We start from the raw sequence: 115,343 nt of genomic DNA on the forward strand, positions 1-115,343 counted from the left end.
ATGCTTGAGTTAGCAAAATGGCTAAAGCATCAAACAATTTGCTATGAAATTGATGCCTTACAAGTGATGCTACCAGGTGCGTTACGCGCTAATTATGAAAAATATGCGCTATTACAAGGTGAGGTCACACAATTAGTGCCACAATTACAGCCGTATTTTGATAAAACAACAAAAGTAAATATTACACAACTAGAAAAGGCTGATTTATTAAAGCCTTTAAAACGTGCGGTAAATGACGGAATTGTCGTGATTGAAAACGAAGTAAAGCAAAAAGGGCAAATAAAGCAAGTGCGTAAAGTGCAAATTGCTGCCATTGAACAGTTAGAAATTGTTCAACAACAAATCGGCAAGCGTTCAGCGAAACAACTCGCGCTTATCGAATGGATGAAGCCTTATGCTGGCGCCATTTTAATGCCAAATGTGATTTGTGAAACGGTAAATGTATCGACTGCAGTTTTAAAGGGCGTAATTGAAAAGGGTGCAGCTAATTATTTTCAAGAAGAAGTGTATCGCGATCCATATAAGAAAGAGATTGTTCACACAGACTTTTTACAATTAACAGATGAGCAGCACGAAGCATTGACGAAAATTAAACAAGCAATGGATGATGTACGTCAAGAAACTTTTTTACTGCATGGGGTTACGGGGAGTGGGAAAACCGAAATTTATTTACAAGCGATTCAGCGTGCAATTGCAGATGGTAAAGAAGCGATTGTACTTGTGCCTGAAATTTCATTAACACCGCAAATGACCGAGCGCTTTAAGTCCCGTTTTGGTGATGAAGTTGCAGTAATGCATAGTGGCTTGTCGGTTGGTGAAAAATACGATGAATGGCGCAAAGTACAGCAAGGAAAAGTAAAAGTTGTAGTCGGAGCTCGTTCTGCGATTTTTGCACCGTTTAAAAATTTAGGGCTTATCATTTTAGATGAAGAGCACGAATCCACATATAAACAAGAAGATTCTCCGCGCTATCATGCTCGAGATGTTGCGATTTGGCGCGGGAATTATTACAATTGTCCAGTCATTTTAGGGAGTGCAACACCTGCATTAGAATCATTTGCACGTGCCAAAAAAGGTGTGTATACACTATTAACACTGCAAAATCGTGCGAAGAAACAAGCATTACCAACTGTTCATATTGTCGATATGCGTGAGCAATTACAAGCGGGCAATCGTTCGATGTTTTCGGAACCGTTAACGGAAGCGTTAAGAGAAAGACTTGAGCGCGGTGAGCAAACAGTATTGTTTTTAAACCGCCGCGGCTATTCCTCTTTTATACTTTGCCGAGATTGTGGAACCAGCGTGCAATGTCCAAACTGCGATATTTCACTAACGTACCATCGCTATCAAGAAAAGCTAAAATGTCATTATTGTGGACATGAGGAATACATCCCACAAACATGCCCTGAATGTCAAAGTGAAAACATTCGCTATTTTGGAACAGGTACGCAAAAAGTGGAGGAAGAAATTTTTAAGCTTTTTCCACAGGCACAAGTACTACGAATGGACGTAGATACGACGAAGCAAAAAGGATCGCATGAAAAAATGCTCGATGCGTTTGGACGTGGGGAGGCAGACATTTTACTTGGCACCCAAATGATTGCTAAAGGACTAGATTTTCCGAATATTACATTAGTTGGTGTGTTAAGTGCCGATACAAGCTTGCATTTACCGGATTATCGTGCAGCAGAAAAGACATTTCAGCTGATGACGCAAGTAAGTGGACGTGCAGGGCGCCACGAAAAGCCCGGAGAAGTATTTATTCAAACGTATACACCTGAGCATTATGCTATTGAATTATCAAAAGAACAACTGTACACGCCGTTTTATGAGCAAGAAATGCAAGTGCGTCATATGGCGGGCTATCCACCATATTATTTTTTAGCACTTGTGCAAGTTTCGCATGAGGATGTTGTGATGGCAGCAGAGTATGCGGGCCGTGTTGCTGAGTATTTACGCTCAAATTTATCGTTTCAAGTTTCGGTCATTGGACCAACGACGGCAAGTATCGCTCGTCTCCAAAATAGATATCGTTATCAATGTTTGATAAAATATAAAGTAGAACCTAATTTAATTCCTACGTTATTACAGCTCATTAAGTTGTATCGTTCGGAATGGATTAAAAAGGGCATTGTGTTAACGGTTGATTTAGATCCTCAGATGATCTAATGCATATAGAAAGAGGTAAGAGGTTATGGCAATTAAAGAAGTTATTAAAAATCCGGCAGATGTATTAAACGCACAAACAAAAGAAGTAGAAGTAATTGATGAAAAAATCATTGAATTATTAGATGATTTATATGAAACGATGGTTGAGCATGACGGCGTTGGTATTGCAGCACCACAAATTAACGTTAGCTTACGCGTTGCAATTGTTGAGCTAGGTGAAGACATTTTAGAAATGATTAACCCAGTTATCATTGAAACTCGTGGAGAAGAAGAAGATGTAGAGGGTTGTTTAAGCTTCCCTGATTTATTTGGAATGGTAAAACGCCCGACTTATGTGAAAATCGAAGCGGCTGACCGTGAAGGACGTATTTACGAATTAGAAGCAGAAGATTTCGAAGCGCGTTGTATTTTACATGAAATCGATCATTTAGATGGCGTATTGTTTGATTCTAAAATGACACGTGTATTAACAGAAGAAGAGTTAGAAGAGCTATACGCTGACGCTGAGGAGGAATAATTGATGACAAAAATCGTTTTCATGGGAACTCCAGCGTTCTCAGCGCCGATTTTACGCATGCTGCATGAGGAAGGTTATGATGTATTAGCTGTTGTTACACAGCCTGACCGCCCAGTAGGACGTAAAAAAGTGTTAACTCCACCTCCAGTAAAGGAAGAAGCGTTAGCACTAGGTTTACCAGTTATTCAGCCTGAAAAATTACGAGGCTCGGAGGAATTACAGCAAATACTTGCGTTAAATCCCGATTTGGTAGTAACGGCGGCATTCGGTCAAATTTTACCGAAAGAATTACTTGATGCACCACGCTTAGGTTGCATAAATGTACATGCTTCTTTATTACCAGCTTATCGTGGTGGTGCGCCAATTCACCAAGCGATTATCGATGGTCAAGTAAAAACAGGTGTAACCATTATGTATATGGCTGAAAAGTTAGATGCAGGCGACATTATTTCACAACGCGACATTGTGATTGAAGATACAGACCACACAGGTGGTATGTTCGACAAATTAAGTGATGTTGGCCGTGAGTTATTAAAGGACACATTGCCGTCAATTATTGATGGTACAAATGAGCGCACGGTTCAGGATGAGGCATCTGTAACATATGCAAGTAATATTAGTCGCGAGCAGGAGCTAATTGATTGGAACAAAGATGCAAGCACATTATATAATCAAGTGCGCGGATTACATCCATGGCCAGTTGCTTATACAACATTCGAGGATGCAAACTTCAAAATTTGGTGGGCAAAGCCAGGCGAAACTCAGGCAAATGCTATACCGGGTGAAGTAGTGAAAATTGCAAAAGAATATTTCGAAGTAGCAACAGGCGACGGCACAACATTAGCATTATACGATGTACAGCCAGCAGGTAAAAAACGTATGACAGTAGAAGAATATTTACGTGGTACGGGCTCGAAATTACAGATTGGGGACCGTTTTCAATGAGTAAGAAAAAGCAAGTCATTTGGGATGGAAATGTACGTGATGCAGCATTAACGATACTCCTCACGGTCGATAAAAGCCAAGCATACAGCAATTTACTATTACACCAAACGATTGAAAAGTATAAAATTGACGCCAAAGACCGTGGATTATTGACAGAATTAACGTATGGTACGTTACAACATAAGTATACACTTGATTATTATTTAGAGCCGTTTATTCGTGGGAAAGTGGATATTTGGGTACGTTGGTTACTACGCATGTCACTATACCAAATGCATTATTTAACACGTATTCCAGCACACGCCGCAGTAAATGAAGCGGTAGAAATCGCAAAACGTCGTGGTCATAAAGGAATTGCGTCAATGGTCAACGGTATTTTACGTTCGATTTTACGAGAAGGTGTACGTTCGACAGATTTAATCGAAAATGCCAATGAGCGTTTAGCCATCGAAACGAGCCATCCACAATGGTTAGTTGATCGTTGGGTAGAAAGCTATGGCTATGAACATACACGTGAAATGCTACTAGAAAACAATATTGCACCATTACAAACGGTGCGTGTCAATACAACAAAAGCAACGGTAGACCAAGTAATAACTACGCTGGAGCGTGAAGGCATTAAAGCACGTCGTAGCGAATTTATGCCACAGTGTTTATATATTGAAAGTGGTCAAGCGGCACGTACAGGTGCATTTCGTAATGGTTTAATTACGATTCAAGATGAAAGCTCGATGTTACCAGCAACAGTGCTAAATCCACAGCCAGGTATGAAAGTTCTTGATATGTGTGCAGCACCAGGTGGGAAAACAACGCATTTAGCGGAAATTATGGACAACGAAGGCTCGATTTTAGCGACCGATTTACATCCGAAGAAACTAGATTTAATCGTAGAAAATCTGGCACGCTTAGGGTTAGACATTGTTGAAACCGCACCACTTGATGGGCGAAAAGCGGCGAACTTTTTACAAAAAGAAGGCTATGATGCGATTTTAGTCGATGCACCATGCTCAGGCTTGGGGGTTATGCGCCGTAAACCAGACATTAAATATACGAAGCGCGAAGAGGATTTAGAAAGTTTACAAACAATCCAATTAGCGATTTTAGATAATGCCGTTCAACTTTTAAAAGACGGTGGACGATTAGTGTACTCAACTTGTACAGTGGATCGTCGCGAAAACGAAGGTACGGTACAAGCCTTCTTACAAGCACATCCTGCTATGCAGGCAGTGGCTTTAGAAAATTTACCAGCACAACTAGATGCGAAACAACAAGACGGGATGCTACAAGTATTCCCTCAAGATATTGGCAGCGACGGATTTTTTGTTGCTGCATTCGTAAAAAAAGGAGCGTCCAATTAAACTAATGGAGCAAGAACAGTTAAAACAATTTGATGAACGAATTCAGGATTTAGTCGAAGAAGCAGTAGACCAACCTGTACGCCGTGTGAAAAAAGAAAAACCACAATTAAAACCTTCTATCTACTCATTACGTCTAGATGAAATGAAGGAATGGTTAACAGAGAATGGTGAAAAAGCATTCCGAGCTGGCCAAATTTTTGAGTGGCTATATGAAAAGCGTGTCAAAACGTTTGAGGAAATGTCAAACCTATCAAAAGGCTTACGTGAAAAGCTAGAAGCACAGTTCGCGTTAACAACACTTTCAACAATTATTAAACAGGAATCAAAAGACGGCACAATTAAATTTTTATTCCAGCTACAAGATGGCTATTCAATCGAAACGGTATTAATGCGTCATGAATACGGAAATTCCATTTGTGTTACGACGCAAGTAGGTTGCCGAATCGGTTGTACATTCTGTGCCTCTACATTGGGTGGATTAAAACGTCACTTAATGGCAGGAGAAATCGTAGAGCAAGTTGTCAAAGTACAGCAACAGCTTGATGAAACGAATGAACGTGTCTCTTCAATCGTAATTATGGGTATCGGTGAGCCATTCGATAACTACGACGCGATGATGAATTTCTTGAAAATTATGAACGACGACAAAGGTTTAAATATCGGTGCACGTCATATTACGGTATCAACGTCAGGAATTGTACCTAAAATTTATCAATTTGCTGATGAAGGCATGCAAATTAACTTTGCGGTATCATTACACGCACCAAACCAAGAGGCACGTCAAAAATTAATGCCGATTGCCAAAGCATATAAATTAGAAGAGCTGATGGAAGCAGTAAAATACTACACGAAGAAAACTGGTCGCCGTGTGACATTTGAATACGGTTTAATGTCTGGTGAAAACGATACAGAAGAAGTGGCGTTAGAGTTAGCAAAATTAATTAAAAATATTAAATGTCACGTCAACTTAATTCCAATCAACTACGTGCCAGAACGCGATTATGTGCGTACATCACGTAGTAAAATCTTTGCATTTGAAAAAACGTTAAAGGATCAAGGGATTAACGTAACAATTCGTCGTGAGCAAGGTGCGGATATCGCAGCAGCTTGTGGCCAGTTACGTGCACAGGAACGATCACAAGAAACAAAGTAGGTGGACGATAGTGAACTTTACAGTGGAAAGTGATATTGGGTTAAAACGAACAATCAATGAAGATCGGGCAGCATTTTTTGTGCGCCCCGATCGTTTTAAGCTTGCGATTTTAGCAGACGGCATGGGTGGACATAATGCAGGCGATGTAGCGAGTGAAATGACGATTACTGGAATGCAGCAGCTTTTCGAATTAGTCGATAGTTCACAACTAGCTACGAAACAAGCGCAATTAGAATGGTTGCGTGATGCGGTTTCACATATTAATCAGCAAATTTATCAATATTCCTTAACGCATGAAAATTGCCAAGGGATGGGGACGACAATGATTGCCGTATTAATTGATCAACAGCAATGTGTCATTAGTCATGTCGGCGATAGTCGCGTATATCATTTTACAAATGAATCCGTAGAGTTAGTAACAAGTGACCATTCATACGTAAATATTTTATTGGAAAATGGAGAAATTAGTGAGGAAGAGGCGAAAATCCATCCGAAACGTAACTTCATTTTAAAAGCATTAGGCACAGAAGTTTCTATTGAACCTGATTTTTATGAAATTACTTTAACAGATGATTCTCATTTACTCATTTGCTCAGATGGTTTAAGCAACAAGCTAACAACTGAAGAAATGGTGGAAGTAGTAGAAATGAACATTTCGATTCAAGAAAAAGGTAGGAAGTTTGTTCAATTTGCCAATGATCGTGGCGGAGAAGATAATATTTCCCTTATTTTAATGACGACAAAGCAGGAGGTGTAGTCAATGCTAGTAGGAAAACATATTAGCGGCCGTTATAAAATTTTGCAATTAATTGGCGGCGGTGGTATGTCGAATGTGTATTTAGCACATGACATTATTTTAAATCGTGATGTAGCAATTAAAATTTTGCGATATGACTTGTCAAATGAAGAAGAATTGCATCGTCGTTTCCAACGTGAGGCATTGTCTGCAACAAGCTTGACACATCCAAATATTGTAAGTATTTATGATGTTGGTGAAGATGGAGATATGCATTATATCGTCATGGAGTACATTAAAGGGAAAACATTGAAACAATACATACAAGAGTTTTCGCCTTTATCATCTGCGCGTAGTGTGCACATTATGAAGCAACTGACTTCAGCGATGACACATGCACATGAACATGGTATTATCCATCGCGATATTAAGCCGCAAAACATTTTAATGGACGAAGCTGGAAACGTAAAAATTACGGACTTTGGAATTGCAACATCATTAAATGCAACAAGCTATACACAAACGAACTCCGTTATTGGCACGGTTCATTACTTATCACCGGAGCAAGCACGTGGTGGGCTTGCTACGATGAAGTCTGATATTTATGCGCTAGGTATTGTGTTATACGAATTATTAACAGGTGAATTACCGTTTTCGGGAGAATCTGCAGTCTCGATTGCTTTAAAGCATCTACAATCGGAAACACCCTCTGTGCGTGAATTCGATGCGACAATTCCACAAAGTGTTGAAAATATCGTATTAAAGGCAACTTCAAAAGATGCCAACCATCGATATGCAAATGCTGAAGAAATGGAAGCAGAATTAGATACGTGTTTATCCTTACAACGTGTCAATGAACCAAAATTTGCACCACCTGTTGATAACGATGCAACGAAGCTCATTCCGATTATTAAAAATCCAAAAATAGAGCAACCGCCAATGCAAAAGCCTTCTATGGATGTGACGAAGCAAACGGAGTTGAAAGAAAAAACGCCACCGCCACCAAGCAAGCCGGAAGTAAAACAGAAGCAAAAGAAAAAATGGCCGATATTTATAGGGGTTATCGCAATGTTAGTAATAGTAGGGATAGCTGCCGCGGTTGTATTAACACCGAAAAAATACCCAGTGCCGGATGTTACGAATATGCCACTAGATGAAGCCATTGCTGAAATTGAAAAAGCTGGCTTCGTTGTTGGAGAGCAAGAAGAGCTTAATAACGAAGAAGTTGAGAAAGGCCATATTATTGAGTCAACACCACGTGCAGGGCTTGAAAAAGTAAAGGGTACTGAAATTGATTTATTTGTAAGTATTGGTAAATTGTCATCTGAAATGCCTGATTTTGTTGGTAAACAAAGAGCGCAAGTAGAACCTGTTAGCAATGGCTATAAAAGTTTTAACTTTGAAGAAGTTCATTCAGATGAACTGGAAGGTGAAATTGTAAAGCAATCGCCGTTACCAGGTACTGAAATTATCGCTGAAGAAACGGATGTTGTTCTGGAAGTAAGTAAAGGAAGAGAATTGCAAACGGTCATTAGCTTAAGTAACTTTAGTGCTGCAGACCGTAAAGAATATGCACGTACATCTGGCTTTAATATCAAAGTTGTCGAGGAAAGGTATTCAAATACAGTGCCAGTAGGTCTTGTAATTGAACAAAAGCCAAAAGCAGGTAAATCAGTGGAAGTAGGAAGTACGATTGAAGTCGTCATTTCAAAGGGACCAAAAGCAAAAAGAGAAAAGCTCTTTACAGGCACAATCGAAATTCCGTATGAGCCTTTAGAAGAAGGGGCAGAGCAAACGGTCTCAATTTTCGTTCAAGATAAAACACGTACGATGGTTGAACCAATCAAAACGATGACGATTAAAGAATCTACGACGTATCTACTTCAATTAACGATCGTCGAAGGGGAACCCGCAGCTTATCAAGTTGTACGTGATAATAATGTCATTGAAAGTAAAACGATTAAGTATGAAGACCTCGTTGAGTAAGAGTAAGGAGGAATTGGATGGCGCAAGCCCAAATTCGAAAAGCATTAAGTGGTTATTATTATGTTGAAAAAGAAGGCGAATTAATTCAATGTCGCGCACGTGGGATTTTCCGTAATCGCGGAGAATCTCCACTCGTGGGTGATTTTGTTGAATATTCGTATGATGGAGAATCAGATGGCTCGATTGATAAAATTTTAGAGCGTCATAACTCATTAGTTCGTCCACCAATTGCCAATGTTGATCAAGCATTGCTTGTATTTTCAGCGAAAGAACCTGATTTTAATACGATTTTATTGGACCGTTTTTTAGTGGTCTTGGAGTCATTCCGTGTACAGCCGATCATCATTTTAACCAAACTGGATTTATTAAGTAATGATGAGCGTGCCAATTTACAGCACTACATTAACGATTATAAAGAAATTGGCTATGAAATTATCGAAACATTTAAAGATGATGAGACGTTAATGGAGAAGCTAGAGCCATTTTTAAAAGATAAAACCTCGGTATTAGCAGGTCAATCAGGCGTAGGAAAGTCCACGTTACTGAATACACTTTTACCGGATTTAGATTTAAAAACAGGCATTATTTCAAAAAGCTTAGGGCGTGGTAAGCATACAACACGTCATGTAGAGCTAATTGAAGTGTGTGGCGGGTTACTTGCGGATACGCCAGGCTTTAGTTCGTTTGATTTTGATACAATCGAAAAAGAAGAGTTAACCGCATGCCTACCAGAATTTTTACGTGCGAGTGAGGACTGCAAATTCCGGGGTTGCTTACATATGAAGGAGCCGAAGTGTGCAGTCAAGCAAGCGGTAGAAGTTGGGGAAATCCGTGCATATCGCTATGAGCATTATGAACAATTTTTACAAGAAATAATGGATCGAAAGCCGAGGTACTAAACATGATTAAAATTGCACCATCGATTTTAGCAGCAGATTTTGCAAAGTTAGGTCAAGAAGTAAAAGAAGTGGAAGCAGCAGGGGCAGAACTGATTCATATCGACGTAATGGATGGCCATTTCGTACCGAATATTTCATTTGGAGCAATTGCATTAGAGGCGATTCGTCCACTTTCTACATTGCCAATGGACGTGCATTTAATGATTGAAAATCCAGACCAGTATATTGAACAGTTCGCAAAAGCGGGCGCGGATTATATTACTGTTCATGTGGAAGCGTGTCGACACCTCCATCGCACGATTCAATTAATTCGCTCATTTGGCGTAAAACCAGGTGTTGTGTTAAACCCACATACTCCGATTGAATCAATCCAACATGTGTTAGAAGATGTGGATATGGTGTTATTTATGACGGTAAACCCAGGTTTTGGCGGGCAAAAATTCATTGAGTCGGTTGTACCAAAAGTAGAAGCATTATCGAAAATTGTTAAAGAGCGCGGCTTAAATATCGAGATTGAAATTGATGGCGGTATTAATGCAGAGACAATCGTACCTTGTGCGAAAGCGGGGGCAACGATTTTCGTAGCAGGCTCAGCAATTTACGGAAAAGAAGATCGCGCACAAGCTTTACAAGAAATTAAACAAGCAGGACTTTCAGCAATTAAGTGATTGTAGCTATTTGCGCAGGCGGCCCCTTAAGTGAGGTCGCCTTTTCTTTAAAGCCTGATATATGGATTGGTGTCGATCGAGGGGCCTTATATTTAGTGGATGAGGCAATTGTTCCTAATGCTATTGTCGGTGATTTTGATTCGGTATCTGCCGAGGAATTTGCGCGAATTTCGAAAGCGGTACAGTATATTGAACAATTTCAGGCTGAAAAGGATGAAACAGATACAGATTTAGCGCTTGAAAAGGCATTGGGTTATGCTCCAACAGAAATTTGGCTGACAGGTGTTACAGGTGGCCGTCTAGATCATTATGAGGCTGTATTGCGTTCTGTCTACCATTTACAGCAGCAACATCCAAATATCGTTTTTAAAATCGTCAATCCTTATAATGAAATTCAATTTTTAATGCCGGGGCAGCATGTATTACGAAAAGGAAATTATTCGTATGTATCGTTTTTTGCCTATGGTCAAACGCTGGTAAATGTTACGTTACGTGGCGTCAAATACGAAACGACGGATGAAGTCATTGAACAAGGAACAACGCGCTTTACAAGTAATGAAATACTTTCTGAAGGGTCTATATCTTTTCTTGGCGGCATATGTTTAATGATAAAGAGTAGAGACTAGGAGGAGTAATTTGAAGGTGTATACATTTCAATTACCAAAATGGGTTAGTGGGATGGCAAGAGGCTGTGTAAAGCTGTTTCGACGAGACAAGAAAGAAAAATGATGGGTAGCTATCGTTCGCTAATAGGCGGACGGTAGCTTTTTTTTGTGGAGTGGGAACGTTTTTCTAATATTTATAATGGAAGCTATAAAAATACATTGATGTTTTATGGGTGTGGGAAACAGGAAAGTTGGTTAAATGGCAATTGTTAAATGAACTAGTGTTTGATCGGTTTCACAAGCCTATGTATTTAGATAGTATTGAATTTGATGTGAAATTAACAAGGACTTTTGCTAGTGACAACTACCATGATCAGTTCAGCTGTAAACAATATGAAACTTATTATTATACAATTCGCATACATCACATACTTCAAGGGCAAATTAGGACAGGTATAGGAATGCTGATAGCGCAATATGTAACGGAATTAAAGGAGCGATTATTGTCATCATTTTTATATGATGATACTTTTTTGAAGTGGTATTGAAGTCTAGTTCATCTATTCCGGATTTTGAAAACCGAGAATTACATCATTATTTATATATTGTGGATGATTATTTGATTGACGTATTAACATTGATTCTGCCCACTATAAGTGAATTTCCCTTATAAAATAAGTGGCTTAAATTATCTCAAAATAAAAAGAGCATCAGCAAAAGCTGACGCTCCGTACGCGATTATACGCGCTCGATTTTACCTGATTTTAAAGCACGAGCAGAAACCCATACACGTTTTGGCTTACCGTCAACTAAGATACGAACTTTTTGAAGGTTAGCACCCCAAGTACGTTTAGAAGCGTTCATAGCGTGTGAACGGTTGTTGCCTGTACGAGCTTTACGGCCAGTAATTACGCATTGTTTTGGCATTGTAAAATTCCTCCTTACAGCTGAATCTGAAATCTATATTTCAGTTCGATATTTCACATACCATAATAATTTAACATACCTCCTGAATGAGTGCAAGACATTTTGCACAACCTTTCAAGAAAAAAACCTTTACACCTATTTTTGGCTGAAAGGCTTATAACTTTTTCGATGTAAAAATAGAGTGAAGTGACTGTACATGCAGTTAATAGCATGTCTTAAACGTCAATGGAGACTTATTATATGAAATATCTGCAACGAATTCAATTGTGCAAAATCATACTGAATTTTTTAGGGGAATTTAGGTAACTCACTTAGATTTTGTTACTTTGCACTCGTCGGATTTTGTCAGAAAAACAAGTTCAAACTAGACGAATACGAACGTTTTCTTTTATAATCGACTTTTGTATAGTACAATGTAGATTAGTTAACTAGAGCCAAGGGGGCATACACTATGTCAGTTGAATTAAATAATGAATTCGGCCATATTGATATTTCCAACGATGTAATTGCACAAATTGCTGGTGGAGCGGCAATCGAATGCTACGGAATCGTGGGCATGGCTTCAAAACATCAAATTCGAGATGGTTTAACAGATATTTTACGAAAAGAAAATTTTGCAAAAGGTGTACTTATTCGCCAAGAAGGTGAAGACTTACATATTGATATGTATATTATTGTAAGCTATGGTACGAAAATTTCAGAAATCGCATATCAAGTTCAATCAAAAGTAAAATACACAGTAAATAAAACATTAGGCATGAGCGTTAAGTCAGTTAACATTTTTGTTCAAGGCGTTCGTGTAGCGAACGTGTAAGAGGAGGAAATGAATCGGATGAAGTCTTTAGACGGAATTAAATTTGCTGAAATGGTACAAATGGGCGCACACCACTTATACCAAAACGCAGCATATGTAGATTCACTAAATGTATTCCCTGTACCAGACGGGGATACTGGGACAAATATGAATTTGTCTATGACATCTGGTGCAAAGGAAACGGAAGCAAACGTAAGCGAGCATATTGGGAAAGTAGCGCAAAGCTTATCAAAAGGATTACTTATGGGGGCACGCGGAAACTCAGGCGTTATTTTATCGCAATTATTCCGTGGTTTCGGCAAAGCAATCGAAAAAGAGGCAACAATCGACGCATTAGGTTTAGCAAAAGCATTCCAAGCGGGTGTTGATACAGCGTACAAAGCTGTTATGAAGCCAGTGGAAGGGACAATCCTAACAGTAGCGCGTGAAGCAGCTGCTAAGGCGGTAGATGTTGCGGAAACAGAACAAGACATGATCGCCGTGATGGAAGTATTCACTAAAGAAGCAAAAGCATCACTTAACCGTACACCGGATCTTTTACCAGTGCTAAAAGAAGTTGGCGTAGTAGATAGTGGTGGTCAAGGTTTACTATTCGTTTATGAAGGTTTCCTTGCCTCTATGAAGGGCGAGCCATTACCAGAGAAAAACGAATCTTCATTAGATGATTTAATTAATGCAGAACATCACCGTGTACAAGACTTCATGGATACATCGGAGATCGAGTTCGGCTATTGTACAGAAATTATGGTTCGCTTTGAAGAAGACAAAGCACCATTCGATGAAGAACAATTCCGCCAAGAACTAAACCCAATGGGTGACTCATTATTAGTTATTTCAGATGATGAAATTGCGAAAGTACATATTCACTCGGAAACTCCAGGTGCTGTACTAGCTGCGGGTCAAAAATACGGTAGCTTAATTAAAATCAAAGTAGATAACATGCGTGAGCAACACTCTGCTATTGTGAGTGACGCGCCAAAAGCACCTGCTAAAAAAGCGCAAACAAAAGTACCATATGCTGTTGTTACCATTGCAATGGGTGAAGGTGTGGCCAATTTATTACGTTCAATCGGTGCTTCTTATGTCATTGAAGGCGGTCAAACAATGAATCCTTCAACAGAGGATATCGTAAAAGCTGTCCAAGAAATTGGTGCTGAGCGCGTATTAATTTTACCGAATAACAAGAACATAATTATGGCTGCAGAGCAAGCGGCAGAGTTATTAGAAATTGAAGCAGCGGTTGTACCAACTAAAACGATTCCTCAAGGGATGGCGGCAATTTTAGCATTCAACCCAGAAGAGTCAGTTGAAAATAACAAAAACAACATGGCAAATGGCTTTGCACACGTAAAAACAGGTCAAGTAACATTTGCTGTACGTGATACTTCAATCGACGGCGTTGAAATTCGTAAAGACGATTACATGGCTTTAGCAGAAGGGAAAATCATTTTATCAACAAAAGAAATGATGGATGCTGCGAAGACAGTATTAGAAAACTTAATGGATGAAGATGCAGAAATTGTAACGGTGATTTACGGTGAAGATGCAGCAGCTGAGCAAGCTGAAGAATTACAAAGCTTTATCGAAGAAAATTATCCAGATGCAGAAGTAGAAATCGTGGAAGGTAAGCAATCACTTTATCCATTCATCTTATCTGTAGAATAATTGATCTTTGTTTTCAAGGAAATCAATATTTTGATTCTTAAAACATTCGACTCTCGTATAATAGCGAGAGTCGTCTTTTCGTTTCGTGACAAGAAATTTGTTAATTGTAGCAAAAATGGTTACAATGGTAGTAAATAAAAGAATCAAAGAAAAGGGAGGGACCACTTATGAAATTTACGTCAGTTTTTGATATTATCGGTCCTGTAATGATCGGTCCTTCTTCGTCGCATACAGCAGGTGCTGCGCGAATTGGACGTGTAGCACGCGATTTATTTGGACGTCAGCCAAAATGGGTGAAAATTTATTTGTATGGCTCGTTTGCAGAGACTTATCGTGGCCACGGGACAGATGTTGCGATTGTTGGCGGCTTGCTAGATTATGATACAGATGACGAGCGCATTAAAACGGCATTTGAAGAAGCGCAAAAAGCAGGCTTACAATTTGAATTTATTCCTGAAACGGCAAATAAAGAACATCCAAACACAGCGCGTTTATTGATGGGCGATGATGCAGGTGAAATGAGTGTTGAAGGGATTTCAATCGGTGGCGGTAAAATCGAAATTAGCGAAGTAAACGGATTCAAGCTACGTTTAACTGGTGGTATGCCAGCGATTTTAGTTGTTCATGATGATCGCGCGGGCTGTATTGCCAACGTCGCGAACTGTTTAGCGATGCACGATGTCAATATTGGTCATATGGAAGTGTCTCGCATTGAGCGCGGATTAACGGCATTAATGGTTATTGAAGTTGACCAAAATATTGATGATCGCATTATAGAACAAATTTCTTACATCCCACATATAACAAAAGTTTCGAAAATTAATAACTAAGGGGTGAGCGTATGGATGTATTATTTCGAAGTGTTCGAGAATTAGTAGACCTTGCTGAAAATGAAGGGAAGCAAATTTCAGAATTAATGATAGAGCAAGAAATGTTAATTAGCGGTCGTTCGCGTGATGAAATTTTTGCGCAAATGGATCGTAACTTAACAGTAATGGAAGAAGCGGTTGAGCGCGGGCTTCGCGGTGTACAATCCGTAACGGGCTTAACTGGTGGTGACGCAGTATTACTGCAAAAGTATATAGCACAGGGTAAGTCGTTAGCCGGGGATTTATTATTAGATGCAGTTAGTAAAGCGGTTGCTACGAATGAAGTCAATGCGGCAATGGGGACGATTTGTGCGACACCAACTGCGGGCTCTGCCGGTGTTGTACCAGGTACACTATTTGCAGTAAAAAATAAATTAAACCCAACGCGTGAGCAAATGATTCGCTATTTATTCACTTCAGGTGCATTTGGCTTTATCGTAGCAAACAATGCGTCGATTTCTGGTGCTGAAGGTGGCTGTCAGGCAGAGGTCGGAAGCGCGTCGGCAATGGCAGCAGCGGCAATTGTTGAAATGGCGGGTGGTTCACCACAGCAAAGTTCAGAAGCATTTGCCATTACACTAAAAAACATGCTCGGACTTGTTTGTGATCCAGTAGCTGGACTTGTAGAAGTACCTTGTGTGAAACGTAATGCGATGGGGGCGTCAAATTCGCTTGTGGCAGCAGATATGGCATTGGCTGGCGTAACGAGCCGTATTCCATGTGACGAAGTAATTGGCGCGATGTATCGAATCGGTCAAGCTATGAGTCCGAACTTAAAAGAAACGGCACGTGGTGGTTTAGCGGCAACGCCAACAGGAAAAGCAATTACACATGCTATTTTTGAAGGTGGCAATTTAAAAGATATTTTAAAATCACGAACAGTTAGTCATTAAATTGAAATTGAATGTGTCCAAATGTGGATGCATTCTTTTTTGGTTTCTAACAGAACATATGCACTCATTTTGTGCTATGCTATGTACAAACATTAAAGTAAAGTAAAGGAAGTGTCGATCGATGATTCATGAACCGGTTTCGAAGTTAAAAGGTATCGGAAAAGAAACAGCAGAACATTTAGCAAAAATCGGCATCGATAGCGTACATGATTTAATTTGGACATTTCCATATCGCCATGAAGATTTTAGATTAAAAGATTTAGCAGAAACACCTCATAATGAACGTGTTACTATTGAAGCGCGTGTAGAAAGTGAACCAACGGCATTATTTTTAGGGAAAAATAAATCACGCTTACAATTTACAGCTTTAGCGGGAAGACATTTGATTAAAGTAGTGTTTTTTAACCAAAACTATTTACGCCAAAAAATTTCAACAGGCATGATTATTACGATTACAGGAAAATGGGATCGGGGTCGACAAACGATCATTGGAAGCTCGGTAACATTTGGACCGAAAACCGAGCAAGTCGATTTTGAACCTGTATATAGTTTAAAAGGTGGTTTGCAGCAAAAGCGCTTCCGCAAGTATATGCGCCAGGCCCTTGATGCTGTAAAAGAAGAATTACCAGAAACGTTGCCGTATACGATTCGTGATAGCTATCAATTGTTGGCGCTACAAGATGCGCTTGAGGGGGTACATTTCCCAACAGACGCCGATCAAGCAAAACAAGCACGACGTCGATTTGTTTACGAGGAGTTGCTTGAATTTCAGTTGCGCATTCAAGCATTGCGAAAAGCAAATAAAGAACATGAAAAGGGCATTACAATTCGCTATGATTTAGAGAAGTTAAAAACATTTATTAAGGCATTACCATACGAATTAACGGGTGCCCAAAAACGTGTAGTAAATGAAATATGTAAAGATTTATTGGTCCCGCAGCGTATGAATCGCTTATTACAAGGTGACGTTGGTTCTGGTAAAACGGTTGTAGCGGCAATTGGTTTATACGCAGCAGTAACAGCTGGCTATCAAGGGGCATTAATGGCTCCGACTGAAATTTTAGCCGAACAGCATGCGGAAAACTTGCATGCTTGGTTTGAACCCATCGGCATTAATGTGGCGATATTATCTGGTTCGACAAAAGCAAAGGCGCGTCGAGAGCTGTTAGCTCAACTCACTGCTGGAGAAATCGATATTTTAATCGGGACGCATGCATTAATACAGCCAGATGTGGAATTTAATAATTTAGGCTTTGTTATTACCGATGAGCAACACCGTTTTGGCGTAGAGCAACGACGTGTTTTACGAGATAAAGGTGAAAATCCAGATGTCTTGTTCATGACGGCAACACCCATTCCCCGAACACTTGCTATTACGGCATTTGGTGAAATGGATGTATCGATTATAGATGAGCTACCAGCTGGACGAAAAGAAATTGAAACACATTGGTTGAAAAAAGAACAACTTAATAGTGTGTTAATGCGAATGTCGCAAGAGCTGGAAGCCGGGCGCCAAGCGTATGTCATTACACCGCTAATTGAAGAATCGGATAAGCTTGATGTGCAAAATGCTGTCGATGCATATGAACATTTAGCGATGTACTTTGGGAGTCGTTTTAAAGTAGGGTTAATGCATGGCAAATTGCATCCGGATGAAAAGGATGCTGTCATGCGAACTTTTAGTGATGGTGATATTCATGTACTCGTATCTACAACCGTTGTCGAAGTTGGTGTAAACGTTCCGAATGCGACGTTTATGACGATTTACGATGCCGAGCGCTTTGGTTTAGCGCAGCTTCATCAATTACGTGGACGTGTTGGACGTGGAGAACATCAGTCGTATTGTGTATTAATTGCTGATCCGAAAACCGATGAGGGAAAAGAGCGTATGATGAGCATGACTGAAACAAATGACGGCTTCCGATTAGCTGAAAAAGATTTAGAGTTGCGCGGCTCGGGCGATTTTTTTGGTAAGCGTCAAAGTGGGGTGCCAGAATTTAAAATGGCAGATTTAGTGCATGATTACCGAACGCTTGAAACAGCGAGACAAGATGCGGCAAAAATGCTGTACGATGAAGCGTTTTGGCAAGACGCTGAGTATGAACCGTTACGTGAAAAACTTGTTTCTTCTGGTGTACTCGAAGGAAATCGTATCGATTAAAGGTTTGAAATTTAGAAAATTGTGGTACAATAAAAGGCAAAAAATTAAAATAGAAATGAGGAATAATGAATGGCAAAAATGCATCCGTATTTTGTATTTAAAGGTGAAACAAAAGAGGCAGTGGCGCTTTATGCAAAGCTATTTAATGCGAAGAATGTAAACGTATTAACATTTGGAGAGATGCCAGAAGATCCGGCGCATCCAGTACCTGAGGAAGCAAAGCATTTAGTCATGCACGCGTTAATCGAATTAGAAGGTGACATTAAAATGATGTTCTCGGATACATTCCCGGGTTCACCACAAGTAACAGTAGGTGACAATATTACGATTGCCTATATGTCAGAAGATGAAAATCATATTCGCTCGATTTTTGAAGGGTTATCGGAAGGCGGCTTGGTAACAATGCCATTACAAGAAACTTTTTGGAGTAAATGCTATGGACAAGTAACGGACAAGTTTGGCGTCTTATGGCAATTAAGCTACGAACAATAATAGAATTATGCAGAACGCAACAAAAAAATGTTGCGTTCTTTTTTTGTACCATGTATATTGATATTAGTACCAAGTGCTAATACTAATCTTATAAAAAATTAAAGGCAGGTAACAAATACGTATGAAGCGTTCCAAAAAAGAGCGTCAGTCATTATTGACTGAAAAAATAGCCGACAATCCTTTCATAACAGATGAACAATTAGCAACAGAATTTTGTGTCAGTGTTCAAACGATTCGTCTGGATCGTATGGAGCTAGCTATCCCGGAATTGCGTGAGCGTATAAAAAATGTTGCTGCGAAAAAATATGATGAAGTAAAGTCGCTACCTCTAGATGAAGTGATTGGTGAAATTATTGATATAGAGTTAGATAATCGTGCTATCTCGATTTTTGATGTCGGTGAAGAACATGTTTTCCAACGCAATGGCATTGCACGAGGACATCATTTATTTGCACAGGCCAATTCATTAGCGGTTGCGGTAATAGATGATGAGCTTGCTCTAACAGTAAAATCAAATGTAGCTTTTGTTAAGCCTGTTAAAGCAGGTGATCGTGTTGTAACCAAAGCGATTGTAAAAGGGCGAAACACTGAAAAAAATCGTACATTTATTGACGTTATTTCAACAGTGGATAATGAAGTCGTTTTTAAAGGCGAATTTGAAATGTACCGCACGAAAGGTGAAGAAGCAATATGAAATTAGCAGTAGATGGTATGGGTGGAGACAATGCTCCTCAAGCAATTGTCGAAGGTGTCTTAATAGCCCTTGATGATTTTCCAAATTTAGAAATTGATTTGTATGGTGACGAGCAAAAGATGGCACCATATTTAAAGCAGCATAGCCGCTTAAATATAATACATTGTACAGAAGTTGTAGAAGCAGATGATGATCCAGCACGTGCGGTTCGTCGTAAAAAGGACTCTTCCATGACACGTATGCTTGATGCGGTAGCAGAGGGGAAAGCGGATGCGTGTCTATCAGCAGGTAATACGGGTGCATTAATGGCAGGTGGCTTGTTTAAAGTAGGGCGTATTGAAGGCGTATCGCGACCAGCTTTAGCAACAACATTACCAACAATGAATGGTGATGGTTTCTTAATGTTAGATTTAGGCGCAAATGCGGATGCTAAGCCTGAAAACTTATTGCAATATGCAATTATGGGGGACATTTATGTCAAACAAGTACGCGGTACTGCATCACCACGTGTGGGATTACTAAATATCGGTACCGAAGATAAAAAAGGGAACGAATTAACGAAATCCGCATTTACATTATTAAAAGATGCAGATTTCAATTTTGAAGGTAATGTTGAATCACGCGAGCTATTAAATGGAGTAGCGGATGTCGTAGTGACAGATGGTTTCACAGGTAATATGACATTGAAGACACTTGAAGGAACAGCAGGCGCGATTTTTAAAATGTTAAAAGAGGCATTATTTGCAACGACGAAAACAAAAATCGCAGCGGCGTTAGTAAAAAACGATTTAAAACAATTAAAAGATAAAATGGATTACACAGAGTACGGTGGTGCGGCGTTATTTGGTTTAAAAGCACCGGTAATTAAAGCGCATGGCTCGTCTAATCCACGTGCAATCTATAGTGCTATTCGACAAGCTTCAATTATGGTGGAACATAAAGTTTGCGAAACAATAACTGAAAAAATTGAGCAAATGCCAAAATCACAATAAGGGCTTTTCATAAAGGGGAATTATATATATGACAAAAATTGCGTTTATTTTTCCGGGGCAAGGTTCGCAATCCGTGGGGATGGGTGCGGAACTTGTAGCAAGCGACGAAAATAGTAACCAATATTATGTTCGTGCAGACGAAGTGTTAAATTTACCATTGTCGGACTATATGTTGAATGGTCCACAAGAAACTTTAACACTGACGTATCATGCACAGCCAGCACTTTTAACTACAGGCGTAATGATTGCGAATAAGTTATTAGCAGCGGGGATTAAGCCGCATTTTACGGCAGGTCATTCATTGGGGGAATATAGTGCATTAGTTATTTCAGAAGTATTATCTTTTGAAGATGCGGTGCAAACGGTTCACCAACGTGGGGTGTATATGGACGAGGCAGTACCAGCAGGTCAAGGGGCAATGGCGGCAATTTTAGCAATGGACGGGGAACAGCTAAATGCCATTTGTGAACAAGTATCAACTACTGGTGAAGTTGTGCAAGTTGCGAACTTCAACTGCCCAGGACAAATTGTGATTTCGGGGACGAAACAAGGTGTCGATGAGGCATGTAAACGTGCGAAGGAAGCTGGCGCAAAACGAGCGCTTCCATTAGTTGTAAGTGGACCATTCCATAGTACGTTAATGCAAAAGGCGGCAGACAACTTAGCAACATCAATTTCTACATTATCGATTCAAAGTCCGAAAATCCCAGTTGTGAGTAATGTAACATCACAATTGTTAACGACACCAGAGCAAATACAACAAGAAATGGTCGCACAAGTAACGAGCTCAGTACAATGGGAACAAAACGTACAAACGCTTATTGCGCAAGGTGTTACGGTCTTTATTGAATGTGGTCCAGGGAAAGTATTATCTGGTTTAATAAAGAAAATTGATCGCAACGTGCAAACATATTGTGTTTATGATGAAGCAAGCTTTGCACAAGTTGTCGAAGCATCAAAGGAGTGGACGCAATGGGTTTAATGGGGAAATGTGCAATAGTAACGGGAGCCTCACGGGGTATAGGTCGTGCGATAGCGTTAGAATTAGCCAGTCAAGGTGCACGCGTTGTAGTAAATTACAGTGGTAGCGTGGAAAAGGCGAAACAAGTTGTAGAAGAAATTCAAGCAAACGGTGGTGAGGCAATTGCTGTACAAGCAGATGTAGCAAATGGTGAATCTGTACAGCAATTAATGCAAACTGCGCTTGAAACTTACGGTTCAATTGATATTTTAGTTAATAACGCAGGCATTACACGCGATAATCTATTGATGCGTATGAAAGATGATGAATGGGATGATGTCATCAACACCAATTTAAAAGGTGTGTTCCTTTGTACAAAAGCGGTAACACGTCAAATGATGAAGCAGCGTGCAGGTCGTATTATTAATATTTCATCAATTGTTGGTGTTGCAGGAAACCCTGGTCAGGCAAATTACGTTGCAGCAAAGGCAGGAGTAATCGGTTTAACAAAAACGACTGCTCAAGAGCTTGCTTCGCGAAATATTTTAGTCAATGCAATTGCACCAGGCTTTATTACAACAGAGATGACAGACGGTTTACCAGAAGATTTAAAGCAAGCGATGCTAAAGCAAATTCCATTAGCGAAGCTTGGACAGCCAGAGGATATCGCAAAAGCCGTAACGTTTTTCGCATCTGACAGCGCAAATTACATTACTGGCCAAACATTACAAATAGATGGTGGTATGGTGATGGCTTAGCTTTTTAGCACATTCTTGAGGGGAGGTGACATTATGTCTACAGTAATTGAACGTGTAACAAAAGTAGTAGTTGACCGCTTAGGCGTTGACGAAAGTGAAGTTAAATTAGAAGCATCATTCCGTGATGATTTAGGTGCCGATTCATTAGACGTTGTTGAACTAGTAATGGAACTAGAAGATGAGTTCGATATGGAAATTTCTGATGAAGATGCAGAAAAAATCGCTACAGTTGGTGATGCTATCTCATACATCGAAAGCAAAGTAAGCTAATAAATAAACGTAAAGAGACAGCCCAAAAAGTATTGACTTTTTGGGCTGTGTCCGTCTCAAGTATTAATAATTCGCTGTAGGCTGATTTTCGCGGTGGTCAGAAGAAAAGATCGAATGCTTTGTCACGTCCTGTGACAAAGCATTCATGACAAGCTTCGTGCTAGCCCCCCTCCTCGGCGCAAAGGGAATGTTCTAGAATTACTTCTCAGACATTCTCTTTTTTGTGGTTGAAAATAAGAAAAGTTAGCAAATTATTGTAAAAGTATGCGCCGTATGATTCTCATTTGTTAAATTCCTTGATTTTACGCGTTTTTTTAGCGACTACCCTTTGCACAATAGTATATAACAATGTAAACTAAACGATAGAAACTAGAAGGAAGGCAGAAAGTCCATGATGCAAAGAAGAAAAGGTAGTAACCAAAAAGTTGGGGTACTCCCTGAAAAAGTAAGAGCACAATTTCAATTAGTACAAGATGAAATGAATATTCATTTCACAAATAAGGCCTTAATATACCAAGCCTTTACACATTCATCTTATGTGAATGAGCATCGCCGCAAACAATTTACGGACAATGAACGCTTAGAATTTTTAGGGGACGCAGTATTAGAATTATCAGTTTCAAAATATTTATTTGAAAAGTTCCCGAATATGAGTGAAGGTGAACTAACGAAATTACGTGCGTCAATCGTATGCGAGCCTTCGTTAGTCGTTTTTGCCAATGAACTAAATTTTGGTCAATTTGTTTTATTAGGTAAAGGCGAAGAACTAACAGGTGGTCGTGAACGTCCAGCTTTACTTGCGGACGTATTTGAATCATTTGTTGGAGCTCTTTATTTAGACCAAGGTTTAGAAGTCGTTGTCGCGTTTTTAGAACGTATCGTATTCCCTAAAGTAGAAGTCGGTGCTTTTTCGCATGTGATGGATTTTAAAAGTCAATTGCAGGAAATCATTCAACAAACAAATAATGGCCTTTTACATTATGAAATTGTCGATGAAAAAGGACCAGCGCATAACAGAACCTTTGTTTCGCGCGTATTGTTAAATAACCAAGAATTAGGCCTTGGTCGTGGTAAATCGAAGAAAGAAGCTGAGCAGCAGGCTGCGCAAAGTGCGATGGCTATGCTTAAGCAGTCAAAGCCAGAGGGGGAATAAAATGTTCCTTAAACGACTTGAAGTAGTAGGATTTAAATCTTTTGCTGAACGGATTGGCATTGATTTTGTTCCTGGAGTAACTGCAGTAGTTGGCCCAAATGGTAGTGGTAAAAGTAATGTTACAGATGCCATTCGTTGGGTTTTAGGTGAGCAATCTGCAAAAAGTCTACGTGGTGCGAAAATGGAGGATGTTATCTTCGCCGGAAGTGAATCACGTAAAGCATTAAATTTTGCAGAAGTAACACTTGTTTTGGACAATACAGATGAGCAAATCGCTATTCCATATACAGAAATAAATGTCACAAGACGTGTGTATCGTTCAGGTGATAGCGAATATTTGCTGAACAGTCAGCAATGTCGCCTGAAGGATATTACGGACTTGTTTATGGATTCAGGTCTTGGAAAAGAAGCGTTTTCGATTATTTCACAAGGGCGTGTTGATGAAATTTTAAACAGCCGTCCAGATGATCGTCGCAGCATTTTTGAAGAGGCGGCAGGTGTTTTAAAATATAAATTACGTAAGAAAAAAGCCGAGCATAAATTAGTCGAAACTGATGAAAACTTAAATCGTGTTCTCGATATTTTACATGAAATCGAAATTCGCCTAGAACCGTTAAAAATCCAGGCTTCTAGCGCAAAAGACTATATTCGCATGACGGCAGAATTGAAGGACTTTGACATCGCGTTAATGGTCCACGACATGCTAGCACATGATGCAACATTAAAAGCATTTGATGTAGAGCATGGTACATTAGCAATTTCGGAAAAAGAGCAAGCAACAAAAATGTCCCAGTTTGAGACGAATTTACGTAAAATGCGTAGCGAGTTAAAAACGATTGATGAAGTGCTAGACATCTCACAAGAGCAGCTTGTCGAAGCGAGTGCTGAAGTAGAGCGTTGGGAAGGACGTAAAGCATTATTTAATGAAAAACGTTCGAATGCAGAAAAGCAAATCCAACAATTAAAACAGTCACTTAAACAAGCGAATGACACAGTTATAGAACTAGTAGGACAAGAGCAAGAAAAACGCAAGCAATTTATCGGAAAGCAAAAAGTAGTACAACAAGTGCGTTCATCATTAAAACAAGTTGAACAAGCATTGACACGTACAGCCTCTGAAATTGAACAAGAAATTGAACAGGCGAAAAATACGTTTATTAACTTATTAAATGAAGAAGCAACGGTTAAAAACGAACTGAAGCATATTGATCAGCAACTTTCACAAGAGCAGGCTTCTGCAGAGCGAATGACAGGTCGATCGTCTGAGGTGCAAAAAGAGCTCGCACAGGTAGTTGTAGAACAGCAAACAACAGCACGTGCACTTGAACAATCAGAGCTTGCAGTAAAAGAACAACTTGGTCGTTATGATGTATTACAAATGCAGCTAAAAACAGCAACAGCTAATTTAGATGAAAAGCAAGCATTGTTATATAAAGCATACCAGCACCATCAACAATTAAAAGCACGTAAAGAAACGTTAGCCGAGTTAGAGGCCGATTTTTCGGGCTTCTTCCATGGTGTAAAAGAAATACTACTTGCCCGTGATCGTGGTGAGTTACAAGGAATTGAAGGGGCAGTAGCGGAACTAATTCAAGTAGAGTCGAAATATTCACAAGCACTTGAAACGGCATTAGGAGCAGCTTCACAGCATATTGTGACGGCCAATGAGCAACACGCACAAAAAGCAATAGGGTGGTTAAAGCAAAAGCGTGCGGGTCGTGCAACATTTTTACCGAAAACTGTTATGCGTTCACGAAAAATCCAACCTCATCAATTGCAAGATATTCAGTCGCATCCCGCATATATTGCATTGGCATACGAATTAGTAAGTTATGCACCTGAAAATACGAATATTATCGAAAATCTTTTAGGTAACGTCCTAGTAGCCGCGAATTTAGAGGGAGCGAGTCAAATCGCACGTATTTTAGGTTTTAAATACCGCGTTGTGACGCTAGAAGGCGATATCGTCAATGCAGGTGGTTCGTTAACTGGTGGTGCATTAAAGCAACAAAGTTCCCTATTTTCAAGAAAAGCTGAGCTCGAAAAATTAGTGACAACATTAGCTGAAATGGAAGCGACGATTCAATCTGCTGAACAAAAGGTTTCAACGAAGAAGTCTGAAATTGCAGAGCTACGTCATACATTAGAAGAGATGAAGTTACAAGGTGAGACACTACGTGAGCAAGAGCAAATTCATCGTTCAAAGCTATTAGAGTTGGATATGACGGTAAAGAGCTTACAAACAACGGTTACGTTAACTGAATCTGAACAATCGACAGTAACAACACGTAAAGAAACGTTAGCCGAACAGCAGCAGCTTTCGACCGTACGTTTAGCACAACTACAAGAAGAATTACAGCAAGTACAGCAAACGGTTGATGAGCTAACGAAGGCAAAAGAACAAAGTGAAACACAAAAGGATGTGTTGCGTGAACAATTAGCGCAGCAACGTTCAGAACTAGCTGTTGCGCAGGAGCAGTTAACGCAAGTACAAGCTGCAATTGCAGACATCGAGCTAAGCTTAACAAAAGCGAAAAACCAATCTGATAAAATTTCCCAGGAAATCGAGTGGATTGAATCTGAAGATGGTGTGAATGGCCCATCTGCTGAAGAATTAGCCCAAACGATTACAGACTGGACAATGAAAAAAGACGCACTAACGGAAACGATTCAAAAAAACCGAAAGTCTCGAGATTCATTGCATGAACAAATTACAGAAATTGAAATTCAACTACAAGAAGTACAACGGGTACATAAAAGCTATGTCGACGCAATTCGCTCATTAGAATTAAAACGTAGTCGTATTGAATTTGAAAAAACAAACTTGCAACAGCTATTACTCGAGCAATATGAGCTGGATATTATTACTGCGCAAGATGAAGCAATCCAGATTGAAGATGTCGAACAAGTGCGTCGTAAAGTGAAGCTATTAAAGCAATCGATTGAAGAATTGGGCCCAGTAAACTTGTCGTCAATTGAAGAGTTTGACCGAGTACAAGAGCGCTACTCCTTCTTAAGTGAGCAGCGTGAAGATTTAGTTGCGGCCAAAGATACATTGCATAAAGCAATTGGTGAAATGGATGGAGAAATGAGCGAACGCTTTAGCGAAACATTTAAGCAGATTCGTCAGCAATTTGTTGTTTCATTCCGCGAATTATTTGGTGGTGGTACCGCTGATTTGGTACTGTTAGAACCAGAGAATATATTAGAAACAGGTATTGAAATTATTGCGCAACCGCCAGGCAAAAAGCTGCAAAGTCTAAGCCTTTTATCCGGTGGTGAACGTGCATTAACTGCAATTGCTTTATTGTTTGCGATTTTGAATACACGTCCAGTACCGTTCTGTGTACTTGATGAAGTAGAGGCCGCACTTGATGAATCGAATGTTGCGCGCTATAGTGAATATTTACGGAAATTTAGCAGTCAGACGCAATTCATCGTCATTACACACCGTAAAGGTACGATGGAAGGTGCGGACGTTCTATACGGTATTACAATGCAAGAATCGGGTGTTTCGAAGCTTGTATCAGTAAAACTAGAGGAAGAACCCGATTTAGTAACGCAAGGGAGTGTCGAAAAATGAGCTTTTTTAAGCGACTAAAAGAAAAGTTAGTAGGTAGTAACGAAGAACAGAAAGTTGAGCAAGCCGAACTTGGTGAGCAACAAGTAGTCGAACTGCCTCAGCCAGAAGTTATTGAAGAAACAGTGATACCGGTTCAAGAAGTTGAAAAAGAGATTGAACAAGCAGCTAGAGAAGAAGTAGAAGCATCATCAACAGCAATAGAACCAGTCGAAGAAGTTTTATTTGGCAATGAGCCAGTTGAAACAGTAGAAGAAATCGTTGAGGAACAAGTAGAAGAAGAGTCGAAGAAACCTTCTGCATGGTCGATTACGCAAAAATTCAAAGCTGGTTTAGAAAAAACACGTAATTCGTTTACATCAAAGGTTAATGATTTAGTAGCGCGTTACCGTAAAGTAGATGAAGATTTCTTTGAAGAATTAGAAGAATTACTGTTACAAGCAGACGTAGGGTTTGAAACGGTTATGGATTTAATGGATAAATTACGCTATGAAGTACAGCGTCAAAACATTAAAGATACAAACGGCATTCAAGCAATTATCTCAGAAAAATTAGTTGAAATTTATGAGTCTGGCGAGGAAAATTTAACGGGCTTGAATATGCAGCAAAACGGTGATTTAACAGTTATTTTATTTGTAGGTGTTAACGGTGTTGGGAAAACGACGACTATTGGTAAATTGGCACACCGTTTAAAATCAGAAGGGAAGTCGGTTATGCTTGCCGCGGGTGATACATTCCGTGCAGGTGCGATTGACCAATTACAAGTTTGGGGCGAGCGTGTCGGTGTTGAAGTGATAGCTCAATCAGAAGGTTCTGACCCAGCTGCTGTAATGTATGATGCAGTTCGTGCGGCGAAAAACCGTGGCGTTGACGTATTAATTTGTGATACAGCAGGACGTTTACAAAACAAGGTCAACTTAATGAACGAGCTTGAAAAGGTGCACCGTGTCATTTCACGCGAAATTCCAAACGCGCCACATGAAGTATTATTAGCATTAGATGCGACAACAGGTCAAAACGCGCTAGTACAGGCACAAATGTTCAAAGAGGCAACAAATGTTACAGGTATCGTATTAACGAAACTAGATGGTACGGCAAAAGGTGGTATCGTTTTAGCCATCCGCAACAAATTACACATTCCAGTAAAATTTGTGGGACTTGGTGAAAAAATGGACGATCTACAACCGTTTGATGCAGAGCGTTACGTATACGGTTTATTTGCGGATGGTTTAGAAAAAGAGTTGAAAGAAATAGAAGATTAACTTGCTTCAGTAGGTTTTTACGGCTGAATAGGGAAACGAAGGTTAAAAACGTCACGCCCTGTGACAATGCCTTCGTGATCAACTTTTTGTTGACCTAATGCTCCCTCGGATGTCCCAGATTTTTTTCGAGTGAACTTGAAAAAAATCTGGACGAAAGTTAGCCGAGGTGTAATTGATTGTTTAACGGGCAACGATTTTGTTGCTCGTTTTTCTTTTTCGTAAATTTTGTCACAATCAAAATGAAAGACAAGGGAATTACCTTGACAGTGAGCGTTATCACGATTATGATAAGGTAGACAAAATATGATTGGAGAGATTAAGATGCTACTTGAAAAAACAACACGCATGAACTTTCTCTTCGACTTTTATCAAGCACTTTTAACAGATAAGCAGCGCAGTTATATGGAGCTTTATTATTTAGATGACAATTCACTTGGTGAAATTGCCGAAAGCTACAATATTTCGCGTCAAGCTGTTTATGATAACATTCGTCGTACTGAGGCGATGCTTGAAGAATATGAAGAAAAACTAAAGCTTTTTGAAAAATTTCAACAACGTCAAGATGTGTTAAAGCAGCTAACAGAGGCTATACAAGATGATGCTTCTACTATAGAAGCGCGTTTAGCATTAGTTGAACAATTGAAGGAATCGGATTAGGAGGCGAACGAGTTGGCTTTTGAAGGTTTAGCAGAGCGACTCCAAGGTACGATCCAAAAGATTAAAGGTAAAGGAAAAGTTTCGGAACAAGACGTTAAAGAAATGATGCGTGAAGTCCGATTTGCCTTAATCGAAGCGGACGTAAACTTAAAGGTAGTTAAGGAATTCGTTAAAAAGGTTAGTGAGCGTGCGGTCGGCATTGATGTAATGAAATCATTAACACCTGGTCAGCAAGTTATTAAAATTGTACAAGATGAGTTAACTACATTAATGGGCGGCGAACAAAGCCCAATTAAATTCAGTAACCGTCCACCAACAGTTATTATGATGGTCGGTTTACAAGGTGCCGGTAAAACGACGACAACAGGTAAGTTAGCGAACGTTTTACGCAAAAAATATAATAAAAAACCACTATTAGTTGCTGCTGACGTTTATCGTCCGGCTGCGGTTCAACAGCTACAAACTTTAGGGAAACAATTAAGCTTACCAGTGTTTGCACTAGGTACGGATATTTCTCCGGTAGAAATTGCACGCCAAGCGATTGAACACGCCAAAGAAGAGCATCATGATGTTGTATTAATCGATACAGCAGGTCGTTTGCACATTGATGAGCAATTAATGCAAGAATTAAAGGATATTCGCGCACTAAAAGAGCCAGACGAAGTATTCTTAGTAGTGGACTCAATGACAGGGCAAGATGCAGTAAATGTAGCGCAAAGCTTTAACGAAGCTGTAGGCATTACAGGCGTTGTCTTAACAAAATTAGATGGTGATACACGTGGTGGTGCGGCACTTTCAATTCGTGCTGTAACCGAAAAACCGATTAAATTCGTCGGTATGGGTGAAAAAATGGACGCACTTGAGCCATTCTACCCTGATCGTATGGCGTCACGTATTTTAGGGATGGGCGACGTATTATCGTTAATCGAAAAAGCACAAGCAAACGTTGACATGGAAAAAGCAAAAGAGCTTGAAGAAAAATTCATGACGCAAAGCTTTACATTCGACGACTTTATCGAGCAAATGCAAGCCGTAAAAAAAATGGGTCCATTAGAAGATTTATTGAAAATGATTCCAGGTGCCAACAAAATGAAGGGCTTAGACAATGTCAAAGTCGATGAAAAGCAAATGGGACGTATTGAAGCAATTATTTATTCAATGACACCTGCTGAAAAAACAAACCCAGAAATCATCTCTTCAAGCCGTAAAAAACGTATTGCAACTGGTTCTGGGACGACAATTCAAGAAGTCAATCGTTTGTTGAAACAGTTTGAAGAAATGAAAAAAATGATGAAGCAAATGACTGGTATGACGCAAGGAAAAGGCAAGAAAAAGATGAAAATGCCAGGGTTTGACCAATTATTTAAATAAAAAATATAGGTGTTAAGAAAAAACACTTTACAAACAACCAAGACATTGCTAATATAATATCTTGTGTGAAACTTATTCGGAGGTGCTATTAAAATGGCAGTTAAAATTCGCTTAAAACGTATGGGAGCTAAAAAATCTCCTTTCTATCGTATCGTAGTTGCAGACGCTCGTTCACCACGTGACGGTCGTCAAATCGAAACAGTAGGTACTTACAACCCACTTACTCAACCAGCTACAGTAGAAATCAATGAAGAGTTAGCTCTTAAATGGTTAGCTGATGGTGCAAAACCATCTGACACTGTACGTAACCTGTTCTCAGAACAAGGTATCATGGAAAAATTCCATAACGCTAAATACAGCAAATAATTCAATGATTAATTCGGAGGTGGCTTTATGCAGCAGCTGATTGAAGCAATTGTGAAACCATTAGTCGATTATCCTGAGGACGTACGTATTGAGACGGACGAAACTTCAAATCGAGTTGTTTATAAGCTTTTTGTTCATCCAGAGGATCGAGGGAAAGTCATAGGCAAGCAAGGACGTGTTGCGAAGGCAATTCGTACGATTGTGTACTCAGCAGCGGGCGGCCACCAGAAGAAGACATACGTCGATATATTGGATTAGTAAAAGGAGGGTGGCATTTTGCTAACCCTTCTTTTTCATATTTGTTATGATAATTCAATCAACAATATTTTATGAATAAGCTAGTTGATTGAAATGGAGGTGGCGAGTGTAGCTGACGGCTAACGCCTTTCGCTACAGAGCGAAGCATCCTGTGGGAACAGCACATGTCTATTTGCGACGAAAGCAAAGCGACAGGAGCTACCGACACCTGAGACGCATGGAACAAAAGCTAAGACCGCCACGTCCTGTGGCAACGCTTTTGTGACCAACGTCGTGTTGGCCTCGTGCCCACGGAAAGCGTCCACCGGAATGGAAATCAACGGGACTTTAAAAGAGGTGGATTAAACATGGAATGGTTTAACGTTGGACGTATTGTAAATACGCATGGTATTCGCGGAGAACTACGTATATTATCAACAACTGATTTTGAAGATGAGCGCTTTGCGATTGGTTCAAAATTAGCTGCATTTAAAAAAGATGACAAACACCCAACTTGGGTAACAATTGCCTCATCACGCCGTCATAAGAACTTTATTTTAGTGACGTTTGAAGGAATGGAAAACATCAATTTAGTAGAGCCTTTCAAAGAAGGGATGCTAAAAGTAACGATGGATCAATTAGCAGAAGACGAACTAGAAGAAAACGAATACTACTACTTCGAAATTAAAGATTGCGAAGTGTATTCAGAAGAAGGCGAGCTCATAGGTGTTATTACAGACATTTTAGAAACGGGTGCCAATGATGTATGGGAAGTAAAAGCTAAAGGTGGCAAAAAGCATTATATTCCGTACATTGAAGAGATCGTGAAAGAAATCGATGTAGAAGAAAAGAAAATTGTGATTCACGTGATGGAAGGCTTATTATAATGAACATTCATGTATTAAGTTTATTTCCGGACATGTTTACAGGTGTTTTCGGCGCGTCCATTTTAAAAAAGGCACAAGAAAAAGGTGCTGTTGAATTAGCGGTTACTGATATTCGTGAATTTAGTGAAAATAAGCATAAGCAAGTGGATGACTATCCATACGGTGGTGGCGCTGGCATGGTGTTGAAGCCAGAACCGATGTTTAATGCTGTAGAAGCGATTACAGCGGGTCGAAAACCACGAGTCATTCTCATGTGTCCACAAGGCGAACGCTTTACACAGAAGAAAGCCGAGGAGCTTGCACAAGAAGATGATTTAGTATTCTTATGTGGGCACTATGAAGGTTACGATGAACGTATTCGAGAGCATCTTGTAACTGATGAGATTTCGATTGGTGACTTCGTATTAACAGGTGGAGAGTTACCAGCTATGACAGTCATTGATGCGGTTGTACGTCTTTTACCGGGTGTTTTAGGGCAAGCAGATTCACATATTCAAGATTCGTTTTCGACAGGATTACTTGAACATCCACATTACACACGTCCCGCTGATTTTCGCGGAATGAAGGTGCCAGATGTGTTGTTATCAGGTAATCATGCGAAAATTGATGAGTGGCGTGAAGAGCAGTCATTTTTACGTACATTGCAGCGTCGACCGGATCTTTTAGAGGCATTAGAATTGACGGAAAAACAACAAGAAATCCTTGCGAAAATTAAATCACAAATGTAAAGCAAAACTACTTGAAATGCCATGTTTTTTATGTTAAGATTCAATCTGTGCTAAATATGCACTGAATTACGGTGTTCCGCTGTGGCGTAAAGTGCGCGTGCAAGAGCATCTGTCTAAGGAGAGAAAACAATGTCAAACATTATTACAGAGATCACAAAATCTCAATTACGTACAGACTTAGCTTCATTCAAACCGGGTGACACAGTTAAGGTACACGTTAAAATCGTTGAGGGTACTCGTGAGCGTATCCAATTATTCGAAGGTGTAGTTATTAAACGTCGTGGTGGCGGAATTAGCGAAACTTTCACAGTACGTAAAATTTCTTACGGCGTTGGTGTAGAGCGTACTTTCCCAGTACACACTCCAAAAATCGCTCAATTAGAAGTTGTTCGTAAAGGTAAAGTACGTCGTGCTAAACTTTACTACCTACGTAACTTACGTGGTAAAGCTGCTCGTATTAAAGAAATTCGATAAGAACTTTTTAGAAGGGGGCTTGTACTTACAAGCTCCTTTCTTTCTTTAACAAATGTAGACTATATTTTTGCTTGTATTACATATTTCGTATACAATAAGTGTTATAAGCAAGGGGGATCGCTACGTGGAAAAAACTGAAAAAGAGAAAAATGAGCTTTGGGAATGGACGAAAGCTCTACTAATTGCGTTTGCAATCGCAGCATTTATTCGATATTTTTTATTTACACCGATTGTAGTTGACGGGGATTCAATGATGCCAACCCTTGAAAATGGAGATCGAATGATTGTTAATAAATTTAGCTATAAAATCGGAGAGCCAGAGCGCTTTGATATCGTAGTGTTCCATGCGCCAGAACAAAAGGATTACATCAAGCGAGTAATCGGACTTCCTGGTGATTATGTTGAATATAAAGATGACCAGCTATACATTAATGGTGAAGCGATCGACGAGCCATATTTAGACGCTTATAAAGCACAAATTAGCGAAGGGAATTTAACAGGTGATTTCTCGCTAAATGATATTGATCCATCACTCGATGTGATTCCTGAAGGCTATGTATTTGTAATGGGGGATAACCGTCGTTTCAGTAAGGATAGTCGTCATATCGGGATTGTCGAGCAAAAAGAAATTATTGGTAACACAAGCATTATTTTTTGGCCACTTAATGAAATTGAAATTGTAAAATAACTATGCAAACAAATTTAAACACAACTAATGAGGGGGCATTTTATCTCCTCATTTTTTTATTGGAAGAACATTAGGAGGTAATTTTTATGACAATACAATGGTTTCCAGGACATATGGCGAAAGCGCGTCGCCAAGTATCAGAAAGTTTAAAATTAGTTGATATCGTATTTGAGTTAGTAGACGCACGCTTACCATTATCTTCACGTAACCCGATGATCGATGAAGTCATTCATCAAAAACCACGCTTACTTATTTTAAATAAACAAGATATGGCGGATGAAACTGAAACACGCCGTTGGATTCAATATTTTGCCAATAAAGGATTTAAGGCTGTAGCAATCAACTCACTTGAGGGAAAAGGCTTACAGGCGGTTACAAAGGCTGCTCAGGAGATTTTAGCAGACAAGTGGGAGCGCATGAAAGCAAAAGGGATGAAACCACGTGCTATTCGTGCAATGATTGTTGGGATTCCAAACGTAGGGAAATCGACATTAATTAACCGTCTAGCAAAGAAGAATTTAGCGAAAACTGGGAATACACCAGGTGTTACAAAAGCACAGCAATGGATTAAAGTGGCAAAAGACATCGAGCTATTAGACACACCAGGTATTTTATGGCCAAAATTTGAGGACCAAGAAGTTGGCTATAAATTAGCGTTAACTGGTGCTATTAAAGATACGATTACAAACATGGAAGATTTAGCGGTGTACGGCTTAAATTTTTTAGCCTTACATTACCCAGAGCGTATGGAAGAACGTTATAAATTGACTTCCGTAAGTGAAGAATTGGTAGAAACGTTCGATCATATCGGCAAATTACGCCGCGTATTTGGTCAAGGTGGCGAAATTGATTACGATCAGGTAGCGGTACTAATCGTACGTGATATACGTGACCAAAACTTAGGTAAAGTAACATTCGATTTTGTAGATGAGCAAACCGAAAAAGAACAATTAGCAGAAGCAATCGAAAAGGAAAACGAAGAACGCCGTAAAAAAACAGCAGAACTTCGTCGTCAAAGTCGTATACAAAACAAAGAATAATGAAGCGAAAACCTTTTTCATTTTTATGAGGAGGGTTTTTTCTTTTATAATAAAAAGAAATGTCGATATAACAGTTAATGAAAGATTTGAGGGTTGAATATGAAAACGATTAAAGAAATTACACAAGCATTAAAGGAAGCAAAACAAGTAGAGCAGTGGATGACAGAAATTGAACAAGATGAGCGCGCGGGTGTCGTAAAGGCGTGGGCGCAATTTCAAAAGCGTTTGGAGAAGCAAGAGGCATTGAAGCAGGCGCATCAAGTTAAACTTGATTTTGATGCAAGCTATTTACCATATGAAAATGCGTATATTGCTGGGACAGATGAAGCTGGCAGAGGACCACTTGCAGGCCCGGTTGTAACGGCAGCAGTTATATTACCAAACAATTGTATGGAATTATTGGGCGTAAACGATTCAAAGCAACTATCAAAAGAAAAGCGCAATGTTTTTGCAGCACGTATTAAACAGCATGCACTCTATTACGCAGTGCATTTTCAAAGTGCTGAAGAAATTGACCGATTAAATATTTATGAGGCAACGCGTCAATCCATGCTAAAAAGTATCGAAGCATTAGAAGTAGCACCAAGCTTTATTTTAGCGGATGCCATGACATTACATACGAATATTCCGCAAGCATCTATTATTAAAGGGGATTCACAAAGCTTAGCGATTGCAGCCGCATCGATTTTAGCGAAAACGGCACGTGATGACTATATGGAAGTACTTGATCAGGAGTTTCCGCAATATGGCTTTGCTCAACACGCAGGCTACGGGACGAGACAGCATGTAGACGCTTTAGAAAAATATGGACCGACAATACATCACCGTAAAACATTTGAACCGATTAAATCTATGATTGAACAAAGGGAGTGACTATGATGAATTTTACATCCTTTAATCCAATACAAGTAAATGCACAGCAGCAAGTAAGCGCCAATCAACCACTATCATTACGTCAAGATCAAGTATTTCACGGTACAATTAAACAGCTCTATCCAGATCAAATGGCTGAAGTACAAGTGGGGAACCAAAAGCTAATGGCGAAGCTTGAGGTACCATTGAAAGTAGGGGACGCTCACTTTTTTCAAGTGACTGCAACAACTCCACAAACTGAACTTAAAGTAGTAACTGGTCCAATGTCACAAGCGATGACACCAGCACAACAAATGAATCAATTGTTAGAAACGATGAATTTACCAAAGTCTTCAGAAATGCAACAAGTGTTGTTGCATTTTATGAAAGCACAGCTACCGATTTCAAAGGACCAATTGATAGCTGCTGAAAACTGGATGAAAAATTTGCCAAATGGTGTGGATAAAAATAATGCCCTACAAGCATTACAGCGTATGGTCGAACTAAAAATGCCGTTTAACAGTACCGTGTTCCAAGCGTTAACACAAGGTACGAAAACAGAAGGCATGTCAGCAAATTTAGCAAATTTAGCACAGCTATTAACTAATCAAACAGGGGGCAATGAGGTATTAAAAAGTAATTTACTTCAACAAATTAATGCTATTGCAAAACCGCTTAACAATGAAACGGGCGGTGTACTATTAGCACGTGCTACCCAAACATTACTAGACCAATTTGCGCCAACTGCTGTGAAAATCCAAGCGCTAGCTACTTTAAAAGAAGCAGGAATCTTGCCAAATCAAGCAACACTGCAAAACTGGCAAAGTATAAATCAATCCGCAACAACCCAAAATGTTTCAACAACGTTACCTGCGCAAGCTGGGCCAATGATTCAGCAACTTGCGAATACATCCCAAGAGCTAGTAAAGCCGATGTTAGATCAAGTAAAGGCGTGGGTGAATAATGAATCACTGCTAACATCAAATCAAAAACAACAAATTCAACAGCTAATCACTCGCTTTGAGCAAATTCCACCGTCTAAGCAAGCCATTGAAGTATTTGTCAAACAGATGCAGGAGCAATTAACAAAAGCTTTTAGTGACAATTCAACAGCCCGTTTATTCACACAAAATGAGCAGGGGGTATCCGCAAAGGACCAGCTACTGAGTTTAATCAAGCCAGATTCGAATTTCACGTTGAATGATGCTTTACTGCGAAATTTAGTGAAAGCAACACAGGATAGCCCTCAACCGCAAAGTATATTGACACAGGCAGAGGCACAAGTGCAATCAGCTGCTGATAGTAAAGCGATGGAACAAGCGATTAAAACGGTATTAAAAGGGCTTGGTGTCAGTTATGAGGCGACCCTTGCAAGCAAAGCAGGTGATGTCCAAGCTATCGCACAGCAAATGAAGCCGCAGCTGTTAGCGTTAATTCAAGATATGCAAACGCCTCCTGCATTACGTGACGCAGCAGAAACAGTAATGGCCAGATTAAATGGTATGCAACTATCTTCGGGGGAAAATGGTCATCAGCATCAGCTTGTCATGCAAGTTCCGTTAGAGTTTTTTGGTAAAAAAATGGACGCAACATTGCAATGGAATGGCAGGATGAAGGATGACGGCAAAATTGATGCGAACTTTGCTCGTGTTATGTTCTATTTGAATATGGAATCATTACAACAGACAGTGATAGACATGCAAGTACAAAACCGTGTCGTGATCATTAATGTGTACAATGATATCCCTAATTTAGAAACGCTTGCAATGTCGTTAAAAAGTTCATTGAAGGCTGGTTTATCAGATAAAGAATATACATTATCCGGTTTATTTGTTAAGCCGTTTGGTGAGCAGCATACGAAAAATGTCACAAAAAGTTCAAATCATCCAGATGAACAGCAGGGCGGGGTGGATATCCGCGTATGAGCGACAAAAAATATAAACGAAAAGAAGCTATTGCGTTATCATATGATCCACACAAAAAAAATGGTCCAACAGTTGTCGCAAAAGGAAAGGGAAAAATTGCTGAAAATATTTTAGAGCAGGCAACGCTTCATGATGTGCCTGTATATGAAGACCCAAACCTTGTAGAATTATTGGGACAGCTTGATTTAAATACATCCATTCCTGAAGAGTTATACCAAGCAGTAGCCGAAGTATTCGCTTTTATCTATCATTTAGATGAAAAGCATAAATTAACATCTAGCAACAAAAACGGTAAACTATTAAAGTAGTTTGCCGTTTTTTTGCAGTAATATTTTTTTGATTCTGTGACAAAATAAAGCTGTATAATGATTTTTTGCTTTATCTATTTTTTTGTCTATTGTAAAAATTAATTGAAGAGAAATTTTCGACATAAACAAAAGGAAAAAATGAAACTATGACAAATCTAGACATTATCAGAATTATTGTATAAAATAGATTATGTTAGTAGAATAATTTCCAAATGTCCGATGGGAGGATGTATCATGAATATCCATGAGTATCAAGGGAAAGAGATTTTAAGAAAATACGGTGTAGCTGTTCCAAAAGGGAGTGTAGCGTTTTCACCTGAAGAAGCGGTTAAAGTAGCAAAGGAACTTGGTGCAAATGTAACGGTTGTTAAAGCGCAAATCCATGCAGGTGGACGTGGTAAAGCTGGCGGTGTAAAAATCGCAAAGAATTTAGATGAAGTGCGTTCTTATGCAAAAGAATTACTAGGGAAAATTTTAGTAACACACCAAACAGGTCCAGATGGCAAAGAAGTAAAGCGTCTTTATATAGAGGAAGGCTCAGATATTAAAAAAGAGTATTACTTAAGTTTAGTACTTGACCGTGCCACTTCTCGAGTAGTAATGATGGGCTCAGAAGAAGGCGGAATGGATATTGAAGAAGTAGCAGAGTCAAACCCTGAAAAAATCTTCAAAGAAGTGATTGACCCAGTAACAGGTCTGAATGCCTTCCAAGCGCGTCGCATGGCATTTAGTATGAATATTCCTTCAAAATTAGTGAACAAAGCAGTTGCGCTAATGCTTGGAATTTACAAAGCGTTTATTGACAAAGATGCATCAACTGTAGAAATTAACCCGTTAGTAGTAACAGGTGATGATCAAGTAGTTGCATTAGATGCAAAATTCAACTTCGACTCAAATGCATTGTATCGTCAAAAAGATATCGTCGAATTACGCGACTTCGATGAAGAAGATTCAAAAGAGATCGAAGCCTCAAAATATGACTTAAGCTATATTTCATTAGACGGAAATATTGGCTGTATGGTTAATGGTGCAGGTCTTGCGATGGCAACAATGGATACGATTAGTTATTATGGCGGTTCACCGGCTAACTTCCTTGACGTTGGGGGCGGTGCTACAGCTGAAAAAGTAACTGAAGCATTTAAAATTATTTTATCAGACAAAAATGTTAAAGGGATTTTCGTTAACATTTTCGGTGGTATTATGAAATGTGACATCATCGCAAAAGGTGTTATTACCGCTGCGAAAGAGGTCGGCTTAGCTGTGCCATTAGTCGTTCGTTTAGAAGGAACAAACGTAGACTTAGGTAAAAAATTATTAAATGAATCTGGCTTAAACATTGTTGCAGCAGATTCAATGGCTGACGGTGCACAAAAAATCGTAAAATTAGTCGAGGCTGAAGGCGGGGTTATGGCATGAGCGTGTTCATTAACAAAGAGACAAAAGTAATCGTACAAGGGATTACAGGGGAAACAGCCCTATTCCATACAAAACAAATGCTTGAATACGGTACAAAAATCGTTGCAGGGGTAACGCCAGGTAAGGGTGGCCTTGAAATTGAAGGTGTTCCAGTATTCAACACAGTAGAAGAAGCAGTAAAAGCAACAGGTGCCAATGTATCGGTTATTTATGTACCAGCACCTTTTGCAGCGGACGCGATTGTAGAAGCAGTAGATGCTGGTTTAGATATGACAATTTGTATTACAGAGCATATTCCAGTGCTGGATATGGTAAAAGTAAAACGTTATATGGAAGGGAAGAAAACACGTTTAGTTGGACCAAACTGCCCAGGTGTAATTACGGCTGATGAATGTAAAATTGGTATTATGCCAGGCTATATTCACACAAAAGGTCACGTAGGGGTTGTATCACGTTCTGGTACATTAACTTATGAAGCTGTACACCAACTGTCACAAGCAGGAATTGGTCAAACAACAGCGGTAGGTATCGGGGGAGACCCAGTAAACGGTACAAACTTTATCGACTGCTTAAAAGCATTCAATGAAGACCCTGAAACATATGCAGTAGTTATGATTGGTGAAATCGGTGGAACAGCTGAGGAAGAAGCTGCTGAATGGATTCAAACAAACATGACAAAACCAGTAGTTGGCTTCATTGGTGGTCAAACAGCGCCTCCAGGTAAGCGTATGGGTCACGCAGGTGCGATTATTTCGGGTGGTAAAGGTACAGCAGCTGAAAAAATCAAAGCAATGAACGAAGCTGGCATTGAAGTTGCGCCAACGCCTTCTGTTATTGGAGAAACATTAATTAAAGTTATTAAAGAAAAAGGTCTATACGAAGTTTGTAAGACACATTAAAATAAAAGATGTAGCGAACGCCTCGCTACATCTTTTTCTATGAAAATATCTATTTTGTCGAAATTTGCTTACAAAACTTCCCCATTCAAAAGAGCGGTCATTTAAATTTCTTCTATTTAAATAAGGAGTGTTTAATATGACAAATTCTATGGACGAAAAATTATTAAGGCTTCATTACATTCATCCTCTACCCTGGCAAAAAATCCAACATTTGTTGACGCTTATTAGTGATTTAGATGAGTTACGTAACTTATCACCGACTATTTTAGCGATGCATTTAAATATCAAACAGTCTACTGCGGCATCAATGATTGAGCTATACGATAAAATGCAGGCGACATTATTGCAACAATATTACGAAAAACATCAAATTTATGCGATTCCATATACAAGTAAATTCTATCCACTACGATTAAAGGAAGTGTTTGATCCGCCAGCGGTTATTTATGCAAAAGGAAATATTTCGTTATTACAAGAGCCGCGTATGATGGCGGTAATTGGTTCGAGAATTGCAACGAACTATAGTGAAAATGCGTTAAAATTACTGATACCCCCACTTATTCAACAAAAATTTGTTGTTGTTAGTGGTCTTGCGAAAGGGGCAGACCGACTAGCTCATGAAGCGGCAATACGATATGGTGGCAACACGATTGGTGTATTAGGACATGGATTATTCCATAGCTATCCAAAAGAAAATGATGAACTACATCGTTACATGACGGAACATCAGCTTGTGATTACTGAATATCCACCATATGTGGGCGTGCAAAAATGGCATTTTCCTGCACGCAACCGTATAATAAGTGGCTTAAGTGAAGCATTACTTGTGACAGAAGCAAAATTAAAAAGTGGTACTTTAATCACGACAGAGCTAGCCCTTGAGCAGGGGAAGGATGTATTTGTGGTGCCGGGAAATATATTTAGTGAACTGTCAAAAGGGACAAATAAATTAATAAAAGAAGGCGCCATTCCTGTGTGGGATGGACATCAAATGTTAGCTGAATTGCAAATGTTTTCAAATTTTCGTTGAAAAAAAGTTGCATTCTCCGCCAATCTGTTATACATTTTGCAACAGGAAAAGCTTTGAAAAACATTGACAAATTCATTTAGAATGAATTTAAGAAAATAACAAACCTCTATAAGGAGGAAAACAGATGGCAGATTATTTAGTAATTGTAGAATCACCTGCGAAGGCGAAAACTATTGAACGCTATTTAGGAAAAAAATATAAAGTAAAAGCATCAATCGGGCATGTGCGGGATTTACCACGCAGTCAAATGGGAATTGATACTGAAAACAACTATGAACCAAAATATATTACGATTCGCGGGAAAGGCCCTGTGTTACAAGAATTAAAAACAGCAGCCAAAAAAGTGAAGAAAATCTATCTCGCAGCCGACCCCGACCGTGAAGGGGAGGCAATCGCTTGGCATTTAGCGAATGCGTTAAACGTTGATATTCATTCAGATTGCCGCGTAGTATTCAATGAGATTACTAAAGAAGCGATATTAGAAAGCTTTAAGCATCCACGTCCGATTAATATGGATTTAGTTGATGCGCAACAAGCACGTCGTATTTTAGACCGTTTAGTTGGTTATAACATTAGTCCGATTCTTTGGAAAAAAGTAAAAAAAGGTTTATCAGCGGGTCGTGTGCAATCGGTCTCATTGCGATTAATTATTGATCGTGAAAATGAAATTAAAAGTTTTGAACCAGAAGAATACTGGTCAATCGAAGCATCGTTTGAGAAAGGTAAAAAGGAATTTGAAGCCTTTTATTATGGCGATGGCAAGGAAAAAGTGAAGTTAACAAATGAAGAACAAGTAACGAAAGTACTGAAAAACGTTAAAGGTTCTGACTTTGAAGTGATGAATGTTGTGAAAAAGGAGCGTAAACGAAATGCGGCACCTGCCTTTACAACTTCTTCTTTACAACAAGAGGCTGCACGTAAATTAAATTTCCGTGCTAAAAAGACGATGATGCTTGCCCAACAGTTATACGAAGGGATCGAGCTGAGCAAAAAAGAAGGCGCGGTCGGGTTAATTACGTATATGCGTACTGATTCAACACGTATTTCTGATTCAGCCAAAGCAGAGGCTATTTCTTATATTGAAGGCAAATACGGTAAAGACTTTATAGCCCAAGAGCAAAAGCAAGTAAAGGCAAAAGCGAATGCCCAAGATGCCCACGAAGCGATTCGTCCAACTAGTGCGATGCGTACACCAGAAGAGTTAAAAGCGGTGTTAAGTCGTGACCAATTACGCTTATACCGTCTTATTTGGGAGCGCTTTGTTGCCAGTCAAATGGCACCGGCAATTTTAGATACGGTAACGGTAGACTTGCAAAACAATGATGTGATGTTCCGAGCAAATGGTTCACAAGTGAAATTTGCAGGGTTCATGAAGCTTTATATTGAAGGAACTGACGATCAAACAGAGGAAACGAACAAGCTGTTACCGGAAATGGAAGTTGGCGATAAAGTGAAATCACTTGAAATCGAACCGAAGCAGCATTTCACACAGCCGCCACCACGCTATTCAGAGGCTCGATTAGTAAAAACGCTTGAAGAGCTAGGTATAGGCCGTCCATCAACGTATGCACCAACGCTTGATACAATTCAAAAACGAGGCTATGTACAGCTAGATGCAAAACGCTTTGTACCGACTGAGCTTGGTGAAATTGTTCATCAGGCAACATTAGAATTTTTCCCGGAAATCATTAACATTGAATTCACAGCTCAAATGGAGCAAAACTTAGATGAAATCGAAGAAGGCATTACACAATGGGTCAATGTCATCGACGAATTTTATAAAGACTTTGAACCACGCGTGAAATATGCCGATGAAGCAATGGAAAAAATTGAAATTAAAGACGAGCCAGCCGGAGAAGATTGTGAAAAATGTGGCGCGCCAATGGTATTTAAACTAGGGCGCTATGGTAAGTTTATGGCATGTTCAAACTTCCCAGATTGCCGTAATACAAAAGCAATCGTCAAACCAATTGGTGTACAATGCCCAACATGTAAGGAAGGCGAAATCGTAGAGCGTAAGTCAAAAACAAAACGTATTTTCTACGGTTGCAATCGCTACCCAGAATGTGACTTCGTATCATGGGATAAGCCAATAAGTAGACCATGTCCGAAATGTAGTGCATTATTAGTTGAGAAGAAATTGAAAAAAGGTGTTCAAATTCAATGTACAAACAGTGAATGTGACTATGAAGAAACACCATCACAATAAGATTTGAGGTAATAACAATGACACAACCAGTAGTAAATGTAATTGGTGCAGGTCTTGCGGGATCTGAGGCAGCTTGGCAAATCGCAAAGCGCGGCGTGAATGTTCGCCTTTATGAAATGCGCCCAGTAAAACAGACACCAGCCCACCATACTGATAAATTTGCAGAGCTAGTATGCTCGAACTCATTACGTGCAAACGGCCTCACAAATGCAGTTGGCGTAATTAAAGAAGAAATGCGTAAACTAGATTCGGTGATTATGTCAGCGGCTGATAATTGTTCTGTACCTGCAGGTGGTGCATTAGCGGTCGACCGTCATGAGTTTGCAGGCTATGTAACTGAGCACGTGAAAAACCATCCATTAATCGAAGTGATTAATGAAGAGGTAACGGAAATTCCAGAAGGTATCACAGTTATTGCAACAGGCCCATTAACGTCTGAAGCGTTAGCGCAAAAAATTCAAGGTCTAACTGGCGAAGAGTATTTATACTTCTACGATGCAGCAGCACCAATTATCGAAAAAGATTCAATCGACATGGACAAAGTTTATTTAAAGTCTCGTTATGACAAAGGCGAAGCGGCATACTTAAACTGCCCAATGAACAAGGAAGAATTCGATGCATTCCGCCTAGCGTTAATTGAAGCAGAATGTGCACCATTAAAAGAATTCGAAAAAGAGAAGTATTTCGAAGGCTGTATGCCAATCGAGGTTATGGCAGCGCGTGGTGAAAAAACGATGACATTTGGACCGATGAAGCCAGTTGGTTTAGAAGATCCGAAAACTGACAAACGTCCATATGCGGTCGTTCAATTACGTCAAGATGATGCAGCAGGTACACTTTACAACTTAGTAGGCTTCCAAACGCATTTAAAATGGCCAGAGCAAAAACGTGTATTCTCGATGATTCCAGGTTTAGAAAGCTTAGAAATCGTTCGTTATGGTGTTATGCATCGTAACACTTTCATCAACTCACCGAAAGTGTTAGCGCAGACGTATCAATTAAAAGCACGCCCAAACCTATTCTTTGCTGGTCAAATGACAGGTGTTGAAGGTTATGTAGAATCTGCTGGGAGTGGTTTAATCGCAGGGATTAACGCAGCTCGTATGGCATTAGGTCAAGAGCTTCTATACTTCCCGCACGAAACGGCACTTGGTTCGATGGCACGTTATATTACACATACTGATGCGAAAAACTTCCAACCAATGAATGTTAACTTCGGTATTTTCCCAGAGCTTGGTGAACGTATTAAATCGAAACCGGAGCGCGCGGAAAAACACGCTACAAGAGCGTTAGAATCAATTCAGAATTTTATTAATACTCAGGTAATTTAATTGCGAAAAGCCCTTAAAGACTGTTATACTTTAAGGGCTTTTATGTTTTAATTAGTACTATTAAAATTACAATGAAAAAGTGGTTCATCACCATAATATAGATTTTTTTGTAATCTGCGTCTCCCTAAGCGAAATAAATCATATTATACACAACCATGTAGTCCTAAAAAAGGGATTAACTACTTAGGAAATATTACTAAATGATATTTTTCGAAGAAGATATCATTAAATATCTGGAAAGATACAAGAAATGCGAATAACTTAAGTAAAAACAGATTGAAATCTTTACTCGATAAGTATAGTGTCAATATGTATGTTTTTTATGTGATTCGATTTAAATCACACGATTCAATATTACTTCTGTAATTAGGGGGTCATGTACAATGAATGTACAAATGGAAGAAGCGCTCGAGCAATTTATTCGCTATGTACAACTAGAAAAAAACTTTTCTCTACATACCGTGCGCGAGTATCAGTCCGACCTTGAAAATTTCTTTACATTTTTACAATCAGAAGGCATTGCCGATATTGCCGAAGTTGATTATATTCATGCAAGACTATACGTTACGAAACTGTATGATGAACAAAAAGCGAGAACTTCAATTTCAAGAAAGATCTCATCTATCCGTTCTTTTTTTCGTTTTTTAAATCGTGAACAGCATATTGATGATGCTCCGTTTCGTTCACTTTATCATCCGAAAAAGGAAGAACGATTACCGAGCTTTTTTTATGAGGAAGAACTAGCCCAGCTATTCGAGAAAAATCAAGGAGACGAACCGAAGCAAATTCGAAATATCGCGCTTTTGGAGCTACTTTATGCAACGGGGATGCGTGTTAGTGAATGCGTAGGTTTAGAGCTATCAGATGTTGATTTTCACTATAGCATTATTCGCGTAATGGGGAAGGGGCGTAAAGAACGTATTATTCCGTTTGGGCAATTTGCGCATGATGCACTGACGCGTTATTTATATGTTCGTTCCACATTAATGAAAACGAATGAGCATCAAAAAGTATTTGTTAATTTGCGAGGTGGCGAACTTACTGCACGTGGCGTACGTTATATATTAAGCGAGATGATTGAACATGCGAGCATGCATACCAAGATTTATCCACATATGTTACGACATACATTCGCAACTCATTTATTAAATAATGGGGCAGATATGCGTACCGTTCAAGAATTACTCGGGCATGCGAACTTATCTTCTACTCAAATTTATACTCATGTAACGAAGGAAGCTCTTCGAAAGACGTATATGAATAGTCATCCGAGGGCATAAGTTAAGGAGGAAATAGGATGGGACAAATTCATGCAACAACGATTTTTGCCATTCATCACAATGGTGAATGTGCGATGGCAGGCGACGGTCAAGTAACATTAGGCAATCAAGTTGTGATGAAGCATACGGCAAAAAAGGTCAGACGTCTGTTTAATGGTAAAGTACTTGCAGGCTTTGCTGGTTCTGTAGCAGATGCTTTCACATTATTTGAAATGTTTGAGGCGAAATTAAATGAATATAATGGTAACTTACAACGTGCAGCTGTTGAGGTGGCAAAGCAATGGAGAGGCGATAAAATGCTACGCCAATTAGAAGCGATGTTGTTAGTGATGGATAAAACAACATTATTATTAGTTTCTGGAACAGGTGAAGTCATTGAGCCGGATGATGGAATTTTAGCGATTGGTTCTGGTGGCAATTATGCATTGTCAGCTGGACGTGCGTTAAAAACACATGCTGGAGATCATTTGTCTGCAAAGGAAATTGCACAAGCAGCTTTAACAACAGCAGCGGATATTTGTGTGTTTACGAATCATAATATTATCTTGGAGGTATTATAATGACGACGAATTTAACACCAAAACAAATTACGGAGCATTTAAACCGCCATATTGTAGGGCAAGAAACGGCAAAACGCGCTGTTGCAATTGCGTTGCGTAATCGCTATCGCCGTTCGTTATTAAGTGAAGAACTAAAAGGTGAAGTCATTCCAAAAAATATTTTAATGATTGGGCCTACAGGTGTTGGGAAAACTGAAATTGCGCGCCGTATTGCCAAGCTAACAAATGCACCGTTCATTAAGGTCGAAGCGACAAAATTTACAGAAGTAGGCTATGTTGGACGCGACGTTGAATCGATGGTTCGTGATTTAGTGGAAGCAGCACGTCGACTTGTAAAAGAGGAAATGACTGTGGCGGTACAAGAACAGGCTGAGCACAATGCCAATGAAGTGCTTGTGAAATTGCTAGTTCCTTCGAAAATAAAAGAAACGCTTACTCAAAATCCATTTGAAATGTTCTTTGGACAAAAGGGGCAACAAGAAGAACAGGCACAGCAAGAGGAACCTGAAATTCGTTCCCGTCGAGCTCAAATCGCGCAAGACTTACAAGCTGGAAAATTAGAAGACCAATGGGTAACGATTGAAGTGACGGAAAATGCACCAACGCTATTTGATGCAATGCCTGGCATGAATATGGACGGCGCAAATGGTATGCAAGACATGTTATCGAACTTGATGCCGAAAAAAACAAAAAAACGAAAAGTGCAAGTGAAAGATGCACGTCGTATTTTAACGCAAGAAGAGGCAAATAAGCTAATTGATACAGATGCACTTTCTAGTGAAGCCATTCACCGTGCAGAACAGGCGGGTATTATTTTTATTGATGAAATCGATAAAATTGCAAGCAAAGGTTCATCCTCTGCGGAAGTATCGCGTGAAGGCGTGCAACGTGATATTTTACCAATTGTTGAAGGCTCTACGGTAACGACAAAATATGGACCAGTGAAAACGGATTTTATGCTATTCATCGCAGCAGGTGCTTTCCATATGTCAAAGCCAAGTGATTTAATTCCTGAATTACAGGGGCGTTTCCCGATTCGTGTTGAATTAGAGAAATTAACGAAAGCGGATTTTGTACGTATTTTACAAGAACCAGATCAATCGTTAATTTTACAATATAAAGCATTATTAGAAACAGAAGGTGTAACGATAGACTTTACGGAAGCGGCCATTGAGCGTATTGCAGAAATCGCAACAGAAGTAAACCAAGAAACAGATAATATTGGTGCACGTCGTTTACATACGATTTTAGAACGCCTTTTAGAAGAATTATCATACGAGGCTTCTGAAATTGCACCAGCGCATATCGAAATTACACCAAGCTATGTCGATCAAAAATTAGCGAATATCGTAAAAAACAAAGATTTGTCTCAATTTATCCTATAATGTAAGTTGAAATAGTATCTTTAAATTGTAAAAACCTTTAGAATATTAAGTGAATTAATTAGCCCGTAGGAGGAAATATAAAAATGAATTTATTAGCAAAGACACGAAAAATCAATGCAATGTTACAAGCTTCAGCTGGTAAGCCTGTTAACTTTAAAGAAATGGCTCAAACATTAGGTGATATTATCGAAAGTAACGTTTTCATCGTTAGCCGAAAAGGTAAATTATTAGGTATTTCAATTCACCAACAAATTGAAAACGATCGCATTAAAAAAATGTTTGAAGAACGCCAATTCCCAGAAGAATATACGCAGAATTTATTCAACATTACGGAGACTTCTCCAAACTTGGATATTAACAACGAACATACAGCATTCCCTGTTGAAAATAAAGATTTATTTGAAAAAGGTTTAACAACAATCGTACCAATTATCGGTGGTGGTGATCGTTTAGGTACATTGATGCTAGCTCGTATTAGCGATCAATTTGAAGATGATGATTTAATTTTAGCTGAATACGGTGCAACTGTAGTAGGTATGGAAATTTTACGTGAAAAGTCAGAAGAAATTGAAGAGGAAGCACGTTCAAAAGCTATTGTACAAATGGCAATTAACTCATTATCATACTCAGAATTAGAAGCGATCGAGCATATTTTTGAAGAGCTTGATGGTCACGAAGGCTTATTAGTAGCATCTAAAATTGCTGACCGCGTAGGAATTACACGTTCTGTAATTGTAAACGCATTACGCAAATTAGAATCTGCTGGTGTAATTGAGTCACGTTCATTAGGCATGAAGGGTACTTACATCAAAGTATTAAACGGTAAATTTTTAACAGCTTTAGCTGAAATTAAAATGAAATAATAGGATTGAAGCGATAAAGTTGTAATAACTTTATCGCTTTTTTTATGGATACAGGGATTAGTTTATTAACCTATGAGAATATAATATCAACTGGAATGCAATGGTTACATTATATGTAAATAATTATAAAATACATGGCTTGAAAAGATTTTATTTCATCAAGTCAAATAAATATTATTTTAGGAAATTAATCTTTACAAATATGAGTCGAAGGTTTTGTTACAAAATAATGAACAATCCCAATAATTACATGAATAATGCTATTATATTCTAAAGATGCACATATCGAATACATATTTGTGTATGGGTAATTTACATGTATGGGTAATTGTTAATAGGAGTTTTGTGGTAATATTCTATTGTTATATGGAAGTTTCCGATAATATTGTCGGTAAAAAAGGGTGAAATTACGAAAAGCGATACAATATTATGTTTAAATCAAAGTATATTAACGAAAAAATAGTTCATTAAGACTATCAAAAAGTGCCAAAAGTCAATAGACACTCCAAATTAATATAATTACAATTGTAGTATTAAGTTGTCGTGACTAAAGAATTGGCAAAAGTAAATGAGGTGAAAAATTTGAATTTATTTGGTGGTACGATTAGCAAATTAGAAAATGGACTTTCATATGCTACGCTAAAAAATAAAGCGATAACACAAAATATAGCGAATGTTGATACACCGAATTACAAAACAAAAGAAGTAAGTTTCCAAGATATTTTTAATGAAGCGAAAGAATCTTCTATTTCTGCAAATCGCACGGATGCGAGACATTATGATTTTTCAATTGAAATTGGAACAAGCGGTGTATACTCAAACGAAAATTTCCGAACAAGACCAAATGGGAATGCTGTAAACATGGATGCAGAGCAAGCTAAATTGGCGGAAAATACAATTTACTATAATGCATTGATAGAGCGGTTAAATAGTAAATTTTCAACATTAAACACGGTAGTAAAGGGAGGTAGATAATTTTGTCGATTTTTCATAGTATGAATACAACTGCGTCGGCATTAACTGCACAACGTTTAAGAATGGATGTAATTTCCTCCAATATTGCCAATGTTGATACAACAAGAGCAAAGCAAGTAAATGGTGAGTGGGAGCCATACCGTAAAAAATCAATTACATTAAAAGAAAATGAAGGTCAATTTTCAAGTTTTTTGAACATGGCAATGGGGAAAACGGTAAAGGCTGGAGTAGGGAACGGCGTGAAAGTAACTTCTATTAAAGAAGATACAGAAACACCGTTTAAATTAGTTTTTGACCCTACACACCCAGATGCAAATGAAGATGGTTATGTTCAAATGTCGAATGTTGACTTATTAAAAGAAATGGTGGATTTAATATCAGCTACACGTTCATATGAAGCAAATATTACAGCATTTAATGCAAACAAAAGCATGTTAACAAAAGCGCTTGAAATTGGGAAAGGGTGATAACTAAATGGCGATAAATGCAGTTTCATTTATGTCTCCTGTACAATCTACGAATGAAGTGAGTCAGAATAACAAAATAACATCTGCGAATGCACAACAACAGTTTGCTGACGCTTTAAAAGAAGCCATTAGTAGTGTAAATGAGTACCAAAATACATCAGATATGATGACACAAAAATTAATAAGTGGTGGAGATGTTGATTTATTTGAAGTAATGGTTGCTGCTCAGAAGGCGAGTGTTACTTTAAATACAACCATTGAAATTCGTAACAAAGCTGTAGAAGCTTATCAAGAAATTATGCGTATGAGTGTATAATTATTTTGTTTAACGAATAATTACTTGTTGGGCATTCACTATAACCGGAGGATTCATAATGAATGAACGATTTACAAAAATTAAAAGCGACTCCACTACCTTTTGGCAGAGTCGAACTAAAAACCAAAAAGGTGCAATGATTGGTGCTGCTGTAGCGATTATTGCGCTTGCAGCTGCTATTACATATTTTTCGACCCGCACAACGATGGTGCAACTTTTCCCAGAAATGTCTCAAGCAGAGGTGGGAAGCATAACAGAAGTACTTACTTCTCAAGGAGTTAAGTATGAAGTAACAAATGGAGGAACAACGATTTTAGTTCCTGAAAATCAAGTGCAAGACCTACAGGTATCTCTTGCTTCTCAAGGGTATCCTGACTCAGGAGAAATCGATACATCTTTCTTCACATCTAATGCTGGTTTTGGTATGACAGATAACGAATTCAACGTTATTAAAAAAGCGGCAATAGAAACAGACTTAACAAACCTATTACGCAAATTTGATGGTGTAAAAGATGCAAAAACAATCATTACATTACCAGATGAAGGCGTATTTCTAAAGGATGCTCAAGGTGAGTCAACAGCAGCAATTGTTTTAACAACATCACCAGGTCATAAATTTACAGATGATCAAATTAAAGGACTATTTAATTTAGTCGCAATGAGTATTCCAAACTTAACAAAGGAAAATATTCAGATTTCCAACCAATACGGTGATTACTATGATTTAGAATCTGCTGAAAATGGCGGAAGTGGTATTAATACTGTAGAAGGTCAAATGGGCGTTAAAAAAACAATCGAACGTGATCTTCAACGCCAAGTGCAACAAATGCTAGGCACATTAATTGGTCAAGACAAAGTTGTTGTAAATGTTTCGGCTGATATTGATTTTAAAAAAGAAAATCGTGAAGAAAACTTAGTGAAACCTGTGGATGAAGAGAATATGTCAGGGATTGAAATAAGTGCACAGCGTATTACAGAGACATATTCTGGTGGTACCGCAGCAGCTGGTTCTCCAGAAGCTGAAAACGCAACAGATAATTTCGTGGATTACAAAGAAGGTACAACAGGCGATGGTGATTATGAACGTGTAGAAGAAACGATTAACAACGATGTCAATCGTATTCGACGTGAAATTCAAGAAAGCCCATATAAAATCCGTGATTTAGGGATTCAAGTAATGGTTGAACCCCCAGGCACAGCAGAAGAGTTTGATCCAAGTATTCGTACAGACATTGAACAAATTTTATCAACAATTGTTCGTACATCAATCGATCAAGATTCTGCTGGTGACTTAACAGATGAAGAAATTGCTAATCGAATCGTTGTATCAGTACAACAATTCCAAGGTAATAATGGTGAAAATGCTGAACCTGAATCATTTATTCCTTGGTGGGTATGGGTTATTGGCGGTATCTTATTAGTAGCAATTGCATTATTAGTGCTTTATGTATTACGTGCGCGTAAACGTAAGCAAGAGGAAGAAGAGCTAGATATTTTAGAACAACAACAGCAATTAATTGACGTTGAAGATATTTCAGAAGAAAAAGAAACGGAAGCGACTGTACGCCGTAAGCAACTAGAAAAAATGGCGAAAGAAAAGCCAGATGACTTTGCGAAGCTATTGCGTAGTTGGATTGCTGAAGAATAATAGGAGGTTCGGTTCTTGTCCAAGAAAGATAAAGATTTATCAGGAAAGCAAAAGGCTGCTTTACTGCTAATTTCTCTAGGGCCAGAAGTTTCGGCTTCTGTTTATAAGCATTTAAGTGAAGAAGAAATTGAACGTCTAACACTTGAAATTTCAAGTGTAAAAAAAGTGGAAGCTTCGGTGAAGGAAGATATCATCGAAGAATTCCACCAAATTGCATTAGCGCAAGATTATATCACGCAAGGTGGTATTGGTTATGCGAAAACAGTGCTAGAAAAAGCATTAGGTGCTGAACAAGCACAAGCAATTTTAAATCGTTTAACATCATCTTTACAGGTGCGCCCATTTGATTTTGCACGAAAAGCAGATCCGTCACAAATTTTCAATTTTATTCAAAACGAACATCCACAAACGATTGCTCTTATCCTATCTTATTTAGATCCAGGGCAAGCGGGGGTTATTCTTTCTTCATTACCACAAGAAGTACAGGCAGATATCGCAAAACGTATCGCCATTATGGAGTCAACATCACCAGAAGTTATTAGTGAAATCGAATCTGTATTAGAGCGAAAATTGTCGTCTACTGTTACGCAGGATTACACGGAAACAGGCGGTGTAGATGCAGTGGTCGAAGTATTAAACGGTGTAGATCGTCAAACAGAAAAAACGATTCTCGATGCACTCGAAATTCAAGATCCAGAGCTTGCAGAAGAAATCAAAAAACGTATGTTTGTATTCGAAGATATTGTTACGCTGGACAATCGTTCAATTCAACGAGTTATTCGTGATTGTGAAAATGAAGACCTATTACTGTCGATGAAGGTTTCTTCAGACGAAGTAAAAGATATTATTTTCCGCAATATGTCACAACGTATGGCTGAAACATTCCGCGAAGAAATGGAAATCATGGGTCCTGTTCGATTACGTGATGTAGAGGAAGCTCAGACTCGCATTGTAGCGGTTATCCGTCGACTAGAAGATGCAGGAGAAATTATTATTGCGCGTGGTGGAGGAGATGACGTAATTGTCTAGAATCATCCGTTCAACGAATGCTCAATCAACTGAAGAGAAACCCATTGTAGAAATTAAACTACATAGTTTCTTTGAGCCCATCCATTATGGAGAAGCAGCAGAAGAGCTTGTAGACGATACTCCTCAGTTAACGTTAGAGGAGATTCAACAAGAACGTCAAATGATGTTGCTACAAGCTGAACAAGAAATTGAACAACAAAAGCGACAATTTGATCATTTTCACAATGAGCAATTGCAAGCAGTAGAGGCATTAAAGCAAATGTGGGAAGAAGAAAAAATCGTCCTTCAACAAGAAGCATATGATGCAGGTTTTGCCCAAGGGTATGAAGACGGCGTGCATAAAGCAAACGCAAATATGCAGCATTCCATTCTTACAGCAAATGAAACAATGCGTAATGCGCAAGTAAATGCAGCTGTCTATATTGAATCGCAAGAATCGGTATTATTGGAGCTTGCCTTAACATCAGCCGAACGTATTTTAAATACCAAATTGGAACGAGACGATGAGGCCTTTCTTTCAATTATTGAACGTGCACTAAAAGAAGCGCGAGAAATGAAAGAAATAAAAGTCTATGTTTCACCGAAATATCACAAAATTCTGACAGAAAATCAAGCGGAATTAGCTGAAATGTTCCCGCCAAACGTACAGTTCTTAATCTTCGTTAATGAAGACTTACAAGAAACGGAAAGCTATATCGAAACAAATCATGGACGAATTGTTGTATCTGTAGACGAGCAATTACAGGAGCTACGTAGACAATTATACGAATTAATTGAAAGTAAGGAATGATACGGATGAAAACGGCTCAATTAATTGAACAAATTCCTAATCTTAATACATTTAAAAAGTATGGAAGAGTGACGAGAGTAGTCGGTTTGATGATTGAGTCTCAAGGTCCGGAAAGTTCAATCGGCGATGTTTGTAAAATCCATGTACAAACTTCGAAAAATGGTCCTCAAGTTATTTTAGCGGAGGTAGTTGGATTTAAGGATGAAATTGTAATTTTAATGCCTTATTCTTCGCTAAAAGAAATTTCAATTGGTTGCCTTGTGGAAGGGACGGGAATACCGCTTGAAGTCAAGGTTGGACCAGAATTAATTGGAAAAGTATTAGATGCTTTAGGTAACCCTTTTGATGGGCAATCTTTACCAAAAGGATTAACTTCGGTTCAAACAGAAAAAGAACCACCAAACCCTCTAAATCGCCCTCCTATTGATGAGCAATTAGAGGTAGGTGTAAAAGCGATTGACGGGATGCTTACAGTAGGTAGTGGTCAGCGTGTAGGTATATTCGCAGGTTCTGGTGTAGGTAAAAGTACATTGCTCGGAATGATTGCACGTAATACGAAGGCTGATATAAACGTTATTGCACTAGTTGGTGAACGTGGGCGTGAGGTTCGGGAATTTATCGAACGTGATTTAGGTCCTGAGGGGTTAAGTCGTTCAGTGGTAGTAGCGGCAACAAGTGACCAACCGGCATTGATGCGTATCAAAGCTGCATTTACTGCAACCGCAATTGCTGAGTATTTCCGAGATCATGGCAAAAACGTCATGCTCATGATGGACTCTGTAACACGCGTTGCAATGGCGCAGCGTGAAGTTGGATTAGCCATCGGGGAACCGCCAGCGACACGAGGATATACCCCATCTGTATTTGCGATATTACCATCATTGCTAGAGCGTTCTGGTACTAACATTCATGGAACAATTACCGCATTCTATACGGTACTAGTTGACGGTGATGATATGAATGAACCAATTGCAGATGCGGTGCGAGGGATACTAGATGGACATATCGTATTAGATAGAAACCTTGCGAATAAAGGTCAATATCCAGCGATAAATGTGTTGAAAAGTGTAAGTCGTTTGATGAATCATATTGCTGAGCCAGAGCATGTCAAGGCAGCAAGTCGTTTACGCGAGCTGTATTATACATATTCAAAGTCTGAGGATTTAATAAATATTGGTGCTTATAAACGTGGAACATCAAAGGATATTGATGAAGCCATTCATTATGAACCACTTATTACTTCATTTTTAAAACAAGGATTTAAAGATAAGGTTTCGATTGAACAAACCGTTCAAGAAATTAAGACATTATCGAATGGTGGTGCGAAGTAATGACCAAATACACGTATCGCTTTGAAAAAATTTTAGTCGTAAAAGAACAAGAAAAAACAGAAACAGAGCTTGCTTTTAAAGAATCTGTTCGAGTGTTTGAGGAAATTGCGACAAAACTTTATGATTTATTAAAGAAAAAAGAAGATTTAATAGCCTATCAACAAGAACGATTAACAATAGGTTCTTCAATCGACGAAATTAATCATTACTCGAAATTTATCGACAGTATGGAAAAAACAATTGAAGATGTGCAACAAAAAGTAATGCAAGCACGTGCCAAAATGAATTGGCACGAGGAAAAGTTATTAGAAAAAAACTTGGAAGTACGTAAGTACGAAAAAATGCGTGAAAATGACTTCGAACAATTTAAAGAAGATCAATTACGTATAGAAGCATCTCTTTTAGACGAGCTTTCGACAATAGCGTATTACAAAAAGGAAATCAGGTGATTTCGTGGCCAAAAAAACAAAAGAACAACTAGAACTCCAAATGGAAGAAACAAAGATGGAGATGGAAGAACAATCTCCAGGTTTTTTCAAAAAGTTTTTTTATTTATTTTTAATTCCACTTATGTTCATCATTGCGCTCTTATTAATTTTATCAACAGTAACAGAGTACAACGTATTTAAAATGGCGGATGATGCAATTGAAAAAATTCCATTCATCGGCTCAAGTGATGATGAGAAAACAGTTGTTGAAAATAGCTCGTTAAACGAACAAAAAGTAGTCGAGTTACAAGCTGAAATTCAAGAAAAAGAATTGCAAATTACAGAACTTCAATCACAAATTGATTCTTCAGCAACAGAAAAAGAAGAGTTATTAGCTGAACAAGAACGATTGAAATTTGAAATCGAAAAATTAAAAAGTAATCAAGAAGAATCTCAGAAAGAATTTAATGAAATTTTAACTACATTTGAAAAAATGTCTGCGAAAACAGCAGCACCAATATTAGTACAAATGAGCGATACCGAAAGCTTAAGAATTATGTCGAACATGAAGCCAGATACACTTTCAGCTATCTTTACAAAGATGTCTCCAGAAGATGCAGCTCGTTATACAGAGCTTCTATCTCAACAATAGTCAAACTTGAAAGGAGGTGGAAAGAATGAATATCGCAATGTTACAAGTAATGTCTGCAAATAAAGTCCAGCAACCTACACAAAAAAATGCCGTAGAAAAAGGTGCAACAGAATCTAATACGTTTGGTAGTGTCTTTAAATCGATGATGTCAACAAATAATTCAACCGAAACATCATCTACTACATCTACGGAATCATTAAATAATGTTGAAGAAATTGCTACAACTTTAGCTACAGACTCCTTAGAAGATTTATTAGCGCAGTTAGGAATTGAAATGGACGAAGCTGGATTATTCGTATTTGTGGGTGAAGAGAAAATGCCTGTTGCCATGGATGAAATGCTTTCGTTAGAAAACTTAACAGAAATTTTAGGGTTAACACAAGAGCAATTAACCGAAATTATCCAGCAGCTAGTAGGGCAAGATACACAGCTTGAAATTACAGATATTTGGTCAATTATTGAGCAAGCACCAGTAATTTTAAGTGAAGTTATGGCAGCATTACAAGGCACACAACAATCAAATATCGAGCCAAATGAGATGGAGAAAGTTGTTCAATTTTTAAAGCTAGCGGAATTAGTCGGTGCAAAAGTTGATACGGTATACCAGCAAGAAGTACAGCTTTCAAGCTTAAAAGATGCGCTACTTGCATTAGCAAATCAAGCACAGCAATCGGTACAGGCACAACAAACACCTAAAACAACATTTGAGCAAGTGGTTCAGCAAGTAACGCAACAACAATCAGCTCAGACAACACAACAAACAACTGTAAAAACTGAAACAGAACAACCTACAGTAGGCTTGCAGCAGCAAGTAACGCAAACAAAAACGGTAACGATTACATTACCAGCCGAAAAGCCAGCACAATCGGAAGCACTTGTTAAAGAAATTCAAAACTTAATTAACCGTAGTCAAGTTTCTGGGCAACAAGGAAATATGAAATTATTCCTGAAATTATTCCCAGAAAATCTAGGGCAAATTCGTATTGAATTAGTACAAAAAGATGGCGTATTAACGGCTCGTCTATTAGCAACAACTCCATTAGGTAAAGAGTTATTAGAAAATAATATTAACCAATTAAAAGCAGGATTTGTTTCACAAAACATTCAAATGGATCGTATCGATATTGCGCAATCTTTACAAGATGCTGACCGCAATACACGTGATCAAAGCTTCTTTAATAACTTCTTCGGTCATCAAAAAGAAGAAAATAAAGAGCAAGACAATGATAGTGAAGAAGAAACAATTTCCTTTAAAGATTTATTAAGTGAGGGGGTAGAGTAGATGACGGGTATTACAAAAGATTATTATATACCAACAAATGATCCCAACTTCAAAATAACAGACAAACAAGATAACGGTGCACTTGGTAAAGATGCGTTTTTAAAAATTTTAATTACTCAACTTCAAAATCAAGATCCAACAAGTCCAATGGATGATAAAGAATTTATCGCACAAATGGCGCAGTTCTCATCTTTAGAGCAAATGCAAAATATGACAAAAGCGATGGAAGATTTATTAATGTCACAACAACAATCACAAATGATGAGTTATTCAACATTTATTGGGAAAGAAGTAAAGTGGCATGAAATAACGGAAGAATTGGATAGTGAAGGCAAGCCAGTTATAAACGAAGGAACAGGTGTCATTAAGGAATTAAAATTTGTTGATGGCGGTGTCGTGTTTGTATTAGCTGATGGAAAAGAAATTTCACCTGGTAATATTTCATCCATTTTAAGTGGGGGAACAACAGAAACAGCACCTCCTACTCCAGCGAACCCAATCGTGAAAGCAAGTGAATTATTAGGGAAAACCGTACAATACAAGTCTCCAACGACTGATGAACTAATTAATGCGGTTATTGAATCCATTGTTCATAAAAAGAATGGAGACATCGAATATATTTTAAATGATGGATCTCGTCTAACAAAAGATCAATTCACAGTAATTGAAGATTCGAAGGAAGAAACAGACGAGGATAAAAATTCTTCTGAAACGAAATCTGTAACTGAATAAGAGGTGATAGAGATGAATCGCGTTCGTATTCAACATATACCGTATCATCCTCCTATACAACCGACTGTAAAACAACAGGTTAATGCAACGACTAAGCAATCGTTTATTGATCATCTAAAGCAAGCATCGGATCAACAATTAAAAATTAGTAAGCATGCCACAGAACGTCTGAATGAACGAAATATTGCAATTTCAGAAGGGGAATGGCAGCAAATTACTGAAAAAGTATTTGAAGCGAAAGATAAAGGCGTTAATAAACCGTTAGTGTTATTAGACCAAGCAGCATTAGTCGTGAGCGCGAAAAATGCGACCGTGATTACGGTGTTAGATCGAAATGAAGCAAAAGAGCAACTATTCACAAATATTGACGGTACGATTGTTTTATAGGCCGGACCTTCAGAAGTAAGGATGCCTATTGCTGTGGACTGATTGAAACAGCAACGAGAAAAGACAAGATCCAATGTAAAATTGAAGATTGAAGGGAGAACGACATTTTATGTTACGTTCAATGTATTCAGGTATTTCAGGATTAAAAAACTTCCAAACCAAATTAGATGTTATTGGTAACAATATTGCCAACGTTAATACGTACGGTTTCAAGAAAGAGCGTACAATTTTTAAAGATTTAATTTCACAAACACAATCAGGTGCTTCAGGTCCATCTGCTTCGCGTGGTGGTGTCAATGCCATTCAAGTTGGTTTAGGTTCACAATTAGCTGCAATTGATACGATTCATAGTCCAGGTTCAATGCAATCTACTGGTCGTACATTAGACTTAGCTATTTCGGGTGATGGATTCTTCATGGTAGCGGATTCTGCTGCAGAAGAAATGCCAGATACTGAGGATATGGCTTCTTTAACAGACAACGCACTTTACGGTGAAGGTTTTACAAATACACAATATACACGTGCAGGAAACTTCTATATGGATCGTAATGGATTCTTAGTTAATGGCGATGGTAAATACTTAGTTGGCTATGCTAACGAAACATTATACGGTGAAGTAGCTGAGGATGCTACAAGTGAATCGGATAACGATAAAGCTACTGCGGCAGGAGAAATTGGCGTAGATAATTTATATGAAGATGGCGCTATTTCGATTGAAACAAATGCAATCAAAATCCCTACAAATGCTCAATCAATGTCAATCGGACAAGATGGTTCTGTACACTATGTTGATGTGAACGGGAAGTTACAATTCGCTGGTCAATTAATACTTGCTAAATTCCCGAATGCATCAGGTCTTGAAAAAACAGGCTCTAACTATTTCCAAGTGACAGCAAACTCGGGGGATCCATTAGTTCAAGTAGGTACACAGGCTGGTATTGGTTCAGTAAACTCGAACTTCCTAGAAATGTCTAACGTTGACTTATCTGAAGAGTTCACAGAGATGATCGTTGCGCAACGTGGCTTCCAAGCAAACTCTCGTATTATCACAACATCAGACGAGATTTTACAAGAGCTTGTTAACTTAAAACGATAATTACCTAATGTAACATAAAAAACTCATTGTAAAGGGGGGTCGGGCCGGCTCTCATAGAAGGTCCGGCCCTATTTCAATGATAGAAATAACAAAGCTAAATGGTAAAGCATTTACTTTAAACGCTCTATACATAGAAACAGTCGAAGCTTTTCCTGATACTACGATTACGCTGACGACTGGGCGTAAATTCATTGTTTTAGAAACTGAAGAACAGGTGCGACAAAAGGTGAAAACCTTTTATCAACATATACAAGTTTTATCAAACCCGCATCTAAGAGGTGAAGAAAATGAAGAATAATAAATTATTAACGATTATGCTCATTATCTTAGTGACGATTACGTTAATCGGTGTTATCGTGGTAGTGTTATTAACACAACTCGACAAAGGAGAAGCCAAAGGTCCAACAATCGATGAAATTGTTGAATCTAAGGTGGACATCCCAGAAATCACGACGAATTTAGCGGATGGAAGCTTTGTACGAGTTTCAGTAACACTCCAAGCATCAGACAAAGAAGCTGGTGAAGAGTTATTAAAACGTGATTTCCAAGTGAAAAATCTCCTTATCCAAGAACTTTCTGAAATGGAAGAAGAAGCTTTAAAAGGAAAACAAGGTAAAGTTACATTCCAAAATGCCATTAAATCGCAAGTAAATGAGTTAATGCAAAATGGTGAAGTAACACAAGTGTACATTACTTCTTATGTACTTCAATAACCGATTCAATTACAACTTGAATCATCATGAAATGGAGGTGGGCAAATGGCGGGAGATATAATGTCACAGTCTGAGATTGATGCGCTTTTATCTGCTATCTCAACTGGCGAAATGTCAGCAGCAGACATGAAAAAAGACGAAGAAACACGCAAAGTAAAAGTATATGACTTTAAACGCGCGCTTCGTTTCTCAAAAGACCAAATCCGAAGTTTGACCCGAATACACGAAAACTTTGCTCGCCTGTTAACAACATTCTTTTCAGCACAGCTAAGAAGCTATGTTCAAATAACAGTAGCATCGGTTGACCAAATTCCTTTTGAAGAATTTGTTCGTTCCATTCCGAATATGACCTTAATTAACGTATTCGAAGTACCACCACTAGATGGCAATATTTTAATGGAAATCAATCCGAATATCGCCTACTCTATGTTAGATCGAATAATGGGTGGTACCGGTACGAGTCATAGCAACGTGGATAATTTAACTGAAATTGAAACAAAAATAATGACGAATCTATTCGAGCGTTCTTTCGACAATTTACGTGAGGCCTGGGAAAATATCGCAGAAATTGACCCGATGCTTGTAGAATTAGAAGTGAATCCTCAATTCTTACAAATGATATCGCCTAATGAAACGGTTGTCGTTATTTCGTTAAATACGATTATTGGTGAAACAACAGGGATGATTAATATTTGTATTCCTCACGTAGTACTTGAGCCGATCGTGCCTAACTTATCAGTTCGTTATTGGATGCAAACTAACACAAAAGAAATGTCTCCAGAGCAAACTAAAATGCTTGAAACACGCGTGAAACAAGCAAATTTACCAGTCATTGCTGAATTAGGAACAACGGATATTACGATTGAAGATTTCTTAATGATGGCAATGGGGGATGTCATTCAATTAGATCAAAAAATTGAAAACCCATTAACATTAAAAGTCGGGAACTTACCGAAGTTCACCGTACAGCCAGGTAAATTAAATAAAAAAATGGCTGTTCAAATTATCGACCCTTTGAAAGGAGGAGACGAAGATGAGTGATGAAATGCTCTCCCAAGAAGAAATTGAGGCTCTATTAAGGGGCGAGACATTAGAGGATGTTCCTGCTGCTAGCCAAAGTGTAGAAACAGAAGAAATTAAAGTTGAAGATCATTTAAGTCCAATAGAAATTGATGCATTAGGTGAGGTTGGAAATATATCTTTCGGTAGTTCGGCTACCGCACTTTCGTCTTTACTAGGACAAAAAGTTGATATTACTACACCTAGTATTGCAATGATAAATCGAAATCGTCTGGAACATGAATTCCCACATCCGTATGTTGCCATTCAAGTGGAATACACAATTGGATTATCGGGTATGAACTTATTGGTAATCAAACAATCGGATGCAGCAATTATTGCAGACTTAATGCTAGGTGGAGATGGGTTAAATCCTAAACCAGAATTAAGTGAAATTCAATTAAGTGCTGTACAAGAAGCAATGAATCAAATGATGGGTTCTGCTGCAACATCGATGTCTACTATGTTTAACCAAAAGGTCGATATTTCGCCACCTTCAATCGATTTAATGAATATTTCGAAAAATGAAGGTGCTGATAATATCCCGCCAGATGATCTATTGGTGAAAATTTCATTCCGATTACGAATTGGTGAGTTAATCGATTCAAATTTAATGCAACTATTACCTTTAAAATTTAGTAAAAAAGTAGTAAAGTCATTAATGGGAGAGACTGATGAACCAGTAGCTACTATAGCGCCAGCACCACCGACACCAGCTATACAATCTGTACCTCAGTCAGAGCCAGTACAACAGCCTGTTCAGCAACCAATGCAACAACCGGTTTACCAACAACCAATGTATGAACAACCAATGCAACAACCGATGTACCAGCAACCAATGTATCAACAGCCAATGCAGCAGCAACCGGTGTATCAAGCACCACCTGCCAATATTCAACAAGCTCAATTTGCAAGCTTCGATTCAGCGAATATTTCGCAAACTGAAGCACGCAATTTGAATATGTTACTAGATATTCCATTACAAGTAACTGTAGAGCTGGGGCGTACAAAACGCTCAGTAAAAGAGATTTTAGAGCTTTCTAGTGGTTCAATTATTGAGCTTGATAAACTTGCAGGTGAGCCTGTTGATATTTTAGTGAACAGTCGCTTAATTGCGAAAGGCGAAGTTGTAGTAATTGATGAGAACTTCGGTGTTCGAATCACAGATATTTTAAGTCAAGCAGATCGCTTGAACAATTTAAGATAGTTTTCTAATTGGAGGAATCAGAATATGTCTAAAAAGATTTTAATTGTTGACGATGCAGCTTTTATGCGCATGATGATTAAGGATATTTTAACGAAAAATGGTTTTGAAGTTATAGGGGAAGCAGCAGACGGATTACAAGCTGTAGAAAAGTACAATGAATTACGTCCTGATTTAGTAACAATGGATATTACAATGCCTGAAATGGACGGTATCGCAGCATTAAAAGCGATTAAAGGTACAGACCCAGGTGCAGTAGTAATTATGTGTTCAGCAATGGGGCAACAAGCAATGGTTATCGATGCGATTCAAGCCGGCGCAAAAGACTTCATTGTAAAACCATTCCAAGCTGATCGTGTAATCGAAGCAATTCAAAAAGCTTTAGGTTGATCTTATGCAAGCAAAAAACTCATTTCGAATTTGGCTAGTTGTTGGAATAGTATGGTTAACTGTGCTGTTCTCACCAATTTCAAATGGCACTTTTGCGATGGTAAGTAACGTATACGACGACTGTAATGAAAACCCTGAATTATGTTCAGATGAAAACATTTCAAAAGACAACTCAACAGATGCCGAAACAGAATCTACTGAGTCGGCATCTGTTAGTGTAGGGGTATGGGACTACATAAAAATCGTATTAGCTCTTGCATTTGTCATTGGGCTATTATTAGTAATTATTAAATTTTTAAATAAGCGTAACTTAGCGTATCAACAAAATACCATAATCAAAAACATTGGTGGTTTGTCTATAGGACAGCAAAAATCCGTACAATTATTACATATCGGTAAACGAATTTATGTAGTCGGTGTAGGGGAAGATATCCAATTGATTAAAGAAATTGAATCTGCTGAAGAAGTTGAACAATTACTGTACCAAATTGAGCAAGGTCAAAAAATGGTGATAACACAACCATATATTACGGAATTATTTAAGAAATTCTCAAAAAAAGATCAGCCAAAAGATATTTCGAATAGTCCAAAATTTAATGACATGTTTAGTGAAAAATTAGATGAAATCAAACAACAACGAAGTGATGAATTAGAGCGTTGGAAAGAACAGGAGCGTGATAATCGATGAACGATCTGCTGTCTGTTTTTTCAGAAAGTGATCCGAGTAATGTTTCGACATCGGTTACGCTTTTATTCCTACTGACAGTCCTCTCATTAGCACCAAGTATTCTCATTCTAATGACGTCGTTTGCACGTATTGTAATTGTCCTTTCTTTTACACGTACGGCACTTGCAACAAACCAAATGCCCCCAAACCAAGTAATTATTGGTTTGGCATTATTTTTAACATTCTTTATTATGGCACCAACTTTTTCTGAGGTGAATGAGCAAGCGCTTCAGCCATTATTCGATGAAGAAATCGGATTAGAAGAGGCATATGAGCGAGCGACAATACCTTTTAAAGAGTTTATGGCAAAACATACAAGACAAAAGGACTTAGAGCTGTTTTTAGCATATAACGAAGCAGAATATCCAGAAACGATTGAGGAAATTTCGTTAACATATCTAGTACCAGCCTTTGCCTTAAGTGAAATTAAAACAGCATTTCAAATGGGCTTTATGATTTTCATTCCATTTTTAGTTATTGACATGGTCGTTGCAAGTACGCTTATGTCAATGGGGATGATGATGTTGCCTCCAGTAATGATTTCACTACCATTTAAAATTTTATTATTTGTACTCGTTGATGGTTGGTATTTAGTAATGAAATCTTTACTTCAAAGTTTTTAGGGGATGATACAAAATGACACAAGAAATGGTCATTGCAATTGCAGAAAACGCAGTGTTTACGGTATTAATTGTCTCAGGACCACTATTGTTGGTCGCATTAATATCAGGCTTAATCGTAAGTATTTTTCAGGCAACAACTTCGATTCAAGAGCAAACATTAGCGTTCGTACCAAAAATTGTCGCTGTGTTAGTAGCGCTCATTTTTTTTGGACCGTTTATGATTTCGAGAATGACAGATTATTTTTATGGCATTTTAAATAATTTAGTGCGATTTATTGGGTGAATAGATGACAGAGCTACTTGACGTATTGCCTAATATATCGATTTTATTATTAATTGTGGTTCGGGTTTCTGCATTTTTTGTATCAGTCCCTTTATTTTCATATCGAACAATTCCTCAACAAGTTCGAATTGTTCTAGCGGTTGCGTTAGCATGGATGATGTATTATACATTCGACATAGAGCCATTTGAAATTAATGGAGAATACATATTGCTCGTTTTAAAAGAAGCGTTGATTGGATTGATGCTAGGCTTAGCTGCCACAATGGTTATGTCGGCTATACAGATTGCTGGTGGCTTCATAGACTTCCAAATGGGATTTGCCATGGCTAACATTATCGATCCACAAACGGGTACACAATCGCCTTTAATGGGGCAATTTTTAAACTTTCTCTCACTTCTATTATTACTTACTATAAATGGCCATCATCTAATTTTAGATGGCATTTATTATAGTTATCAGTTTATGCCAATGGATCAATTTTTCCCTAATTTTGGGGAAGAAGAAACTGTACTTTTTATTATGAAAATGTTTGTCGCTGTTTTTGCTATAGCGTTTCAAATGTCAGCTCCAATAGTTGCAACACTATTTTTAGTAACGTTAGCGTTAGGGATTACTGGGAAAACTGTTCCTCAAATGAATATTTTCGTTATTGGTTTCCCGATTAAAATCGCAGTTGGCTTTCTTGTCTTAATCGTCACTATGGGTGTATTAGTTGGAGTTATGAAAGAACTAATTGAATATATGATTATTTCTTTACGTGATTTAATGGTTATTTTAGGTGGTGAATAGCGTGGATATGAAGCTATTAGTATTGTTAGATCTTCAGTTTTTTGCAGGTGAAAAAACGGAGAAGGCGACACCAAAAAAGCGACAAGATGCACGTAAAAAAGGACAAGTTTTAAAAAGCCAAGATGTAACGGCAGCCGTGTTATTGTTAATTACCTTTTTCTTTTTGCTATTTTTTGCGCCATTTATGTTTGAGGGTGTAAAAGGCTTTTTATTGCAGGCGCTAAACCGCAATCTTTTAATTGAAACATTAAATGAAGATACTGTCATGGATATGTATGTGGAGTCCTTAAAGGAAATGGCGATTATTACGTTACCAATAATGCTGGTTGCTATGATTGCAGGTATTGGAGCTAACTTTTTTCAGTTTGGCTTATTATTTTCAACAGAGACATTAAAACTTGATTTAAAAAAGATGGACCCGATTAAAGGGATTAAAAAAATTATTTCAGTTCGTGCGATTGTCAACTTAGTGAAATCCTTATTAAAGGTTACGTTAATTGGCGCGGTTACGACGATTGTTATTATTGTTTATTTAGAAGAAGTTCTTTCGTTAGCGTTACATAGTCCCGGACAAATTTTAGCAACAGTTGCATATTTATCGGCTATTATGGGCATTGCGGCTTCGCTAATGTTAGTCGCCATCGCGTTATTTGACTACATTTACGAACGTTTCGAATATGAAAAGCAATTGAAGATGTCTAAGCAAGATATTAAAGATGAGTACAAAAACTCAGAAGGAGATCCGCTTATTAAATCAAAAATAAAGCAGCGTCAACGTGAAATGGCGATGCGCCGTATGATGCAAGAAATTCCTTCAGCGGACGTTGTTATTACAAACCCGACGCACTATGCAATTGCGTTAAAGTATGATGAAAATGAAATGGATGCACCAAGAGTTGTTGCGAAAGGTACGGATTTTGTAGCGCAAAAAATAAAAATGATTGCAAAAGAACATGATGTCATTATGGTTGAGAATCGACCATTGGCACGCGCTATGTACGATCAAGTGGAAATAGGACAAGCTGTACCAGAGGAATTTTTCAAAGCGGTGGCAGAGGTTCTTGCTTACGTATATCGTATTAAGCGCAAAATTTAACGTAGAATTTCAGGAGGGACAACAATGCAAATACGCGACATGGGGGTTTTAGCTGCAGTTATTATGGTTGTAGCAATGCTCATCATCCCTCTCCCACATTGGTTATTAAGTTTTTTAATTATTGTTAATATAACACTCGCATTACTAGTATTATTAACGGCAATGAATATGAAAGAAGCACTAGACTTCTCAATTTTCCCAACCGTTATTTTATTATTAACACTGTTCCGTTTAGCGTTATCTGTTTCGACTACACGTGCAATTTTATCAGAAGGAGATGCAGGTAAAGTAGTTGAAACATTTGGTAATTTCGTAACGGGCGGAAATATATTAGTCGGTCTCGTAATCTTCTTATTACTCGTTATTATTCAGTTTATCGTAATTACGAAAGGTTCGGAGCGTGTTGCTGAGGTAGCTGCACGTTTCACATTAGATGCGATGCCAGGTAAACAAATGAGTATTGATGCCGATTTAAATGCTGGTATCATTTCTGAAAAAGAAGCTCGTGAACGCCGTGAAAAAGTATCTGGCGAAGCAGACTTTTATGGAGCTATGGACGGGGCAACAAAATTCGTAAAAGGGGATGCCATTGCTTCGATTATCATGGTAGGGATTAACTTACTATTCGGTATGATTATTGGAATGATGCAAATGGATTTAAGCTTTGGCGAGGCGGCAGCTAAATATTCAATGCTAACAGTCGGTGATGGTCTTGTATCACAAATTCCAGCACTATTAATCTCTACTGCAACGGGTATCGTAGTAACACGTGCTGCCTCAAAAGGGAATCTTGGTGCAGATATTACAGACCAGCTGTTTGCCCAATCCAAGTTATTATACGTAGCAGGTGCGACGATTTTCTTATTAGGTATATTTACACCAATTCCAGACTGGATTACAATTCCAATCGCAATCGCTTTAGCGGTAGGTGCGTACTTAATGGATAATAAAAAAGTCGAAACACCAGAAGAAATTTTGGAGTTCGAAGAAGAAGTAGCAAGCGATACGATGAAAAGTCCAGAGAATGTTATTAATTTATTGAATGTTGACCCAATTGAATTTGAATTTGGTTACGGGCTTATTCCGTTAGTAGATGCAGCACAGGGCGGGGATTTACTGGACCGAGTTGTTATGATTCGTCGTCAGTTAGCACTGGAGCTAGGAATTGTCATTCCTATTGTGCGAATTCGAGATAATATTCAGCTTCAACCGAATGAATACCGCATCAAAATAAAGGGCAATGAAATGGCACGTGGCGAACTACTGTTAGACCATTATTTAGCAATGAGCCCTGGTGACGATGATTCGATTGATGGTATTGATACAATTGAACCTTCATTTGGTCTTCCGGCGAAATGGATTACCGAAGAAGTAAAAGAAGACGCAGAAATGTATGGCTATACAGTAGTTGACCCGCCAAGCGTCGTATCTACACACTTAACGGAAATTATCCGTGCAAATGCCCATGAGTTATTAGGTCGACAAGAGACGAAGCAACTCGTCGATCACTTACGCGAAACACATGCGATATTGGTAGATGATTTAATTCCAACACCACTTTCAATTGGAGAAGTACAAAAAGTATTGGCAAAGATATTGCGTGAAAATGTATCTGTCCGTAACTTACCAATTATTTTCGAAACGCTTGCTGATTATGCAAAATTAACGAGTGATACGGATATATTAACGGAATATGTTCGTCAGTCATTGGCACGTCAAATTACGGCACAATATGTTGCTGGTCAGCCGGCCTTAAAAGTGATTACAGTTTCAGGAAATGTTGAAAAATTAATATCCGATAGTATTCAGCAAACGGATCACGGGAATTATTTAGCAATGGATCCTCAAGAATCACAGTTTGTACTAGAAGCAATTGCAAGAGAAGTAGAGCGTATTTCATATATGGAACAATCGCCAATTATTCTATGCTCACCAGGTGTTCGTATGTATTTAAGACAATTAACAGAACGTTATTTCCCTCAAGTTCCGATACTTTCATATAACGAGCTTGATGCAGCAGTAGAAATTCAAAGTGTAGGGGTGGTGAATGTTGAATGAAGATGAAAAAATATAATGCGGCATCTATTGCAGAGGCTATGAAGCAAATTCGTGCAGATTTAGGTGACGATGCCGTTATTTTAAATTCAAAGGTTGTTGTAATTAAGAAGTTTTTTGGATTAGTGAAAAACAAAAGCTATGAAGTAGTAGCGGGCTATGATCGTATCGAAAAGAAGCCGATGATTCCATCTTTACCAGACATCCCATCGTTTACAACTAATGATAAAGAACAGCCATATATACTAAGTCAACCAATGATTCAACCTGAGAAGCCCGCGCCAGCGAAAGCTCCTCAGGCCAACTCATCATTACCAGAAAATCTGGTAAAAGAAATTGCGGATTTAAAAGCTATCATGCAGTCTATGCAACGCATGTCGACACAATCTCAATATCCAGATGAACTCTTACCATTTGTCGATTTTTTAAAACAGCAGGAACTTGGAGAAGAGCTTATCACGGTAATTTGTGATGAGCTTTTTATTCATTACAATAATAATGGTAACATTATTACATGGGATGAAATGCAAACAATCGCCAAAGACTTTTTACGTAAAGAACTCTATGCGTTGCCGATAAGTGGATTGTCATATGAAAAAAAATACATCAATGTCTTAGGTCCAACAGGCGTTGGAAAAACAACTACAATCGCGAAAATGGCTGCGCGCTCTGTATTAGAAAAGAAAAAGAAAATCGGCTTTATCACAACCGATACGTATCGAATTGCTGCAATTGAACAATTAAAGACGTATGCAGCATTACTCCAGGCACCAGTGGAAGTTGTTTATAATGCAGAGGATTACGCTGCAGCAATAAAAAAGCTATCCCATTTAGATTTAATTTTCATCGACACAGCCGGACGCAATTACCGTGAAGCAAAGTATGTGGATGATTTAAAGGCATTAATAAATTTTAATGAACAAGCAGAATCATACTTAGTATTAGCCTTGACAGCTAAGCAAAAAGACTTAGAGTCCATAATTGAACAATTTAAGGACTTAATAATTGAGAAATTTATCTTTACAAAGTTAGATGAGACAAATTCTATTGGCACTATGTTTAATTTAATGATTAAATATAATAAAGGACTCGCGTACTATACCAATGGTCAAGAAGTACCAGAGGATATCGAACAGCCAAGTAGTGATAGTCTACTAGAGCTTTTTTTCAAGGAGAATTTAGATGAAAGATCAAGCTGAAAAACTTCGCCAAAAAATGCTTGGGACTGATGTAGGGATAGGTCGGTCAATTGCGGTGATTAGTGGGAAAGGCGGAGTTGGCAAAAGCAACTTTACAACGAACTTTGCTGCAATGTTGGCTAAATCAGGTAAAAAAGTAGTAATATTGGATATGGATATTGGAATGGGCAATGTGCATATTTTAGTTGGAAAATCCGTGAAATATAGTTTAAAGGATTACTTAGATGGAAATTTAGCTTTAGAGGATGTTATGGTTACGACTTCTGAAGGTATGAATTATATATCAGGTGGTTCGGGCATGTCTTCGTTAATGGATTGGTCACCAGAGGTATTCGGTCGATTACTTACAGCGTTAGAGACGCTTCAACGAGATTATGACTTTGTGCTGTTTGATATGGGCGCAGGTATTGTTGAATGGTCATTGGAATTATTGACATCACTTGACGAAATGATTGTCATTTCAACAGCAGAACCAACATCGATTATGGATGCCTATTCGATGATGAAATTCATCCACTTAAAAGATGACTCGAAAACATTTTATATTTTATGTAATCGGGCTTTTAATATTGAAGAAGGTCAAGATACGACAAAACGTTTAAAAACTGTGATGGAGCATTTTTTAAAAAAAGAAGTTGTCGTATTAGGGTCATTACCAGAAGATCCAGTAGTTCGCCAAGCAGTTCGTCAGCAATCATTGTTTACAACATTATATCCAGATGCACCCATTTCACGAACAATGCAAAAAATTGTCCAGCAATTTTTACATTATCAAAATGAAATGGAAGAGGTACATGCTGGTAAAAAATCGAATAAGTTCATATCAAAATTAAAAAGCATCTTTTCGAAAGGTCGTGAGTAAATGGACAACGCAAAGAAAAAAAAGTTATTAGTAGTTGATGATTCGGCATTTATGCGGAAGTTAATTAGTGATTTTTTTACTGACCATTTACAAATTGAAGTTGTGGGGTCTGCGCGCAATGGGAAAGACGCAATTAAAAAAATTCAACAGCTAAACCCAGATGTTGTGACGATGGATGTTGAAATGCCAGAAATGAATGGTATAGACGCACTAAAAGAAATTATGGTTCAGTGCCCCGTGCCTGTTGTAATGCTTTCGAGTACCACTCAAAAAGGTACAGAAAATACGCTAATTGCAATGGAGTATGGAGCTGTAGATTTTGTAGCTAAACCAAGTGGCACTATTTCATTGGATTTACACAAAATCCAAGACGAGCTCGTACATAAGGTTGTCGAAGCAGCAAGAGTACCAATAGCAAAATTGAAAAAGCCAATTTCTTTTTCAACAACTTTAACAACAAATAAACTATCGACACCAGAAAAAACAGAAACGGTTACGTCGAGTATCGTACCACCAAAGCCGATGCCAGTTTTTAAGAAACCTACAAATCAAGTAGATTGGAATAAACATTCTAAAAAAATTATTTTAATCGGGACATCAACTGGGGGACCTCGAGCTTTACAAGAAGTTATTACAAAAATTCCTGCCAATGTTGATGCGCCAATTTTGATTGTACAGCATATGCCAGCAGGGTTTACAAAATCACTTTCAACTAGGTTAGATCAATTAAGTCAAATACATGTAAAAGAAGCAGAACAGGGCGATATATTACAAAAGGGGACAGCTTATATTGCACCAGGTGGTTACCACTTGAAATTACGTAAAGTCGGTTCAACTTTTGCGATTGCACTTGATCAAAATGAGCCGCCTCGTTCGGGTCATCGTCCTTCAGTGGATGTGATGTTTGAAGATGTTAGTCAATACTCAGACTTCGATAAAGTAGCTGTGATTATGACAGGTATGGGCTATGATGGTTCAAAAGGGCTTGTTGCTTTAAAGAAAACAGGAAATGTAATTGCAATTGCAGAGTCAGCAGATACATGTATTGTATATGGAATGCCAAAAGCTGCCGTGGAAACGCAGCTCGTTGATGAAGTGGCAGATGTTGATGATATTGCACAAACAATTATGAAATATATGCCTTAAAAAGGGGTGCCTTTTAAATGGAAGTAAATCAATATTTAGAAATGTTTATTGAAGAAAGTAAAGAGCATTTACAAGCTTGTAGCGAACACTTATTAGAATTAGAAAAAAACCCGGAAGATTTAGCTATTGTTGGGGAAATTTTCCGTTCAGCTCATACTTTAAAAGGTATGTCTGCTACGATGGGCTTCGAAGATCTCGCTGATTTAACACATAAAATGGAAAACGTGTTAGATGCAATCCGTAACGAAAAAATTAAAGTAACACCTGAAATTTTAGATGTTGTTTTTGAATCAGTAGATCATTTAGAAGAAATGGTTTATGACATTGCTGATGGAGGCAATGGAAAACGTAATGTTCAAGAAACAGTTGAAAAATTAAAGAGTATCGAATCTGGTGAACCGGTTGCAGCAGCAAAAGCGCCTACTGCTCCTGTTGCTGATCCACGGATAACATCAAATGCAAATTTAAAATTAAAGTATGATGACTTTGAAAAAACAGTCATTTTACAATCTTCTGAGCAGGATTTTAACGCATATGAAATTACAATTACTTTACGTGAAGATTGCTTATTAAAAGCGGCTCGTGTTTTTATGTTATTTGAAATTTTAGAGAAAAACGGTGATGTTATTAAATCATTACCAACTGTCGATAAGTTAGAAGAAGAGCAATTTGATAGTGAGTTCCATGTAGCGTACATTTCAAAAGAGCCAGCTGAAGACTTACAAAAAATGCTGATGAAAGTCTCAGAGGTTGATCGTGTAGAGGTCAATGAAATTAATCAAGATGTATTTAAAACGTCAGCTACATCTGTAACCGAGGAAATTGCAGTGGCAGTCCAAGAAGTTGCTGCCACTACGGAAGTTGCACCAATAGCACCGACTACAGCGCCAGCAGAGGCAAAAGCAGCAACAAGCACAAATGGCAATAAATCTTCTGGCGGTCATACAACAAGTAAAACAATTCGTGTAAATATCGAGCGCCTTGATATTTTAATGAACTTATTCGAAGAACTTGCAATTGACCGTGGGCGTTTATTATCGATTGCTACTGATGTAAATCACAGTGAGTTAAACGAAACCGTTGAGCGTATGAGCCGTACAATGGGTGATTTACAAAATATTGTATTAACGATGCGAATGGTTCCAGTAGAGACCGTATTTAACCGATTCCCAAAAATGGTACGTCAGTTATCTCGTGATTTAAACAAAAAAATTAATCTAAATATTATCGGTGCTGAAACTGAGCTTGACAGAACTGTAATCGACGAAATCGGTGATCCACTAGTTCACTTAATTCGTAACTCAGTTGACCATGGTATTGAATCACCAGAAGTACGCCGTGCAAAAGGTAAGCCAGAAGAAGGTACAGTAGAGCTTCGAGCATATCATAGCGGTAACTATGTATTCATCGAAATTGAAGATGACGGAGCAGGTATTAACCGTGATCGCGTATTACAAAAGGCAATTTCAAAAGGTGTTGTCACGCATGAACAATCGTTATCGATGACAGAAAAGCAAATTAACGAACTGATTTTAGCATCAGGCTTCTCAACTGCAGATGTCATTTCTGACGTATCGGGCCGTGGCGTAGGCTTAGATGTTGTAAAAACAACGATTGAATCTTTAGGCGGGAACATCTCGATTGATTCAACACAAGATGTAGGTTCAGTATTCTCAATTCAATTACCGTTAACATTATCGATTATTTCTGTAATGTTAGTTGAAATTGAACGTGAAATTTATGCGATTCCATTATCATCAATTATCGAAACATCGATTATCCGTAACTCAGATATTCTAAATGCCCATAATCAAAAAGTAATTGATTTCCGTGGCAAAGTTGTACCATTAGTATTCCTTGAAGAAATCTTTGAAGTACCACGTCAAGAACCAAAAGACGATGGATTCCATTCAGTAGTTATTGTACGTAAAGGCGATAAGTTAGCTGGATTAGTCGTTGATTCATTCATCGGTCAGCAAGAAATTGTTTTAAAATCATTGGGTAACTACCTAACTAACATTTTTGCAATTTCAGGTGCAACAATTTTAGGTAACGGTAAAGTAGCGTTAATCGTAGACTGTAACGCACTTATGAAGTAAATAGGATAAGAGGTGTGAATAATGACAAATGCAATCGAGCAAAAAAATTTGAAAGTCATTGTGTTTCAATTAGCTGATAAAGAATATGCAATTCCTGTTTCCCATGTAAAAGGGATTGAAAAATTAATGCATATTACACGTGTACCTAAAACGATGCGCTACGTAAAAGGTGTAATTAATTTGCGCGGGGTTGTAACGCCTGTAATCGATTTACGTGAACGTTTTGATTTACCGATTTCAAGCAACGAAGAATCGACACGTATCATTATCATCACGCTAGAAACAATGGATGTTGGCTTTGTTGTTGACTCAGCAAATGACGTTTTAGATATCCATGCAGAATCGATTGAACAACAACCTGAAGTAGTAGGTTCTTTAGAAGAAGAGTTTATCGCAGGTGTAGCAAAATTAGATAATCGCTTATTAATTTTACTTCACTTAGATAAAGTGTTAAATCCACTAGATTAACGATTAATTTTCTAGGCAAACTTTTGGCTTGCCTAGAATCTATTAAAGTAGGGATTAAAAAATGAACTTCAATGAAAAAATTACTTTGCTCCATTTAGATGTATTAAAAGAAATTGGGAATATAGGTGCTGCCCATGCAGCAACGGCATTATCAGATTTATTGCAAAAGAAAATTGATATGCGCGTCCCCGATGTCAAAATGGTTTCTTTTAATGAAATGATGGAGCTTGCAGGTGGATCAGAGAATGTTGTGGTAGGGATTTTTCTCCGTATTGAGGGGGACGCAGAAGGAAGTATGTTTTTCGTGTTACCTGTGGAGCAAGCAAATCGCTTTATCCGTCGCTTAATTCGTGATGAATCTTTTGATTTTAGTAAGCCACCATGCTCTGAATTAGGTTTATCAGCGATGCAAGAAATGGGGAATATTTTATCGGGTTCTTATTTATCGGCATTATCTGATTTCACAGGCTTAAAGATATATCCAACTGTACCTGGCTTAAGTATCGATATGTTCGGTGCAATTATAAGTATTGGGTTAATTGAATTATCACAAGTAAGTGATACTGTAATTGTTATTAATACATCCATTTATGAAGAAGTTATTTCTGACGATGAGGCCGTAAAAGGTCACTTTTTCTTATTGCCGGATCCTGATTCCTTTGAATCCATCTTTAAAGCTTTAGGGGTGCCGACTACATGATTTTAACAAACACGAACGATGTAGTAAAAGTGGGCATTGCACAAATGGATGTAGTAAAAGTCCCTAGAACGATTCGTACGTCGGGTTTAGGGTCGTGTGTTGGTGTCGTCATTTATGATGAATCAAAGAAAATAGCTGGCATGGTCCACGTCATGTTACCTGATTCTGGTTTAAATCGTACTGAATCAATTAATGTAGCAAAATTTGCAGATACAGGAGTCAATGGCTTAGTAGATATGCTAAAGCGTGAAGGGGTTCAGAGCTTTAAACTCAAGGCGAAAATTGCTGGTGGCGCCCAAATGTTTCAATTTACTTCGGACAAAGATTCGATGCGCATTGGCCCTCGGAATGTAGAGGCTGTAAAGGCACAATTGAAAAAGTTAAATATTCCAATCGTTGCGGAAGATACGGGCGGTAATAGTGGCCGTACAATTGAATTTAACCCTGACACCAATAAATTAAATGTACGGACAGTTAATCAAGGAGTGAGTGACATTTGATATTTGGATCGCTTTTTTATAATTTCTGGGGTGCTTTATTTTCATTCACTGTTTATTTCATTTGGGCAATTCGTGATCCGTATGCTATGCCATGGCCGACAATCGGTATTGCAGCTGTTGCGGCACTTATTGGCTTCATCGCCATGTTTGCTGTCCGTTACTTTGTGGGGTATATCTTTTATACACCGGAAGACGTTGTACATAATGAAACTGAAATAATTAATGATGGTGCTTTTGTTGAAGAAGACGGAAACAAGCAATTTATTCCTCAAAACAATCGTACAACAGCAGAGTTTGAAGAAGAAAACACAGAAGAAATTGCTCAAGTTGTACGTTCAATGTTGCATGGTGAGGAAGTCGTTTCACGTTAAGTGAATAGTTTGGAAGTGTTGTCAAATACTCTTCGGAATAAAGAGAAGTTTGTTTAAAAGGGGCTGTGCAAAAAGTATAAACTTTTTTACAGTGTCTCTTCATGTGATAATAAACCGCTGAAGGCGGTGCTTCTGCGGTGGCCAGAATAAATTCTCGCCTTCCTCGGCGCAAAGAGCTTGTCTGGAAAATACTTTCCAGGTAAGCTCTTTTCTATGAAATTATTGTGTCTCATTCTTCGGTCACATGTTTATTTGTATGCTTTTTGATATAATGGTTAATAATTATGCTTACATTTCATGAGAGAGGTGATACGAGTGACTGAACAAGGACATGCAGAAGAGCAATTACTATGGCTTCGCTGGATAAAAGACAAAGATCCAGAAGCAGGCGACTTACTAATAAAAAAATATAAGCCACTCGTTTCGTATCATGTACAACGGATTGCTGTTGGATTACCAAAAAACGTTTCGCGAGATGATTTAACAAGTCTAGGAATGATGGGATTATTTGATGCGCTAAATAAGTTTGATATAAATCGTGATTTGAAATTTGATACATACGCATCGTTTCGGGTACGCGGTGCAATTATTGATGGACTTCGTAAAGAAGATTGGTTACCACGTTCTGCGCGTGAAAAGGCGAAAAAGCTAGATGCACAAATTGAGCAGCTTGAGCAAAAACTAATGCGCCATGCTACACCAGAAGAGCTTGCAGAGCATATGAATTTACCGGTTGAGGAGATTTATCAAACGGTTCATGAGCACTTTTTCTCAAATGTTCTATCGATAAATGAACAGCTAGATCAAGAGGAAGCTGAAGGGAAATCTTTCGTCATTCGAGATGATCATACAAAAACACCAGAACAGCAAATGGTACATACAGAGCTATTAGGTGATCTAGCAGAAAAAATTCAAAAACTAAATGAAAAAGAGCAGCTGGTTATTAGCTTATTTTACACGGAAGAAATGACGTTAACTGAAATTGGCGAAATGTTAGAACTTTCGACTTCGCGCATTTCTCAAATTCATTCCAAAGCATTGTTTAAGTTACGTAAATTATTGTCTTCTGAAATGGTTAATACGTAGGAGGGATTTCCGATGAGCTTAAAAGGCATTGAGTTACAGATTGCAATCCCAAAAACATTTGACGCAGGGAAAGTGGCAGATCAGCAACAACAAAATAATATTCTCCAACAAATGCATGCAAATGAAGCATTAAAAAAAGAAATAGAACGCAAGCAATTTACTGTAAATGAAACAGAAAAAATGGATGTCGTTGATGGGGAAAAAGAAAGAGAAAATGAACAAGGGCAATCGCCTGACCGACAAGTAAAGAAGAAAAAGCAACAGCTACAACAAAAAGCACAGCATCCTTTTAAGGGGAACTTTGTTGATTTAAGCGGTTAGGAGAAAGTATGATAACAGCATTAATAACTGCCCTATTTGTCATTCAACTAATTACAATTTTTATGGTTGTACTGCAATATAGTAAATTATCGAAATTTAAAGAATTAGAAATTCGACAAAATCAATTAGTAGAAGAGATGGATAATGCAATAAGTGTGTATTTAATGGAAATGAAAGAGGAGAATGATCGCCTCATTCAAGAATTAAAAACAGCAAAAGTTAGTATACCTAAAACAGCACCGGTTACAACTCAAGTTGAAACTTCGTCAGCAAGTTCTGTAAATGCAAAAAAAATATTTGCTGAGTTAGCTGATCATGAAGTACAAGTCGAACCCATAAATACTACTGTCCATAAAGAGCCTCAAGAATTTGAACCTCGAAAATTTATGTCCGTACAAAAAGCAGCAAGTGCTTATAGCAAGCAAAAAGTACAAACAGATGATAATCGAGAACTTGAACAAGTACAAACAGAGATGTTTACAAAAGAACCACCAGTAATGCAAGAACTATCATTTGAACAGCAAGTAATTGTGCTTTATAAAGAGGGCAAATCAATAGAGGAAATCGCGAAAATGATGCAACGTGGTAAAACTGAAATTGAGCTTTTAGTAAAGTTTCACGCGTAAAGTAGTTGCACTTGAAAGCTAGGTATGATATATTTACAAACGGTGTTAAACCAATTCACACGTATTCTGATGTAGTAAGTGGTGCTCGTGACTCACGGGTAGCTTGTTGCAGATGAAGAATACGGAGGAAAAAAACCAAACATATTAGGAGGAAACACTCATGTCAGTAATTTCTATGAAACAATTACTTGAAGCTGGTGTACATTTCGGTCACCAAACTCGCCGTTGGAACCCAAAAATGAAGAAATATATCTTCGTTGAGCGTAACGGTATCTACATTATCGATTTACAAAAAACGGTTAAAAAATTAGAAGAAGCTTACGATTTCATGCGTCAAGTTGGTCAAGACGGTGGTAAAGTTTTATTCGTTGGTACGAAAAAACAAGCACAAGAAGCGATCAAAGAAGAAGCAGAACGTTCTGGTAACTACTACATCAACCAACGTTGGTTAGGTGGTACTTTAACTAACTTCGGTACAATTCAAAAACGTGTTCAACGTATGAAAGATATCGAAAAAATGGAAGAAGATGGCACTTTCGCTGTACTTCCTAAAAAAGAAGTTATCCAACTTAAAAAAGAGCACGAGCGCTTAGTTAAATTCTTAGGCGGTATTCGTGATATGAAAGCTATTCCGGACGTAATGTTCGTAGTAGACCCTCGTAAAGAGCGTATCGCAGTTGCAGAAGCAATCAAATTAAACATCCCTCTAGTTGGTATCGTTGACACTAACTGTGATCCAGATGAAATTGATTACGTAATCCCTGCAAACGATGATGCTATCCGCGCTGTTAAATTATTAACTGCTAAAATGGCTGACGCTTTATTAGAAGCTAAACAAGGTGAAGAAGAAGCTCCAGTGGCTGAAGAAGCTGCAGCAGAGTAATTCATTTTTAGAAAAGGTGATAAGTGGATCAAACCCTTATCACCTTTTTTTGAGAAAACTTTTGCGATACTGTGTGAACCGTTGAAAATTCATACATTATCGCTTAAAGTATGAATAGTTAATTAAAATTTTCAAATAGATCTTAGGAGGAAACTCAACATGGCAAACATTACTGCACAAATGGTAAAAGAATTACGCGAAAAAACAGGCGCAGGTATGATGGACTGTAAAAAAGCTTTAGTACAAACTGATGGTGACTTCGAAGCTGCAGTTGACTTCTTACGCGAAAAAGGCTTAGCTGCTGCTGGCAAAAAAGCTGACCGTATCGCTGCTGAAGGTACTACTTACATCTTAGAACAAGGTAACGAAGCAATCTTAGTTGAAATCAACGCTGAAACAGACTTCGTATCTAAGAACGACAAATTCATCGCTTTAGTAGAAGAATTATCTGCTCACCTTTTAGCAACTAAACCAGCTGACGTTGAAGCTGCTTTAGAAACTGAAATTAACGGTGCGAAAGTTTCTGATTACATTTCTTCAGCTATCGCAACAATCGGAGAAAAAATCTCTTTACGTCGTTTCGAAATCAAAACTAAAACAGATGCAGACGCTTTCGGTGCTTACTTACACATGGGCGGCCGTATTGGTGTATTAGTAGTTCTTGAAGGTTCTACTGACGCTGCTGCTGCAAAAGATATCGCAATGCATATCGCTGCAATTAACCCAACTTACGTATCTCGTGACGAAGTTTCTGCAGAAGAAGTTGAACGCGAGCGCAAAGTATTAACGGAGCAAGCGTTAAACGAAGGTAAACCAGAAAACATCGTAGCGAAAATGGTTGAAGGTCGTCTTGGTAAATACTTCGAAGACGTTTGCTTACTTGACCAAACTTTCGTTAAAAACTCTGACCAAAAAGTACGTACTTTCGTAGAGTCTACTGGCGGTAACGTAACTGGCTTCACTCGTTATGCTGTTGGTGAAGGTATCGAGAAAAAAGAAGATAACTTCGCTGAAGAAGTAATGAGCCAAGTAAAAGGTAGTAACTAATTTTAATACAACTTAAATGACTTTTAATTTAAGTGAACAAGTAGGGAGCACCATTTGCGTGTTCCCTATTTTTAAAGAAAATTGTTTTTAATATACCGTTGTTTGAAATGAAAGTGTTCACCGTAATGAAAAACAACATTTATTATGTCAATTAGTGAAATACTTTACATAAGAAGATAGATGTTTAGTGTTTCCGTTTAAATAAATGAGTAACGGAGGTTTACTATGAGTGTGTCAAAATACAACCGAGTAGTAATTAAACTTAGCGGGGAAGCATTAGCTGGAGAATTAGGCTTCGGTTTCTCGCCAGAAGTGATTAAATCAATCGCAGCAGAAATTAAAGATGTTATTGATCTAGGTGTTGAAGTAGCATTAGTTGTTGGTGGCGGAAACATTTGGCGTGGTAAAATCGGCGCTGAAATGGGTATGGAACGTGCCAATGCAGATTATATGGGAATGTTAGGAACAGTAATGAATGCATTAGCATTACAGGATTCTTTAGAAAATCTTGGTGTTCCGACGCGTGTTCAATCATCAATCGTGATGACACAAGTAGCTGAGCCATATATTCGTCGTAAGGCAGTACGCCATTTAGAAAAATCACGTGTTGTGATTTTCGCAGCAGGTACTGGTAACCCATACTTCTCTACTGATACAACTGCTGCTTTACGTGCAGCAGAAATCAATGCAGATGCAATTTTAATGGCGAAAAACAATGTGGACGGTGTATATTCTGCCGATCCAAAATTAGATCCAACAGCAGTGAAGTATGACACACTTACGTATTTAGACGTTATTCAACAAGGATTACAAGTAATGGATTCAACAGCTTCAACATTATGTATGGACAATGATATTAAGCTTGTCGTTTTCAACTTATCAGAGTCAGGTAACATTAAACGTGCCGTAATGGGCGAAAAAATTGGAACAGTTGTAAGGAGAGATGCATAATGACTAAGCAAGTATTAGATCAAGCACAAGAAAAAATGACAAAATCGATTGCTGCTTTCTCACGTGAGTTAGCGTCAATTCGTGCGGGTGTAGCGAACGCTTCGTTATTAGACCGCATTACTGTAGACTATTATGGTGCGCCAACACCAGTTAACCAAATGGCGGGTGTATCAGTACCAGAAGCACGTCTATTAGTAATCCAACCGTATGATAAATCAATTTTAGGTGAAATTGAAAAAGCAATCATGCGTTCTGATATTGGAATTACACCAACAAACGACGGTAACGTAATCCGTTTAGCAATCCCAGCTTTAACAGAAGAGCGTCGTAAAGATCTTGTGAAACAAGTGAAAAAAGAATCAGAAGATGCAAAAGTTGCTGTACGTAATGTACGTCGCGATGCAAACGATGACCTGAAAAAGTTAGAGAAAAACGGTGAAATTACGGAAGACGAATTACGTGGTTTCGGTGAAGACATTCAAAAATTAACAGATAACTCAATCGTAAAAATCGAAGAATTAGTGAAAGAAAAAGAAAAAGAAATTTTAAAGGTTTAATTTCAATCGCGCTATTGAAAAGTAGCGCGAAAATTTTTTTAAGAAACGATGAACTTTAAATGGATTGAAAACGTCCTGCTAGTTAGGACGTTTTTTTACTGATTATTAACAATAAATTCATGAAACGAAGAGCTGTGAAATAGGTATGTTCATGAAAAGATCAAGGACAGACTTCTTCTTTTTTGATATGATGGGGAGTAAGTTGTTTGATTTTTGCAGTTGGGGGAATTAACTATGTTTAAAAAACTTTTCAAAAGAAATTCAAATATGGGGCAGTCATTCAGTCATGAGGGCGAGGACTTAGTAATGGGTGAAGCAATCCCTACTCATATTGCAATAATCATGGACGGAAATGGCCGCTGGGCGAAAAAACGTGCACTTCCTCGTGTTGCTGGACACCATGAAGGGATGCAGACCGTGCGAAAAATTACCCGTTGTGCTTGTGATTTAGGGATAAAGGTGTTAACGCTCTATGCATTTTCTACAGAAAATTGGAAGCGCCCTAAATCAGAAGTAGAATTTTTAATGCGCCTACCTGAACAGTTTTTAAATTCGTTTTTACCAGAACTAATGGAGCGTAATATTCGAGTTGAGATGATTGGTGTAATGGAAACGTTACCTGATTATACCCAACGTGCGTTAAAAAATGCTATGAAGGCAACAAAGAACAATACAGGGCTTGTATTGAACTTTGCCATGAACTACGGTGGACGAGCGGAAATTGTAATGGCGATGCAGCAACTGATGAAAGATGTTGAAGCGGGTACACTAACAATTGACGAAATATCAGAACAACATATTTCACAATATGTGATGACCGCCCATTTACCAGAACCAGACTTATTAATTCGAACAAGTGGTGAAGTGAGAATTAGTAACTTCATGCTATGGCAGCTTGCTTATACAGAGTTTTGGTTTACAGATACACATTGGCCTGATTTTAATGAGGCAAGTTTGAAGGAAGCCATTTTAGTGTATCAAAACCGTAATCGTCGTTTTGGAGGGCTGAAAGGAGAAGGAACAAATTGAAACAGCGCATCATTACAGGCGTAGTAGCAGCGGCATTATTCATTCCATTTGTCGTATATGGAGGGGCACCGTTTGCTATTTTAATTAGCATTTTAGCAGTTATTGGATTTAATGAATTGTTAAAGATGCGAGGAATTACAATTTTTTCTGTGCCGGGCATAATAGGAGTAGTCGCATTAGTAATGCTTGTAATTCCGAATGACTGGTCAAGTGAAGTTGTAAGTTTCTTTAACTATGAATCAAACCTGATGATTATTTATGCGATTTCGACGCTATTATTAATTTATATTGTCCTTGTAAAAAATAAAATGACTTTCGATGAAGTGGGCTTTATTTTACTAGGAACATTTTATGTAGGTTTAGGTTTCCATTACTTTATCGAAACACGCTTTGTTGGCTTAGAATTTGTTATTTTCATTTTATTAGTTGTATGGACGACTGATTCAGGTGCTTACTTTGTAGGTCGTAAGTATGGGAAAAATAAACTTTGGCCAGAAATCTCACCTAAGAAAACAATTGAAGGTTTTGTTGGAGGCATTGTTATTGCAGTAATTTTTGCTGTGATTATGCAGTTAATTTATCCTTTTGCTTCAAGTTGGACACAATTAATTGTAGTAACAATGGTTGCATCGATTATCGGTCAAATGGGTGACTTAGTAGAATCAGCAATTAAACGTCATTACGGCGTAAAAGATTCAGGCAATATTTTACCAGGACATGGTGGGATTTTAGACCGTTTTGATAGTTTATTATTTGCTGTGCCATTACTTCATTTTGTACATTTCTTTTGAGGTGAGATTAGATAAATTTCTATAATGCAAGCGGCTTTTAGTTGCTTATAAGGATTTTAGAGGGGAAGTATTCGTTGTGAAAAAAATTAGTTTATTAGGTGCAACAGGTTCAATTGGTTGGCAGACATTTGATATATTATTGGCTCAGCCGCAAGAATTCAAGCTTGTGGCTTTTTCTGCAGGTCAAAATGTAGAAAAGTCTCGAGAAATTATTGAAAAGCTACAGCCAGAGCTTGTATCGATGCAAACCGAGGATGCGGCTTTAGCTTTACAAAAAGATTATCCGCATATTTCCTTTGCATTTGGTCGGAAAGGGTTAGTGGAGGTGGCAACTCACCCGGATTCAACGGTGCTTGTAAACGCAGTGTTAGGAAGTGTAGGGTTAGAATCTACACTAGCTGCGATTCGCATGGGTAAAACCATTGCCATTGCCAACAAAGAAACGCTTGTTACTGCAGGGCATTTAGTAATGGCTGAAGCCAAAAAATACAACGCGCCAATTATACCAGTGGATAGTGAGCACTCGGCATTATTCCAATCAATGAACGGTGAAAATAAAAAGCGCATTGAACGACTAATTTTAACAGCATCTGGTGGTTCATTCCGTGATAAAACACGTGCAGAGCTAGAAGATGTAACAGTAAAAGACGCTTTAAATCACCCAAACTGGTCGATGGGTGCTAAAATCACTATCGATTCAGCGACGATGATGAATAAAGGACTTGAAGTAATTGAAGCGCATGTATTATTCGATATGCCTTATGACAATATTGATGTCTTATTGCACCGTGAAAGTATAATTCACTCAATGGTCGAATATGAAGATACTAGTGTTATTGCACAGCTTGGTACGCCGGATATGCGTGTACCGATTCAATATGCGCTTAGCTATCCAGATCGTTTGCCATTAAAAAATGGTCAACGTTTAAATTTAGCGCAAATTGGTCAGCTTCATTTTAAAGAGGTTGATTTTGACCGTTTCCGCGCTTTAAAACTTGCCTATGATGCCGGGCGAATGGGTGGTACGATTTTAACGGCAATGAATGCAGCAAATGAAGCTGCTGTTGCACTATTTTTACAAGAAAAAATTACGTTTTTACAAATTGAAGAATGTATTGAGCGTGTGATGAATAGTCATAACAATATCATCATGCCAGATTTGCAGACGATTTTACATGTAGATAGCGAGACGAGAAAAACCGTTGCAAGCATGGTAAAATAGTAAAGATGAAAGTAAGCTATGTGAACTGGGCATAGCGCCATTTGAAGGTGGGGTATTATGGAAACAGTTATTGCCTTTATTTTAATCTTTGGCTCACTTGTATTTTTCCATGAGCTAGGTCACTTTATTTTTGCAAAACGTGCGGGCATTATGGTGCGTGAATTTGCAATCGGAATGGGACCGAAAATCTTTGGTATGACGAAGGGTGAAACAATTTATACACTACGTCTATTACCAATCGGTGGTTACGTACGCATGGCCGGCGAGGATACGGATACGGTCGAATTACAGCCGGGATACCGTGTAGCTTTAGTAACAAATGAGGATAATCTTGTTGAAAAAATCGTATTAAATCAAAAAGCACAGTATCAAAACGTCGTGTTTTTAGAGGTCGAGCGTGCCGATTTAGAGCGTGAACTTTGGATTGAAGGTTACGATGAAGAAGACAAGCTTGTGCGATTTGACGTGTCACGTACAGCAATGATTGTAGAAAACGGTACAGAGCAAATTATTGCACCGTATGACCGCCAATTTAATTCAAAATCTGTTGGCGCACGTGCAATGGCCATTTTTGCGGGTCCGTTATTTAACTTTATTTTAGCGTTCTTTATATTTATGGTCATTGGTTTAATTCAAGGAGTTCCTGTGGATGAACCGATTATTGGAAGTGTTAGTGAGGATAAACCAGCAAGTGTGGCGGGATTACAAGACGGCGATATCGTAACGAAAATTAATGGTGTCGCGATTTCGACTTGGGAGGAGCTTTCACAGCAAATTCAAACAAATCCCGAGAAAGCCATTACATTAGATGTAGCGCGTGAGGATGGCACTACTGCAACGCTTGAAGTTACACCAACGGCAGTTGAGCAAACGGATGGCACGAAATATGGCCAAATCGGCATCATGCGTTCAATGGATAGCAATCCGTTAAAAGCAGTTGTTTACGGCGCAGAAGAAACGTATAACATGACTGTCCTAATTGGAAAAATGCTTGGTAAGCTTGTAACTGGCCAATTTTCAATTGATGATTTATCAGGTCCAGTTGGGATTTATAAAGCAACGGAAACGGTCGTAACATTTGGGCTATACAATGTCCTTTATTGGGCAGCAATGCTAAGTGTCAACTTAGGGATTATGAACCTACTACCATTGCCAGCACTTGATGGTGGACGATTATTATTCTTCGCATTTGAAGCTGTACGTGGAAAACCGATGGATCGTCAAAAAGAGGGCATGGTACATTTTGTCGGAATTGTATTATTAATGATTTTAATGGTCGTAGTTACATGGAACGACATCCAACGTTTCTTTTTCTAATTAAATAAGACTCTAAAATGACAGCTTTGAGCGTTTTGTATGAATAATACTAGCGTTCAAAGCTAAATTTGTTTAGTATAGAAGCAGTAGAAATTTTTCGAGTAAACTTGAAAAAATCTGGATGTAACTTCACCGAGGTGAAATTGATTGGTGACAGCATTTGTCCTATAATGATGAAGTGAAAACTAAAAAAGGTGGCACTATTTATGAAACAAAGTAAAACGTTTATCCCTACTTTAAGGGAAAATCCATCTGATGCAGACGTAAAATCACACCGCACACTGCTTCGTGCTGGTTTTATTCGTCAAAATGCAGCAGGGGTATATTCTTACTTACCATTAGCACGCAAAGTATTAGCAAAAATTGAACAAGTTGTTCGTGAAGAAATGGAAGCAATTGATTCAGTAGAGCTATTAATGCCAGCATTACAAGCAGCTGAATTATGGCAAGAATCTGGGCGTTGGGAAGCTTATGGTCCAGAATTAATGCGTTTAAAAGACCGTCATGACCGTGATTTCGCGTTAGGCGCAACTCACGAAGAGGTAATTACTACTTTAGTACGTGACGAAATTAAATCATACAAAAAATTACCAATCACACTTTACCAAATTCAAAACAAATTCCGTGATGAAAAACGCCCTCGCTTCGGATTATTACGTGGTCGTGAATTTATCATGAAAGATGCGTATTCATTCCACGCCACTCGTGAATCATTAGATGCAACGTATGATGATATGTACCGTGCATACTCAAACATCTTCTCACGTCTTGGCTTAAACTTCCGCGCGGTAATTGCTGACGCTGGTTCAATCGGTGGTAAAGGGACACATGAATTCATGGTCTTATCTGAAATCGGTGAAGATACAATTGCTTACTCAGATACTTCAGATTACGCGGCAAATATTGAAATGGCTGAAGTCGTTGTAGAATACTCTGCACCAGCAACGCCAATGAAAGACATTGAAAAGGTTGCAACACCAGATCAAAAGACAATCGAAGAAGTATCGACGTTCTTAAATGTTGAAGCTTCAAATGTGATTAAGTCATTAGTATTCGATATCGACGGTGAGCTAGTAGTTGTATTAGCACGTGGCGACCATGAAATTAACGATATTAAATTAAAAAATGCTTTAGGTGCGACTTCGGTAGAATTAGCAGATGAAGCGGCAATCAAAGAATTACTTGGTTGTGCTCCAGGCTCAATTGGTCCAGTGAAATTACCTGTAAATGTAAAAGTAATTGCTGATAACGCCATCAAGTCTGTTCGCAATGGTGTAGCTGGCGCAAACGAAGACGGCTACCATCTATTAAACGTAAATCCAGAACGCGATTTTGCAATTGGTTCTTATGAAGATATCCGCTTCATCCAAGTGGGTGACCCATCTCCAGACGGACAAGGTAATATCAAGTTTGCTGAAGGAATTGAAGTAGGTCATATTTTCAAATTAGGTACAACGTATTCAGCAAAAATGAACGCTACATTCTTAGATGAGCAAGGAAAAGCACAGCCATTCATCATGGGTTGTTACGGTATTGGTGTTTCTCGTTTACTTGCAGCAGTTGCTGAACAGTTCCAAGATGACAACGGTTTTGTATGGCCAGCTCAATTAGCACCGTATGATTTACACTTAGTGCCAGTTAATACAAAAGACGAAGTACAAGTACAATTAGCTGACGAATTATACGGTGTTTTAAAATCATACCGTTATAATGTACTTTATGATGACCGTACTGAGCGCGCAGGTGTTAAATTTGCTGATGCAGACCTTATCGGCTTACCAGTGCGTATTACAGTAGGGAAAAAAGCTTCTGAAGGCTTAGTAGAAGTGAAATTCCGCGCAACAGGCGAATCGGCAGAGTGGGCAAAAGAAGAAGTGGTAGATCGTTTAAACGAATACTTCCGTCAACACTAATTATAACCACTAGATAGAAAGAATGGGAAAGTACAGGATTCGTGTACTTTCCTTTCTTTTTCAGTAAATAGAAAGGGTGAAACAATTGTCAAATCAGGAAGGAAGACAAAAATTCCTACTCTTATTACAACAGCTTGAACTGACTGATGATGTCTATATGTCCTTTTTTGAAAATGGTGCGCTCGAACGTGTCACCGTTCATAAAAAGAAACGCGTATGGCATTTTAAAATTCAAATCGAAAACATTTTACCGTTTCAAGTGTATCAGTTACTCCGTATGCGCATGGCGGAAAAATTCTCACATATTGCAAACGTTTCCTTAACGATTGAATCGCATAATCCCGTTGTAAATGAGCAGTATATTTTAGAATATTGGCAGGCAGCAATTGAACAGCTTGGTGAAATGTCACCTTTACTTCGTGAAAATTTAATGAAGCAGACACCAAAGTGGACGGGGAATAAGCTTGTTGTTACTTCGATGCTAGAAATCGAGTTTATGACATTAAAGGCGAAATACACGGAGAAAATTGCGGATTGCTATAAGACGTTCGGTTTTCCACATATTTCGTTAGACTTTAAGCTTATTGAGGAATCTGAAGAATTTGTCGCGCAGCAAGAGGCGTTCTATGAGCAGCGTAGGGAAGAAGAAGAACGCTTATCAAAACAGGCGATGGCGGACTTTGCGGCGCGTGAAAAAGAGAAAGCTGAAAACCCAGGAGCTGTTGCACAAAACGATGCGGTGTTCCAGCTTGGGTCACTTATTAAAAATGCGGAGATTGCTGAAATCCGCACAATCTTAGAAGAAGAACGCTCGATAGTTATTGAAGGCTTTATTTTCTCGGCTGAAGTGAAAGAGCTTCGAAGCGGACGATCGATTCTAGAATTTAAAATGTCCGATTATACGGATTCGTTGGCAGTAAAAATGTTCTCAAATAGCGATGAAGATGTTGTGAAAATGAATCAAATCAGTAAAGGGATGTGGGTGCGCGCGCGCGGCTCGATTCAAATGGATACCTTTGCACGCGATTTAGTTATGATGGTGCGTGATATCAATGAAGTAAAGCATGAACCACGTAAAGACTTAGCACCTGAAGGCGAAAAACGTGTAGAACTGCATTTACATTCACCAATGAGTCAAATGGACGCGATGACACCAGTGGATAAGCTTGTTGCACAGGCTGCTAAATGGGGACATCCCGCGATTGCAATTACCGATCACGCGGTTGTACAAGCATTTCCAGAAGCTTATTCAGCAGGAAAGAAAAATGGCATTAAAGTGATTTACGGGGTAGAGGCGAATTTAGTTGATGACGGTAAGCCGATTGTCTATGATCCGCAAGACCGTATGCTAGAAGATGAAACGTACATCGTATTTGATGTGGAGACAACTGGTTTCTCAAATGTGTATGACACGATTATCGAGCTTGCCGCAGTGAAAATTAAAAACGGTCAAGTGATAGATACGTTTGAACGCTTTTCAAATCCACATCGTAAACTAACAGCCAAGATTATTGAGTTAACGCATATTACCGATGACATGTTAGTGAATGCACCCGAGTTAAATGATGTTATTTCCGAATTCCGTGATTTTATTGGAGATGGGGTATTAGTAGCTCACAATGCAGCGTTCGACTTAGGCTTCTTATATGTTGCTTATAAAACGGCCGGAATTGATTTGCGACATCCAGGGATTGATACAGTCGAATTATCACGTTTAGTGAACCCTGGTCAAAAATCGCACAGCTTAAAAACATTAACGAAAAAATATAATATCGAATTAACACAACACCACCGTGCCATTTATGATACCGAGGCGACGGGTGAACTATTTTTACACTTAATGAAGCAATCAGCTGATTTAGGTATTAAAAACTTAAATGAAATGAATGATAATGTTGGTGGCGAAGATGGCTATAAGCAAGCTCGCCCAAGTCACTGTACGATTTTAGCGGTAGATAATGATGGGTTGAAAAATTTATTTAAGCTCATTACGATTTCGCATACACAAACGTTCTATCGTGTACCACGAATTCGCCGCTCGGATTTGCAAAAGCTACGTCAAGGTTTAATTGTCGGTTCAGGCTGTTCTAACGGTGAACTATTTGAAACGATTATGAATAAAACACCAGAGGAAGCTGAGCGTATCGCACGCTTCTATGATTATTTAGAAATCATGCCAAAGCCTGTGTACTCACCACTTGTTGATGGCGGTACGGTGCATGATGAATGGGCACTAGAAGATATAATTCGCCGACTTGTTAAGCTCGGGAAAAAATTGAATTTACCGGTTGTTGCAACGGGGAATGTGCATTATTTGCATGAAACCGATGCGAAATTCCGTCAAATATTAGTTGGTTCGATGGGCGGGGCAAATCCATTAAACCGTCATAAACTACCGCAAGTGCACTTCCGTACAACGGATGAAATGCTAAAAGAATTCGACTTTTTAGGACCAGATTTAGCGAAGGAAGTTGTTGTAACAAACACACAATTAGTAGCCGACATGATTGGTGATGTAAAGCCGATTAAAGATGATTTATATACACCGAAAATTGAAGGATCCGATGATGAGGTAACGAACTTAACATATGAGATGGCGCACCGTATTTATGGTGAGAACTTACCCGAAATAGTGCAGGCACGTATTGATAAAGAGCTAAAATCAATTTTAGGTCACGGATTCGGGGTAATTTACTTGATTTCCGCGAAGCTCGTAAAAAAATCACTGGCGGACGGTTACTTAGTAGGTTCGCGTGGTTCAGTTGGTTCTTCACTTGTTGCAACATTCATGGAGATTACTGAGGTAAATCCATTGCCACCACATTATGTCTGTCCAGACTGTAACCATTCCGAGTTTATTGCGGATGGTTCGGTAGCATCTGGCTATGACTTACCGAATAAAGAATGTCCAGAATGTGGGGCACAGTATAAAAAAGATGGGCAAGATATCCCGTTCGAAACATTCCTTGGATTTAAAGGAGATAAGGTACCTGATATTGATCTCAATTTCTCCGGTGAATACCAGCCACAAGCGCATAACTACACAAAAGTACTATTCGGTGAAGAATATGTATTCCGTGCAGGAACGATTGGTACCGTTGCTGAAAAAACGGCGTATGGTTATGTAAAAGGCTATGCAAATGATAATAATTTAACGTATCGGAACGCAGAAGTTGACCGACTTGTGCAAGGTTGTACAGGTGTAAAACGAACGACAGGGCAGCACCCAGGGGGAATTATTGTAGTACCTGACTATATGGATATTTACGATTTCTCACCAGTGCAATTCCCAGCTGATGCGCAGGATTCAGAGTGGAAAACGACCCACTTTGACTTCCATTCGATTCACGATAATATTTTAAAGCTCGATATTCTCGGGCACGATGATCCGACCGTAATTCGTATGTTGCAAGATTTATCAGGTATTGATCCGAAAACAATTCCAACTGATGACCCAGTCGTAATGAAAATTTTTAGTTCAACAGAATCTTTAGGAGTAACTGAAAAGCAAATCGGAGCAAAAACAGGTACACTCGGCATTCCAGAGTTTGGTACAAAATTCGTTCGTCAAATGTTAGAAGAAACGAAACCAACCACATTTAGTGAACTTGTACAAATTTCTGGGCTTTCTCATGGTACGGATGTTTGGCTTGGAAACGCAGCGGACCTCATTAAAGATGGGACATGTGTATTAAAAGAGGTAATTGGCTGTCGTGATGATATTATGGTTTATTTAATTTATCAGGATTTGGAGCCGAGTTTTGCGTTTAAAATTATGGAATCTGTGCGTAAAGGGAAAGGCTTAACCGATGAGATGGAAGCCGAAATGCGTGCAAAAAAAGTGCCGGAATGGTATATCGATTCCTGTAAAAAGATTAAGTACATGTTCCCGAAAGCCCACGCAGCAGCCTATGTATTAATGGCGGTGCGTATTGCCTGGTTTAAGGTGCATCATCCGATCCTTTATTATGCAGCGTACTTTACTGTGCGTGCATCAGACTTTGATTTAATTTCGATGACGCAAGGTTCTGTGATGATACGTAAAAAAATTGATGAAATTAATATGAAGGGCTTAGATGCAGCTCCTAAAGAGAAAAGTTTATTAACCGTTATGGAAATTGCACTTGAAATGTGTGAGCGCGGCATGAGCTTTAAAAAGATTGATCTTTATAAATCACAAGCGAGTGAATTTATTATTGAAGGTAATTCGTTAATTCCACCATTTGACTCGATTCCAGGCCTTGGAACGAACGTTGCGAAACAAATCGTAGAAGCACGAAAAAATGGAGAGTTTTTATCGAAAGAAGATTTGCAACAGCGTGGTCGAGTTTCGAAAACGTTAATTGAGTATATGGATGAGCTAGGTTGCTTAGAAGGTATGCCTGATGCCAACCAATTATCATTGTTCTAAAACTTGTCAATGAAGAAATGGTCTTTCATAGCCAATATTTGCATTAGCAATATGTTTGTGCTATGCTAATTGTAACAATTTGTTGATAGTTCGCCAGCAAAAGAGTGGGTTTTCCCGCTCTTTTCTGTTGTTTACATGGCTATTTATTTTAATTCAGCAGGTGACTAGTCACCTGCTGAATTAAAATAAGCCTATGGCGGATGTCACAGATTTTTAGTTGAGTTTTTTTAAATTGAGGTTAGCCTAAAAAGCATCACATCATGTGACAACGGCTGACTGACCCACGTCCTGTGGTGCTAAACTCGAAAAAATCTGGATACAATTACGCCGAGGTGTAATTGATGCAAATTTTTCAGTGAAAACTCGTTTTTTATAGTAAGGCAAGAGCGTAAGGAGGATACGATGAGCAAAGTTACGTCGATCATTGAAGAGCTAGTGACACCGATCGTTGAAGAGCTTGAATTAGAATTAGTTGATATCGAGTTCGTGAAAGAAGGACGCGACTGGTTCCTTCGTATTTATGTTGACACACCTGCAGGCGGCATTGATATTTTACAATGTGCGCAAGTAAGTGAACGTTTAAGCGAAAAATTGGATGAAAATGATCCAATCGAGCAAAATTATTATTTAGAGGTTTCTTCACCAGGAGCTGAACGTCCGCTAAAAAAACAGCAGGACTTTGAAAAGGCTATCGGTAAATATATTTATGTGAAAACGTATGAGCCTGTGAAGGATTTAAAAGAATTCTATGGTTATTTACGCGCATATACAGATGAATTTTTAGAAATTGAAATCCGCATAAAAACACGTAAATTAACAGTACAAATTGAAAAAGAAAAAATTGCACAAGCTCGTCTTGCAATCGATTTTTCAGACAAGCAAATTTAGGAGTGAAAACAAAATGAGTAGTGAATTACTAGATGCCCTTACTGCCCTTGAAGAGCAGAAAGGTATTTCAAGAGATGTATTAATTGAGGCAATCGAGGCGGCTTTAGTAACGGCGTACAAACGTAACTTTAACCAAGCGCAAAATGTACGTGTAGATCTTAACCTTGATACAGGTTCAATGGTTGTATATTCTCGCAAAAATGTCGTAGAGGATGCAGAAGATGAGCGCTTAGAAATTACGTTAGAAGATGCACAATACATCAACCCTGCATACCAAATCGGCGATATCGTAGAAGAAGAAGTAACACCTCGTAACTTCGGTCGTATTGCTGCACAAACAGCAAAACAAGTAGTCACGCAACGTGTGCGCGAAGCAGAGCGCGGCTTAATCTACGAAGAATACGTTGATCGTGAAGATGATATCGTTTCAGGTACAATCGAACGTCAAGATGCGCGTAATATTTATGTATCAATTGGTAAAGTAGAAGCTGCATTACCAGTAAATGAACAAATTCAAGGTGAAGTTTACAAGCCAACATCTCGCCTTCGTGTATACATCACAAAAGTAGAGCGCACAACTCGTGGCCCACAAGTAATTGTATCTCGTACACATCCTGGATTATTACGCCGTCTATTCGAAATGGAAGTTCCAGAAATTTATGATGGAACAGTAGAAATTAAATCGATTGCACGTGAAGCGGGCGACCGTTCTAAAATTTCAGTGTATGCACATAATGAAGAAGTAGATCCTGTAGGTTCATGTGTAGGCGCTAAAGGTGCTCGTGTTCAAACAATCGTAAACGAATTAAACGGTGAAAAAATTGACATCGTAGAATGGTCAGAAGATCCAGTTGTATTCGTAGCGAATGCCCTTAGCCCATCAAAAGTATTAGACGTTCAAGTAAATGAAGAAGAAAAGTCAACAACTGTAGTAGTACCAGATTATCAATTGTCTTTAGCAATCGGTAAACGCGGTCAAAACGCACGTCTTGCTGCGAAATTAACTGGCTGGAAAATCGACATCAAGTCGGAAACAGATGCGCGTGAATTAGGAATCTATCCTTCTGAAACAAGCACATTCGTTCCACGTGAAGACAATGAAGATGTTGTATTTGATTTATATGGTGACGACGAAGAGTAAGCAGCACTTGAAATAGTTTTGCTAAGGAGGGTGAGCAAATGGTTGTAAATAAAAAAGTCCCTTTAAGAAAATGTGTAGCAACAGGTGAAATGTTACCGAAAAAGTCAATGATTCGTGTCGTCAGGTCAAAAGAAGGCGAAGTAAGCGTTGATGTAACAGGTAAAAAATCTGGTCGAGGTGCATATGTATCTAAATCAGAGCAGGCTGTTGAAATTGCACGTAAGAAAAATATTTTAGATCGCCAATTAGAAGCGAAAGTGCCCGATGATGTGTATGAAGAGCTATTAACGCTGATCCGTAGGGAGTCGATTTTATGACAAACCCTGCAGTGCTACAGCTATTAGGCTTAGCGGCACGTGCACGTAAAGTAATCTCTGGAGAAGAGCTAGTAATTAAAGAAGTTCGAAATGGTAAGGCAAAGCTTGTCCTACTTGCTTCGGATGCTTCAGCAAATACTAGTAAAAAGATTCAAGATAAATGTACGTATTATCACGTTGAGTATTATGTTTTTGGGGATCGATATGATCTTGGACATGCTACCGGAAAAGAACACCGTGTAGCGATTGCTATTACTGATAGCGGATTTGCTAAAAAAATGTCTAGTCTACTCAACGAAAAATAATCGGGGGTGAGCAGATGAGCAAAGTAAGAGTTCATGAATATGCGAAAAAGGTAAACAAAACAAGTAAGGAAGTTATTGAGCAGTTAGCAAAATTTGATCAACCTGTGAAAAATCATATGGCTGTTATCAATGAAGCAACACTATCAAGACTTGATTCTGTCTTTCAGCAAGCAGTAGAACCAGCAAAAGATTCTCCTGCCAGACAATCATCTGCGAAGGATGTAAAGCCAGCACATAAGCAAGGGCAGAACAAAGTGCAGCATGAAAAAAAGCAGGAACGTCAACAATCTGCTTCAATTAATCACCAACCGAATAAAACAAACAATGCCTCTGGGCAAACAAAATCGCAGCAAGGCGAAAAACTAAGAAATGAAAAAGGTAACCAAAATCGAAATATGACTCAAAATAATAACAATAACCGCAAAGGCGGCAATAACCAAAACAACAATAATAACAAGGGCGGGTATCAACAACGTCGTAAACCAGGGATTAACGGTGGTAAGCGTCGTACGCATCGCCCTGCGCCACAGCCAATGGTCCAAAAAGAATTACCAGAAAAAATTACGTTCTATGAAAGCTTAACAGTAGCAGAGCTTGCTAAAAAGTTACACCGTGAGCCTTCTGAAATTATCAAAAAATTATTCATGCTTGGTGTAATGGCAACAATTAACCAAGAACTTGATAAGGATGCAATCGAGTTACTTTGTGCAGACTATGGTGTAGAAGTAGAAGAAGAAATCCGTATCGACAAAACAGACTTAGATACTTACTTTGATGACTCAATCGTAGAAGTCGACGAAAACGCTTTAGAAGAGCGTCCACCAGTTGTCACAATTATGGGACACGTTGACCACGGTAAAACATCGTTACTTGACTCAATCCGTAAAACGAAAGTAACAGCGGGTGAAGCAGGTGGGATTACGCAACATATTGGTGCGTACCAAGTTTCAGAAGGCGATAAAAAAATCACATTCCTAGATACACCAGGACACGCAGCGTTTACAACAATGCGCGCGCGCGGTGCTTCTATTACGGATATCGCGATTATCGTCGTAGCAGCAGATGATGGTGTAATGCCACAAACAGTGGAAGCAATTAACCACGCGAAAGCAGCTGATGTGCCAATTATCGTAGCAATTAACAAAATGGATAAACCAACAGCTAATCCAGACCGTGTACAACAAGAGTTAACAGAGCATGGTTTAGTACCAGAAGCTTGGGGTGGCGAAACAATCTTCGTACCAATTTCTGCGTTAAAAGGTGAAGGAATCGACGAATTATTAGAAATGATTTTATTAACTGCTGAAGTTGGTGAATTAAAAGCAAACCCAACTCGTACTGCAATTGGTACTGTAATTGAAGCACAGCTTGATAAGGGCCGTGGTGCAGTTGCTACATTATTAGTTCAAGATGGTACATTACGTGTTGGTGACCCAATCGTAGTAGGTCATGCATACGGTCGTGTACGTGCAATGGTAAATGACCTAGGCCGACGAATTAAATCAGCTGGTCCATCTATGCCAATTGAAATTACAGGTTTAAACGAAGTGCCACAAGCGGGTGACCGTTTCGTAGTATTCGGAGATGAGAAAACAGCACGTCAAGTTGGTGAATCTCGTTCAATGACTGCTATCCAAGCACAACGTTCAGAAAAACAACGTGTAACATTAGATAACCTATTCGAACAAATGAGCCAAGGTGACGTGAAAGAATTAAACTTAATCGTTAAAGCTGACGTACAAGGTACTGTAGAAGCAATGGCATCTTCATTAATGAAGATTGATGTAGAAGGCGTAAACGTAAAAATCATCCACACGGGTGCAGGTGCGATTACAGAGTCTGATATTTCATTAGCAGCAGCTTCAAACGCTATCGTAATCGGTTTCAACGTACGTCCTGATGTAAACGCAAAACGCGCTGCAGACGAAGAAGGCGTAGACATCCGTTTACACCGTATTATTTACAAAGTAATCGAAGAAATCGAATCTGCGATGAAAGGTATGTTAGACCCTGAATACGAAGAAAAAATCGTTGGTCAAGCAGAGGTTCGTCAAACAATTAAAGTATCAAAAGTTGGTACAATTGCAGGTTCATACGTTATTGAAGGTAAAATCGTTCGCGATGCCGGCGTACGTATCATCCGCGAAAACGTAGTTATTTTTGAAGGCGAGTTAGATTCATTAAAACGCTTCAAAGATGACGCAAAAGAAGTTGCTAAAGGTTATGAGTGTGGTATTACAATCAAAAACTACAACGACATTAAGGAAGGCGACATTATCGAAGCCTTCGTAATGGAAGAAATCGTACGTAAATAATGATTGTATACGCAGAAATTGAATTCATCATTCAGACTGCCCACTCTTTGAAAGAAAAGCGTGCCGTGCTACAGCGCATGGTAACGCGCACAAAACAAAAATTTAATGTATCCATTGCAGAAATTGACCATCAAAATGTATGGCAACGTACGCGTTTAGCTCTTGTAGCGGTCGCTTCTTCAAAAGAGGCGGCTGAACGTGAGCTCATGCACGCGGTTCACTTTTTGCAGTCGAATCCTGAGTGGGATCAATTAGATTTTTACCGAGAATATTTATAAAGTCCACATTAGTGGCAAGTTAGTAGTAAAGAGGTGACTTTTATGTCTCTACGTTCAAATCGTGTTGCTGAGCAAATGAAAAAAGAAATTACTGAAATCATTGCCCGCAAAATTAAAGATCCACGCGTAGGTTTTGTTACAGTAACAGAAGTTGCGGTAACAGGGGACTTACAGCAAGCAACCGTTTATATTACATCACTAGGCAATGAGCGTGAACGCGCGGAATCGTTAAAAGCTTTAGAAAAAGCATCAGGTTTCATTCGATCTGAAGTAGGTTCTCGCATTCGCTTACGTCGCACGCCAGAACTAGCTTTCGAATTCGATACAGCAATCGAATACGGCAACAAAATCGACGCATTACTACGTGGTTTACACGAAGACAAATAATATACAAAAAAGTCTGCGCGGCATTTCATGCTTTGCAGGCTTTTTTTGCAAGAAAAGCGCTAAAGTGGCCGTTAAGCCCTGAACGACACTGGATGGCCCGACGTAAAAGTAAACGCTCTATCACTTTTGCATGGAGGGACTGAAGTGACCGAGGGGCTGGCACTTTAGCTTAGACACTATTTCAAAGGAGCAAAATAATGAACGGCATTCTCCCATTATGGAAAGAGCGTGGTATGACAAGCCATGACTGCGTATTTAAGTTACGAAAAATTTTACGAACAAAAAAGGTAGGTCACACAGGTACACTTGACCCTGGCGTAGAAGGAGTCTTACCAATTTGTATTGGCCAAGCTACACGTATTGCAGAATACTTAACAGATGCAGGTAAAACGTATGAAGCAATTGTCTCAATCAGTCGTACTACAACGACAGAAGATGCAGAAGGCGAAACCGTTGAGCAAAATGCAGACTTCAAGTCATTTACACGCGCGGAAATTTTAGCAGCACTAGCGTCATTAACAGGTGAAATCGAGCAAACACCACCAATGTTTTCAGCGGTAAAAGTTAATGGAAAAAAGCTATATGAATACGCACGTGCGGGTCAAACCGTGGAACGCCCAACACGAAAAATTACGATTTATGAGCTAGAGCTATTAGAGGATGCGGAAAAATTCGAAGGCGAAGAAGTGACGTTTTCGATTCGCATTAAATGTTCAAAGGGCACATACATCCGTACATTAGCTGTACAAATTGGTGAGGCGCTTGGTTATCCTGCGCATATGCATGAATTGGTGCGTACTGCCTCAGGAACATTTACAAAGGACAACTGTTTCACACTAGCAGAAATTGCGGACATGGTGGATGCAGGTGAGCAGGAAAAATTTTTATTACCAGTAGAATACGCGCTTTCAAATTATCCGTACATTGAAATTACGCCTGATATTGAAAAACAAATTTTCAATGGACAAGTGCTCCCTATGCATGCATTATTAAAAGAGCATGATAAAATGGTCTATGGGGTAGAGGGACGAGCATTTGCGGTCTATATCGCACATCCGACAAAATCAGGGCAAATGAAGCCGGATAAAATGTTTCCCGAACTAGATTAGGAGGCACATTAGTTATGGACGTAATTCATTTAAAATATCCATATCAATTATCACAAGAGTCAAATAAACAAGCCTATTCATTAGCAGTTGGCTTTTTCGATGGTGTACATAAGGGGCATCAAGCGGTAATTAACGCAGCAAAAGCAACTGCAAAAGAGCTTGGTATCAAAAGTGCGGTGATGACATTCGATCCACACCCATCGATTGTTTTAGGTGGACGTAACGAAAAGGTATTTTATATTACGCCGCTTGCGCAAAAGCTGGATACTTTTGAAGAATTGAGTATAGATGCAGTATTTGTCGTGAATTTTACATCAGATTTTGCAAAGCTAACACCAGAGCAATTTGTGCAGTATTTCATTTTAGATTTAAATGTGCAGCACGTAACAGCTGGTTTTGATTATTCGTTTGGCGCATTCGGCAAAGGCAATATGGACATGATGAAGCAATTAGCGCATGGCCAGTTTGGTGTGACAATTGTTGAAAAACAACAAGATGTAGAAGAGAAAATTAGCTCAACGCGCATTCGTAACGCATTACAAGATGGTGATATGGAGCAAGTGCGAACATTGCTTGGGCGCGCGTTTGAAGTACCGGGGATTGTTGTGCATGGTGATAAACGTGGACGTACGATGGGCTTCCCAACAGCAAATGTACAAGCAATGGAAGGCTGCTATATTCCAGCAACGGGCGTGTATGCAGTGAAAATTTTGGTGCAAAACAAATGGTATAACGGCGTATGTAACGTGGGTTATAAACCAACGTTTAAAAACCCAGAAGAAAAACAATTATCAATCGAAGTCCATATTTTAAACTTCGACAAAAATATTTATGGTGAAGAAGTTGTTGTTGGCTGGTACAAACGTATCCGTAGCGAGCGTAAGTTTAGTGGCATCGATGCATTAATCGAACAAATTGAGCACGACAAACAGCAGGCGATTCACTACTTTGAACAGTTATGCTGAATCAAGTTAAATAGTTGATTTGTAGCAACTTTGTATGGTACTATTCATTAGTACGAAATGTACGAACCTTAGCTCGGCTATACGCAACTCCAGCGATTGCTGTGCTAACGGGGATATTTTAATTTAGGAGGTCATTTAACATGGCAATTACACAACAACGTAAAAATGAAATCATCGCTGAGTACCGTACTCACGAAAGCGACACTGGTTCTCCAGAAGTACAAATCGCTGTATTAACTGCAGAAATCAACGCTTTAAACGCACACTTAGCTACTCACAAAAAAGACTACCACTCTCAACGTGGTCTTTTAAAAATGGTAGGTAAACGTCGTCACTTATTAAAATACTTACGTGAAAAAGACGTTGCACGTTACCGTGAATTAATCAACAAACTTGGATTACGTCGTTAATCTAACAATAAAAAGCGGGATTTTTCCCGCTTTTTATTATGTTTAGATATTGTTTGGAAAAATTTTATTAGTAATGTAACTTACGTATAAATTGTATAGTTGTTTGAAGTGAACGCGGTTAACTGAGGATTAGCTCGGGGAGACGAAAGGCAATTGCCATAACGAAAAACAACGATTTATTCATTATAAAGTATAGTATTTAATGATAAACTATTATAAATTAGCGTATACATTTTGATCATGCTTTTAATTGAAGGCACCAAATATAATATTTATAAATTTAATGATGAATTTATTGAAAAAATTTAGCATAGATATAGCTTTTTTGATACACTAACTATGGTACATAAAAAGATGCGTAGAGTGTTTCAATAAGAAAGGGGTTCATTTAATGAACGAAAAAAAGGTCTTTTCGTATGAATGGGCTGGCCGACCTTTAGTTGTAGAGGTAGGTCAGTTAGCAAAACAAGCAAATGGTGCTGCTATGGTACGCTATGGCGAAACAGCGGTATTAGCAACTGCAACAATGTCAAAACAAGCAAAAGCAACAGACTTCTTCCCGTTACAAGTTAACTATGAAGAACGTTTATATGCAGCAGGTAAAATTCCAGGAGGTTTCATTAAACGTGAAGGCCGTCCATCAGAGACAGCTGTATTAACATCTCGTTTAATCGACCGTCCAATTCGTCCTATGTTCCCAGATGGCTTCCGTAACGAAGTTCAATCAATTTTAATGGTAATGTCTAACGACCTAGATTGCCCGGCAGACGTAACAGCAATGTTTGGTTCTTCTTTATCATTAGCTGTTTCGGATATTCCATTCGATGGTCCAATCGCGGGTGTTCACGTTGGTTATATCGATGGCGAATTTATATTGAACCCAACGTTAGAGCAATCAGAAAAATCAACAGTTCACTTAACAGTGGCTGGTAACAAAGATGCAATCAACATGGTAGAAGCAGGCGCTTTAGAAGTTCCTGAAGAAATTATGTTAGAAGCAATCATGTACGGTCATGAAGAAATTAAAAAATTAATCGCGTTCCAAGAAGAAATCGTTGCAGCAGTTGGTAAAGAGAAAATCGAAGTTGTACTTTTCGAATTAGATGCTGAATTAACAGCAGCGATTAAAGCGGCGTGTGAAGCAGATATGAACACGGCAATTCAAACAGTGGATAAGCAAGAGCGTCAAGAAAATATTACAGCTGTAAAAGAACGTGTAATTGAATCGTATGAAGCACAAGAAGCTGATGAAAATACAATGAAACACGTACATTCCATCTTAGATAAAATGGTGAAAGATGAAGTACGTCGTTTAATTACAGACGATAAAATCCGTCCAGATGGTCGTAAACAAGACGAAATCCGTCCATTATCATCTGAAACAGACCTTTTACCTCGTGTACATGGTTCAGCAATGTTCACACGTGGACAAACACAAGCAGTTTCGATTACAACATTAGGTCCTTTAGGTGATGTACAAATCATTGACGGATTAGGCGTTGAAGAAACAAAACGCTTCATGCACCATTACAACTTCCCAGCATTCTCTGTAGGGGAAACAGGTCGTTATGGTTCTCCAGGCCGTCGTGAAATTGGTCACGGTGCGTTAGGTGAGCGTGCGATTTTAGCTGTCTTACCATCTGAAGAAGAATTCCCATATGCAATTCGTTGTGTAGCGGAAGTATTAGAATCAAACGGTTCTACTTCTCAAGCATCGATCTGTGCATCAGTTATGTCTCTAATGGCTGCAGGTGTTCCGATTAAAGCACCAGTTGCAGGTATCGCGATGGGTCTTGTAAAAAAAGGCGACAACTATACAGTATTAACAGATATTCAAGGTATGGAAGACCACCTTGGTGATATGGACTTTAAAGTAGCTGGTACAGCAAAAGGTGTAACAGCACTTCAAATGGACATCAAAATCGACGGTCTTTCTCGCAACATATTAGAAGAAGCGTTAACACAAGCAAAAATCGGTCGTATGCAAATTTTAGAGCATATGATGGCGACAATTTCTGAACCACGTACGTCGTTATCAACGTATGCACCAAAAATTATTTCAATCAAAATCAACCCAGATAAAATCCGTGACGTAATCGGACCTGGTGGTAAACAAATTAACAAAATTATCGATGAAACAGGCGTTAAAATTGATACAGAACAAGACGGTACAATCTACATCGCTTCAGCTGATGAAGCAATGATTAACCGCGCGAAAGAAATTATCGAATCAATCGTACGTGAAGCAAAAGTAGGCGAGTACTATATGTCTACAGTTAAACGTATTGAAAAATTCGGCGCATTCTGTGAAATCTTCCCTGGTAAAGACGGCTTACTACACATTTCAGAAATTCAAGAAGAACGTACGAAAGCTGTAGAAGACGTATTAAAAATCGGCGATCAATTACTTGTGAAATGTATCGAAATTGATAACCAAGGCCGCGTAAACTTATCACGCAAAATCGTAATCAAAGAAGAAAAAGAGCGCGCAGAACAAGCGTAATTTTTAGGCAATATAAAAGGGAGGTTGTACACAATTGTACAGCCTCTTTTTTGGTGGATAGCAACATATAAAAATATATAAGGGGATTCATGTAAGGAAATATGTGCGGTTTTTTAGGGTTTGCGTGCGAAATTACACAAGGTATGTGCGAATTTAGAGTATATGCGTGCGATTTTTGGGAAATACGTGCGAATTCCAACTTTTTAACTATAAATCCACATTTTAATGAAAAATTAGGTCAACTCCAACTCATGGATATTACCTTAAAATATATCTTTCTAAAATAAAGGAGAAATACAATGGTACAAATTATTACAGCTAAAAATGGTGTGCGAATCGTTGCGGAGCAGATGGCACATGTGCGCTCATTATCAGTCGGTATTTGGGTGAATGCAGGCTCACGCTATGAAACAATCAAAGAAAACGGCATAACGCATTTCATTGAACATATGCTTTTTAAAGGCACAAAAAATCGTACTGCGCGTCAAATTGCCGAGGAGTTTGACCGCATTGGTGGCGAAATTAATGCCTTCACATCCAAGGAGAACACATGCTATTATGCTAAGGTTTTAGACCATCATGGAGAAATAGCCGTGGATATTTTAGCGGATATGTTTTTCAACTCGTTGTTTACAAAAGAAGATATCGAGCGTGAGCGCCAAGTGGTGCTTGAAGAAATTTACATGAGTGAAGATGATCCCGCAGACGATGTTCATGAAAAGCTGTGGGCAGTCACGTATCCAAACGATGCACTCGGTCGACCAATTTTAGGAACATCTGAAACGTTAGCGACATTTAATGAAGCGATGATTCGCAACTATATGGCCAAGCATTATGGACCACAAAATGTCGTGATTTCTATTGCAGGTAATATTGAAGAGGGCTTACTTGAAAAAATAGAGCAGCTTTTCGGTCAATATGAAGCAAGCGAACAGATGATCATATCGAAACCTTCATTCCCAATATTCGCAGCGGGGGAAGTTGAAAAGACACGCGATACCGAACAGGCACATATCGCAATTTCATTCCCAGCAATTAGTATAAAAGATGCAAGAATGTATAGCTTTATTGCGATGAATAATATAATTGGTGGCAATATGAGCTCGCGTTTGTTTCAAGATGTACGTGAGGAACGCGGTTTAGCATATTCCGTATTTAGCTATCAATCTAGCTATGAGGACGTAGGGGTGTTTACGATTTATGCATCCGCTTCTAAGCAAAACTTAGACGCCTTAAAACAGCAAATCGACCAAACATTATTTGATGTAGTCACAGGTGGCGTGACGGAAGAAGAGCTTGAAAATGCGAAAGAGCAACTAAAGGGCAGCTTTGTATTAGGTTTAGAGGGAACAGAAGACTACATGAATCGCAACGGGGTCAATGAACTCATTCATCAACACCATCGTACGGTTGATGAAGTATTGGCAAAAATTGATGCCATATCAATGGATACGATTGATGAGCTCATTACAGAAATACTATTAACAGAACCAGCAATCGCCATTATTGGCCCAGAAAACGAAGAATAAAAAACAACAGCGCACTTTATCGGCGCTGTTGTTTTTTTATAGAAATTCAGCTTGTTCATAAAGTTTGACGGAAGCTTTGTATTGTTTATAGAAAATTACGAAACAGATAATCGGTGTGATAAGTGCGCCAACCAAGATGAAATCGAATAGAGAAAATAAAAAGCAGAGTAATGTATGGGTAATGAAAACAAATAGAATATAAAAAAACATATCTGAACCCGAAAAGGATTTACTATTAGCAGGGTGTTTAAAATGTGCTTTTAATGCACCACCAGTAGTAACAATGCTAAATGCAAAAATGCCAAGTGTGTAACACAATGCAAATACGGTTATATTTCCTTTGAAATATTGATTGGCTAATACTATAAAAACGGGAATAATCATGACATTATATAAAATTATTATATACAAATAAGAGCTTTTCACAAATTGTTTGAATGTAATTGGAAATGTTCGGATTAGTTTACTAAATGGTTCACTTAAAAGATGTGCAATGCAAAGCGATGGAATATAAATGGTAAAAAATGTTACAAGTGAGACTATGTTAATATTAATCACTTGATTTGAGTTTAAGAAACCTAAAGCAATTGCTAATACTATAAAAAATACAATGGACTTACTGGAATAACGAATGTGAAAGCGTAATAATGTCATCATTTAAATCCCCACCTCCTTTTTCCAAGCGTTATCATACTAAAATAGCTCAAACTAATAATCACAAGCATCAAAAAGAAAAAATGAAGACCAAAAGAGCTTGCAAATAATGTCAAATTATTAGAAGTAAGAAATATAGGTAAAAATAAAACCATAATGAGCAAAGTATTCAGCGAAGTAGTATTTAATCTAAGTGTGAGTATCCAAATACTAAGGGTAATGATCGCTAAACAACAACTGATTATAAATCCAAGCTGTTGTACCGTAGGAAATATAAATTCCTTTTCAATGAGTAATGTAAAAAGGGTAATTGCTCCTAACGCAAAGATTACATAACAAAAAGTAATCCAGCTTAAAAAAGTGAAATCAGCATGAACAATTGTTTTCGATGGAAGAGGAGCGACTGTTAATGTCGTTGAATATTCGCTTCGTAATACATTATATTTAGAGAACACAACCGCACAAGAACCGATAATGAACACTAGAACAATATAGAAGTGAAGACCAATGACCGCTCCTAGCAATAATATAAAACTATACGCAAGAGGTGTAAACCATACCCACGCCGATAGTTCCCTTAAAAAATAGCGCGTCAAAAAAAGCGTCATCACTTACGCCCCCTTACAAAAAACAGCATCAATTCATCAATTGTGGGCTTTGTTAGCTCAATAACAGGACTCACAAACTCTCGCTGAACTAAATACTCCACGCCAAACACATAGTCACGTTTACCGATTATTGCGTGTTTTGGAATGACCTTAGCCTCCTCATGAGTACCTTTCCAAATACCGTAGCCATATTGCAATTCATCTTTGTTTTCATGAAATAACATTTTACCTTCATGAATAAAAACAATCGAATCAGCAATTTTTTCTAAATCACTCGTAATATGTGAAGAAATTAAAATTGCGCGATCCTCCTGCTCCATAAACGTTTGTAATAACTCAAGTACCTCATCGCGAACAATCGGGTCAAGTCCGCTTGTCGGTTCATCGAGCAATAACACTTTTGGATCATAAGAAAGCGCCACGATAATACCGAGCTTAGCCTTCATTCCCTTTGACATTTTTTTGATTGCATCATATTTCGGCACATCAAAGCGTTCAAGCAATCCATAAAAAGTGTCCGTATTCCATTTCGGATACAATTCACGATATAACGAGTTAATATCTTTCGCTGTTAAATGCTGCGGAATATGTAGTTCATCAAATACGACCCCAATCTGAGCTTTAATGTCGACCTCATTATCCGCAACATTTTTCCCTAAAATAAAGAGTTCTCCTTCATCAGGCTTTAATAAGTTCAGCAATAATTTCAAAGTTGTCGATTTTCCTGATCCATTTTGTCCGATAAAACCGGCAATTGTTCCCGCTTCAACGTGGAACGAAATATTAGTAAGCTGAAATTTCTTAATCCGTTTCCAAACATTATTCACTTCAATAACATTCATGGCGATTCCTCCAATAGTAAGTCTAGTAGCTCGTGAATCGAGTCTTTGTCAACAGAGGCTAATTTCGCAATAGACACTGCTTTTGTCAAATGAACCTCAATTTGACGAATGAGCTCCTCGCGTAAAAAATCTTGATTGCGCTCGGATACATAGCTACCTTTGCCGGCAATCGTTTCGATAAAGCCATCACGTTCTAAATTGGCATAGGCTCGCTTCGTCGTCATCACACTAATTTTTAATTCCTTAGCAAGCGCACGAATTGAAGGTAGGGCATCACCCGTCATGAGCACACCTGATAAAATCGCTTGTTTTAATTGATCGGTAATTTGTTCGTAAATGGGCTGGTCGCTATTGTTACTCAACTTTATAATCATCCAATCACCACCTATGTTCCAACTGTATATATACAGTGTATACAGTTTTGTGGCAATTGTCCACGAAAAATCTGAAAATTCAACTTTCACGCTTATAGGCGAAGGCGCATATAGTATTGGTAGCTCATATAAAGGAGGAGAAGGATGCTGTTGTCAGAGCTTGCAGAAAAGGAATTAATCGAAATGAATAATGGTGTGCGCTATGGCTTTTTAGCGGAGACAGAATGTATATTTGATGCAAAAACAGGGAAAATCATCGGTTTTGAAATGCCTGCGCAAATGGTAAAAATGCCGTTTCAAAAAAAGAAAGGCGGAATGGTGAAGTACATTCCGTGGGAGGAAATCCGACTTATAGGAGAAGACCGAATCTTATTTCATAAAACAACATCAACGTTAAAGCAGATTGAACGATGACGGAGCGCTGGCTTGTTATTGGGACCGATGAACGGATGAAGTATTTAGCGAAACAGTTAACAAATGATTCGCGTACAGTGTATTACAAAAATCGTGATGCATGGGACGCGGAGCTAAATAAAACGGCATTAGAATTCCATCCAACCCATGTTGTGCTACCTATTCAATCACTTCAGTTAAAGGTCGATCAACTTGCGGGAATTAGTCAGGCGCAGATTTTTGCAGGGAGATTGACAGATGTATGGTATGAGGTATTAAAAAATAAAGAGCTCTATTTTTACTTGCAAGATGAAACGTTTATTTGGAAAAATGCAGCACTCACTGCTGAAGGTTTGTTAGCACATCTTTATGCAGAAAAGTTCAGTGTACAGCACAAAAAAGTACTCATTACTGGCTTTGGTCGTGTGGGCAAGATGCTTGCGTTGTTTTTTAATCGTTTGCATGCGCAGGTCATTATTGCAGTTCGTTCTAAGGCACAGCAAGCAGAGGCGATTGCATATGGTTATGAAGGAATCGAACTTAACCAAACCATGCCAAAAACAGATTTGATGATTAATACCATTCCAACAAAGTGGTTGAATGAAACGTATCAGCCACTATTGAGCTGTCCAATATATGATGTCGCGTCTGCACCGGGTTGTTTAGATGAGCTGAAATTATCGCAATATGAATTACTGCCAGCATTGCCTGGGAAATTTTTTCCGCATGCTGCTGCAAATGTAATGTGTGAGACGGTTTTACGTTTAAGAAAGGAGCACATCAATGCTTGAAGGAAAACGAATCGGATTAGGTATCACGGCATCGCATTGTACGTATGAAGATGTAGTACCGAAAATTACAGATTTACGAAATGCGGGAGCAACGGTTGTACCAATTATTACACCTTCAGTTTTACATGCCGCAACACGTTTTGGAACAGGTGAAGAATGGATTGAAAAAATAGAAGCGCTTGCCGGGGAAAAAGTGGTAAGCTCTATCGCTGAAGCAGAGCCATTCGGACCGAAAAATCCACTTGATTGTATGGTTATTGCTCCGTTAACGGGGAATTCCCTAAGTAAATTTGCCAACGCTTCAACTGATAGTGCAGTATTAATGGCTGCTAAGGCTACACTTCGTAATGGTTCACCTGTTGTCCTCGGTATTTCTACAAATGATGCACTTGGATTAAACGGTATGAATTTAATGAAATTAATGAATGCCAAAAACATTTTCTTTATTCCATTCGGTCAAGATGATCCAATAAAAAAACCTACGTCCTGTATATCAGACTTCACGAAAATGCTCGAAACTGTCGCATATACGCTCGCTCATAAAAAACAAATACAACCTATATTTATACAATATTTTAAATAGTCAAATATTGTAGCACAATTCAAATAATTTATGTTACAATATCCAACATTATATACATACCGATTATTTATAGGAGAGATGAGACATGACGAAAAAATTAAATGTTGCAGTAGTTGGTGCAACAGGAGCAGTAGGATCAAAAATGATGGAGAAGTTAGTGGAGCGTAATTTCCCAATCGAGACAATCAAATTTTTAGCCTCGGCTCGTTCTGCAGGTAAAACAATTGAATTTAATGGAACACAGTATAAAATCGAAGAAGCAACACCAGAAAGCTTTGAAGGTGTAGATGTAGCATTATTCTCTGCTGGAGGCTCAGTGTCTGAGGTATTAGCGCCAGAAGCAGCAAAACGTGGGGCAATCGTTATTGATAACACTAGTCACTTCCGTATGGACCCAGAAGTACCACTTGTTGTACCAGAAGTAAACCGCCATGTTTTAAAAACAATTCCTAAAGGGATTATTGCTAATCCAAACTGTTCAACAATCCAAATGGTAGCAGCCCTTCAACCAATTCGTGAAAAATTTGGTTTAACAAAAATTATCGTCTCTACTTACCAAGCCGTTTCAGGTTCAGGTATTGCAGCGATTGAAGAATTACGCGAGCAAAGCGCACAGTGGGAAGCAGGCAAGAATGTAGAAGCAAACGTATTACCAGTTAAATCAGATGTAAAGCATTATCCAATCGCACGTAACGTTATTCCGCAAATTGACAAATTCACAGATAATGGCTTTACGTATGAGGAAATGAAAATGATTAACGAAACGAAGAAAATTATGGAAGCACCCGGCATGAAAGTAGCAGCTACATGTGTACGTGTACCCGTAGTTTCAGGTCACTCAGAATCTGTATATATCGAGGTAGAGCAAGAAACAACAGTACAAGAAATTTTTGAAGTCTTAAAAGCTGCACCAGGTATTACATTGCAAGATGACATTACACAACAGCTTTATCCGATGCCAATTTTTGCAGAAAACGAAGAAGCAACATTTGTAGGTCGTATTCGCCAAGATTTAGATAACAAAAAAGGCTTCCACTTATGGATCGTATCTGACAATTTACTAAAGGGTGCTGCACTAAATTCTATTCAAATAGCAGAAGCTTTGTTAGAGGATAACATACTATAAGAGGGGGATTTACGAATGGATTTCGGACGAATTGGTACAGCGATGATTACGCCATTTAAAAAAGATGGTACCATTAATTATCCTGAACTTGAGCGTATTATTAATCATTTAATTGAAAATGGAACAGATTGCATTGTCGCATGTGGTACAACTTCAGAAAACCCGACAATGTCAACGGAAGAAAAAATTGAAATAGTACGTTTCACAGTTGAAAAAGCAGCAGGTCGTGTGCCAGTTATTGCGGGAACAGGGGATAACGAAACGGCATATTCGATTATGATGACACATAAAGCAGAAGAAAACGGTGCAAATGGTATTATGCTTGTAACCCCATACTACAATAAGCCTAACCAACGCGGTATGTATGCCCACTTTGAAACAATCGCAAAAGAAACGCAACTGCCAGTCATGCTATATAATGTACCAGGTCGTACAGGCGCCAATATTTTAGCTGACACGACAATATCATTAAGCCGTGATGTTGAAAATATTACATGTATTAAAGAAGCGAGCGGTAACTTAGACCAAATGGGTGACATTATCGAAAACGTTGAGCCAGACTTTTACGTATATTCTGGTGATGACGGCTTAACCTTACCGTTACTTGCGATTGGTGGTCGCGGTATAATCTCGGTGGCCTCACATGTAGTCGGAAAAGATATGCAGCAAATGATTCGAGCGTTTGAGGAAGGTCGTCATCAGGAGGCGGCTCAAATTCACCGAGCGTTATTACCACTTGTCCGTGCGCTATTTGCACAGCCAAATCCATCGCCAATTAAATATGCGATGACAAAGCTAGGCTTTGATACTTTAGATGTACGCATGCCGATGATGGAAATGCTTCCAGAAGAAAAAGAAGCATTTGACGTGATTTGGGATACGTATCAAGCAAAAGCCGATAAATTCCGTGCCTTACAAAACAGTTAACACGAAAAATCACCAACTTCTTAATGGAGTTGGTGTTTTTTGCCTCTATTATCAGTTTTGTTCGAAAATGTAGTACATAAATTATAAAGCTCAATAAATAGATAAATAACATTTTTTTATTTGTACTAACACCATTTCCACCGTATAATGAATTTTAAGTGGTTGCTGTTCGGAACATTTTAGGAGGAAACAAAGTGACAAAGACAAAAAACGAATTAATCCGTGTCATCCCGCTTGGCGGCGTTGGCGAAATCGGAAAATCAATGTATGTAATTGAAATCGACGAAGAGCTTTTCGTAGTAGACAGTGGGTTAATGTTCCCAGAGGACGAAATGCTTGGAATTGATATCGTCATTCCAGATATTACGTATCTAGAAGAAAATAAAGAACGTGTAAAAGGGATTTTCTTAACGCACGGACACGAAGACGCAATTGGTTCGATCGCGTATGTGTTAAGAAAAGTAAAAGCACCTGTTTACGGCTCAAAATTATCAATAGCACTAGCAAAAGAGCATTTGAAAGAATTACCAGCACCTTACCAAGTGAAGTTCTTCGAGGTAACGAGTAATAGTCGCATGAACTTCAATTCAACGTATGTAACGTTTTTCCATACAACTCACAGTATTCCGGATTCACTAGGGATTGTGTTCCATACGTCTGAAGGGGCAATCGTTCACACAGGTGAATTTAAATTTGACCAAGCTGCTAAAGGCAAATTCAAGCCGGACTTAGCAAAAATGGCGATGGTAGGAGAAGAAGGTGTATTTATGCTTCTTTCAGAGTCGATTGAAGCAGAACGCCCAGGCTATACAACGAGTGAAGCAGTCATCGCAGAGGAGTTACAAAAAACATTTCATTCTGCGCCAGGCCGTATTATTGTAGCACTTTATGCATCAAACTTTATTCGCATTCAACAAATATTCACACAAGCAGCCGAGTCTTATCGTAAAGTAGCGGTAGTTGGAAAATCATTAGAGAAAATTGTTGATATTGGTGTGAATTTAGGCTATTTAGAAGTCGATGAAGATACAATTATTCCAGTAAACGAAATCAGCAAATACGAAGACGATGAAATAATTATTATGGCAACAGGTAACAAAGGTGAACCACTTGATGCGCTAGACAAAATCGTGCGCAAACACCACCGTGATGTCAAAATTAAAAATACAGATACCGTATTAATTACTTTCACGCCATCACCATCGATGGAAGTGCAAATGTATAACACTATGAACCAATTAGCAAAAGCCGGTGCAAATGTCTTAACATCTAACAAAAAAGTACATGTATCGGGGCATGGTAGCGCAGAAGATTTAAAATTAATGTTAAACTTCATGAAACCAAAGTATTTTGTACCGATTCAAGGTGAATACCGCATGTTAATTGCGCACTCAAAATTAGCACAAGAAATAGGGCTACAAAAATCACAGATTTTCATCGCAGATAAAGGCGATATTATAGAATACAAAAGTGGCAAAATGCGCATGACTGGTCGTGTACAAGCTGGTAACGTTTTAATCGACGGAATCGGCGTTGGTGATGTTGGAAATATCGTATTGCGTGATCGTAAATTATTATCACAAGATGGTATTTTTATTGTTGTTGTGACACTTAACCGTGCGCAAAAGAAAATTGCATCAGGTCCAGAAATTTTATCACGTGGTTTCGTTTACGTTCGTGAGTCAGAGCAGCTAATGGAAGAAGCTTCAGACATTGCACGCGAAGTTATCGAAAAATACGTAGGTAAAGAAACATTTGAATGGACAAACATTAAGCAAGAAATTCGTGACACATTAAATCAATATCTATTCCAAAAAACAAAGCGTCGTCCAATGATTATTCCAATTATTATGGAATACTAGGATTAGCGAAAATTGAAAAGGGTTTTCTTACAGCAGTGTGAGAAAGCCTTTTTTGTTACTATGAAAGCAACAAAGAAGTAGGTGAATGAACTATTGGAACGAAAATCAAAATCAGGAAAAGCGAAAGCAAAAACAAAACAAAAAAACAAGCCCACATTAAAGGCAAATAGTAAAAAAGAGCTTCATCCGCTCGCATATGAAATTATCGGTATAGTCTTAATCGCACTGGCCTTAATTGAGTTTTTGGAATTTGGACTAGTCGGTAGATGGATGCATTCGATTGCGATGTTCATCTTTGGTAATCTGCATTTTATTGTGCCGTTATTATGTTTTATCATTTCGGGTATGTTAATGGTCAAACGTCGTGGCGTAGCATTTAAAACACGTATCATTTATGGTGTGTTATTTGTTGGCATGAGTTTAACAATTTTTAGTCATAGTATGTTATTTGAACAGTTGCATAATACGAATGGTTTATTATCGAATTCGGTGTTAAAGGAAACGTGGCGAATTTTAATTAGCACAGATGGAATCGTCAATCGCAGTAATGCGTTGGGTGGCGGTATGATTGGTGGCTTATTATTTAGTATTTTGCACGTGTTATTCGACGCGGGTGGTGCAAAAATTGCTGCCTTTGTGTTGTTTGTAATAGGCGTGATTTTAATTACAGGAAAAGCACTTGTACCCTTTTTAGTTGAAAAAGCACCTTCAGTAAAAGGAAAAATAAAATTACCAAAGCGTCGTGCCAAAGTAGAACAGCCACAGGAAACTAAGAAACGTGCGCGTCGTCCGCAGCAAGAAATCGAGGAAGATCAATTCGAACAAAATTATGAAGAAATCGTAATCACGGCGGCAAATCATGAGCCCGCAATTGTGTCGAATTTTACTGAAGAAAAGCTGTCACCACAAGTAATAAAGTTAGAAGAAGTAGAAGTTGAAGTAGATGTAACGCCGCTTGTTCAGGAACCTCCTAAAGCTCAGCAGTCATATAAATTACCGTCTATTCAACTATTAAATGCGCCACCGCAACATGATCAAAGTGGAGAGTATTCCATCATTCAGATGAATGCCAAAAAGCTTGAACAAACTTTTGCAAGCTTCGGTGTAAAGGCCAAAGTGACACAGGCTCATTTAGGACCGGCTGTTACGAAATACGAGGTGATGCCAGATACGGGAGTTAAGGTTAGCAAAATTGTGGGCTTGCAGGATGATTTAGCATTGGCACTAGCCGCAAAGGATATTCGAATTGAAGCGCCAATTCCAGGGAAATCGGCAGTAGGAATTGAAGTGCCCAATAGTGAAATTGCAATGGTAACATTACGTGAAGTAATCGAATCCAATGAAATAGTAAAGCCTGATTCGAAACTGTTTGTCAGTTTAGGTCGAGATGTAACAGGGCAAGCGATTTCAGCAGAGCTAAACAGAATGCCGCACTTATTAGTTGCTGGCTCGACAGGTAGTGGTAAAAGTGTATGTATTAATGGCATTATTGTGTCACTTTTAATGCGTGCTACACCGAGTGAAGTTCGCCTAATGATGATTGACCCGAAAATGGTAGAATTAAGTGTATATAACGGAATTCCTCACTTGTTAGCGCCTGTTGTAACGGATGCTAGAAAAGCTTCACAAGCTTTACAAAAGGTAGTAGCTGAAATGGAACGTCGCTATGATCTCTTCTCGATGTCAGGTACACGAAATATTGAAGGTTATAATGCTTACATTATCCGTCATAATATGGAAACAGGAGAGGAACAACCGAAGCTACCGTTCATCGTCGTGATTGTCGATGAGTTAGCGGATTTAATGATGGTTGCCTCACATGAGGTGGAAGATGCGATTACACGATTAGCGCAAATGGCACGTGCTGCAGGGATTCATTTAATTATTGCCACACAGCGACCATCTGTTGACGTCATTACTGGTATTATTAAAGCGAATATTCCATCACGAATTGCCTTTGCGGTATCATCAGCAGTCGATTCACGTACAATATTAGATATGGGCGGTGCGGAACGCTTATTAGGGCGTGGCGATATGCTGTATTTACCGGCTGGTGCATCAAAACCAGTTCGTGTACAAGGTGCGTTTGTAAGTGACCAAGAAGTGGAAAAGGTAATTGACAGTGTAATAGAGCAGCAAAAAGCACAATACGAAGAGGCAATGATTCCAACTGATGAACCAGTAGCAAATGAATTAGATGACACGGATGAGCTTTATGATGAAGCCGTACAACTTGTAGTAGAAATGCAAACTGCTTCGGTGTCATTATTGCAGCGTCGATTCCGTATAGGCTATTCTCGTGCTGCACGAATCGTTGATCAAATGGAAGCGCGCGGAGTTGTCGGACCACCTGAAGGAAGTAAACCAAGACAAGTATTAGGAAATCGTTATAGTTAAGCGAAAATTTAAAAAAATAATTTTCAGAAATGAA

115 protein-coding genes (1 of these 115 running past the window's edge) are annotated in these 115,343 nt (G+C 38.6%); 110 read left to right on the forward strand and 5 right to left on the reverse strand.

From position 1 onward, the window contains the following. The 11 genes in view from priA to spoVM are tightly spaced (at most 25 nt apart) and all read left to right on the forward strand, a layout consistent with a single transcriptional unit that may run on beyond the window. Nucleotides 1-2,169 carry the 3' portion of a primosomal protein N' gene (gene priA, locus LZ480_RS03180; protein ID WP_241367932.1) on the forward strand. 240 nt of this gene lie to the left of the window's left edge, so 2,169 of the gene's 2,409 nt are visible here — the last part of the coding sequence; its start codon lies off the left edge, out of view; it ends in the stop codon at nucleotides 2,167-2,169. Between the two features lie 25 nt (nucleotides 2,170-2,194). After that, nucleotides 2,195-2,686, forward strand: coding sequence for a peptide deformylase (def, locus tag LZ480_RS03185; protein ID WP_241367933.1), 492 nt, complete (start codon nucleotides 2,195-2,197; stop codon nucleotides 2,684-2,686). Between the two features lie 3 nt (nucleotides 2,687-2,689). After that, on the forward strand, nucleotides 2,690-3,631 hold the full coding sequence (fmt, locus tag LZ480_RS03190) for a methionyl-tRNA formyltransferase (RefSeq protein WP_241367934.1): 942 nt from the start codon (nucleotides 2,690-2,692) through the stop codon (nucleotides 3,629-3,631). Further along, nucleotides 3,628-4,989 carry a 16S rRNA (cytosine(967)-C(5))-methyltransferase RsmB gene (gene rsmB, locus LZ480_RS03195; protein ID WP_241367935.1) on the forward strand — a complete coding sequence of 454 codons (1,362 nt, stop codon included), beginning with the start codon at nucleotides 3,628-3,630 and terminating at the stop codon, nucleotides 4,987-4,989. Before fmt ends, rsmB begins: the two co-directional genes overlap by 4 nt. Nucleotides 4,990-4,993: 4 nt before the next feature. After that, nucleotides 4,994-6,142: a 23S rRNA (adenine(2503)-C(2))-methyltransferase RlmN gene (gene rlmN, locus LZ480_RS03200; protein ID WP_241367936.1), complete on the forward strand. Its 1,149-nt coding sequence runs from the start codon at nucleotides 4,994-4,996 to the stop codon at nucleotides 6,140-6,142. Between the two features lie 10 nt (nucleotides 6,143-6,152). Beyond that, complete coding sequence (locus LZ480_RS03205) at nucleotides 6,153-6,899, forward strand: Stp1/IreP family PP2C-type Ser/Thr phosphatase (RefSeq protein WP_241367937.1); 747 nt, start codon at nucleotides 6,153-6,155, stop codon at nucleotides 6,897-6,899. Nucleotides 6,900-6,902: 3 nt separating this feature from the next. Further along, on the forward strand, nucleotides 6,903-8,864 hold the full coding sequence (gene pknB, locus LZ480_RS03210; protein ID WP_241367938.1) for a Stk1 family PASTA domain-containing Ser/Thr kinase: 1,962 nt from the start codon (nucleotides 6,903-6,905) through the stop codon (nucleotides 8,862-8,864). Nucleotides 8,865-8,881: 17 nt separating this feature from the next. After that, nucleotides 8,882-9,763, forward strand: coding sequence for a ribosome small subunit-dependent GTPase A (gene rsgA / locus LZ480_RS03215; protein WP_241367939.1), 882 nt, complete (start codon nucleotides 8,882-8,884; stop codon nucleotides 9,761-9,763). Nucleotides 9,764-9,765: 2 nt separating this feature from the next. After that, complete coding sequence (gene rpe / locus LZ480_RS03220; RefSeq protein ID WP_241367940.1) at nucleotides 9,766-10,431, forward strand: ribulose-phosphate 3-epimerase; 666 nt, start codon at nucleotides 9,766-9,768, stop codon at nucleotides 10,429-10,431. Then, a complete protein-coding gene (locus LZ480_RS03225) occupies nucleotides 10,428-11,057 on the forward strand; it encodes a thiamine diphosphokinase (RefSeq protein WP_241367941.1) in 630 nt (209 codons plus the stop codon). Before rpe ends, LZ480_RS03225 begins: the two co-directional genes overlap by 4 nt. 10 nt (nucleotides 11,058-11,067) lie before the next feature. Then, a complete protein-coding gene (spoVM, locus tag LZ480_RS03230) occupies nucleotides 11,068-11,160 on the forward strand; it encodes a stage V sporulation protein SpoVM (RefSeq protein ID WP_241368672.1) in 93 nt (30 codons plus the stop codon). Between the two features lie 614 nt (nucleotides 11,161-11,774). Here the strand turns inward: spoVM and rpmB are convergent. After that, entirely contained in the window at nucleotides 11,775-11,963 is a 189-nt protein-coding gene (rpmB, locus tag LZ480_RS03235; RefSeq protein ID WP_049668398.1) for a 50S ribosomal protein L28, read from the reverse strand. A gap of 451 nt (nucleotides 11,964-12,414) precedes the next feature. Between rpmB and LZ480_RS03240 the strand changes: the two genes are divergently transcribed. From LZ480_RS03240 to LZ480_RS03695, 92 genes are all read left to right on the forward strand, one after another. Continuing rightward, a complete protein-coding gene (locus tag LZ480_RS03240) occupies nucleotides 12,415-12,777 on the forward strand; it encodes an Asp23/Gls24 family envelope stress response protein (RefSeq protein ID WP_241367942.1) in 363 nt (120 codons plus the stop codon). A gap of 18 nt (nucleotides 12,778-12,795) precedes the next feature. Then, nucleotides 12,796-14,442, forward strand: coding sequence for a DAK2 domain-containing protein (locus tag LZ480_RS03245; RefSeq protein WP_241367943.1), 1,647 nt, complete (start codon nucleotides 12,796-12,798; stop codon nucleotides 14,440-14,442). Nucleotides 14,443-14,609: 167 nt separating this feature from the next. Beyond that, entirely contained in the window at nucleotides 14,610-15,272 is a 663-nt protein-coding gene (gene sdaAB / locus LZ480_RS03250; RefSeq protein WP_241367944.1) for an L-serine ammonia-lyase, iron-sulfur-dependent subunit beta, read from the forward strand. Nucleotides 15,273-15,283: 11 nt separating this feature from the next. Beyond that, the gene (gene sdaAA / locus LZ480_RS03255; RefSeq protein ID WP_241367945.1) at nucleotides 15,284-16,204 is read left to right on the forward strand and encodes an L-serine ammonia-lyase, iron-sulfur-dependent, subunit alpha; all 921 of its coding nucleotides are present in this window, start codon (nucleotides 15,284-15,286) and stop codon (nucleotides 16,202-16,204) included. A 121-nt stretch (nucleotides 16,205-16,325) separates the two neighbouring features. Then, a complete protein-coding gene (recG, locus tag LZ480_RS03260; RefSeq protein ID WP_241367946.1) occupies nucleotides 16,326-18,365 on the forward strand; it encodes an ATP-dependent DNA helicase RecG in 2,040 nt (679 codons plus the stop codon). A gap of 69 nt (nucleotides 18,366-18,434) precedes the next feature. Continuing rightward, nucleotides 18,435-18,857 (forward strand): VOC family protein, encoded by a 423-nt coding sequence (locus LZ480_RS03265; protein ID WP_241367947.1) that lies wholly within the window; start codon nucleotides 18,435-18,437, stop codon nucleotides 18,855-18,857. A gap of 121 nt (nucleotides 18,858-18,978) precedes the next feature. After that, complete coding sequence (fapR, locus tag LZ480_RS03270) at nucleotides 18,979-19,551, forward strand: transcription factor FapR (protein ID WP_241367948.1); 573 nt, start codon at nucleotides 18,979-18,981, stop codon at nucleotides 19,549-19,551. After that, on the forward strand, nucleotides 19,548-20,543 hold the full coding sequence (gene plsX / locus LZ480_RS03275; RefSeq protein WP_241367949.1) for a phosphate acyltransferase PlsX: 996 nt from the start codon (nucleotides 19,548-19,550) through the stop codon (nucleotides 20,541-20,543). The genes fapR and plsX overlap by 4 nt, the downstream gene beginning before the upstream one ends. A 28-nt stretch (nucleotides 20,544-20,571) precedes the next feature. Then, nucleotides 20,572-21,525, forward strand: coding sequence for an ACP S-malonyltransferase (gene fabD / locus LZ480_RS03280; protein ID WP_241367950.1), 954 nt, complete (start codon nucleotides 20,572-20,574; stop codon nucleotides 21,523-21,525). Beyond that, entirely contained in the window at nucleotides 21,516-22,262 is a 747-nt protein-coding gene (gene fabG / locus LZ480_RS03285) for a 3-oxoacyl-[acyl-carrier-protein] reductase (RefSeq protein WP_241367951.1), read from the forward strand. The genes fabD and fabG overlap by 10 nt, the downstream gene beginning before the upstream one ends. A gap of 33 nt (nucleotides 22,263-22,295) precedes the next feature. Then, nucleotides 22,296-22,532, forward strand: a complete 237-nt coding sequence (acpP, locus tag LZ480_RS03290) for an acyl carrier protein (RefSeq protein WP_241367952.1) — start codon at nucleotides 22,296-22,298, stop codon at nucleotides 22,530-22,532. Nucleotides 22,533-22,923: 391 nt separating this feature from the next. Next, entirely contained in the window at nucleotides 22,924-23,685 is a 762-nt protein-coding gene (rnc, locus tag LZ480_RS03295) for a ribonuclease III (RefSeq protein WP_274309429.1), read from the forward strand. A 1-nt stretch (nucleotide 23,686) separates the two neighbouring features. After that, nucleotides 23,687-27,268 carry a chromosome segregation protein SMC gene (smc, locus tag LZ480_RS03300; RefSeq protein WP_241367953.1) on the forward strand — a complete coding sequence of 1,194 codons (3,582 nt, stop codon included), beginning with the start codon at nucleotides 23,687-23,689 and terminating at the stop codon, nucleotides 27,266-27,268. Continuing rightward, the gene (gene ftsY / locus LZ480_RS03305) at nucleotides 27,265-28,527 is read left to right on the forward strand and encodes a signal recognition particle-docking protein FtsY (protein WP_241367954.1); all 1,263 of its coding nucleotides are present in this window, start codon (nucleotides 27,265-27,267) and stop codon (nucleotides 28,525-28,527) included. Before smc ends, ftsY begins: the two co-directional genes overlap by 4 nt. A 321-nt stretch (nucleotides 28,528-28,848) precedes the next feature. Then, on the forward strand, nucleotides 28,849-29,184 hold the full coding sequence (locus LZ480_RS03310) for a putative DNA-binding protein (RefSeq protein ID WP_241368649.1): 336 nt from the start codon (nucleotides 28,849-28,851) through the stop codon (nucleotides 29,182-29,184). A gap of 12 nt (nucleotides 29,185-29,196) precedes the next feature. Then, on the forward strand, nucleotides 29,197-30,555 hold the full coding sequence (ffh, locus tag LZ480_RS03315) for a signal recognition particle protein (protein WP_241367955.1): 1,359 nt from the start codon (nucleotides 29,197-29,199) through the stop codon (nucleotides 30,553-30,555). Between the two features lie 93 nt (nucleotides 30,556-30,648). Further along, entirely contained in the window at nucleotides 30,649-30,921 is a 273-nt protein-coding gene (rpsP, locus tag LZ480_RS03320; protein ID WP_241367956.1) for a 30S ribosomal protein S16, read from the forward strand. Nucleotides 30,922-30,948: 27 nt separating this feature from the next. Further along, complete coding sequence (locus tag LZ480_RS03325) at nucleotides 30,949-31,179, forward strand: KH domain-containing protein (RefSeq protein WP_241367957.1); 231 nt, start codon at nucleotides 30,949-30,951, stop codon at nucleotides 31,177-31,179. A gap of 347 nt (nucleotides 31,180-31,526) precedes the next feature. After that, a complete protein-coding gene (rimM, locus tag LZ480_RS03330; protein ID WP_241367958.1) occupies nucleotides 31,527-32,045 on the forward strand; it encodes a ribosome maturation factor RimM in 519 nt (172 codons plus the stop codon). Then, a complete protein-coding gene (trmD, locus tag LZ480_RS03335; RefSeq protein ID WP_241367959.1) occupies nucleotides 32,045-32,773 on the forward strand; it encodes a tRNA (guanosine(37)-N1)-methyltransferase TrmD in 729 nt (242 codons plus the stop codon). The genes rimM and trmD overlap by 1 nt, the downstream gene beginning before the upstream one ends. Before the next feature lie 129 nt (nucleotides 32,774-32,902). Beyond that, nucleotides 32,903-33,247 (forward strand): 50S ribosomal protein L19, encoded by a 345-nt coding sequence (rplS, locus tag LZ480_RS03340; protein ID WP_241367960.1) that lies wholly within the window; start codon nucleotides 32,903-32,905, stop codon nucleotides 33,245-33,247. A 124-nt stretch (nucleotides 33,248-33,371) separates the two neighbouring features. After that, the gene (gene lepB / locus LZ480_RS03345) at nucleotides 33,372-33,935 is read left to right on the forward strand and encodes a signal peptidase I (protein WP_241367961.1); all 564 of its coding nucleotides are present in this window, start codon (nucleotides 33,372-33,374) and stop codon (nucleotides 33,933-33,935) included. An 86-nt stretch (nucleotides 33,936-34,021) separates the two neighbouring features. Beyond that, nucleotides 34,022-34,975 carry a ribosome biogenesis GTPase YlqF gene (ylqF, locus tag LZ480_RS03350; protein ID WP_241367962.1) on the forward strand — a complete coding sequence of 318 codons (954 nt, stop codon included), beginning with the start codon at nucleotides 34,022-34,024 and terminating at the stop codon, nucleotides 34,973-34,975. A 99-nt stretch (nucleotides 34,976-35,074) separates the two neighbouring features. Further along, nucleotides 35,075-35,848: a ribonuclease HII gene (locus LZ480_RS03355; protein ID WP_241367963.1), complete on the forward strand. Its 774-nt coding sequence runs from the start codon at nucleotides 35,075-35,077 to the stop codon at nucleotides 35,846-35,848. A 2-nt stretch (nucleotides 35,849-35,850) separates the two neighbouring features. Beyond that, nucleotides 35,851-37,752: a hypothetical protein gene (locus LZ480_RS03360; RefSeq protein ID WP_241367964.1), complete on the forward strand. Its 1,902-nt coding sequence runs from the start codon at nucleotides 35,851-35,853 to the stop codon at nucleotides 37,750-37,752. Beyond that, complete coding sequence (locus LZ480_RS03365) at nucleotides 37,749-38,060, forward strand: EscU/YscU/HrcU family type III secretion system export apparatus switch protein (RefSeq protein ID WP_241367965.1); 312 nt, start codon at nucleotides 37,749-37,751, stop codon at nucleotides 38,058-38,060. Before LZ480_RS03360 ends, LZ480_RS03365 begins: the two co-directional genes overlap by 4 nt. Before the next feature lie 234 nt (nucleotides 38,061-38,294). Continuing rightward, nucleotides 38,295-39,476 (forward strand): ADP-forming succinate--CoA ligase subunit beta, encoded by a 1,182-nt coding sequence (sucC, locus tag LZ480_RS03370; protein WP_241367966.1) that lies wholly within the window; start codon nucleotides 38,295-38,297, stop codon nucleotides 39,474-39,476. After that, nucleotides 39,473-40,375 carry a succinate--CoA ligase subunit alpha gene (sucD, locus tag LZ480_RS03375; protein WP_241367967.1) on the forward strand — a complete coding sequence of 301 codons (903 nt, stop codon included), beginning with the start codon at nucleotides 39,473-39,475 and terminating at the stop codon, nucleotides 40,373-40,375. Before sucC ends, sucD begins: the two co-directional genes overlap by 4 nt. A gap of 136 nt (nucleotides 40,376-40,511) precedes the next feature. Further along, complete coding sequence (gene dprA / locus LZ480_RS03380) at nucleotides 40,512-41,405, forward strand: DNA-processing protein DprA (protein ID WP_241367968.1); 894 nt, start codon at nucleotides 40,512-40,514, stop codon at nucleotides 41,403-41,405. Between the two features lie 124 nt (nucleotides 41,406-41,529). Then, nucleotides 41,530-43,614 (forward strand): type I DNA topoisomerase, encoded by a 2,085-nt coding sequence (gene topA / locus LZ480_RS03385; RefSeq protein WP_241367969.1) that lies wholly within the window; start codon nucleotides 41,530-41,532, stop codon nucleotides 43,612-43,614. Between the two features lie 17 nt (nucleotides 43,615-43,631). After that, complete coding sequence (gene trmFO / locus LZ480_RS03390; RefSeq protein WP_241367970.1) at nucleotides 43,632-44,945, forward strand: FADH(2)-oxidizing methylenetetrahydrofolate--tRNA-(uracil(54)-C(5))-methyltransferase TrmFO; 1,314 nt, start codon at nucleotides 43,632-43,634, stop codon at nucleotides 44,943-44,945. Between the two features lie 383 nt (nucleotides 44,946-45,328). Continuing rightward, a complete protein-coding gene (gene xerC / locus LZ480_RS03395) occupies nucleotides 45,329-46,225 on the forward strand; it encodes a tyrosine recombinase XerC (RefSeq protein WP_241367971.1) in 897 nt (298 codons plus the stop codon). A gap of 17 nt (nucleotides 46,226-46,242) precedes the next feature. Then, a complete protein-coding gene (hslV, locus tag LZ480_RS03400; RefSeq protein ID WP_241367972.1) occupies nucleotides 46,243-46,785 on the forward strand; it encodes an ATP-dependent protease subunit HslV in 543 nt (180 codons plus the stop codon). Next, nucleotides 46,782-48,170: an ATP-dependent protease ATPase subunit HslU gene (gene hslU / locus LZ480_RS03405; RefSeq protein WP_332844017.1), complete on the forward strand. Its 1,389-nt coding sequence runs from the start codon at nucleotides 46,782-46,784 to the stop codon at nucleotides 48,168-48,170. The genes hslV and hslU overlap by 4 nt, the downstream gene beginning before the upstream one ends. 83 nt (nucleotides 48,171-48,253) lie before the next feature. Beyond that, entirely contained in the window at nucleotides 48,254-49,033 is a 780-nt protein-coding gene (gene codY, locus LZ480_RS03410) for a GTP-sensing pleiotropic transcriptional regulator CodY (protein ID WP_241367974.1), read from the forward strand. A gap of 582 nt (nucleotides 49,034-49,615) precedes the next feature. Further along, nucleotides 49,616-50,008, forward strand: coding sequence for a flagellar basal body rod protein FlgB (gene flgB, locus LZ480_RS03415; RefSeq protein WP_241367975.1), 393 nt, complete (start codon nucleotides 49,616-49,618; stop codon nucleotides 50,006-50,008). A gap of 2 nt (nucleotides 50,009-50,010) precedes the next feature. Continuing rightward, complete coding sequence (gene flgC, locus LZ480_RS03420) at nucleotides 50,011-50,475, forward strand: flagellar basal body rod protein FlgC (RefSeq protein ID WP_241367976.1); 465 nt, start codon at nucleotides 50,011-50,013, stop codon at nucleotides 50,473-50,475. 7 nt (nucleotides 50,476-50,482) lie between these two features. Then, the gene (gene fliE, locus LZ480_RS03425) at nucleotides 50,483-50,791 is read left to right on the forward strand and encodes a flagellar hook-basal body complex protein FliE (protein ID WP_241367977.1); all 309 of its coding nucleotides are present in this window, start codon (nucleotides 50,483-50,485) and stop codon (nucleotides 50,789-50,791) included. A gap of 58 nt (nucleotides 50,792-50,849) precedes the next feature. Beyond that, entirely contained in the window at nucleotides 50,850-52,439 is a 1,590-nt protein-coding gene (gene fliF / locus LZ480_RS03430) for a flagellar basal-body MS-ring/collar protein FliF (RefSeq protein WP_241367978.1), read from the forward strand. 15 nt (nucleotides 52,440-52,454) lie between these two features. Continuing rightward, nucleotides 52,455-53,468, forward strand: coding sequence for a flagellar motor switch protein FliG (gene fliG / locus LZ480_RS03435; protein ID WP_241367979.1), 1,014 nt, complete (start codon nucleotides 52,455-52,457; stop codon nucleotides 53,466-53,468). Beyond that, on the forward strand, nucleotides 53,461-54,258 hold the full coding sequence (gene fliH / locus LZ480_RS03440; RefSeq protein WP_241367980.1) for a flagellar assembly protein FliH: 798 nt from the start codon (nucleotides 53,461-53,463) through the stop codon (nucleotides 54,256-54,258). Before fliG ends, fliH begins: the two co-directional genes overlap by 8 nt. Before the next feature lie 5 nt (nucleotides 54,259-54,263). Further along, nucleotides 54,264-55,589 carry a flagellar protein export ATPase FliI gene (gene fliI / locus LZ480_RS03445; protein WP_241367981.1) on the forward strand — a complete coding sequence of 442 codons (1,326 nt, stop codon included), beginning with the start codon at nucleotides 54,264-54,266 and terminating at the stop codon, nucleotides 55,587-55,589. Beyond that, nucleotides 55,589-56,038, forward strand: a complete 450-nt coding sequence (fliJ, locus tag LZ480_RS03450) for a flagellar export protein FliJ (RefSeq protein WP_241367982.1) — start codon at nucleotides 55,589-55,591, stop codon at nucleotides 56,036-56,038. The genes fliI and fliJ overlap by 1 nt, the downstream gene beginning before the upstream one ends. 4 nt (nucleotides 56,039-56,042) lie before the next feature. Continuing rightward, nucleotides 56,043-56,669 (forward strand): MotE family protein, encoded by a 627-nt coding sequence (locus tag LZ480_RS03455; protein WP_241367983.1) that lies wholly within the window; start codon nucleotides 56,043-56,045, stop codon nucleotides 56,667-56,669. 25 nt (nucleotides 56,670-56,694) lie between these two features. Next, entirely contained in the window at nucleotides 56,695-57,951 is a 1,257-nt protein-coding gene (locus LZ480_RS03460; protein ID WP_241367984.1) for a flagellar hook-length control protein FliK, read from the forward strand. Beyond that, nucleotides 57,952-58,683, forward strand: coding sequence for a flagellar hook assembly protein FlgD (gene flgD / locus LZ480_RS03465; RefSeq protein ID WP_241367985.1), 732 nt, complete (start codon nucleotides 57,952-57,954; stop codon nucleotides 58,681-58,683). A gap of 12 nt (nucleotides 58,684-58,695) precedes the next feature. Continuing rightward, nucleotides 58,696-59,070 carry a TIGR02530 family flagellar biosynthesis protein gene (locus tag LZ480_RS03470; protein ID WP_241367986.1) on the forward strand — a complete coding sequence of 125 codons (375 nt, stop codon included), beginning with the start codon at nucleotides 58,696-58,698 and terminating at the stop codon, nucleotides 59,068-59,070. A gap of 109 nt (nucleotides 59,071-59,179) precedes the next feature. Next, nucleotides 59,180-60,166, forward strand: a complete 987-nt coding sequence (flgG, locus tag LZ480_RS03475; RefSeq protein WP_241367987.1) for a flagellar basal body rod protein FlgG — start codon at nucleotides 59,180-59,182, stop codon at nucleotides 60,164-60,166. A 76-nt stretch (nucleotides 60,167-60,242) separates the two neighbouring features. After that, the gene (locus LZ480_RS03480) at nucleotides 60,243-60,464 is read left to right on the forward strand and encodes a flagellar FlbD family protein (protein ID WP_241367988.1); all 222 of its coding nucleotides are present in this window, start codon (nucleotides 60,243-60,245) and stop codon (nucleotides 60,462-60,464) included. Next, nucleotides 60,454-60,879: a flagellar basal body-associated protein FliL gene (gene fliL, locus LZ480_RS03485; protein WP_241367989.1), complete on the forward strand. Its 426-nt coding sequence runs from the start codon at nucleotides 60,454-60,456 to the stop codon at nucleotides 60,877-60,879. The genes LZ480_RS03480 and fliL overlap by 11 nt, the downstream gene beginning before the upstream one ends. A 45-nt stretch (nucleotides 60,880-60,924) precedes the next feature. Beyond that, the gene (gene fliM, locus LZ480_RS03490; RefSeq protein WP_241367990.1) at nucleotides 60,925-61,920 is read left to right on the forward strand and encodes a flagellar motor switch protein FliM; all 996 of its coding nucleotides are present in this window, start codon (nucleotides 60,925-60,927) and stop codon (nucleotides 61,918-61,920) included. Beyond that, nucleotides 61,913-63,145: a flagellar motor switch phosphatase FliY gene (gene fliY / locus LZ480_RS03495; protein WP_241367991.1), complete on the forward strand. Its 1,233-nt coding sequence runs from the start codon at nucleotides 61,913-61,915 to the stop codon at nucleotides 63,143-63,145. The genes fliM and fliY overlap by 8 nt, the downstream gene beginning before the upstream one ends. Nucleotides 63,146-63,169: 24 nt before the next feature. Next, nucleotides 63,170-63,532 (forward strand): response regulator, encoded by a 363-nt coding sequence (locus LZ480_RS03500; protein ID WP_241367992.1) that lies wholly within the window; start codon nucleotides 63,170-63,172, stop codon nucleotides 63,530-63,532. Nucleotides 63,533-63,536: 4 nt separating this feature from the next. Further along, entirely contained in the window at nucleotides 63,537-64,220 is a 684-nt protein-coding gene (locus tag LZ480_RS03505) for a flagellar biosynthetic protein FliO (RefSeq protein WP_241367993.1), read from the forward strand. Then, the gene (gene fliP, locus LZ480_RS03510; protein WP_241367994.1) at nucleotides 64,217-64,882 is read left to right on the forward strand and encodes a flagellar type III secretion system pore protein FliP; all 666 of its coding nucleotides are present in this window, start codon (nucleotides 64,217-64,219) and stop codon (nucleotides 64,880-64,882) included. The genes LZ480_RS03505 and fliP overlap by 4 nt, the downstream gene beginning before the upstream one ends. Nucleotides 64,883-64,895: 13 nt before the next feature. Beyond that, complete coding sequence (gene fliQ, locus LZ480_RS03515; protein WP_241367995.1) at nucleotides 64,896-65,165, forward strand: flagellar biosynthesis protein FliQ; 270 nt, start codon at nucleotides 64,896-64,898, stop codon at nucleotides 65,163-65,165. 4 nt (nucleotides 65,166-65,169) lie between these two features. Continuing rightward, nucleotides 65,170-65,955 (forward strand): flagellar biosynthetic protein FliR, encoded by a 786-nt coding sequence (fliR, locus tag LZ480_RS03520; RefSeq protein ID WP_241367996.1) that lies wholly within the window; start codon nucleotides 65,170-65,172, stop codon nucleotides 65,953-65,955. Nucleotides 65,956-65,962: 7 nt separating this feature from the next. Further along, nucleotides 65,963-67,051, forward strand: coding sequence for a flagellar biosynthesis protein FlhB (gene flhB / locus LZ480_RS03525; RefSeq protein ID WP_241368650.1), 1,089 nt, complete (start codon nucleotides 65,963-65,965; stop codon nucleotides 67,049-67,051). A gap of 24 nt (nucleotides 67,052-67,075) precedes the next feature. After that, the gene (gene flhA / locus LZ480_RS03530; protein ID WP_241367997.1) at nucleotides 67,076-69,109 is read left to right on the forward strand and encodes a flagellar biosynthesis protein FlhA; all 2,034 of its coding nucleotides are present in this window, start codon (nucleotides 67,076-67,078) and stop codon (nucleotides 69,107-69,109) included. Next, complete coding sequence (flhF, locus tag LZ480_RS03535) at nucleotides 69,106-70,305, forward strand: flagellar biosynthesis protein FlhF (protein ID WP_241367998.1); 1,200 nt, start codon at nucleotides 69,106-69,108, stop codon at nucleotides 70,303-70,305. Before flhA ends, flhF begins: the two co-directional genes overlap by 4 nt. After that, entirely contained in the window at nucleotides 70,289-71,167 is an 879-nt protein-coding gene (locus LZ480_RS03540) for a MinD/ParA family protein (RefSeq protein ID WP_241367999.1), read from the forward strand. Before flhF ends, LZ480_RS03540 begins: the two co-directional genes overlap by 17 nt. After that, nucleotides 71,168-72,313, forward strand: coding sequence for a protein-glutamate methylesterase/protein-glutamine glutaminase (locus tag LZ480_RS03545; protein ID WP_241368000.1), 1,146 nt, complete (start codon nucleotides 71,168-71,170; stop codon nucleotides 72,311-72,313). Between the two features lie 17 nt (nucleotides 72,314-72,330). Next, nucleotides 72,331-74,412, forward strand: coding sequence for a chemotaxis protein CheA (locus tag LZ480_RS03550; protein ID WP_241368001.1), 2,082 nt, complete (start codon nucleotides 72,331-72,333; stop codon nucleotides 74,410-74,412). A 21-nt stretch (nucleotides 74,413-74,433) separates the two neighbouring features. Next, the gene (locus LZ480_RS03555) at nucleotides 74,434-74,880 is read left to right on the forward strand and encodes a chemotaxis protein CheW (protein ID WP_241368002.1); all 447 of its coding nucleotides are present in this window, start codon (nucleotides 74,434-74,436) and stop codon (nucleotides 74,878-74,880) included. A gap of 61 nt (nucleotides 74,881-74,941) precedes the next feature. Beyond that, nucleotides 74,942-75,580, forward strand: a complete 639-nt coding sequence (locus LZ480_RS03560) for a chemotaxis protein CheC (protein ID WP_241368003.1) — start codon at nucleotides 74,942-74,944, stop codon at nucleotides 75,578-75,580. Beyond that, nucleotides 75,577-76,080: a chemotaxis protein CheD gene (locus LZ480_RS03565; RefSeq protein WP_241368004.1), complete on the forward strand. Its 504-nt coding sequence runs from the start codon at nucleotides 75,577-75,579 to the stop codon at nucleotides 76,078-76,080. The genes LZ480_RS03560 and LZ480_RS03565 overlap by 4 nt, the downstream gene beginning before the upstream one ends. Further along, entirely contained in the window at nucleotides 76,077-76,451 is a 375-nt protein-coding gene (locus LZ480_RS03570; RefSeq protein WP_241368005.1) for a multidrug transporter, read from the forward strand. The genes LZ480_RS03565 and LZ480_RS03570 overlap by 4 nt, the downstream gene beginning before the upstream one ends. 297 nt (nucleotides 76,452-76,748) lie before the next feature. Continuing rightward, nucleotides 76,749-77,537, forward strand: a complete 789-nt coding sequence (locus LZ480_RS03575) for a FliA/WhiG family RNA polymerase sigma factor (protein ID WP_241368006.1) — start codon at nucleotides 76,749-76,751, stop codon at nucleotides 77,535-77,537. Between the two features lie 12 nt (nucleotides 77,538-77,549). Then, the gene (locus LZ480_RS03580) at nucleotides 77,550-77,858 is read left to right on the forward strand and encodes an RNA polymerase subunit sigma (protein ID WP_241368007.1); all 309 of its coding nucleotides are present in this window, start codon (nucleotides 77,550-77,552) and stop codon (nucleotides 77,856-77,858) included. 8 nt (nucleotides 77,859-77,866) lie between these two features. After that, a complete protein-coding gene (locus tag LZ480_RS03585; protein ID WP_241368008.1) occupies nucleotides 77,867-78,484 on the forward strand; it encodes a DUF6115 domain-containing protein in 618 nt (205 codons plus the stop codon). Between the two features lie 160 nt (nucleotides 78,485-78,644). Beyond that, on the forward strand, nucleotides 78,645-79,367 hold the full coding sequence (gene rpsB, locus LZ480_RS03590; protein WP_241368009.1) for a 30S ribosomal protein S2: 723 nt from the start codon (nucleotides 78,645-78,647) through the stop codon (nucleotides 79,365-79,367). A 159-nt stretch (nucleotides 79,368-79,526) separates the two neighbouring features. Beyond that, the gene (tsf, locus tag LZ480_RS03595) at nucleotides 79,527-80,414 is read left to right on the forward strand and encodes a translation elongation factor Ts (protein WP_241368010.1); all 888 of its coding nucleotides are present in this window, start codon (nucleotides 79,527-79,529) and stop codon (nucleotides 80,412-80,414) included. A gap of 225 nt (nucleotides 80,415-80,639) precedes the next feature. Next, a complete protein-coding gene (gene pyrH / locus LZ480_RS03600; protein WP_241368011.1) occupies nucleotides 80,640-81,365 on the forward strand; it encodes a UMP kinase in 726 nt (241 codons plus the stop codon). Next, a complete protein-coding gene (frr, locus tag LZ480_RS03605; protein ID WP_241368012.1) occupies nucleotides 81,365-81,922 on the forward strand; it encodes a ribosome recycling factor in 558 nt (185 codons plus the stop codon). The genes pyrH and frr overlap by 1 nt, the downstream gene beginning before the upstream one ends. A gap of 234 nt (nucleotides 81,923-82,156) precedes the next feature. Then, nucleotides 82,157-82,951 (forward strand): isoprenyl transferase, encoded by a 795-nt coding sequence (locus LZ480_RS03610; RefSeq protein ID WP_241368013.1) that lies wholly within the window; start codon nucleotides 82,157-82,159, stop codon nucleotides 82,949-82,951. Next, on the forward strand, nucleotides 82,948-83,742 hold the full coding sequence (locus tag LZ480_RS03615; protein WP_241368014.1) for a phosphatidate cytidylyltransferase: 795 nt from the start codon (nucleotides 82,948-82,950) through the stop codon (nucleotides 83,740-83,742). The genes LZ480_RS03610 and LZ480_RS03615 overlap by 4 nt, the downstream gene beginning before the upstream one ends. 76 nt (nucleotides 83,743-83,818) lie before the next feature. Beyond that, entirely contained in the window at nucleotides 83,819-84,964 is a 1,146-nt protein-coding gene (gene dxr / locus LZ480_RS03620; RefSeq protein WP_241368015.1) for a 1-deoxy-D-xylulose-5-phosphate reductoisomerase, read from the forward strand. 57 nt (nucleotides 84,965-85,021) lie between these two features. Further along, nucleotides 85,022-86,281: an RIP metalloprotease RseP gene (gene rseP, locus LZ480_RS03625; protein ID WP_241368016.1), complete on the forward strand. Its 1,260-nt coding sequence runs from the start codon at nucleotides 85,022-85,024 to the stop codon at nucleotides 86,279-86,281. Nucleotides 86,282-86,487: 206 nt separating this feature from the next. Continuing rightward, nucleotides 86,488-88,194: a proline--tRNA ligase gene (locus LZ480_RS03630; RefSeq protein ID WP_241368017.1), complete on the forward strand. Its 1,707-nt coding sequence runs from the start codon at nucleotides 86,488-86,490 to the stop codon at nucleotides 88,192-88,194. An 85-nt stretch (nucleotides 88,195-88,279) separates the two neighbouring features. After that, entirely contained in the window at nucleotides 88,280-92,605 is a 4,326-nt protein-coding gene (locus LZ480_RS03635) for a PolC-type DNA polymerase III (protein WP_241368018.1), read from the forward strand. Between the two features lie 402 nt (nucleotides 92,606-93,007). Continuing rightward, nucleotides 93,008-93,493 (forward strand): ribosome maturation factor RimP, encoded by a 486-nt coding sequence (gene rimP / locus LZ480_RS03640; RefSeq protein ID WP_241368019.1) that lies wholly within the window; start codon nucleotides 93,008-93,010, stop codon nucleotides 93,491-93,493. A 13-nt stretch (nucleotides 93,494-93,506) separates the two neighbouring features. Then, nucleotides 93,507-94,634, forward strand: a complete 1,128-nt coding sequence (nusA, locus tag LZ480_RS03645) for a transcription termination factor NusA (RefSeq protein ID WP_241368020.1) — start codon at nucleotides 93,507-93,509, stop codon at nucleotides 94,632-94,634. A gap of 38 nt (nucleotides 94,635-94,672) precedes the next feature. Next, nucleotides 94,673-94,951 (forward strand): RNase P modulator RnpM, encoded by a 279-nt coding sequence (gene rnpM, locus LZ480_RS03650; RefSeq protein WP_241368021.1) that lies wholly within the window; start codon nucleotides 94,673-94,675, stop codon nucleotides 94,949-94,951. Further along, nucleotides 94,948-95,256, forward strand: a complete 309-nt coding sequence (locus tag LZ480_RS03655) for a YlxQ family RNA-binding protein (RefSeq protein WP_241368022.1) — start codon at nucleotides 94,948-94,950, stop codon at nucleotides 95,254-95,256. Before rnpM ends, LZ480_RS03655 begins: the two co-directional genes overlap by 4 nt. A gap of 14 nt (nucleotides 95,257-95,270) precedes the next feature. Continuing rightward, the gene (gene infB, locus LZ480_RS03660; RefSeq protein ID WP_241368023.1) at nucleotides 95,271-97,571 is read left to right on the forward strand and encodes a translation initiation factor IF-2; all 2,301 of its coding nucleotides are present in this window, start codon (nucleotides 95,271-95,273) and stop codon (nucleotides 97,569-97,571) included. After that, nucleotides 97,571-97,849, forward strand: coding sequence for a DUF503 domain-containing protein (locus tag LZ480_RS03665; RefSeq protein WP_241368024.1), 279 nt, complete (start codon nucleotides 97,571-97,573; stop codon nucleotides 97,847-97,849). Before infB ends, LZ480_RS03665 begins: the two co-directional genes overlap by 1 nt. A gap of 42 nt (nucleotides 97,850-97,891) precedes the next feature. Then, entirely contained in the window at nucleotides 97,892-98,236 is a 345-nt protein-coding gene (rbfA, locus tag LZ480_RS03670) for a 30S ribosome-binding factor RbfA (protein ID WP_241368025.1), read from the forward strand. A gap of 197 nt (nucleotides 98,237-98,433) precedes the next feature. Further along, entirely contained in the window at nucleotides 98,434-99,345 is a 912-nt protein-coding gene (gene truB, locus LZ480_RS03675) for a tRNA pseudouridine(55) synthase TruB (RefSeq protein ID WP_241368026.1), read from the forward strand. A gap of 14 nt (nucleotides 99,346-99,359) precedes the next feature. Continuing rightward, nucleotides 99,360-100,310, forward strand: coding sequence for a riboflavin biosynthesis protein RibF (gene ribF, locus LZ480_RS03680; protein ID WP_241368027.1), 951 nt, complete (start codon nucleotides 99,360-99,362; stop codon nucleotides 100,308-100,310). A 140-nt stretch (nucleotides 100,311-100,450) separates the two neighbouring features. Then, entirely contained in the window at nucleotides 100,451-100,720 is a 270-nt protein-coding gene (gene rpsO, locus LZ480_RS03685) for a 30S ribosomal protein S15 (RefSeq protein WP_241368028.1), read from the forward strand. A gap of 391 nt (nucleotides 100,721-101,111) precedes the next feature. Further along, nucleotides 101,112-103,223, forward strand: coding sequence for a polyribonucleotide nucleotidyltransferase (gene pnp / locus LZ480_RS03690; RefSeq protein WP_241368029.1), 2,112 nt, complete (start codon nucleotides 101,112-101,114; stop codon nucleotides 103,221-103,223). 299 nt (nucleotides 103,224-103,522) lie between these two features. Then, nucleotides 103,523-104,752, forward strand: coding sequence for a M16 family metallopeptidase (locus LZ480_RS03695; RefSeq protein ID WP_241368030.1), 1,230 nt, complete (start codon nucleotides 103,523-103,525; stop codon nucleotides 104,750-104,752). Nucleotides 104,753-104,788: 36 nt separating this feature from the next. Here LZ480_RS03695 and LZ480_RS03700 read toward each other — a convergent pair whose 3' ends face one another. From LZ480_RS03700 to LZ480_RS03715, 4 genes are read right to left on the reverse strand one after another with little or no spacing between them, the layout of a single operon-like run. Beyond that, nucleotides 104,789-105,409 carry a hypothetical protein gene (locus LZ480_RS03700; RefSeq protein WP_241368031.1) on the reverse strand — a complete coding sequence of 207 codons (621 nt, stop codon included), beginning with the start codon at nucleotides 105,407-105,409 and terminating at the stop codon, nucleotides 104,789-104,791. Next, nucleotides 105,406-106,014: a hypothetical protein gene (locus tag LZ480_RS03705; RefSeq protein ID WP_241368032.1), complete on the reverse strand. Its 609-nt coding sequence runs from the start codon at nucleotides 106,012-106,014 to the stop codon at nucleotides 105,406-105,408. The genes LZ480_RS03700 and LZ480_RS03705 overlap by 4 nt, the downstream gene beginning before the upstream one ends. Beyond that, a complete protein-coding gene (locus tag LZ480_RS03710; RefSeq protein ID WP_241368033.1) occupies nucleotides 106,014-106,856 on the reverse strand; it encodes an ABC transporter ATP-binding protein in 843 nt (280 codons plus the stop codon). The genes LZ480_RS03705 and LZ480_RS03710 overlap by 1 nt, the downstream gene beginning before the upstream one ends. Beyond that, nucleotides 106,853-107,230 (reverse strand): GntR family transcriptional regulator, encoded by a 378-nt coding sequence (locus tag LZ480_RS03715; protein ID WP_241368034.1) that lies wholly within the window; start codon nucleotides 107,228-107,230, stop codon nucleotides 106,853-106,855. Before LZ480_RS03715 ends, LZ480_RS03710 begins: the two co-directional genes overlap by 4 nt. A gap of 144 nt (nucleotides 107,231-107,374) precedes the next feature. Between LZ480_RS03715 and LZ480_RS03720 the strand changes: the two genes are divergently transcribed. The 7 genes from LZ480_RS03720 to LZ480_RS03750 all read left to right on the forward strand — a co-directional run bounded on the left by LZ480_RS03720 (nucleotide 107,375) and on the right by LZ480_RS03750 (nucleotide 115,309). After that, nucleotides 107,375-107,644: a YlmC/YmxH family sporulation protein gene (locus LZ480_RS03720; RefSeq protein WP_241368035.1), complete on the forward strand. Its 270-nt coding sequence runs from the start codon at nucleotides 107,375-107,377 to the stop codon at nucleotides 107,642-107,644. Beyond that, entirely contained in the window at nucleotides 107,641-108,414 is a 774-nt protein-coding gene (locus LZ480_RS03725; protein WP_241368036.1) for an NAD(P)-dependent oxidoreductase, read from the forward strand. Before LZ480_RS03720 ends, LZ480_RS03725 begins: the two co-directional genes overlap by 4 nt. Then, the gene (locus tag LZ480_RS03730) at nucleotides 108,407-108,997 is read left to right on the forward strand and encodes a dipicolinate synthase subunit B (RefSeq protein WP_241368037.1); all 591 of its coding nucleotides are present in this window, start codon (nucleotides 108,407-108,409) and stop codon (nucleotides 108,995-108,997) included. The genes LZ480_RS03725 and LZ480_RS03730 overlap by 8 nt, the downstream gene beginning before the upstream one ends. An 85-nt stretch (nucleotides 108,998-109,082) precedes the next feature. Continuing rightward, entirely contained in the window at nucleotides 109,083-110,123 is a 1,041-nt protein-coding gene (locus tag LZ480_RS03735; protein WP_241368038.1) for an aspartate-semialdehyde dehydrogenase, read from the forward strand. A gap of 15 nt (nucleotides 110,124-110,138) precedes the next feature. Next, nucleotides 110,139-111,050 carry a 4-hydroxy-tetrahydrodipicolinate synthase gene (gene dapA / locus LZ480_RS03740; protein ID WP_241368039.1) on the forward strand — a complete coding sequence of 304 codons (912 nt, stop codon included), beginning with the start codon at nucleotides 110,139-110,141 and terminating at the stop codon, nucleotides 111,048-111,050. 194 nt (nucleotides 111,051-111,244) lie between these two features. Next, nucleotides 111,245-112,912 (forward strand): ribonuclease J, encoded by a 1,668-nt coding sequence (locus tag LZ480_RS03745; protein ID WP_241368040.1) that lies wholly within the window; start codon nucleotides 111,245-111,247, stop codon nucleotides 112,910-112,912. Nucleotides 112,913-113,005: 93 nt separating this feature from the next. Further along, nucleotides 113,006-115,309: an FtsK/SpoIIIE family DNA translocase gene (locus LZ480_RS03750; RefSeq protein WP_255731171.1), complete on the forward strand. Its 2,304-nt coding sequence runs from the start codon at nucleotides 113,006-113,008 to the stop codon at nucleotides 115,307-115,309. The last annotated feature ends 34 nt before the right edge of the window (nucleotides 115,310-115,343 follow it).

The sequence above is a fragment of the Solibacillus palustris genome (assembly GCF_022549215.1).
Classification (GTDB): Bacteria; Bacillota; Bacilli; order Bacillales_A; family Planococcaceae; genus Solibacillus; species Solibacillus daqui.

Bases quoted from the DNA above. Each gene is read 5' to 3' on its own strand.
- def (WP_241367933.1), top strand. From the start codon at position 2,195: ATGGCAATTAAAGAAGTTATTAAAAATCCGGCAGATGTATTAAACGCA.
- fmt (WP_241367934.1), top strand. From the start codon at position 2,690: ATGACAAAAATCGTTTTCATGGGAACTCCAGCGTTCTCAGCGCCGATT.
- rsmB (WP_241367935.1), top strand. From the start codon at position 3,628: ATGAGTAAGAAAAAGCAAGTCATTTGGGATGGAAATGTACGTGATGCA.
- rlmN (WP_241367936.1), top strand. From the start codon at position 4,994: ATGGAGCAAGAACAGTTAAAACAATTTGATGAACGAATTCAGGATTTA.
- pknB (WP_241367938.1), top strand. From the start codon at position 6,903: ATGCTAGTAGGAAAACATATTAGCGGCCGTTATAAAATTTTGCAATTA.
- rsgA (WP_241367939.1), top strand. From the start codon at position 8,882: ATGGCGCAAGCCCAAATTCGAAAAGCATTAAGTGGTTATTATTATGTT.
- rpe (WP_241367940.1), top strand. From the start codon at position 9,766: ATGATTAAAATTGCACCATCGATTTTAGCAGCAGATTTTGCAAAGTTA.
- rpmB (WP_049668398.1), bottom strand. From the start codon at position 11,963: ATGCCAAAACAATGCGTAATTACTGGCCGTAAAGCTCGTACAGGCAAC.
- LZ480_RS03240 (WP_241367942.1), top strand. From the start codon at position 12,415: ATGTCAGTTGAATTAAATAATGAATTCGGCCATATTGATATTTCCAAC.
- LZ480_RS03245 (WP_241367943.1), top strand. From the start codon at position 12,796: ATGAAGTCTTTAGACGGAATTAAATTTGCTGAAATGGTACAAATGGGC.
- sdaAB (WP_241367944.1), top strand. From the start codon at position 14,610: ATGAAATTTACGTCAGTTTTTGATATTATCGGTCCTGTAATGATCGGT.
- sdaAA (WP_241367945.1), top strand. From the start codon at position 15,284: ATGGATGTATTATTTCGAAGTGTTCGAGAATTAGTAGACCTTGCTGAA.
- recG (WP_241367946.1), top strand. From the start codon at position 16,326: ATGATTCATGAACCGGTTTCGAAGTTAAAAGGTATCGGAAAAGAAACA.
- LZ480_RS03265 (WP_241367947.1), top strand. From the start codon at position 18,435: ATGGCAAAAATGCATCCGTATTTTGTATTTAAAGGTGAAACAAAAGAG.
- fapR (WP_241367948.1), top strand. From the start codon at position 18,979: ATGAAGCGTTCCAAAAAAGAGCGTCAGTCATTATTGACTGAAAAAATA.
- plsX (WP_241367949.1), top strand. From the start codon at position 19,548: ATGAAATTAGCAGTAGATGGTATGGGTGGAGACAATGCTCCTCAAGCA.
- fabD (WP_241367950.1), top strand. From the start codon at position 20,572: ATGACAAAAATTGCGTTTATTTTTCCGGGGCAAGGTTCGCAATCCGTG.
- fabG (WP_241367951.1), top strand. From the start codon at position 21,516: ATGGGTTTAATGGGGAAATGTGCAATAGTAACGGGAGCCTCACGGGGT.
- acpP (WP_241367952.1), top strand. From the start codon at position 22,296: ATGTCTACAGTAATTGAACGTGTAACAAAAGTAGTAGTTGACCGCTTA.
- rnc (WP_274309429.1), top strand. From the start codon at position 22,924: ATGATGCAAAGAAGAAAAGGTAGTAACCAAAAAGTTGGGGTACTCCCT.
- smc (WP_241367953.1), top strand. From the start codon at position 23,687: ATGTTCCTTAAACGACTTGAAGTAGTAGGATTTAAATCTTTTGCTGAA.
- ftsY (WP_241367954.1), top strand. From the start codon at position 27,265: ATGAGCTTTTTTAAGCGACTAAAAGAAAAGTTAGTAGGTAGTAACGAA.
- LZ480_RS03310 (WP_241368649.1), top strand. From the start codon at position 28,849: ATGCTACTTGAAAAAACAACACGCATGAACTTTCTCTTCGACTTTTAT.
- rpsP (WP_241367956.1), top strand. From the start codon at position 30,649: ATGGCAGTTAAAATTCGCTTAAAACGTATGGGAGCTAAAAAATCTCCT.
- LZ480_RS03325 (WP_241367957.1), top strand. From the start codon at position 30,949: ATGCAGCAGCTGATTGAAGCAATTGTGAAACCATTAGTCGATTATCCT.
- rimM (WP_241367958.1), top strand. From the start codon at position 31,527: ATGGAATGGTTTAACGTTGGACGTATTGTAAATACGCATGGTATTCGC.
- trmD (WP_241367959.1), top strand. From the start codon at position 32,045: ATGAACATTCATGTATTAAGTTTATTTCCGGACATGTTTACAGGTGTT.
- rplS (WP_241367960.1), top strand. From the start codon at position 32,903: ATGTCAAACATTATTACAGAGATCACAAAATCTCAATTACGTACAGAC.
- ylqF (WP_241367962.1), top strand. From the start codon at position 34,022: ATGACAATACAATGGTTTCCAGGACATATGGCGAAAGCGCGTCGCCAA.
- LZ480_RS03355 (WP_241367963.1), top strand. From the start codon at position 35,075: ATGAAAACGATTAAAGAAATTACACAAGCATTAAAGGAAGCAAAACAA.
- LZ480_RS03360 (WP_241367964.1), top strand. From the start codon at position 35,851: ATGATGAATTTTACATCCTTTAATCCAATACAAGTAAATGCACAGCAG.
- LZ480_RS03365 (WP_241367965.1), top strand. From the start codon at position 37,749: ATGAGCGACAAAAAATATAAACGAAAAGAAGCTATTGCGTTATCATAT.
- sucC (WP_241367966.1), top strand. From the start codon at position 38,295: ATGAATATCCATGAGTATCAAGGGAAAGAGATTTTAAGAAAATACGGT.
- sucD (WP_241367967.1), top strand. From the start codon at position 39,473: ATGAGCGTGTTCATTAACAAAGAGACAAAAGTAATCGTACAAGGGATT.
- dprA (WP_241367968.1), top strand. From the start codon at position 40,512: ATGACAAATTCTATGGACGAAAAATTATTAAGGCTTCATTACATTCAT.
- topA (WP_241367969.1), top strand. From the start codon at position 41,530: ATGGCAGATTATTTAGTAATTGTAGAATCACCTGCGAAGGCGAAAACT.
- trmFO (WP_241367970.1), top strand. From the start codon at position 43,632: ATGACACAACCAGTAGTAAATGTAATTGGTGCAGGTCTTGCGGGATCT.
- xerC (WP_241367971.1), top strand. From the start codon at position 45,329: ATGAATGTACAAATGGAAGAAGCGCTCGAGCAATTTATTCGCTATGTA.
- hslV (WP_241367972.1), top strand. From the start codon at position 46,243: ATGGGACAAATTCATGCAACAACGATTTTTGCCATTCATCACAATGGT.
- codY (WP_241367974.1), top strand. From the start codon at position 48,254: ATGAATTTATTAGCAAAGACACGAAAAATCAATGCAATGTTACAAGCT.
- fliE (WP_241367977.1), top strand. From the start codon at position 50,483: ATGGCGATAAATGCAGTTTCATTTATGTCTCCTGTACAATCTACGAAT.
- fliF (WP_241367978.1), top strand. From the start codon at position 50,850: ATGAATGAACGATTTACAAAAATTAAAAGCGACTCCACTACCTTTTGG.
- fliI (WP_241367981.1), top strand. From the start codon at position 54,264: ATGAAAACGGCTCAATTAATTGAACAAATTCCTAATCTTAATACATTT.
- fliJ (WP_241367982.1), top strand. From the start codon at position 55,589: ATGACCAAATACACGTATCGCTTTGAAAAAATTTTAGTCGTAAAAGAA.
- LZ480_RS03460 (WP_241367984.1), top strand. From the start codon at position 56,695: ATGAATATCGCAATGTTACAAGTAATGTCTGCAAATAAAGTCCAGCAA.
- flgD (WP_241367985.1), top strand. From the start codon at position 57,952: ATGACGGGTATTACAAAAGATTATTATATACCAACAAATGATCCCAAC.
- LZ480_RS03470 (WP_241367986.1), top strand. From the start codon at position 58,696: ATGAATCGCGTTCGTATTCAACATATACCGTATCATCCTCCTATACAA.
- flgG (WP_241367987.1), top strand. From the start codon at position 59,180: ATGTTACGTTCAATGTATTCAGGTATTTCAGGATTAAAAAACTTCCAA.
- LZ480_RS03480 (WP_241367988.1), top strand. From the start codon at position 60,243: ATGATAGAAATAACAAAGCTAAATGGTAAAGCATTTACTTTAAACGCT.
- fliL (WP_241367989.1), top strand. From the start codon at position 60,454: ATGAAGAATAATAAATTATTAACGATTATGCTCATTATCTTAGTGACG.
- fliM (WP_241367990.1), top strand. From the start codon at position 60,925: ATGGCGGGAGATATAATGTCACAGTCTGAGATTGATGCGCTTTTATCT.
- fliY (WP_241367991.1), top strand. From the start codon at position 61,913: ATGAGTGATGAAATGCTCTCCCAAGAAGAAATTGAGGCTCTATTAAGG.
- LZ480_RS03500 (WP_241367992.1), top strand. From the start codon at position 63,170: ATGTCTAAAAAGATTTTAATTGTTGACGATGCAGCTTTTATGCGCATG.
- LZ480_RS03505 (WP_241367993.1), top strand. From the start codon at position 63,537: ATGCAAGCAAAAAACTCATTTCGAATTTGGCTAGTTGTTGGAATAGTA.
- fliP (WP_241367994.1), top strand. From the start codon at position 64,217: ATGAACGATCTGCTGTCTGTTTTTTCAGAAAGTGATCCGAGTAATGTT.
- fliQ (WP_241367995.1), top strand. From the start codon at position 64,896: ATGACACAAGAAATGGTCATTGCAATTGCAGAAAACGCAGTGTTTACG.
- fliR (WP_241367996.1), top strand. From the start codon at position 65,170: ATGACAGAGCTACTTGACGTATTGCCTAATATATCGATTTTATTATTA.
- flhB (WP_241368650.1), top strand. From the start codon at position 65,963: ATGAAGCTATTAGTATTGTTAGATCTTCAGTTTTTTGCAGGTGAAAAA.
- flhA (WP_241367997.1), top strand. From the start codon at position 67,076: ATGCAAATACGCGACATGGGGGTTTTAGCTGCAGTTATTATGGTTGTA.
- flhF (WP_241367998.1), top strand. From the start codon at position 69,106: ATGAAGATGAAAAAATATAATGCGGCATCTATTGCAGAGGCTATGAAG.
- LZ480_RS03540 (WP_241367999.1), top strand. From the start codon at position 70,289: ATGAAAGATCAAGCTGAAAAACTTCGCCAAAAAATGCTTGGGACTGAT.
- LZ480_RS03545 (WP_241368000.1), top strand. From the start codon at position 71,168: ATGGACAACGCAAAGAAAAAAAAGTTATTAGTAGTTGATGATTCGGCA.
- LZ480_RS03550 (WP_241368001.1), top strand. From the start codon at position 72,331: ATGGAAGTAAATCAATATTTAGAAATGTTTATTGAAGAAAGTAAAGAG.
- LZ480_RS03555 (WP_241368002.1), top strand. From the start codon at position 74,434: ATGACAAATGCAATCGAGCAAAAAAATTTGAAAGTCATTGTGTTTCAA.
- LZ480_RS03560 (WP_241368003.1), top strand. From the start codon at position 74,942: ATGAACTTCAATGAAAAAATTACTTTGCTCCATTTAGATGTATTAAAA.
- LZ480_RS03565 (WP_241368004.1), top strand. From the start codon at position 75,577: ATGATTTTAACAAACACGAACGATGTAGTAAAAGTGGGCATTGCACAA.
- LZ480_RS03575 (WP_241368006.1), top strand. From the start codon at position 76,749: ATGAGAGAGGTGATACGAGTGACTGAACAAGGACATGCAGAAGAGCAA.
- LZ480_RS03580 (WP_241368007.1), top strand. From the start codon at position 77,550: ATGAGCTTAAAAGGCATTGAGTTACAGATTGCAATCCCAAAAACATTT.
- LZ480_RS03585 (WP_241368008.1), top strand. From the start codon at position 77,867: ATGATAACAGCATTAATAACTGCCCTATTTGTCATTCAACTAATTACA.
- rpsB (WP_241368009.1), top strand. From the start codon at position 78,645: ATGTCAGTAATTTCTATGAAACAATTACTTGAAGCTGGTGTACATTTC.
- tsf (WP_241368010.1), top strand. From the start codon at position 79,527: ATGGCAAACATTACTGCACAAATGGTAAAAGAATTACGCGAAAAAACA.
- pyrH (WP_241368011.1), top strand. From the start codon at position 80,640: ATGAGTGTGTCAAAATACAACCGAGTAGTAATTAAACTTAGCGGGGAA.
- frr (WP_241368012.1), top strand. From the start codon at position 81,365: ATGACTAAGCAAGTATTAGATCAAGCACAAGAAAAAATGACAAAATCG.
- LZ480_RS03610 (WP_241368013.1), top strand. From the start codon at position 82,157: ATGTTTAAAAAACTTTTCAAAAGAAATTCAAATATGGGGCAGTCATTC.
- rseP (WP_241368016.1), top strand. From the start codon at position 85,022: ATGGAAACAGTTATTGCCTTTATTTTAATCTTTGGCTCACTTGTATTT.
- LZ480_RS03630 (WP_241368017.1), top strand. From the start codon at position 86,488: ATGAAACAAAGTAAAACGTTTATCCCTACTTTAAGGGAAAATCCATCT.
- rimP (WP_241368019.1), top strand. From the start codon at position 93,008: ATGAGCAAAGTTACGTCGATCATTGAAGAGCTAGTGACACCGATCGTT.
- nusA (WP_241368020.1), top strand. From the start codon at position 93,507: ATGAGTAGTGAATTACTAGATGCCCTTACTGCCCTTGAAGAGCAGAAA.
- rnpM (WP_241368021.1), top strand. From the start codon at position 94,673: ATGGTTGTAAATAAAAAAGTCCCTTTAAGAAAATGTGTAGCAACAGGT.
- LZ480_RS03655 (WP_241368022.1), top strand. From the start codon at position 94,948: ATGACAAACCCTGCAGTGCTACAGCTATTAGGCTTAGCGGCACGTGCA.
- infB (WP_241368023.1), top strand. From the start codon at position 95,271: ATGAGCAAAGTAAGAGTTCATGAATATGCGAAAAAGGTAAACAAAACA.
- LZ480_RS03665 (WP_241368024.1), top strand. From the start codon at position 97,571: ATGATTGTATACGCAGAAATTGAATTCATCATTCAGACTGCCCACTCT.
- rbfA (WP_241368025.1), top strand. From the start codon at position 97,892: ATGTCTCTACGTTCAAATCGTGTTGCTGAGCAAATGAAAAAAGAAATT.
- truB (WP_241368026.1), top strand. From the start codon at position 98,434: ATGAACGGCATTCTCCCATTATGGAAAGAGCGTGGTATGACAAGCCAT.
- ribF (WP_241368027.1), top strand. From the start codon at position 99,360: ATGGACGTAATTCATTTAAAATATCCATATCAATTATCACAAGAGTCA.
- rpsO (WP_241368028.1), top strand. From the start codon at position 100,451: ATGGCAATTACACAACAACGTAAAAATGAAATCATCGCTGAGTACCGT.
- pnp (WP_241368029.1), top strand. From the start codon at position 101,112: ATGAACGAAAAAAAGGTCTTTTCGTATGAATGGGCTGGCCGACCTTTA.
- LZ480_RS03695 (WP_241368030.1), top strand. From the start codon at position 103,523: ATGGTACAAATTATTACAGCTAAAAATGGTGTGCGAATCGTTGCGGAG.
- LZ480_RS03700 (WP_241368031.1), bottom strand. From the start codon at position 105,409: ATGATGACATTATTACGCTTTCACATTCGTTATTCCAGTAAGTCCATT.
- LZ480_RS03705 (WP_241368032.1), bottom strand. From the start codon at position 106,014: ATGACGCTTTTTTTGACGCGCTATTTTTTAAGGGAACTATCGGCGTGG.
- LZ480_RS03710 (WP_241368033.1), bottom strand. From the start codon at position 106,856: ATGAATGTTATTGAAGTGAATAATGTTTGGAAACGGATTAAGAAATTT.
- LZ480_RS03715 (WP_241368034.1), bottom strand. From the start codon at position 107,230: ATGATTATAAAGTTGAGTAACAATAGCGACCAGCCCATTTACGAACAA.
- LZ480_RS03720 (WP_241368035.1), top strand. From the start codon at position 107,375: ATGCTGTTGTCAGAGCTTGCAGAAAAGGAATTAATCGAAATGAATAAT.
- LZ480_RS03725 (WP_241368036.1), top strand. From the start codon at position 107,641: ATGACGGAGCGCTGGCTTGTTATTGGGACCGATGAACGGATGAAGTAT.
- LZ480_RS03730 (WP_241368037.1), top strand. From the start codon at position 108,407: ATGCTTGAAGGAAAACGAATCGGATTAGGTATCACGGCATCGCATTGT.
- LZ480_RS03735 (WP_241368038.1), top strand. From the start codon at position 109,083: ATGACGAAAAAATTAAATGTTGCAGTAGTTGGTGCAACAGGAGCAGTA.
- dapA (WP_241368039.1), top strand. From the start codon at position 110,139: ATGGATTTCGGACGAATTGGTACAGCGATGATTACGCCATTTAAAAAA.